General features: G+C 61.0%; 116 protein-coding genes, 2 tRNA genes and 2 pseudogenes (2 of these 120 only partly in view). 48 read left to right on the top strand and 72 right to left on the bottom strand.

Features of this window, described 5'->3' with window-relative positions; all coding sequences use genetic code 11:
• The 10 genes from rem to NMA58_RS01660 form a co-directional block, all read right to left on the bottom strand.
• A protein-coding gene (gene rem / locus NMA58_RS01705; RefSeq protein ID WP_064709879.1) for a transcriptional activator Rem crosses the window boundary here: on the bottom strand, positions 1-459 show its 5' portion. It extends 213 nt beyond the left edge of the window; 459 of the gene's 672 nt are visible here — the first part of the coding sequence; it begins with the start codon at positions 457-459; its stop codon lies off the left edge, out of view.
• 280 nt (positions 460-739) lie between these two features.
• Positions 740-1,324 carry a lytic transglycosylase domain-containing protein gene (locus tag NMA58_RS01700; RefSeq protein ID WP_434712077.1) on the bottom strand — a complete coding sequence of 195 codons (585 nt, stop codon included), beginning with the start codon at positions 1,322-1,324 and terminating at the stop codon, positions 740-742.
• Positions 1,245-2,663 carry a flagellar hook-length control protein FliK gene (locus tag NMA58_RS01695; RefSeq protein ID WP_434712076.1) on the bottom strand — a complete coding sequence of 473 codons (1,419 nt, stop codon included), beginning with the start codon at positions 2,661-2,663 and terminating at the stop codon, positions 1,245-1,247. The genes NMA58_RS01700 and NMA58_RS01695 overlap by 80 nt, the downstream gene beginning before the upstream one ends.
• Entirely contained in the window at positions 2,660-3,955 is a 1,296-nt protein-coding gene (gene motC, locus NMA58_RS01690; protein WP_434712075.1) for a chemotaxis protein MotC, read from the bottom strand. Before motC ends, NMA58_RS01695 begins: the two co-directional genes overlap by 4 nt.
• A 10-nt stretch (positions 3,956-3,965) precedes the next feature.
• The gene (locus tag NMA58_RS01685) at positions 3,966-5,288 is read right to left on the bottom strand and encodes a MotB family protein (protein ID WP_434712074.1); all 1,323 of its coding nucleotides are present in this window, start codon (positions 5,286-5,288) and stop codon (positions 3,966-3,968) included.
• Entirely contained in the window at positions 5,285-5,914 is a 630-nt protein-coding gene (locus NMA58_RS01680; protein ID WP_430956971.1) for a hypothetical protein, read from the bottom strand. Before NMA58_RS01680 ends, NMA58_RS01685 begins: the two co-directional genes overlap by 4 nt.
• A 200-nt stretch (positions 5,915-6,114) precedes the next feature.
• Positions 6,115-7,077, bottom strand: a complete 963-nt coding sequence (locus NMA58_RS01675) for a flagellin (protein WP_430956970.1) — start codon at positions 7,075-7,077, stop codon at positions 6,115-6,117.
• Between the two features lie 299 nt (positions 7,078-7,376).
• Positions 7,377-8,288: a flagellin gene (locus tag NMA58_RS01670; RefSeq protein WP_430956969.1), complete on the bottom strand. Its 912-nt coding sequence runs from the start codon at positions 8,286-8,288 to the stop codon at positions 7,377-7,379.
• 245 nt (positions 8,289-8,533) lie between these two features.
• Positions 8,534-9,442: a flagellin gene (locus NMA58_RS01665; protein ID WP_430956968.1), complete on the bottom strand. Its 909-nt coding sequence runs from the start codon at positions 9,440-9,442 to the stop codon at positions 8,534-8,536.
• Between the two features lie 280 nt (positions 9,443-9,722).
• On the bottom strand, positions 9,723-10,628 hold the full coding sequence (locus tag NMA58_RS01660; protein ID WP_430956967.1) for a flagellin: 906 nt from the start codon (positions 10,626-10,628) through the stop codon (positions 9,723-9,725).
• 429 nt (positions 10,629-11,057) lie between these two features.
• Between NMA58_RS01660 and NMA58_RS01655 the strand changes: the two genes are divergently transcribed.
• Entirely contained in the window at positions 11,058-12,974 is a 1,917-nt protein-coding gene (locus NMA58_RS01655; RefSeq protein WP_434712073.1) for a glycosyl transferase, read from the top strand.
• Between the two features lie 79 nt (positions 12,975-13,053).
• Here the strand turns inward: NMA58_RS01655 and fliP are convergent, their stop codons facing one another.
• The 13 genes from fliP to flgF form a co-directional block, all read right to left on the bottom strand.
• Complete coding sequence (gene fliP, locus NMA58_RS01650) at positions 13,054-13,791, bottom strand: flagellar type III secretion system pore protein FliP (RefSeq protein WP_097600331.1); 738 nt, start codon at positions 13,789-13,791, stop codon at positions 13,054-13,056.
• Positions 13,788-14,291, bottom strand: a complete 504-nt coding sequence (locus NMA58_RS01645) for a flagellar basal body-associated FliL family protein (RefSeq protein WP_434712072.1) — start codon at positions 14,289-14,291, stop codon at positions 13,788-13,790. Before NMA58_RS01645 ends, fliP begins: the two co-directional genes overlap by 4 nt.
• A gap of 12 nt (positions 14,292-14,303) precedes the next feature.
• On the bottom strand, positions 14,304-15,020 hold the full coding sequence (flgH, locus tag NMA58_RS01640) for a flagellar basal body L-ring protein FlgH (RefSeq protein ID WP_085776958.1): 717 nt from the start codon (positions 15,018-15,020) through the stop codon (positions 14,304-14,306).
• Positions 15,017-15,556, bottom strand: a complete 540-nt coding sequence (locus NMA58_RS01635) for a MotE family protein (protein WP_085776957.1) — start codon at positions 15,554-15,556, stop codon at positions 15,017-15,019. Before NMA58_RS01635 ends, flgH begins: the two co-directional genes overlap by 4 nt.
• The gene (locus NMA58_RS01630) at positions 15,553-16,674 is read right to left on the bottom strand and encodes a flagellar basal body P-ring protein FlgI (RefSeq protein ID WP_085776956.1); all 1,122 of its coding nucleotides are present in this window, start codon (positions 16,672-16,674) and stop codon (positions 15,553-15,555) included. The genes NMA58_RS01635 and NMA58_RS01630 overlap by 4 nt, the downstream gene beginning before the upstream one ends.
• Positions 16,671-17,153 (bottom strand): flagellar basal body P-ring formation chaperone FlgA, encoded by a 483-nt coding sequence (flgA, locus tag NMA58_RS01625; protein ID WP_430956964.1) that lies wholly within the window; start codon positions 17,151-17,153, stop codon positions 16,671-16,673. The genes NMA58_RS01630 and flgA overlap by 4 nt, the downstream gene beginning before the upstream one ends.
• A 16-nt stretch (positions 17,154-17,169) precedes the next feature.
• Positions 17,170-17,958 carry a flagellar basal-body rod protein FlgG gene (gene flgG / locus NMA58_RS01620; protein ID WP_011424026.1) on the bottom strand — a complete coding sequence of 263 codons (789 nt, stop codon included), beginning with the start codon at positions 17,956-17,958 and terminating at the stop codon, positions 17,170-17,172.
• Between the two features lie 19 nt (positions 17,959-17,977).
• Positions 17,978-18,319: a flagellar hook-basal body complex protein FliE gene (locus NMA58_RS01615; RefSeq protein ID WP_097600328.1), complete on the bottom strand. Its 342-nt coding sequence runs from the start codon at positions 18,317-18,319 to the stop codon at positions 17,978-17,980.
• Between the two features lie 3 nt (positions 18,320-18,322).
• Positions 18,323-18,739 carry a flagellar basal body rod protein FlgC gene (gene flgC / locus NMA58_RS01610; RefSeq protein ID WP_064693821.1) on the bottom strand — a complete coding sequence of 139 codons (417 nt, stop codon included), beginning with the start codon at positions 18,737-18,739 and terminating at the stop codon, positions 18,323-18,325.
• Positions 18,740-18,744: 5 nt separating this feature from the next.
• The gene (gene flgB, locus NMA58_RS01605; protein ID WP_085776953.1) at positions 18,745-19,137 is read right to left on the bottom strand and encodes a flagellar basal body rod protein FlgB; all 393 of its coding nucleotides are present in this window, start codon (positions 19,135-19,137) and stop codon (positions 18,745-18,747) included.
• Positions 19,138-19,295: 158 nt separating this feature from the next.
• Complete coding sequence (locus tag NMA58_RS01600; protein ID WP_097600327.1) at positions 19,296-19,838, bottom strand: flagellar protein; 543 nt, start codon at positions 19,836-19,838, stop codon at positions 19,296-19,298.
• Positions 19,839-19,840: 2 nt separating this feature from the next.
• Positions 19,841-21,238, bottom strand: a complete 1,398-nt coding sequence (gene fliI, locus NMA58_RS01595) for a flagellar protein export ATPase FliI (protein ID WP_434712071.1) — start codon at positions 21,236-21,238, stop codon at positions 19,841-19,843.
• Between the two features lie 3 nt (positions 21,239-21,241).
• Positions 21,242-21,976 (bottom strand): flagellar basal-body rod protein FlgF, encoded by a 735-nt coding sequence (gene flgF / locus NMA58_RS01590; RefSeq protein WP_097600325.1) that lies wholly within the window; start codon positions 21,974-21,976, stop codon positions 21,242-21,244.
• Positions 21,977-22,227: 251 nt separating this feature from the next.
• On the opposite strand from flgF, the gene motA reads away from it, so the two are divergent.
• The 7 genes from motA (at position 22,228) to NMA58_RS01555 (ending at position 28,893) form a co-directional block, all read left to right on the top strand.
• Positions 22,228-23,100, top strand: a complete 873-nt coding sequence (motA, locus tag NMA58_RS01585; RefSeq protein WP_020920386.1) for a flagellar motor stator protein MotA — start codon at positions 22,228-22,230, stop codon at positions 23,098-23,100.
• A complete protein-coding gene (locus tag NMA58_RS01580) occupies positions 23,101-24,051 on the top strand; it encodes a FliM/FliN family flagellar motor switch protein (protein ID WP_085776949.1) in 951 nt (316 codons plus the stop codon).
• Between the two features lie 65 nt (positions 24,052-24,116).
• Positions 24,117-24,704: a flagellar motor switch protein FliN gene (fliN, locus tag NMA58_RS01575; RefSeq protein ID WP_020920384.1), complete on the top strand. Its 588-nt coding sequence runs from the start codon at positions 24,117-24,119 to the stop codon at positions 24,702-24,704.
• Positions 24,705-24,731: 27 nt separating this feature from the next.
• Positions 24,732-25,772, top strand: a complete 1,041-nt coding sequence (fliG, locus tag NMA58_RS01570) for a flagellar motor switch protein FliG (RefSeq protein ID WP_085776947.1) — start codon at positions 24,732-24,734, stop codon at positions 25,770-25,772.
• Between the two features lie 234 nt (positions 25,773-26,006).
• Positions 26,007-27,086 carry a flagellar biosynthesis protein FlhB gene (gene flhB, locus NMA58_RS01565; RefSeq protein WP_434712070.1) on the top strand — a complete coding sequence of 360 codons (1,080 nt, stop codon included), beginning with the start codon at positions 26,007-26,009 and terminating at the stop codon, positions 27,084-27,086.
• A 5-nt stretch (positions 27,087-27,091) separates the two neighbouring features.
• The gene (locus tag NMA58_RS01560) at positions 27,092-27,532 is read left to right on the top strand and encodes a hypothetical protein (RefSeq protein WP_085776945.1); all 441 of its coding nucleotides are present in this window, start codon (positions 27,092-27,094) and stop codon (positions 27,530-27,532) included.
• A 412-nt stretch (positions 27,533-27,944) separates the two neighbouring features.
• A protein-coding gene (locus tag NMA58_RS01555; RefSeq protein ID WP_434710177.1) for an IS630-like element ISRel6 family transposase occupies positions 27,945-28,893 on the top strand; the annotation gives its coding sequence in 2 pieces (ribosomal slippage) (positions 27,945-28,280 and positions 28,282-28,893; 948 coding nt in all).
• 6 nt (positions 28,894-28,899) lie between these two features.
• Here NMA58_RS01555 and visR read toward each other — a convergent pair.
• From visR to NMA58_RS01490, 13 genes are all read right to left on the bottom strand, one after another.
• Positions 28,900-29,646, bottom strand: coding sequence for a transcriptional regulator VisR (gene visR / locus NMA58_RS01550; RefSeq protein ID WP_085776944.1), 747 nt, complete (start codon positions 29,644-29,646; stop codon positions 28,900-28,902).
• Positions 29,647-29,654: 8 nt separating this feature from the next.
• Positions 29,655-30,401: a transcriptional regulator VisN gene (visN, locus tag NMA58_RS01545; RefSeq protein ID WP_097600319.1), complete on the bottom strand. Its 747-nt coding sequence runs from the start codon at positions 30,399-30,401 to the stop codon at positions 29,655-29,657.
• Between the two features lie 449 nt (positions 30,402-30,850).
• A complete protein-coding gene (gene fliF, locus NMA58_RS01540) occupies positions 30,851-32,542 on the bottom strand; it encodes a flagellar basal-body MS-ring/collar protein FliF (RefSeq protein WP_434712069.1) in 1,692 nt (563 codons plus the stop codon).
• 197 nt (positions 32,543-32,739) lie between these two features.
• Positions 32,740-33,129, bottom strand: coding sequence for a chemotaxis protein CheT (gene cheT / locus NMA58_RS01535; RefSeq protein ID WP_434712068.1), 390 nt, complete (start codon positions 33,127-33,129; stop codon positions 32,740-32,742).
• A gap of 16 nt (positions 33,130-33,145) precedes the next feature.
• Positions 33,146-33,703, bottom strand: coding sequence for a chemoreceptor glutamine deamidase CheD (gene cheD / locus NMA58_RS01530; protein ID WP_085776941.1), 558 nt, complete (start codon positions 33,701-33,703; stop codon positions 33,146-33,148).
• The gene (locus NMA58_RS01525; protein ID WP_004672258.1) at positions 33,700-34,089 is read right to left on the bottom strand and encodes a response regulator; all 390 of its coding nucleotides are present in this window, start codon (positions 34,087-34,089) and stop codon (positions 33,700-33,702) included. Before NMA58_RS01525 ends, cheD begins: the two co-directional genes overlap by 4 nt.
• Entirely contained in the window at positions 34,090-35,133 is a 1,044-nt protein-coding gene (gene cheB, locus NMA58_RS01520; RefSeq protein WP_085776940.1) for a protein-glutamate O-methylesterase CheB, read from the bottom strand.
• Positions 35,130-36,038, bottom strand: a complete 909-nt coding sequence (cheR, locus tag NMA58_RS01515; RefSeq protein ID WP_020920377.1) for a protein-glutamate O-methyltransferase CheR — start codon at positions 36,036-36,038, stop codon at positions 35,130-35,132. Before cheR ends, cheB begins: the two co-directional genes overlap by 4 nt.
• Entirely contained in the window at positions 36,035-36,502 is a 468-nt protein-coding gene (locus NMA58_RS01510) for a chemotaxis protein CheW (protein WP_011424005.1), read from the bottom strand. The genes cheR and NMA58_RS01510 overlap by 4 nt, the downstream gene beginning before the upstream one ends.
• A gap of 4 nt (positions 36,503-36,506) precedes the next feature.
• The gene (locus NMA58_RS01505) at positions 36,507-38,789 is read right to left on the bottom strand and encodes a chemotaxis protein CheA (protein ID WP_434712067.1); all 2,283 of its coding nucleotides are present in this window, start codon (positions 38,787-38,789) and stop codon (positions 36,507-36,509) included.
• Between the two features lie 17 nt (positions 38,790-38,806).
• Entirely contained in the window at positions 38,807-39,172 is a 366-nt protein-coding gene (gene cheY1 / locus NMA58_RS01500) for a chemotaxis response regulator CheY1 (protein ID WP_003570362.1), read from the bottom strand.
• Positions 39,169-39,465, bottom strand: coding sequence for an STAS domain-containing protein (locus NMA58_RS01495; RefSeq protein ID WP_064809596.1), 297 nt, complete (start codon positions 39,463-39,465; stop codon positions 39,169-39,171). Before NMA58_RS01495 ends, cheY1 begins: the two co-directional genes overlap by 4 nt.
• 63 nt (positions 39,466-39,528) lie before the next feature.
• Positions 39,529-41,160 (bottom strand): globin-coupled sensor protein, encoded by a 1,632-nt coding sequence (locus NMA58_RS01490; protein ID WP_434712066.1) that lies wholly within the window; start codon positions 41,158-41,160, stop codon positions 39,529-39,531.
• Positions 41,161-41,201: 41 nt separating this feature from the next.
• On the opposite strand from NMA58_RS01490, the gene NMA58_RS01485 reads away from it, so the two are divergent.
• Positions 41,202-41,402 (top strand): hypothetical protein, encoded by a 201-nt coding sequence (locus NMA58_RS01485; protein WP_434712065.1) that lies wholly within the window; start codon positions 41,202-41,204, stop codon positions 41,400-41,402.
• A 399-nt stretch (positions 41,403-41,801) separates the two neighbouring features.
• Positions 41,802-43,223, top strand: a complete 1,422-nt coding sequence (locus tag NMA58_RS01480) for an ArnT family glycosyltransferase (protein ID WP_434712064.1) — start codon at positions 41,802-41,804, stop codon at positions 43,221-43,223.
• Positions 43,224-43,228: 5 nt separating this feature from the next.
• On the opposite strand, the gene NMA58_RS01475 is transcribed toward NMA58_RS01480, so the two are convergent.
• Complete coding sequence (locus NMA58_RS01475) at positions 43,229-43,534, bottom strand: helix-turn-helix transcriptional regulator (RefSeq protein ID WP_434712063.1); 306 nt, start codon at positions 43,532-43,534, stop codon at positions 43,229-43,231.
• Positions 43,535-43,567: 33 nt separating this feature from the next.
• Between NMA58_RS01475 and ybaL the strand changes: the two genes are divergently transcribed.
• The 4 genes from ybaL (at position 43,568) to NMA58_RS01455 (ending at position 49,350) form a co-directional block, all read left to right on the top strand.
• On the top strand, positions 43,568-45,388 hold the full coding sequence (gene ybaL, locus NMA58_RS01470) for a YbaL family putative K(+) efflux transporter (RefSeq protein ID WP_430956953.1): 1,821 nt from the start codon (positions 43,568-43,570) through the stop codon (positions 45,386-45,388).
• Between the two features lie 55 nt (positions 45,389-45,443).
• The gene (locus NMA58_RS01465) at positions 45,444-45,824 is read left to right on the top strand and encodes a hypothetical protein (protein ID WP_434712062.1); all 381 of its coding nucleotides are present in this window, start codon (positions 45,444-45,446) and stop codon (positions 45,822-45,824) included.
• Positions 45,825-45,909: 85 nt separating this feature from the next.
• Complete coding sequence (gene secD / locus NMA58_RS01460) at positions 45,910-48,459, top strand: protein translocase subunit SecD (RefSeq protein ID WP_097600310.1); 2,550 nt, start codon at positions 45,910-45,912, stop codon at positions 48,457-48,459.
• 174 nt (positions 48,460-48,633) lie between these two features.
• Positions 48,634-49,350, top strand: coding sequence for a sensor histidine kinase (locus NMA58_RS01455; protein ID WP_434712061.1), 717 nt, complete (start codon positions 48,634-48,636; stop codon positions 49,348-49,350).
• 124 nt (positions 49,351-49,474) lie between these two features.
• Here the strand turns inward: NMA58_RS01455 and NMA58_RS01450 are convergent, their stop codons facing one another.
• From NMA58_RS01450 to NMA58_RS01440, 3 genes are all read right to left on the bottom strand, one after another.
• Positions 49,475-49,912, bottom strand: a complete 438-nt coding sequence (locus NMA58_RS01450; protein ID WP_097600308.1) for a response regulator — start codon at positions 49,910-49,912, stop codon at positions 49,475-49,477.
• 29 nt (positions 49,913-49,941) lie between these two features.
• Complete coding sequence (locus NMA58_RS01445; protein WP_085776927.1) at positions 49,942-50,646, bottom strand: helix-turn-helix transcriptional regulator; 705 nt, start codon at positions 50,644-50,646, stop codon at positions 49,942-49,944.
• A gap of 479 nt (positions 50,647-51,125) precedes the next feature.
• The gene (locus NMA58_RS01440) at positions 51,126-51,503 is read right to left on the bottom strand and encodes a response regulator (RefSeq protein WP_097600307.1); all 378 of its coding nucleotides are present in this window, start codon (positions 51,501-51,503) and stop codon (positions 51,126-51,128) included.
• A 194-nt stretch (positions 51,504-51,697) separates the two neighbouring features.
• Between NMA58_RS01440 and NMA58_RS01435 the strand changes: the two genes are divergently transcribed.
• The 4 genes from NMA58_RS01435 to NMA58_RS01420 are packed head-to-tail and all read left to right on the top strand — an operon-like array spanning position 51,698 to position 57,558.
• Positions 51,698-53,842 (top strand): sensor histidine kinase, encoded by a 2,145-nt coding sequence (locus NMA58_RS01435; protein ID WP_434712060.1) that lies wholly within the window; start codon positions 51,698-51,700, stop codon positions 53,840-53,842.
• Positions 53,829-54,254 carry a response regulator gene (locus tag NMA58_RS01430; protein ID WP_064800648.1) on the top strand — a complete coding sequence of 142 codons (426 nt, stop codon included), beginning with the start codon at positions 53,829-53,831 and terminating at the stop codon, positions 54,252-54,254. Before NMA58_RS01435 ends, NMA58_RS01430 begins: the two co-directional genes overlap by 14 nt.
• Before the next feature lie 4 nt (positions 54,255-54,258).
• Positions 54,259-55,854, top strand: a complete 1,596-nt coding sequence (locus NMA58_RS01425; RefSeq protein ID WP_430956948.1) for a response regulator — start codon at positions 54,259-54,261, stop codon at positions 55,852-55,854.
• A 21-nt stretch (positions 55,855-55,875) separates the two neighbouring features.
• Positions 55,876-57,558: a VOC family protein gene (locus NMA58_RS01420; protein WP_210282847.1), complete on the top strand. Its 1,683-nt coding sequence runs from the start codon at positions 55,876-55,878 to the stop codon at positions 57,556-57,558.
• On the opposite strand, the gene NMA58_RS01415 is transcribed toward NMA58_RS01420, so the two are convergent.
• The 3 genes and pseudogenes from NMA58_RS01415 to NMA58_RS01405 all read right to left on the bottom strand — a co-directional run bounded on the left by NMA58_RS01415 (position 57,524) and on the right by NMA58_RS01405 (position 60,505).
• Positions 57,524-58,429, bottom strand: a complete 906-nt coding sequence (locus NMA58_RS01415; protein WP_183702636.1) for a DMT family transporter — start codon at positions 58,427-58,429, stop codon at positions 57,524-57,526. The two genes, NMA58_RS01420 and NMA58_RS01415, sit on opposite strands and share 35 nt — an antisense overlap.
• A gap of 110 nt (positions 58,430-58,539) precedes the next feature.
• Positions 58,540-60,023: pseudogene (locus NMA58_RS01410) on the bottom strand (FAD/NAD(P)-binding protein).
• A 47-nt stretch (positions 60,024-60,070) separates the two neighbouring features.
• Positions 60,071-60,505 (bottom strand): OsmC family protein, encoded by a 435-nt coding sequence (locus tag NMA58_RS01405; RefSeq protein WP_434712059.1) that lies wholly within the window; start codon positions 60,503-60,505, stop codon positions 60,071-60,073.
• A 143-nt stretch (positions 60,506-60,648) separates the two neighbouring features.
• Between NMA58_RS01405 and NMA58_RS01400 the strand changes: the two genes are divergently transcribed.
• From NMA58_RS01400 to ligD, 4 genes are all read left to right on the top strand, one after another.
• A complete protein-coding gene (locus NMA58_RS01400; protein WP_183702626.1) occupies positions 60,649-60,915 on the top strand; it encodes a hypothetical protein in 267 nt (88 codons plus the stop codon).
• A gap of 70 nt (positions 60,916-60,985) precedes the next feature.
• Positions 60,986-61,216: a DUF2188 domain-containing protein gene (locus NMA58_RS01395; RefSeq protein WP_077992584.1), complete on the top strand. Its 231-nt coding sequence runs from the start codon at positions 60,986-60,988 to the stop codon at positions 61,214-61,216.
• An 18-nt stretch (positions 61,217-61,234) separates the two neighbouring features.
• The gene (locus NMA58_RS01390; protein ID WP_434712058.1) at positions 61,235-62,086 is read left to right on the top strand and encodes a Ku protein; all 852 of its coding nucleotides are present in this window, start codon (positions 61,235-61,237) and stop codon (positions 62,084-62,086) included.
• 1 nt (position 62,087) lies between these two features.
• Positions 62,088-64,598, top strand: coding sequence for a DNA ligase D (gene ligD / locus NMA58_RS01385; RefSeq protein ID WP_434712057.1), 2,511 nt, complete (start codon positions 62,088-62,090; stop codon positions 64,596-64,598).
• A gap of 14 nt (positions 64,599-64,612) precedes the next feature.
• On the opposite strand, the gene NMA58_RS01380 is transcribed toward ligD, so the two are convergent.
• The 5 genes and pseudogenes from NMA58_RS01380 to NMA58_RS01360 form a co-directional block, all read right to left on the bottom strand.
• Positions 64,613-65,416, bottom strand: a complete 804-nt coding sequence (locus NMA58_RS01380; protein WP_434712056.1) for a Ku protein — start codon at positions 65,414-65,416, stop codon at positions 64,613-64,615.
• Between the two features lie 94 nt (positions 65,417-65,510).
• Positions 65,511-66,656, bottom strand: coding sequence for a right-handed parallel beta-helix repeat-containing protein (locus NMA58_RS01375; RefSeq protein ID WP_430956941.1), 1,146 nt, complete (start codon positions 66,654-66,656; stop codon positions 65,511-65,513).
• Positions 66,657-66,845: 189 nt separating this feature from the next.
• The gene (locus tag NMA58_RS01370) at positions 66,846-67,868 is read right to left on the bottom strand and encodes an ABC transporter permease (protein WP_097600296.1); all 1,023 of its coding nucleotides are present in this window, start codon (positions 67,866-67,868) and stop codon (positions 66,846-66,848) included.
• The gene (locus NMA58_RS01365) at positions 67,852-69,387 is read right to left on the bottom strand and encodes a sugar ABC transporter ATP-binding protein (protein ID WP_434713482.1); all 1,536 of its coding nucleotides are present in this window, start codon (positions 69,385-69,387) and stop codon (positions 67,852-67,854) included. The genes NMA58_RS01370 and NMA58_RS01365 overlap by 17 nt, the downstream gene beginning before the upstream one ends.
• Positions 69,388-69,539: 152 nt before the next feature.
• Positions 69,540-70,527, bottom strand: a pseudogene (locus NMA58_RS01360) (sugar ABC transporter substrate-binding protein).
• A 325-nt stretch (positions 70,528-70,852) separates the two neighbouring features.
• On the opposite strand from NMA58_RS01360, the gene NMA58_RS01355 reads away from it, so the two are divergent.
• From NMA58_RS01355 to NMA58_RS01315, 9 genes are all read left to right on the top strand, one after another.
• On the top strand, positions 70,853-71,860 hold the full coding sequence (locus tag NMA58_RS01355; protein WP_434712055.1) for a LacI family DNA-binding transcriptional regulator: 1,008 nt from the start codon (positions 70,853-70,855) through the stop codon (positions 71,858-71,860).
• A gap of 198 nt (positions 71,861-72,058) precedes the next feature.
• Positions 72,059-72,790: a FadR/GntR family transcriptional regulator gene (locus tag NMA58_RS01350; RefSeq protein WP_434712054.1), complete on the top strand. Its 732-nt coding sequence runs from the start codon at positions 72,059-72,061 to the stop codon at positions 72,788-72,790.
• Positions 72,787-74,373, top strand: coding sequence for an ABC transporter substrate-binding protein (locus NMA58_RS01345; RefSeq protein WP_434712053.1), 1,587 nt, complete (start codon positions 72,787-72,789; stop codon positions 74,371-74,373). The genes NMA58_RS01350 and NMA58_RS01345 overlap by 4 nt, the downstream gene beginning before the upstream one ends.
• A gap of 96 nt (positions 74,374-74,469) precedes the next feature.
• Positions 74,470-75,429 carry an ABC transporter permease gene (locus NMA58_RS01340; protein ID WP_434712052.1) on the top strand — a complete coding sequence of 320 codons (960 nt, stop codon included), beginning with the start codon at positions 74,470-74,472 and terminating at the stop codon, positions 75,427-75,429.
• Between the two features lie 3 nt (positions 75,430-75,432).
• Positions 75,433-76,308 (top strand): ABC transporter permease, encoded by an 876-nt coding sequence (locus NMA58_RS01335; RefSeq protein ID WP_434712051.1) that lies wholly within the window; start codon positions 75,433-75,435, stop codon positions 76,306-76,308.
• A gap of 19 nt (positions 76,309-76,327) precedes the next feature.
• Positions 76,328-77,245 (top strand): dihydrodipicolinate synthase family protein, encoded by a 918-nt coding sequence (locus NMA58_RS01330; protein ID WP_430956935.1) that lies wholly within the window; start codon positions 76,328-76,330, stop codon positions 77,243-77,245.
• Positions 77,246-77,253: 8 nt separating this feature from the next.
• Positions 77,254-78,273, top strand: coding sequence for an ABC transporter ATP-binding protein (locus NMA58_RS01325; protein WP_434712050.1), 1,020 nt, complete (start codon positions 77,254-77,256; stop codon positions 78,271-78,273).
• Positions 78,270-79,223, top strand: coding sequence for an ABC transporter ATP-binding protein (locus NMA58_RS01320; protein WP_434712049.1), 954 nt, complete (start codon positions 78,270-78,272; stop codon positions 79,221-79,223). The genes NMA58_RS01325 and NMA58_RS01320 overlap by 4 nt, the downstream gene beginning before the upstream one ends.
• Before the next feature lie 10 nt (positions 79,224-79,233).
• Entirely contained in the window at positions 79,234-80,172 is a 939-nt protein-coding gene (locus tag NMA58_RS01315) for a dihydrodipicolinate synthase family protein (RefSeq protein ID WP_430956932.1), read from the top strand.
• Between the two features lie 40 nt (positions 80,173-80,212).
• On the opposite strand, the gene NMA58_RS01310 is transcribed toward NMA58_RS01315, so the two are convergent.
• Positions 80,213-80,605, bottom strand: coding sequence for a RidA family protein (locus NMA58_RS01310; RefSeq protein WP_430956931.1), 393 nt, complete (start codon positions 80,603-80,605; stop codon positions 80,213-80,215).
• A 132-nt stretch (positions 80,606-80,737) separates the two neighbouring features.
• Between NMA58_RS01310 and NMA58_RS01305 the strand changes: the two genes are divergently transcribed.
• Positions 80,738-81,331: a TetR/AcrR family transcriptional regulator gene (locus NMA58_RS01305; RefSeq protein WP_430956930.1), complete on the top strand. Its 594-nt coding sequence runs from the start codon at positions 80,738-80,740 to the stop codon at positions 81,329-81,331.
• Between the two features lie 76 nt (positions 81,332-81,407).
• Here the strand turns inward: NMA58_RS01305 and NMA58_RS01300 are convergent, their stop codons facing one another.
• Positions 81,408-81,635, bottom strand: coding sequence for a hypothetical protein (locus NMA58_RS01300; RefSeq protein WP_430956929.1), 228 nt, complete (start codon positions 81,633-81,635; stop codon positions 81,408-81,410).
• A gap of 212 nt (positions 81,636-81,847) precedes the next feature.
• On the opposite strand from NMA58_RS01300, the gene NMA58_RS01295 reads away from it, so the two are divergent.
• Complete coding sequence (locus tag NMA58_RS01295; protein ID WP_430956928.1) at positions 81,848-83,104, top strand: arsenic transporter; 1,257 nt, start codon at positions 81,848-81,850, stop codon at positions 83,102-83,104.
• Positions 83,105-83,269: 165 nt separating this feature from the next.
• Positions 83,270-83,590 carry an ATPase inhibitor subunit zeta gene (locus NMA58_RS01290; protein WP_434712048.1) on the top strand — a complete coding sequence of 107 codons (321 nt, stop codon included), beginning with the start codon at positions 83,270-83,272 and terminating at the stop codon, positions 83,588-83,590.
• Between the two features lie 140 nt (positions 83,591-83,730).
• On the opposite strand, the gene NMA58_RS01285 is transcribed toward NMA58_RS01290, so the two are convergent.
• The 6 genes from NMA58_RS01285 to NMA58_RS01260 all read right to left on the bottom strand — a co-directional run bounded on the left by NMA58_RS01285 (position 83,731) and on the right by NMA58_RS01260 (position 88,326).
• Complete coding sequence (locus tag NMA58_RS01285; protein WP_434712047.1) at positions 83,731-84,228, bottom strand: DoxX family protein; 498 nt, start codon at positions 84,226-84,228, stop codon at positions 83,731-83,733.
• Complete coding sequence (locus NMA58_RS01280; protein WP_434712046.1) at positions 84,225-85,001, bottom strand: HvfC/BufC N-terminal domain-containing protein; 777 nt, start codon at positions 84,999-85,001, stop codon at positions 84,225-84,227. Before NMA58_RS01280 ends, NMA58_RS01285 begins: the two co-directional genes overlap by 4 nt.
• A 2-nt stretch (positions 85,002-85,003) precedes the next feature.
• Positions 85,004-85,891 carry an MNIO family bufferin maturase gene (bufB, locus tag NMA58_RS01275; RefSeq protein WP_434712045.1) on the bottom strand — a complete coding sequence of 296 codons (888 nt, stop codon included), beginning with the start codon at positions 85,889-85,891 and terminating at the stop codon, positions 85,004-85,006.
• A 61-nt stretch (positions 85,892-85,952) separates the two neighbouring features.
• Positions 85,953-86,240: a BufA1 family periplasmic bufferin-type metallophore gene (locus NMA58_RS01270; RefSeq protein WP_085776890.1), complete on the bottom strand. Its 288-nt coding sequence runs from the start codon at positions 86,238-86,240 to the stop codon at positions 85,953-85,955.
• 239 nt (positions 86,241-86,479) lie between these two features.
• A complete protein-coding gene (locus NMA58_RS01265) occupies positions 86,480-87,832 on the bottom strand; it encodes a GAF domain-containing protein (RefSeq protein ID WP_434712044.1) in 1,353 nt (450 codons plus the stop codon).
• Positions 87,829-88,326, bottom strand: coding sequence for a pyridoxamine 5'-phosphate oxidase family protein (locus tag NMA58_RS01260; protein ID WP_434712043.1), 498 nt, complete (start codon positions 88,324-88,326; stop codon positions 87,829-87,831). The genes NMA58_RS01265 and NMA58_RS01260 overlap by 4 nt, the downstream gene beginning before the upstream one ends.
• A gap of 272 nt (positions 88,327-88,598) precedes the next feature.
• Here NMA58_RS01260 and NMA58_RS01255 point away from each other — a divergent pair, with 272 nt between their 5' ends.
• From NMA58_RS01255 to NMA58_RS01210, 10 genes are all read left to right on the top strand, one after another.
• On the top strand, positions 88,599-89,060 hold the full coding sequence (locus NMA58_RS01255; RefSeq protein WP_097600281.1) for a cupin domain-containing protein: 462 nt from the start codon (positions 88,599-88,601) through the stop codon (positions 89,058-89,060).
• A gap of 57 nt (positions 89,061-89,117) precedes the next feature.
• Entirely contained in the window at positions 89,118-89,963 is an 846-nt protein-coding gene (locus NMA58_RS01250; protein ID WP_434712042.1) for an arylamine N-acetyltransferase family protein, read from the top strand.
• A gap of 38 nt (positions 89,964-90,001) precedes the next feature.
• Positions 90,002-90,622 carry a YceI family protein gene (locus tag NMA58_RS01245; RefSeq protein ID WP_434712041.1) on the top strand — a complete coding sequence of 207 codons (621 nt, stop codon included), beginning with the start codon at positions 90,002-90,004 and terminating at the stop codon, positions 90,620-90,622.
• A gap of 188 nt (positions 90,623-90,810) precedes the next feature.
• On the top strand, positions 90,811-91,992 hold the full coding sequence (gene nhaA, locus NMA58_RS01240; protein ID WP_430956915.1) for a Na+/H+ antiporter NhaA: 1,182 nt from the start codon (positions 90,811-90,813) through the stop codon (positions 91,990-91,992).
• A 286-nt stretch (positions 91,993-92,278) separates the two neighbouring features.
• A complete protein-coding gene (locus NMA58_RS01235; protein WP_430956914.1) occupies positions 92,279-93,100 on the top strand; it encodes a hypothetical protein in 822 nt (273 codons plus the stop codon).
• A 340-nt stretch (positions 93,101-93,440) separates the two neighbouring features.
• Positions 93,441-93,974 (top strand): hypothetical protein, encoded by a 534-nt coding sequence (locus tag NMA58_RS01230; protein WP_430956913.1) that lies wholly within the window; start codon positions 93,441-93,443, stop codon positions 93,972-93,974.
• 113 nt (positions 93,975-94,087) lie between these two features.
• Positions 94,088-94,771, top strand: coding sequence for a methyltransferase family protein (locus NMA58_RS01225; RefSeq protein WP_176536332.1), 684 nt, complete (start codon positions 94,088-94,090; stop codon positions 94,769-94,771).
• 58 nt (positions 94,772-94,829) lie between these two features.
• Positions 94,830-95,834 carry an acyltransferase family protein gene (locus tag NMA58_RS01220; protein ID WP_434712040.1) on the top strand — a complete coding sequence of 335 codons (1,005 nt, stop codon included), beginning with the start codon at positions 94,830-94,832 and terminating at the stop codon, positions 95,832-95,834.
• Between the two features lie 5 nt (positions 95,835-95,839).
• Positions 95,840-95,992, top strand: a complete 153-nt coding sequence (locus NMA58_RS01215; RefSeq protein WP_434712039.1) for a hypothetical protein — start codon at positions 95,840-95,842, stop codon at positions 95,990-95,992.
• A complete protein-coding gene (locus NMA58_RS01210; protein ID WP_434712038.1) occupies positions 95,989-96,537 on the top strand; it encodes a DUF1643 domain-containing protein in 549 nt (182 codons plus the stop codon). Before NMA58_RS01215 ends, NMA58_RS01210 begins: the two co-directional genes overlap by 4 nt.
• A gap of 121 nt (positions 96,538-96,658) precedes the next feature.
• Here NMA58_RS01210 and NMA58_RS01205 read toward each other — a convergent pair whose 3' ends face one another.
• The 11 genes from NMA58_RS01205 to NMA58_RS01155 form a co-directional block, all read right to left on the bottom strand.
• Positions 96,659-96,919 (bottom strand): hypothetical protein, encoded by a 261-nt coding sequence (locus tag NMA58_RS01205; protein WP_434712037.1) that lies wholly within the window; start codon positions 96,917-96,919, stop codon positions 96,659-96,661.
• A gap of 58 nt (positions 96,920-96,977) precedes the next feature.
• A tRNA-Phe gene (locus tag NMA58_RS01200) sits at positions 96,978-97,053 on the bottom strand.
• 180 nt (positions 97,054-97,233) lie between these two features.
• On the bottom strand, positions 97,234-97,446 hold the full coding sequence (gene yacG / locus NMA58_RS01195) for a DNA gyrase inhibitor YacG (RefSeq protein WP_085776878.1): 213 nt from the start codon (positions 97,444-97,446) through the stop codon (positions 97,234-97,236).
• Positions 97,447-97,578: 132 nt separating this feature from the next.
• Positions 97,579-98,199 carry a Maf-like protein gene (locus NMA58_RS01190; protein WP_085776877.1) on the bottom strand — a complete coding sequence of 207 codons (621 nt, stop codon included), beginning with the start codon at positions 98,197-98,199 and terminating at the stop codon, positions 97,579-97,581.
• A gap of 36 nt (positions 98,200-98,235) precedes the next feature.
• On the bottom strand, positions 98,236-98,454 hold the full coding sequence (gene infA, locus NMA58_RS01185) for a translation initiation factor IF-1 (RefSeq protein ID WP_003545338.1): 219 nt from the start codon (positions 98,452-98,454) through the stop codon (positions 98,236-98,238).
• A 123-nt stretch (positions 98,455-98,577) separates the two neighbouring features.
• Complete coding sequence (locus tag NMA58_RS01180; protein ID WP_097600272.1) at positions 98,578-99,063, bottom strand: low molecular weight phosphatase family protein; 486 nt, start codon at positions 99,061-99,063, stop codon at positions 98,578-98,580.
• A complete protein-coding gene (locus NMA58_RS01175; protein WP_434712036.1) occupies positions 99,060-99,533 on the bottom strand; it encodes a UPF0262 family protein in 474 nt (157 codons plus the stop codon). Before NMA58_RS01175 ends, NMA58_RS01180 begins: the two co-directional genes overlap by 4 nt.
• 8 nt (positions 99,534-99,541) lie before the next feature.
• Positions 99,542-100,837, bottom strand: coding sequence for a histidinol dehydrogenase (hisD, locus tag NMA58_RS01170; RefSeq protein WP_434712035.1), 1,296 nt, complete (start codon positions 100,835-100,837; stop codon positions 99,542-99,544).
• 57 nt (positions 100,838-100,894) lie between these two features.
• Positions 100,895-101,326: a DUF2948 family protein gene (locus NMA58_RS01165; protein WP_085776874.1), complete on the bottom strand. Its 432-nt coding sequence runs from the start codon at positions 101,324-101,326 to the stop codon at positions 100,895-100,897.
• Between the two features lie 157 nt (positions 101,327-101,483).
• Complete coding sequence (gene murA / locus NMA58_RS01160; RefSeq protein ID WP_085776873.1) at positions 101,484-102,776, bottom strand: UDP-N-acetylglucosamine 1-carboxyvinyltransferase; 1,293 nt, start codon at positions 102,774-102,776, stop codon at positions 101,484-101,486.
• A 92-nt stretch (positions 102,777-102,868) separates the two neighbouring features.
• Positions 102,869-103,063, bottom strand: coding sequence for a hypothetical protein (locus NMA58_RS01155; protein ID WP_085776872.1), 195 nt, complete (start codon positions 103,061-103,063; stop codon positions 102,869-102,871).
• A 156-nt stretch (positions 103,064-103,219) separates the two neighbouring features.
• Between NMA58_RS01155 and NMA58_RS01150 the strand changes: the two genes are divergently transcribed.
• Both NMA58_RS01150 and NMA58_RS01145 read left to right on the top strand, forming a co-directional pair.
• Positions 103,220-103,294 (top strand) — tRNA-Thr (locus tag NMA58_RS01150).
• A gap of 774 nt (positions 103,295-104,068) precedes the next feature.
• Positions 104,069-104,311, top strand: coding sequence for a DUF982 domain-containing protein (locus NMA58_RS01145; protein ID WP_434712034.1), 243 nt, complete (start codon positions 104,069-104,071; stop codon positions 104,309-104,311).
• 223 nt (positions 104,312-104,534) lie between these two features.
• Here the strand turns inward: NMA58_RS01145 and NMA58_RS01140 are convergent, their stop codons facing one another.
• Complete coding sequence (locus NMA58_RS01140; RefSeq protein ID WP_434712033.1) at positions 104,535-104,798, bottom strand: hypothetical protein; 264 nt, start codon at positions 104,796-104,798, stop codon at positions 104,535-104,537.
• A 152-nt stretch (positions 104,799-104,950) separates the two neighbouring features.
• On the opposite strand from NMA58_RS01140, the gene NMA58_RS01135 reads away from it, so the two are divergent.
• Positions 104,951-105,217, top strand: coding sequence for a hypothetical protein (locus tag NMA58_RS01135; RefSeq protein WP_097600367.1), 267 nt, complete (start codon positions 104,951-104,953; stop codon positions 105,215-105,217).
• Positions 105,218-105,313: 96 nt separating this feature from the next.
• A complete protein-coding gene (locus NMA58_RS01130) occupies positions 105,314-107,374 on the top strand; it encodes an ATP-dependent helicase (protein ID WP_434712032.1) in 2,061 nt (686 codons plus the stop codon).
• 47 nt (positions 107,375-107,421) lie between these two features.
• Here the strand turns inward: NMA58_RS01130 and NMA58_RS01125 are convergent, their stop codons facing one another.
• The 4 genes from NMA58_RS01125 to NMA58_RS01110 form a co-directional block, all read right to left on the bottom strand.
• The gene (locus NMA58_RS01125) at positions 107,422-108,360 is read right to left on the bottom strand and encodes an MBL fold metallo-hydrolase (RefSeq protein WP_434712031.1); all 939 of its coding nucleotides are present in this window, start codon (positions 108,358-108,360) and stop codon (positions 107,422-107,424) included.
• Positions 108,361-108,600: 240 nt separating this feature from the next.
• Positions 108,601-109,653: an enoyl-CoA hydratase/isomerase family protein gene (locus NMA58_RS01120; RefSeq protein ID WP_430956902.1), complete on the bottom strand. Its 1,053-nt coding sequence runs from the start codon at positions 109,651-109,653 to the stop codon at positions 108,601-108,603.
• A gap of 144 nt (positions 109,654-109,797) precedes the next feature.
• On the bottom strand, positions 109,798-110,832 hold the full coding sequence (gene galE, locus NMA58_RS01115) for a UDP-glucose 4-epimerase GalE (RefSeq protein WP_434712030.1): 1,035 nt from the start codon (positions 110,830-110,832) through the stop codon (positions 109,798-109,800).
• Positions 110,833-111,034: 202 nt separating this feature from the next.
• Positions 111,035-111,551, bottom strand: the final stretch of a protein-coding gene (locus NMA58_RS01110) for a pyridoxal phosphate-dependent aminotransferase (protein ID WP_434712029.1). It continues 650 nt past the right edge of the window; the window shows 517 of its 1,167 coding nt (coding positions 651-1,167); its start codon lies off the right edge, out of view — the gene reads right to left on this strand; it ends in the stop codon at positions 111,035-111,037.

The following is a 111,551-nucleotide window of genomic DNA, read 5'->3' as shown; positions in this document are numbered from 1 at the left end:
CTCGCGCCGGGGAAGCGCAAAGACCTCGCCGTTGATCTCGGGGTCACGGCCATCCGAGAAAACGCGGATGCCACCGATATCGGTATAGTTGGCGATCGCCTTCAGCCGGCGCCGGATCGCGGCCGCTCTGGCGAGAATTTCGCGGGGATGAACCGGCTTGCGCACCACGTCGTCGACGCCGCAATCGAAAAGCGCAAGCGTGTTTTCAAGCGAGGGCTGATCGCTGACCGCAATCACCGGCGCCATCGAGCGGTCCCGGATCGCCCGGGGCAGTTCGAAGCTGCGCTGGCCTTGCCCGATCAGGAAGGCCTCGACCGCCGCAATATCCGAATCGGCGGCGGTCTGCACCCACTCGCCGAATTCCGATGGATCAAAGCCGGTGGAGGGAATGCCCTCCCGGCCGAACAGGGATGTGTATCCGTCTTTTACGAGCTCACGCTCATCAACCACTACGATCATTCGTCCGCCTCCGAATCAGCGTGGCACTTCGATGATCTATGGGTACGAATCGCACGAATCGGCGACAACTCGTTAAAGTGAATGGCAGAAATTAATAATTGATTAAGACCTGTGTGGCGATTTGATCTACATGTAGTGGCTGCGTTTGGATATCCACACAAAAGTTTCGTGGAAAAGTTAACGAGCAGTTAAATGTGACTTGCACACCGATTTGGCGCCGGATTCCTGCCACATTACGACACAGTTTCGTCATAATTCGGCACTTCCCTCTTTGGTTGAATTAATTTTGGCAGAAGTTACTCGCATTGGGAGTCCACTTGCCATAGCCGGTGGCCACCAAATTTGCGATGACGCGGCAGACATATTGCTTCTGCGCCGGGTTGTTATTCGGCCCTGCATGGTATCTTGCTACCGCCATCGTCCACGTCTCATGACGGTCATGCAGGTTGCGGAGAAACTTCGCCGCATATTCGACGTTGCGATGCGGATCGAACATATCTTCGGCGGAGGCAAAATTCTCGCCGTGATAATAGTGATTGATCTGCATGCATCCGATGTCGATGAGCTTCGCCCCGCTCCTGCGGGCGACATCGAACTGCCTCATCGCATCCTGTTCCGAGGGCGGAAAAATCGCTTTGCCTTTGACGTTCATGGCATAGGGATAGAGTGACCCCTTGCGACCGGTCTCCGTCAGGCCGACCGAATAGAGGATGCCTTCCGGGATACCGTATTTGACCGCAGCCGACTGGATTTCGCGTTCGCAGGCACCGGTGGAAGCGGCCGCCTCAGAGGTAAACGCCGCCAGCACCGCTGCTGTGAGCACCGCCAGCAGAGACGTCTTCGTTACCGGTCTCGCCTGCGCCATTGAAGCCTCCATCCATCCGCTGCGCCATCTGATTGTGGCGCTCCCGCGCCTCGCCGCCCTGCCCTTGCTGAGGCAGCGACTGCTGCTGGGAGGCCTGCCCCTGGTTGCCGGCGTCGGCCCGCTCGACGGGGGCCATGCTGATGGTGACGTTGTCGACCGCATAGCCCTGGCTGCGCAGCGCTTCGAGAATCTTGCCGTGATCTTCCTTCAGCTGCCTGTAGGCGGTGCTGGTTTCGACCTTGAGGTCCACATTCAGGGCGTCGCCGGCCAGGCGCATGGTCGCCGTCACCAGGCCGAGATCGATCGGGTTCATCTGGATCTTCAGCGTATTGACCACCTTGCCGGTGCTCGTCCATTCCGCCGCGTTGGAGAGCGCCGAACTCGGCTGCATGGCGCGCGCCCATTCGGAATCACCGGAGAGAGCGGCAGTGACCGCAGCAGAATTGGTAATCTGCGCCAGGCCGATATAGCGGCGCGTTTCGAGGACCGAGACGTTCTCGATATCGGTCTGCTTCGCACCCTCCTTGGACCCGGGCTGTTCCGCGTGAACGTCCACCGGAACGCCGCGGCCATCGGCGCGGCTGATCCGGAACGTCCGGGCGTCGGCGGCTTCGGTGTTCTCGGCGCCGGGAACCTTGATGTCATCAGCCTTGACGCTTTCGACATTGCCGCTGACGACCGCAAGGGCGTCGGATGCGTGCCCGCTCGTTTTGGCGTCGATACCAGCGGTCGTCCTCTCGGCAGATCCGGCCTGGTCGGTCTTGGTGAAGGCTTGATGGACGGCTGCAACGGCCGGCGAAGCCGTGCCATTAGCGGCCTCCTGCTTCAGCAGCCCGAGCACATCGGAGATGCCGCCGTCCTCGGCCTCACCGTCCGTATCCGCATCTGTTTTCGGGATGTCCGTCTTGACGCGCTTGACGCCCTTGGCCTCCTGCGCGGTCTCGTCCGCGGACTGATCCTTGGCATCGGGCTTGCCGACGCCGGCGGGCAATTTGAGCTCATCCTTCGCAGGCTTTGCGGCAACCTTCTCGACATTGGCGACCCTTTCCGACTGCACCTCGGCCTGCGCCTTCAGCGCGGCGTTGCCGAGATCGATCAGCGGTTTGGCGCCGCTGCGGCTACGGATCGTCCGCGCCACTTTCCCTGCATCGCCATCGGCGACACCCTGATCCGGCTGTGCATCGTCGGGTGCGTCGTCGACGGCGCTGCCGCCTGTCTTGGCAAGCACATCGGAGAAGCCGCCCTGCTGACCGGCGGGATCGCCCTTTCCCTTCGCGGATTTCGCGGCCGCAGCCGCCTCCGCACCAGAGGCTCCGCCCGAGACGCTCAAGTCCATCATTGTTCGTTGCCTTCCTGCGCCAGAAGACCATCGATCTCGTCGAGCTTGGATCGGCTGGTCGTCACAAATGCGTTGAATGAGGTGTCGGTATCCTGGCTCTGGCCAGTCGATGCCACACCTCCTGGAACAGGCTCGGGAGGCGCGCCTGGCGTCCCCGGTTGCGTGGCTATCGCCGCAGCCTTTTCAGAAGTGATTTCTTGATGAGAAGTGTTAGAATTCGATGCTTGCGTCAAGCTTGCCGGATCCGGCGCACGCAGGATCTGCTCGGCGACGGACCGCGCCGCCGCCTGCAGCGCCTGATCCCGCGGCGAAAGCGTTTCACCATCGATGCCGCTGACATTCTTCGCCGCCTGGTCGATATCCTGCGTGGGAAGGCCGGCCATGCCGCCATAAAAATCTGCGAGCGGGCCAAAGGCATTGTCGGTGCCCGCGCCAAGCAACTGCACATGTTCGACCGCCATGCGCGCCAGCTCGGGCTTGCCCGCTATCGCGGCAGCGCGGGCGATGCGCAGATAGACCTCGCGCTGGCGCGGGGCATCCATGAAGGAGAGGATATCGACGACATCCTGCGGTTTCACGTCGTGATCATGGGCGACGACGAGCTTGACGAAAAGATCGGCGAACTGACTGGCATAGGGCGAATGCAGGAAGCGCCTGGCATAACGCTGCGAATAGGCGAGCCCCTTGTCGAGCATTCCCTTGTCGACGCAGATGGCGAGGGAACGGCGCAAGGCTGCCTCCTCGACGATCGTGCCCGGCGCGGCAAGACGTGCCTGGTCGTAGAGATCAAGCGCATCTGTCGGTTTCGTGGCGATCAGCACGTTGCCGCCGATCAGCGCCAAGTATGGGCCGATCTTCTTGTCACGATATTCCCTGGCGGTTTCCTCCAGCGTCTTGGCGACGAGCAGCCCCTTGCCGGTCAGATATTTGCGCAGCACATCGGTGACGCGATTATCGAAATAGCCGTCGACGTCATGGGCGATCAGATATTCGAGCGTCTGGGGATTGCCGCCGCTCATTGTATAGATCAGCGCCGCATCGACATTGCGGTCATCATCGAAAATCTTTGTATTGGCGGTTCGCAGCCGCTCGTCGATGGTACCCAGCATGAAGCGCTGCATTTCGCCGGCCGAATGATCGCCGGCGACGACGGAATCCTGCACGAACTGCAGCGACCGCAGCATCTTGTACGGCGCAAGATCGTCCGGATCCTGCGCTTTGCCTGCGGCAGGCGAAAGCATCGCCAGGCCGAGGGCCATAAATCCGACGTAGCGATGCTGCCGACGCGCCATCCGACTATCCCTATTCCGCCTGCACCAGGATCTCGATCCGGCGGTTGGCCGAATTGAACGGGTCGGCGGGGAGCTTCAGCCGGCGGTCGGCGAAACCGGAGACCTGGGAGACGCGCGTCTCGTCCAACCCGCCGCGCACGAGCATGTAGTAGGCGCTCTGGGCGCGATCCATCGAAAGCCGCCAGTTCTCGTTCTGCCCACCCTTGTATTGGCGCCCGTCCGTGTGGCCGCGGATGGCGACTGCGCCACCCCTCTCCTTCAGGATCGTACCGATCTTTTCCATGGCGAGCACCATCTCCTGGCGCGGTACAGCCGAACCGATATTGAACATCGAATCGTCGTTCTGGTCGGAGATGCTGACCAGCAGGCCGCCTTCGGCTGCCGTCACTGTCAGGCCTTCGGCCAGCTTGCCGGCGACACCGCCGATCTGTTGCGCGATCTGCGCCTGAAGCTGTTCGGCTTCCTTCTTCTGCTGCTCGGCCCCGGCCGCCCCCTTGGCGGCTTCCTTCTGATGCTCGGCGTCCTTTCGAGCTTCCGTCTGCTTCTCCTCAGGCGCCTTGCCATCCGTCGCCTTGCCGTCCTTGGCCTGGGCGGCGCCCGTCGTCTCCTTGGTCTCCTTGGCTTCCTTAGCGGGCTTCTGATCGGTCGCCAAAGGCATCGGCTTCATATCCTCGGCCTTGGCGATCTCCGTCGTCTCGCTCTCGGTCGCCTGCTCCTCGCTTTTGCCGGGCGGCAAGGGTTTTCCGGCCGTTGTCACCTCGACCTGCTTCGTCCAGAAATCCGGATCGAAGGGATCGCGATAGGCTTGCCCGCCATCGGCGCCGGTGGCAGGGCCGGAATCGGCCGCGCCGCCATCGCCCTTGGCGCTGACATTGGCCTGCTGGCCGACCTCCTGCGCGATCTCCGCGAGTACCGAATAGGGATTTTCGAAGAAATCGGCCTCGGAATAATTGGTCTGGTCGCCTGAGGTCGATGTCTGGTCGTCACCATCGGCGGCCGACTTGCCCTCGGTCGGATTATCTTCCTTCTGTTTCGACTTTTCCTTCTTCTCCTCGCCCTCGGCATGGTCGACAGGCTTCTTCAGGCCTTTCTCCGTCGGCTTTTCGTCGGCAAGCTTGATCGGATTGAAATAGGTCGCAACAGCGGCCTTGGTCTCCTCGTTGGCGGCGTTGACCAGCCACATGACCAGGAAGAATGCCATCATCGCCGTCATGAAGTCGGCATAGGCAATTTTCCACGCACCGCCATGGGCACCATCGTCATCACCGCCGCCATGCCGCTTGACGATAATGATCTCGTTTCTGCCGTGGTGATGATTTTCGCCGTCGCTCATTCGAGAACTTTCTTCAAGCTGGCCGCCCAGGCGGACATACGGGTGACGATGACGGATTCACCGATTTCGGCGGCTAGATCGACATCGTCGGCCTCGATGTGCCGAACCGCCGCGGCATGTTCGCCGAGCTCGGCTTTCAATATGTCGAAGAGGCCGGTCGGCCCCCTGACTACGATCGGCCCGGCCGCGCCTTCGAGAATCGCTTCGCGCAGCAAAGCGGCGAGACTTTCGGCAGCCTTGGCCGCAAGCGCTTCCGTCATGACGGGTGCAATGGCTGTGGCTGCGCCGGCGCTGACCAGTTGAGCGACTTCTTCGGCGATATCGAGGACGCGGGATGCAATGACCGCCGCCGCCTCCACTTCGTAGCGAATCTTCAGCTCCTCGAGCGCGCGCGCATGGGCCTCGGCCAGAGCGCGCGCCTCGCTTTCGTATTTCTCGGTCAAATCAGCGGTCGCCGCGGCATGGCCTTGCGCATAGGCGTCGCGCCGCTCCGCCTCGATGTCGACCGGAGGTTCGCTCGGCGTCTCCGGAAAAACATCTCCGGCCAAATCGTCGATATCGATGATCGGCGCTGACGGCTTCGGTTCGCCGAAGTCCTTCAAATACCGAGAAAGCGAAATGCTCATAGAAACCATCCAGCATCCGGGAGACGTGCGGCATGCCCGCCCCCGTTCAAAATGACCTTGCGCGCGACATGTCCTTCGCAGCGAACAAGGGCTTGACCTTGGGGCCGGCATGATTTTCGGACGATGCCTTCATGCCGGAAACTAGGAAGTCAAACTTGCGCGAGGATGAATGGCGCCGCCATCGGTGATCGCGCCCAGCTCTACTCCAGCAGAATGAGGATCTTGCTTGCAGCCGTGTTGAGGATCGAGATCGCTTCGACGGCCATCTGCTTCTGGGTTTCAATCGCCTTCTGGCGGATCGAAGCCTCATCCATATCGGTATCAACGAGCGCGCCGACGCTCTTGTCGATCGAATCCGACAGATCGGCCGCGTAGTCGATCTGATCGTCGATACGCGTCTTCATCACACCGATGGAGGCGGCCGTGGTCGTCAGCGAGGAGAACAGGGCGTCGGTTACATCGAGCATGTCGACGAGCTGGGCGTCGGTGGTGTTCTTGTCGATCGCGATCTCGCTGCCTGTCGCCGGCGTGGTCGAGCCGGCGTCCAGCAGGTAATAGTTCCGCGGTCCCGTGCCGGTGTTGTTGATCGCCTGGGCATCGACCGCTTTGGTGAACAGGCCGCCGCTCGCACTGTTCTTGTCGATGAGAATGGTCTGCGACGACGGGAAGTCGATGGTCTGAGCCTGGTATTCGCCGGTCGAGGCGCGCACGAAGCCCGAAATGACCGACCATGTCGGCGGCGCGGCCTTGTCACTGTTCAGCAGCCAGTTCTCGCCTGCAAAGGACGTCGATTGGACAACGGTCTTCAGCTGATCCTTATATTCGCTGATCTCCGCATTAATCTTGTCCTTGTCGGTGCCGGTCTCTCTTGCCGCAACCAGCTTGGCGCGGATCTCGCTGACGAGATCGATCGCCGAATTCATCGCCGTATAGGTCGCATCCACCTTGGCAGCGCCGAGACCGAGCGCATCGCCGATCGTGCCGAGATTGGTGCTGTCCGAACGCATCACAGTGGCGACCGACCAGTAGGAGGCATCGTCTGCGGCCGTCTCGATCCGATAGCCCGAAGAAACTTGCTGCTGGGTCTGACTGGCTTCTTTGTTGATGCTGCGCAGCACCGCAAGTGCATTCACCGCGGCCGCGCTGGTAATCTTAACGGTCATCGACAGGTCTCGGAATAAGATGAAAGGGCAGGCCGGAATGCCGGCGGCGACTGAAGTGGCCTCATGCCTCCGGCGAAATTTCACCGGCGCGTCGCAAAAGCAAATCAACTCAAGGCGAAGTTAACTCGATATCAACTTGTTGGGCAAGAGCGGCGCTGCGAGCGCGAAAAGCGAATCATTTCGCTACTCAAATCATTGATATTAAAGAAAGAACCGCGCCCCATTGGGACGCGGTCCGGAAGGTTTTCTGCTTGCGGCCGAACGGCGGCGCAAGATTCGGTCCAGCTTCAGCGGCTGATTTAGCTGCGGAACAGCGTGAGGATGTTCTGGGCGCTGGAGTTGGCGATCGACAGCGACTGGATCGCCAGCTGCTGCTGGGTTTGCAACGCCGTCAGCTTGCTCGATTCCTCTTCCATGTCGGCATCGACGAGGCGGCCGACGCCCGAGTCGATCGAATCGCTGAGCGCTCCGACGAAGTTCTCCTGCAATTCGATACGGGTCGAAATCGAACCGAGCTGCGATGCAGCCTTGGTCATCGCTTCGAGGCCGGCCTCAATCGAGGTCAGGGCCATGGAGATCTCAGCCGAACCGAAGGTGCTGATGTCCATAGAGTAGATCGAACCGATCGTGCCGTAGGATGTGCCGATGATGCCGGAGGTCGTCTCGATCGTACCGGTCGAGGTCATGCCGAAGAGAACGTTGCCCGTGGAGCTCGTGTCCAGGACGTAGTCGGTCGTCTTGACCGAGACATTGCCGTTACCGTCGCGGACAAAGGTCGACACGACGCTCTTGGTGCCATCGGCGCCGGCGACCCAGTTTTCACCGGAGAAGGAAGCCGACTGTGCGATGCTCAGCAGCTGCTGCTGCAGCTGACCGATTTCCTCCTGGACCTTGGTCTTGTCGACGCCCTTTTCGGTTGCGGCGACGATCTTCGCCTTGATCTCACTGATGACGTCGATGGCGCTATCCATGGCGGAGTAAGCGGTGTCGACCTTGGCGGCGCCGAGACCGAGCGCGTCGGAAACGGCCGAAAGCGCCTTGTTGTCCGAACGCATGGTCGTTGCGATCGACCAATAGGCGGCGTTGTCGGACGCCTTTTCGACGCGGTAACCGGACGAGACGCGGTTCTGCGTAGCTTCGAGGCTGTCATTGATTCCGCGGAGGGTCTGAAGAGCGGCCATCGCCGCGACATTCGTCAAAATGCTGGTCATGAAATGATTGCCCCTTGTTGGCATCTGGGAAAAAGGGACATTCCGGAATGTTACCGGGAACGGGGATCAGCCTCATGCCTGTTAACCGGTCTTTAATGTCGGTTAACCCGCCGTCTCGTTGAGCTGAGAAGACAACATTATGGTTAATCAATCGTTAACGGAAATAAGAAAGCCGCGCTTCATCGAAGCGCGGCTCGAGCAGAGGTGCCCGCCGGAGACCGGCGGGCCATATTTTCTGGCGTTTATTAGCCGCGGAAGAGCGACAGGATGGTCTGCGAAGAGGAGTTGGCGATCGACAGCGACTGAACAGCCAGCTGCTGCTGGGTCTGCAGGGCGCTGAGTTTGGAGGACTCTTCTTCCATGTCGGCGTCGACGAGACGGCCGATACCGGAGTCGATCGAGTCGCTGAGAGCCGAGACGAAGTTTTCCTGAAGTTCGATACGCTTGGAGATCGAGCCGAGAGCAGCACCGGCGCTGGTCATGGACTTCAGAGCCGATTCGACGTTCGTCAGAGCGGACTGAATCTCGCCGAGGGTGAAGTTGGTGATGTCCATCGCGTAGACCGAACCGGTCGCGCCATTCGAAGAACCGAGGATACCCGTGGAGGTTTCGACCGCGCCGCCGCTCATGCCGAACAGAACGTTGCCGGCAGAGCCGCTGTCGAGAACGTAGTCGGTCATCACGACCGACACGGCGTTCGAGCCGTCGCGGACGAAGGAAGCGACGACATTCTTGGTGCCGTCAGCGCCGGCAACCCAGTTTTCACCGGAGAAGGAAGCCGACTGAGCGATGCTCAGGAGCTGCTGCTGCAGCTGGCTGATTTCTTCCTGAACCTTGGCCTTGTCGACGCCGTTTTCGGTCGCGGCAACCAGCTTGGCCTTGATGTCGCCGACGACGTCGATGGCGCTGTCCATGGCGGAGTAAGCAGTGTCGACCTTAGCGGCGCCGAGACCGAGAGCGTCGGAAACGGCCGAAAGCGCCTTGTTGTCTGAACGCATGGTCGTTGCGATCGACCAGTAGGCAGCGTTGTCGGCAGCCTTGCCGACGCGATAACCGGACGAAACGTGCGACTGGGTTGTCTGGAGACCCTGGTTGATGCCGCGCAGAGTCTGGAGGGCTGCCATTGCAGCATTATTGGTGTTGATGCTCGTCATAGTCTGTTTGCCCCTTGTTGGCAGATTTTAAAAAGGGACATTCCGGATTTTTGGCCGGCCCACAGCGATCAGCATCATGCCTGTTAACCATTCTCGTTAGGGTCAACTCGCCGTTTCGATGGGCCTAGAAAACAGCAATATGGTTAAGGAAAGTTAAATTCAAAATCGAAATTACGTAAAAATATCTGATACTTAGAGATATTATCATTAACCTTATGTTAAAACATTTCGCGGCCGGGGATGAGCCGGCCGCGAAACTTGAAAGCCTTGTGCCGACCGCTTAACGGAAGAGCGACAGGATGTTCTGCGAAGAGGAGTTCGCGATCGACAGCGACTGGATCGCCAGCTGCTGCTGGGTCTGCAGAGCGCTGAGCTTGGAGGACTCTTCCTCCATGTCGGCGTCGACGAGGCGGCCGATACCGGAGTCGATCGAGTCGCTGAGAGCCGAGACGAAGTCTTCCTGGCTGTCGATACGGCTGGAGAGCGAGCCGAGAGCAGCACCCGCGCTGGTCATGGCCTTCAGAGCCGATTCGACGTTGGTCAGAGCCGACTGGATCTGGCCGGCCGTGAAGTTGGTAATGTCCATCGAGTAGATAGAACCGGTCGCGCCCGTCGACGTCCCGAGAATGCCCGTGGAGGTTTCAACCGAGCCGCCGCTCATGCCGAACAGAACGTTGCCAGCGGAGCCGCTGTCGAGAACGTAGTCCGTTGTGGTGATCGATACGGCGTTCGAGCCGTCGCGGACGAAGGAGGACACGACGCTCTTGGTGCCGGCAGCGCCAGCAACCCAGTTCTCGCCATTGAAGGATGCCGACTGGGCGATGCTCAGGAGCTGCTGCTGCAGCTGACCGATTTCTTCCTGGACCTTGGCCTTGTCGACGCCGTTTTCAGTTGCGGCAACCAGCTTGGCCTTGATTTCGCCGACGACGTCGATGGCGCTGTCCATTGCCGTGTAAGCGGTGTCGACCTTCGCAGCACCCACGCCGAGAGCGTCGGAAACGGCGGAAAGCGCCTTGTTGTCCGAACGCATGGTCGTTGCGATCGACCAGTAAGCAGCGTTGTCGGAAGCCTTTTCAACGCGATAACCGGATGAAACGTGGTTCTGCGTCTTGTTGAGGCCCTGGTTGACATTGCGCAGCGTCTGGAGAGCGGCCTGTGCGGAAGAATTCGTGTTAATGCTTGTCATAAATCTGTCCCCTGGAAACTAGATACAAAAAGGAGGACATACCGGACTATAATACCGGCGATGACGGACCAGCTTCATGCTACTCGGCGCCTGCTTGTTTGGCCCAAACCCGTCATGTCCAGGGCAATCTCGCAGCCAATGCTTGCCAACTTCTTAAAAATGGAGGGTCCGCTCCGGCTCCTTACATCCCATAGTTAATACCGGCTGAATCTATTTCTTCGCATGCTAACGTGCCGGGAAAGAAACTCTTTTCTCTCGGACAAGACAATGTCTCCATGAGGCGCACCTGTTTCAAGCAAGCTTCGAATGGCAACGTAGCAGGTGCCGGGATAGCATCATAGGATCAATCCACCCGTTGTCTGGGAGGACGGATTGTGCGTGCTCGGCGATCGACAGCCATGCCAGAAATTTCCTTCACGGAGTTGGGTTTTGAACAGCAAAGTTTCGTTCTCTGCGGCATCCAAAGATTACCAGGCAGGCCGCTACACAAAGTCCTTGGCGACGCTCAACCAGCTCATCGATACTCAGCAGGACGCCAAGACCTATGCACTGCTGGCCAAGAACCTCGTGCAGCTCGGCTTCAAGGCTGATGCCGCGAAGGCCTATAGCCTGGCCGGCAATTGCGAAGGACCGAACGCCTACGAATATCAGAAGCAGGCTGCCAAGCTGCACTATGAAACCGGCCACGAGGATGAAGCGCTGCTGATCGCCATGCGCAACCTCGGCAAGGCGCAGGAAGATGCCGAACTCGCCTTCATCATCACCGCGATCTATCTGAAGCGCCAGCAGCGAGATATTATCCGCCCGTTCAAGACGGTTCTGTCGGAAAGCATGAACCCCGATCACATGCGCCTGGCGGCCCTGCTGCTCAGCGACGATCTCAACGACGCCACCAACCAGTCGCTTGCCCGCAACCTCTTCAAGCGCTTCCCCGGCAATCACGCCTTCCGCTTTCTTCACCTTGTATTCGCTCGTGAATTCAATGATTTCGAAGAAGCAGCCAAGCATCAGGCGGTGATCGACCAGGCCTTGGCAAGGGGTGATCTGGAGATCCTGCGCAAGGACAACCCCTTCTATCATCTGCACTGGTGCGGCAACGAAGATTTCAACCGGTATGCAACGATCGGCACGACCCCGCTTAACCAGGAACGTGTCGCTTTGCGCCGCAACCAGCCGCACACCTGGTCGAACAAGATCCGGATCGGCTACATGTCATCGGACTTCTGGGATCGCCACGCGACGATGAAGCTGCTGCAGCGCATTCTCGAACTGCACGACAAGGACAGGTTCGAGGTGACGCTCTTCTGCCATACGGGCCCCGAATACCTGAAGCATAACGACACCGACCGCAGCCGCTGGGGCAGGATCGTCGACATTCACGGCTTCTCCGACCAGGCGGTGCTGGAAATCGTACGCGAGCACAATATCGACATCATGGTCGATCTGAAGGGTCATACCTCGGGCAGCCGCGCGTCAGCCTTCAACCAGCCGCTCGCACCTGTTCATGTCGGATGGCTCGGTTTTCCCGGCAGCACCGTCAACATCGACCTCGACTACGTCATCGGCGACCATTCGGTGCTGCCCGACGTGGCCAAGCCATTCTTCCATGAGAAATTCTGCCGGCTTCCGGAGAGCTACCAGCCGAACGATCCGATGCATCGCCCGAAGCCGCGTCCGGTCACCCGCGAGCAACTCGGCCTGCCGGAAGAGGCCTTCATCTTCGCCTCCTTCAACGGCAACCGCAAGATCACGCCTGATGTGGTCAACAGCTGGTGCCGGATCCTCAAGCGGGCGCCGAACAGCGTGCTCTGGCTGATGGCCAATTCGCCGCGCAACCAGGCGAACCTGCTGAAGCAGTTCCAGGCCGCCGGCATTGCGCCCAAGCGCATCATCTTCTGCCCGCGCGCGCCCTACGAAGACCACATCAGCCGCCAGCAAGCGGCCGATCTCGGGATCGACACCTTCCCTGTCAACGGTCACACGACCACCTCGGAGCAGCTCTGGGGCGGCCTGCCGGTTTTGACCGTCAAGGGCACCAACTTCGCCTCGCGCGTCAGCGAAAGCCTGCTCAGGGCGATCGATCTGCCTGATCTCGTCGCCGCCGACCTCCAGGCTTATGAGGACCTTGCCGTCGAACTGGCGCAGAACCCGGAACGAATCGCCGAATACAAGGCACACCTCAAGGAGAGGCGCTATATCGCGCCGCTCTTCGACGCCGAACGCTTCTGCCACCACCTGGAGCAGGCCTACGAAATCATGGTCGAACGGGCGAAACAGCGCCTGGCACCCGAGCACATGGATATTCCGGCGTTGCCGCCGCGCACGGCCCCCTTCGCGGCTGAGTAACGGCTCGACTCCATGATAAACCCCGCCGGAGCGGATCCGGCGGGGTTTTCTTCCTTCCAAATATTGAAGGGCCAGCCGATCAGCTGAACGAGCGCACCAAGCTGCCGACGAGCAGGTTCCAACCGTCGATCAGCACGAAAAAAAGAATCTTGAAAGGCAGCGAGATCGACGTCGGCGGCAGCATCATCATGCCCATCGCCATGGTGATGGTTGCAACGATGAGGTCGATGACGAGGAACGGCAGCACGACGAGAAAGCCGATCTCGAAGCCGCGACGAATTTCCGAAATCATGAAGGCAGGGATCAGCACGCGATAGTCGATCGGATCGGTCGTCTGGATGTTCTGTCCGCGCTCGCGCGCAAGATCGACGAAGAGCGCCAGATCCTTGTCGCGGGTATTGGCCGCCATGAAGGTGCGGAAGGGTTCGGCGATACGCTGGACCGCCTCAGTCTCATTGATCTGGTTGGCAAGCAGCGGCTGCACGCCATTCTGCCAGGCCTGATCGAAGGTCGGCGACATGACGTAGAAGGTCATGAACAGCGACAGCGACAGGAGGATCATGTTGGAAGGCGTCGAGGAGATGCCCATCCCTGAGCGCAGGATCGAGAAGGCGATGACGAAACGCGGGAAGCTCGTCACCATGATCAGGATGCCCGGCGCGACCGAAAGAACAGTCAGCAGGCCGAATGTGCGGATGATCCAGGCGGCGACGGAGCCATCGACCGGCACGTTCAACAAGTCGGTCGGCAGCTGCTGTGCCACCGCCAGTTCCGGTACCGCCATCATGGCGGCAAGGAAAACTATGAAACGAATCATTCGATGACAAAGGTCCTGAACATGACCTTCGATACCCGCCCTTGCGAGCGAAGGTCAACACGTTCCTGGATGTCATCCTTGAGATATTGAAAGCCGCGCGGCCCCTCGATCTGCTGCAGGGAAACCGTCCTGACATAGGCGAGGATATCCTGGTGAATGTCTTCGGCGATCTTGACGTCGGGCGGCCCGTTGAACAGCAGCGCGACTTCGAGTCGGACCCAGTTTTCCGAAGGGTAGGCAAGGTTCGATGTAATCGGCTCGAGCTGGACGACGTTGTTGGCCTCGGTCGAGATGCGCGCCAGGCCTTCCTCGGCCTTCTTCTTGGCATCGGCTTCCTTGGCCTGCTCTACCTCCTTGGCGCCCTTGATCTCGGGCGCGACGATCGTGCCGACCGCCCAGCCGCCGCCGGCGCCGAGAAGCGTCAGGACGGCAATGCCGACGATCGTCAGCAGGCCGGATTTCTTCTTCGATTGACCTGCGCTTATGTCTTCGTCTGCCATCGTCGTTCGGCCTCAAAGCGGCGAGAAAAGATCGACGGCCTGCTGGCCGCGCGGAGGCTGCTGCACTTCCATCAGGCGACCCCGGCCGCCATAGGAGATGCGGGCTTCGGCGATCTTGTCGTAAGAGATCTGGTTGTCGGCGTTGACGTCCTGCGGACGCACGATACCGGCGACGTTCAGGATGCGCAGTTCCTGGTTCAGACGGACTTCCTGCGAACCCGAGATGACGAGGTTACCGTTTTCGAGAATGCCGGTGACGACGGCCGCAACGAGAAGGGTGAGCTTGTCAGTGCGCTCGATCTTGCCCTTGCCGTCGGTGCTGGTGTCGGAACCATAGGTCAGATCGGTCTTGGATTCGGGCGTCCAGCCGAAGATCTGAGCGTTGATGTCCCAGTTCATGCCGCTTGAATTCGTGCGGCTGCGGTTGGTCTCGTTGTCGAAGGAGGCCTTGTCGTTGATCTGGATGTCGACGGTCAGGATGTCGCCGACGTTCAAGGCGCGTGCATCCTTAAAGAGCGCGGCCTGCGAATCGCTCCAGAGCGAATAGCCCTGCGCCACGGCGCGCGGCTGCTTCGGATAGAGCGCCATCTGCGGGGTCTGGCCATAGGCAAGTCCGCTGCCGATCGGGCTCATGGCGGGCGCACGGCCGATCTCGCTGACTGCCGTCGGAGACTGGCAGCCCGCAAGGAGTGCGAGGGCGGCGATCGCGGCCGGGAAACGCATATTCATGAAGGATCCTTCGACGTATTGGGATCGGACGCACTGGCGATGACGCTGGCGATAGCCGCGGCCTTCTTCGAGTCCATCTCGTTGAGGATGAGGCTCGACTGGCGCGGGCCGAGCCGCATGATGACGGCCGACGCTACTTCGATGTTCATATCCTGCAGCTGCAGTGCCGCCGCATCCGGTTTCATCTTCTTGTAGATATCGGTGAGGCCGGCTTCGGCCTGCTTGAGGAAATCGTCGCGCCGCTTCAGCCAGTCCTGGTATTCGGCCTTGCGCTTGTCCATCTCTTCCATCCGGGCGTCGATGTCGGCGCGGAGCCTTTCCAGCTCCTGTTTCTGCAGCAGGTAGCGCTGGTCGCGGGCGGGATCGGCGATGTTGGTGCAGAATTGCTTGATCTCGTCCTGAGACGTGATGTCTCCCTCCGGATGCTCCTGTGCGAAGGCGCCGGGGATCGACAGAAGGACGAGGCCGGCCGCCGGCAGCGCCAGGCGGCGCAGCAGCTGCAGCACGGTCATGTCAGGATTCAGGATCGTCATCATTGCAGCACAAGCTCCGCCTGCAGGGCGCCCGCCGACTTGATGCCCTGGAGAATGGCGATGATCCCATCCGGTTTCACGCCGATATTGTTGAGGCCGGCGACAAGGGTCCTGAGGTCGGGACCGTCGATGATGGCAACGCGCCCACCGGTCTGCTCGGCCGCAATGTCGGTCTGCGGCTGAACGGCAGTCCGCCCGCGCGAGAAGGGCTCGGGCTGAATGATCTGCGGCGTCTCGGTGACCTGAACAGTCAGAGTGCCGTAGCTGACGGCGACCGGCGAGACGCGGACATCGGAGCCGATGACGATCGTGCCGGTGCGCTCGTTGATAACCACCTTGGCCGGCGTATCGGTTTCGACAATGAGGTTTTCGACGTCGGCCATCAGCCGGGTGAGATCGGCCGTGCGCGGTTTCTGGATCACCACTTCCTGCGAATCCTTGGCTTCGGCGACCGGGCCGCCGAAGCGCGCGGAGGCATAGCCATTGACGATGTCGGCAATGCGGATCGCCGTCGAGAAGTCGGGATTGCGCAGCTGCAGGACGAGATTGACTGAATCCTTGAAGTGGGACGGCAGTTCGCGTTCGATGATCGCGCCGCCGGGCACGCGGCCGGCAGTGGTGACGCCTTCGGTCACCGTCGCCGCCTGGCCCTGCGCCTGAAAGCCGGAGACGATAACGGAGCCCTGGGCGACAGCGTAGATCTGGCCGTCGGCGCCGGAAAGCGAGGTCATGACGAGTGTGCCGCCGCGCAGCGAGGTAGCATCCCCGAGCGAGCTCACCGTAACATCCAAACGGCTGCCGGGGCTTGCGAAGGGCGGCAGGTTGGCGGTGACCATCACGGCCGCGGTGTTCTTAGCGTTGGACTGGCCGCCCTGTGTCGAGATGCCGAGATTCTGGAGCATTGCCCGCATCGACTGCTCGGTGAAGGGCGAGGAACGGAAGCCATCGCCGGTTCCCTGCAAGCCGACGATGAGACCGTACCCGATCAGCTGGTTATCGCGGCCGGCCTGAAGCGAAGCGATATCTTTGATGCGGGACGTCAGCGCCCAGGCGGGCGCCACGTCGGCCAAACTCATGGCGACAACCGCAACAAAGGTGACGATACGGAAGAACAATTTCATTTCGCCCTCACATGGATCGTGCCGTCCGCAAGCACCGTGCCGCTGACGATGACGCCGGAATCCATATTACGCGCACGGACGACCTGCCCCGTCGCACCGTCTTCAAGCGGCGTGCCGGCGGCGGAGATCGTCATTGCGCCGAGAGAGAAGACCAGGCGGATCGAAGAGCCGCGCGTCACCGTATAGGGTTCGCGCAGCGCTGAAACCGAGATCGTACGGCCCGGCAGCAGCGTGCGTTTGGAAACCAGACCTTCGACCTGCGAAATCGATTTGGCATAATCGCCGGCGAGGTTGGGGTTGGTGACCTCAACCTCCTGAAGCTGGCTGCCCGACAACGTGTCGCCGGGATAGATGATCGTCGTCGGGACGACGGCATAACCCATGCCGGCATCCGCATTCACGGGCAAGATGATGCCCGCGATTGCGATCGTGGCTGCCGCCACCCATCCTGAGATGCGTCCTGCCCGGCAAAACATCATGTTTCGGCCCTTCCCTTTACTTCAGGTTCTTGCTGACGATGGAGGCCATTTCATCAGCCGTGGTGATCACCTTGGAATTCATTTCGTAAGCACGCTGAGCCGATATCAGCTCGGTGATTTCCTTCACCGGGTCGACGTTCGAGGATTCCAGATAACCCTGCTTCATATAGGCAAAGCCTTCCTCGTCAGGGTTGCCGACAACCGCCTCGCCCGAGGCCGGCGTTTCCTGGAAGAGATTGTCGCCGATCGGCTGAAGGCCCGCTTCGTTGACGAAATCGGCAAGCGTCAGCTGTCCAAGAACGGTCGGATCGGTCTGGCCCGGCAGCTTGGCCGAAACCTCGCCGGAGCGGCTGATAGTCAGTTCGGTCGAACCCTGAGGGATGGTGATCCCAGGCAGGACTTCATAGCCGTCGATGGTGACGAGCTGCCCTTGGTCATTCTTGTTGAAAGCGCCGGCGCGGGTATAGAGCGTCGTGCCATCGGTCGACTGGATCTGAAAGAAGCCCTTGCCGATCAGCGCCACGTCGAGATCGTTGCCTGTCTGCGTGAGTTCGCCCTGGAGATGCAGGTTGCGGACCGCGGAGGTCTGGACGCCGAGGCCGATATTGGCGCCTTCGGGAACGACGGCCTGGTTGGCCCGGTTGGCGACGCCCTTGGCGCGTTCGGTCTGGTAGAGAAGGTCGGTGAACTCGGCGCGAGCCCGCTTGAAGCCCGTCGTGTTGATGTTCGCAATGTTGTTCGCGATGACTTCCAGATTGGTCTGCTGGGCATCCATGCCCGTTGCTGCGATGGCGAGCGCTCTCATGTGTTCGTCCTCAAATCAGTTACATCTGCATCTTGGTGACTTCGAGAAAGGCCGAAACGACCTTGTCGCGGATGGCAATCGCGGTCTGCAGCGTCTGCTCGGCCTGGAGCATGGAATCGACGACTTCACGGGTCGTCGCCGTGCCCTTGATGCCGGCGAAGGACATGCTTTCGGCACCCTTCAGGCTGTTGACGGCGTCGGTCGCCATGCCGCCCAGCACGGAGGCGAAGCTCAGGCCGTTGGCCGCACCTGCGGTGCCCGGCATGGCTGTTGCGGAGGACGAGGCGGAATTTTCGGAGTCGACGGCGCCGAGCGCGCGGGTCATCGAAAGATTGCTGACATTCTGGACGCTGCTGATCATTGATTATTGGCTCTTCAGAAGATCGATCGTGGACGAGATGAGGTCGCGGGTCTGCTTGATGGTCTGCAGATTGGCATCATAGGAGCGATTGGCTTCACGCATGTCGGCCATCTCGACCAGGATGTTGACGTTCGGCAATTTGACGACGCCCTTGGCGTCCGCCGCCGGATTGCTGGGGTCGAATTCGGTGCTGAAGTCGCCTTCGTCGACACCGACCTTCTTGACGTTGACGGTCTCGACGCCGCTGGTGCGGTCCATCTGCTGGCCGAAGGTGATCGTCTTGCGGCGATAGGGATCGGCGCCCGGCGTGTCACCGGTCGAGCGGGCGTTGGCAATGTTTTCCGAGACGATGCGCAGGCGCGTCGATTGCGCCTCGAGCCCCGAACCGGCGATTTTCATAGCTGCGGAAAGCGGATCCATGACACTTACTTCCTGACCGTCATCAACATCATGCGATTGAAGGAGCTGACCAGCGAGGTGTTCAGATCGTATTGGCGCTTGATGTCACCCGACTTGGAAAGCTCCTCGGCCAAACCGACGGTGTTGCCGGATTCCTGAATGCCGATCTCCTGGTCGAGGGCCGCTTCCTTGACGTCGATATCGCCGCTTGCGCTGAAATCGTTGCCGCTGAAGTGCGCCGGATTGGTGCGCGCCATGGTGATGTCGGATCTGTCCAGCACGGCATCGAAGGGCGTGACGTCTTTGGCGCGGAATTTCGGCGTATTGGCATTCGCGATGTTGCCGGCAACAACCTGCTGACGGATCGTCAGCCATTCCGCCTGTCGCGAAGCCAAGTCGAAAAGTTGGATCGGTTGCATGAGAACTCTCCGTTTTTACTATCCGGAACCTAGAGCGGTAATCTTGCGTGGGACTTACGGGAATCCGGGCTTCGCGGCGCTTCGCCCAAGGCCGCCAGAGAAAAGGGCTCCTGCCGGTTTGCGGGGAGCCCTCTTGTCTTCAGCCTTTGCGAAGAGGTTCAATCGTTCTTGTAGATATCGCCCTTGGAGGTGATGATCACCCACTTGCCCTCGCGCTGCTCGATCATCGCCAGGCGGCTTTCGTCGGGCAGGACCGAGCCGATGCGCACCACATACATGCCCGAGGGATCCTCGATCAGCGCTCGGCCGTTGGACACATGCAGAAGGCGGAAGGAAGACTTGCCCGGGAAAGGCTGGTCTTCCAGCATCGCGGCGCCGTCACGCTGCTTGCCGAGATCGGAGACCGTCGCCGTCGTCAGCGGATCGACCGGCGGAGCCTTCTTGGCTGCCTCGTTCTTGTTGACCATGGCCAGCGGTGAGACGCTGAAGACGTTGCGGGCGGGCCAATCCGGCAGTTCGCGCGAATTGCTGCTGGTGGCGACGTTGATGCCGAACTTGTCCGCATTGAAGAAGACGTACCAGGGGAAAAAGGCGGAGGCGCCGGCAAGCGCCAGGCCGGCGAAGGTGAGAAACCGATCCAGAGTGGCGGTCTTGTCGCGCGGCTTCAGGGAAGCGATGCGTTCATCATCGAAATCAGCCACTATTATCTCCTCTGCATGGGTGCGCCCTGATTGCCCATGCCGGCAGCAGCCTTGAGCGCGCCGGCGAGATCGGCAAAAGCGTCGACCGAATCGCGATCGCCTGGAGACTGTTTCAGGACGTCGTAAATGATAGGGACCTGCTTGACCGCCATGTCGAGATCAGGATCGGCGCCTTGGCGATAACCGCCGATCAGCCGTAGGTCCCTCGTTTCCTCAAAGCGGTGGATCAACACCTTCAATCGCGACACCAGCTTTTCCTGATCCGGCGTCCAGGCCTTGCGGGCAAGACGCGAGATGGAGGCGAGCGGATCGATCGGAGGATAGCGCCCTTCCTCGGCAAGACTGCGCTGCAAGACGATATGGCCGTCGAGAATGCCGCGCGTCGAATCGGCGATCGGGTCGTTGTGATTGTCGCCATCGACGAGGATCGAGATGATGGCGGTGATCGTGCCGGCGCCCTCCGGGCCAGGACCAGCGCGTTCGAGCAGGCGCGGCAGCTCGGTGAAAACGGAGGCGGGATAACCGCGGGCGATCGGCGGTTCGCCGGAGGCGGTCGCCACCTCGCGGATCGCATGGGCGAAACGGGTGACGCTGTCGACGATGAAGAGCACGTTCTCGCCCTTGTCGCGAAAATGCTCGGCGATGGTGACCGCCGTCAGCGGCGCCATCTTGCGCAGCATCGGGCTTTCGTCGCTGGTCGCGACGACGGCAATCGCCTTCTTCATATTGCTGCCGAGCGTATCCTCGATGAATTCGCGCACCTCGCGGCCGCGTTCGCCGACGAGGGCGATGACCACCTTGTCGAAGGCGTCGGCGCGGGCGAGCATGGACAGAAGCGTCGACTTGCCGACGCCGGAGCCGGCAAAGATGCCGAGACGCTGGCCGAGGCAGAGCGGCGAAAAGATGTCGATCGCGCGCACGCCGGTCTTGAAGCCGGTCGCCACGCGCTGGCGCGTCATCGAGGGTGGCGCAGCGTTGGAAATCGAGCGGCGATCGAGACCCTGGGAGATCGGACCCAGACCGTCGATCGGCTCACACAGCGAATTGATCGTGCGCCCGCACCAGCTGTCGGATGGCGAAATTCGGAAGGCGCCCTTGCGAATGACCGTGTCATGGATGCCGATCGGCTCACCGGGTTCGATCGGGCAGACATAGATCAGGTCCGGCTCGACACGCACGACCTCGCCGAGATGGATGCCGGTCGCCGATTTATGCGCGACGAATTCACCGAGACGAACATGACGGGAGAGACCGCGAACCGTGTAGTGGCCGGCAGCGATGGTCTGGACGCGACCGCCATGAGCGACGGCGAATTCCGGCGATGCGTATCGATCGACGAGACCCGCCAGATGCGCGAGCTTCGGAGAAAGGCCGTCTTCGGACAGTAGCGTTGTGCTCATTGCTTAGCGGCTGCCCCCAAGCGTCTGGACGGCCTGCTTGAACGAATCCTCGCTGTCGCGCATCAGCGAGGAAATGCTTTCGAAGGCACGGTTGACTTCGATCAGCTGAGTGATCTCGCGCATGGCGTTAACGTTGGAATTTTCCAGATAGCCCTGCTCGACACCGACATTGAAGCGGTCGACGACGGCGCGCGGCTGGTCGGTGGTCATGATGCCGCTGTTTTCGTAACGCAGGTAACCCTTGCTGATATCGGCCTCGAACAGGCCGAGCGAGCCGACCTGGCGGTCGCCCTGATAGATGATGCCATCGCTGCCGACAGCCGGCTCGCCGGCCTTCGTGTCCAGCTGAATCGGTGCGCCGCCAGCATCGAGGACGGGATATCCCCGGATGGAGACGAGTTCGCCGGTTTCCTTGAGCGTGAAGCGGCCGTCCCTCGTGAGCACACGGCCGGCTGGCGTATCGAGCGCAAACCAGGCATCGCCCTTAATGGCGAAATCGAGCATGTTGCCGGTGTGCTGCAACTCGCCGTTCTGCTCGTTCAGATAGTCGTTGCCCTGAGAAACGAAAGCGACCTTGGTATTCAGCTTGTTCTTGGTGGCCGCCACCATCTCGTCGAACTTCACCTCGGTGGCACGAAAACCCGTGGTGTTCACGTTCGCCATGTTGTCGGCGATGGTGTTCAGGCGCTTTTCAAGCGCCATCTGCGACGACAGAGAAACGTAAAGACCGGATTGCATGTCTGTAAGCTCCAAGCATTGGCGATGAACGGAACGAAAACCGGGCGTCGTCTGATCTGGTTCGGCCGGAATTTCGCTGAGGCGGCATCTCAGAAACGGACGCGAGCGCCCATTCGTCTCCTTTAGATTGGCGGCAGATGCTTGCGCGAAGCTGGCACGTGGAAATGCCCGGACCGACCCTTTCATCAGCCTCACGCAAGGCAGAAACCCTATCCGTCCTAGAGAAAAGCAACGTTCAGATTGGGCTGACGATGAACATCATTATCGGATTTATTGTTGTCTGCGGCTGCATCGTCGGCAGCTTCATGGCGATGGGCGGCGAAGTGGACGCGCTGTTCCAGCCCTTCGAATTTCTTATCATCGGCGGCGCCGGCCTCGGCAGCTTCATCATGGCAAACCCGATGAAGGTGGTAAAGGATTCCGGTAAGGCGCTTGCAGAGGCCTTCAAGCACGCCGTTCCGAAGGAGCGGAACTATCTCGATACGCTCGGCGTGCTCTACTCGCTGATGCGCGACCTGCGCACCAAGTCGCGAAACGAAATCGAAGCCCATATCGACAATCCTGCCGAATCGACGATCTTCCAGCAGGCTCCGACGGTGCTGAAGAACAAGGAGCTGACGGCGTTCATCTGCGATTACGTCCGCCTGATCATCATCGGCAACGCCCGTAGCCACGAAATCGAGGCGCTGATGGACGAAGAGCTCAACACCATCATGCACGACAAGATGAAGCCCTATCACGCGATCCAGATCATGGGCGATTCCTTCCCGGCGATCGGTATCGTCGCGGCCGTTCTCGGCGTCATCAAGGCGATGGCCCACATCAACGATTCGCCCGAGGTGCTCGGCCATCTGATCGGTTCGGCGCTCGTCGGCACCTTCCTCGGCATTCTGCTGTCCTACTGCGTCTGCTCGCCGCTGGTTTCCCAGATCAAGGTCGTCCGCAACAAGCAGCATCGCCTCTATGTCATCGTCAAGCAGACGCTGCTTGCCTATATGAACGGCTCGGTGCCGCAGGTCGCTCTCGAATACGGCCGCAAGACGATCTCGGCGTACGAACGTCCGTCCATCGATGCCGTCGAACAGGAAATGATGAACCCAGGCGGCGAGAACAAGGCGGCTTAAATGACCATGAGCGATGCTTCACATGACAAACCGGCAATGGATCCCGCCCTTCTCGCAAAGCTGACCGGCGGGCTCGGAGACAGGGGCAGGGTCGCCAAGATCTGCAGCGCCTTTGGGGATGTCTACAGCGAGTTCTTTCCCGACGTCATCAAAAGCGAGACCGGCCTCGACGTGACCGTCAGCTATCTCGGCTGCGAGATAGGCTATAAGAACCACCTGATCGACGACCTCAGCCACAACGTCACGCTCGTCGACGCGACGTTGCGCAACTGGTCTCAGAACGTCGCGCTTGCCTGCGGCAATGGTTTCGTCATCACGCTGATGGAACACCTGCTCGGCGCCACCGCCGATACGATCGAGGAGCCGGCCGAGCGGCTGCTCTCGGTCATTGAACTCGATCTGGCGGTCATGGTCTTCGACAAGATCGCCAAGGTGCTGCGCTCGGCGGTGAACGCACCGGGCGGTTTCGAGCCCAGTCTTTCGGCCCCGCATGCGCATGACTCGCGCCCCCGGCCGGCGGAGGACAAGCCGGACGAATTTGCCGCCGCCATCAACATGTCGATCACGCTCGCCGGCATTGTTTCGGAATTCGCACTGATCATTCCACAGACGGCGCTGCTCAAGACCAAGGTGACGCCGCCAAAGCCGAAGCGCCAGACCGGCGGCAATTCGCCGGAATGGACCGAACAGCTCGGCGATCAGGTCCGCCGCTCGCATGTCACACTCGAAGCCAGGATCAGGTTACAGGACCTGACGCTGCGCACCATATCGAAGCTGATGGCCGGCGACGTCATTCCGTTCCGCGACAGCGGCGACGTACGCGTCGAGGTCAGCGCCAACAGCAAGGAATTGTATATATGCGAATTCGGGCGTTCTGGCGAAAACTACATGGTCCGCGTCAAGGATACGATGAACTCGGATGACGAACTCATCCGTCATTTAATGAATTGATCGGTTCTCTGGCTTCTGGGCTGCAAAGGCAGTTTGAGGCAAGTTTCAACTGGAATAGTGATTTCATGGCAACGAAGAAAACACAGCAGAACAGTGACCTCTCCCTGGATATGCCGGGCAGCGAAGCCGATCTCGACCAGGCGATCGACGACCTGCGCGGCGTGCTGAAGAAGGATGCCGATAGCGACCTGTCGCAGTTTGGCGGCGAACTGGAGAATGACGGCTTCGCGGCAGGAACGGATCTGGCCGCCTTCGGCGGCGAGATTTCGGATTCCCCTTTCGGCGGCGATGATTTCGGCGGCGATTTCGGCGCAGGCAATGCCAGCCCGGCTGCAGGCATGGATTTCGGCGGCAGCTCTTCGTTCGAGGCGTCCTCGGCGCCGCTCGGCAGCGCGCTGACCTCGAACTTCGAGCTGATCATGGACATTCCGATCGATGTCCAGATCATGCTCGGCACCAGCCGGATGCAGGTTTCCAGCCTGATGAATCTCAATGAAGGAGCGACGATCGCTCTCGACAAGAAAATCGGCGAACCCGTTGAGATCATGGTGAACGGCCGCAGGATTGCACGCGGCGAGATTACGGTTCTTGATAACGACGACACCCGATTCGGCGTGAAGCTGATAGAAGTTTTGAGTACGAAAAAAGCCTGATCCCTGTGGGGACGGAGAGGTTAGACCATGATGGACTTTGACGATTTCGGCGGCGCGCTAGCCGGGAAACCGTTGACCCAGGCTGAAAAGGCGGCGGCGGTCCTTCTCGCCATGGGAAAGGGTGTCGCCGGCCGGCTGTTGAAATATTTCACTCAGGCCGAGTTGCAGACCATTATCGCATCTGCCCAATCGCTGCGCGCCATTCCGCCGGACGAGCTCCTGTCCCTCGTCTCCGAGTTCGAGGACCTCTTTACCGAGGGCGCCGGACTGATGGACAATGCCAAAGCAATCGAAGCCATTCTGGAAGAAGGCCTGACCCCCGACGAGGTGGACAGCCTGCTCGGCCGCCGCACGGCCTTCCAGGCCTACGAGACCTCGATCTGGGATCGCCTCAGCGAGGCCGAGCCGGCATTCGTCGCACAGTTCCTGCTGCGCGAACATCCGCAGACCGTCGCCTATATTCTGTCGATGATGCCCTCCGCCTTCGGCGCCAAGGTGCTGCTGCAGCTCCCCGACAACCGCCGCGCCGACATCATGAACCGGACGGTCAACATGAAGGCCGTCAGCCCGAAGGCGGCGCAGATCATCGAGAACCAGGTGATGACGCTGCTTGCCGAAATCGAGGCAGAGCGCAACGCTGCCGGCTCGACGAAGGTCGCCGATCTCATGAACGAGCTCGACAAGCCGCAGGTCGACACGCTGCTCACCTCGCTCGAATCGATCAGCCGCGAATCGGTCAACAAGGTTCGGCCGAAGATCTTCCTCTTCGAGGACCTCATGTACATGCCGCAGCGCAGCCGCGTCCTGCTGCTCAACGATATTTCGACCGACGTGCTCACCGTCTCGTTGCGCGGCTCGCCGGCCGATATCCGCGAATCGGTTCTGTCCGCCATCAGTCCGCGCCAGCGCCGCATGATCGAATCGGATCTGCAGAGCGGCATGGGCGGCGTCAACCCGCGTGAGATCGCCATTGCGCGCCGCGCCGTGGCGCAGGAGGCGATTCGCCTGGCCAACTCAGGCCAGATCGAGCTCAAGGAGAAGGAAGGCGAAGCTTCGGCCGCCGCCTGAGCTTCTGAGACTGTTGACAAATCCGGCCGACAAACAGGCCGTTGTTGATCGCCGCGCCTCAGGCGACTACCCTCCATCGATCGGCCGCATTCTATGGCGTGTTGCAGAACACTCGGTTTCTGCGGCGCGCTTTGGGTTTTTGTTTTGACGCATCTCGTCATCCCAGAATCGCTGCCCGGTTCGGGGTGGCACGCGTGAGCTGCGGCCTGCTTTTTTTTGAAGGAGGGCCGCGACTTGGCAGATGATGACAAGGACAGCAAAACAGAAGCCCCGACCGCGAAGAAGCGAACCGACGCCGCGGAAAAAGGCAATGTACCGTTTTCGCGCGAGCTGTCGATCTTCGCGACCATCCTCGCCACTTTCATCTATCTGGTGTTCTTCCTTCCCGATAGTGTCGGCCGCATGGGCGAAACGCTGCGCGACATTTTCGAACAGCCCGACCAATGGAAAATCGAGACGGGCCCAGACATTCTGGCGCTCTTCGTCCGGCTCGGCTGGTCGAGCGCTGCGCTGCTGGCACCCGCCCTCATCCTGTTCATGGTCTTCGGCATCGCCTCCTCGATCTTCCAGAACCTGCCGACGCCTGTGCTCGAACGGATCAGACCGCAAGCCTCGCGCATCTCTCCGGTGAAGGGCTGGTCACGGCTCTTCAGCCTGCCCGGCCTCGTCGAGTTCGGAAAGTCGCTGTTCAAGGTCGTCGTCGTCGGGGTCGTCCTGTTCTTCGTGCTCAGGAGCGAATATTTCGGCTCGATCGACGCCATGTTCTCCGATCCGCAGACAATCCTCGTGCGATTGATGACGGCGATGCGCAAGATCATCATCGTCATGCTGATCGCCACCGCGATCGTGGCGATTGCCGATCTTTTCTGGACGCGCCATCACTGGTTCACCGAGCTCAAGATGACGCGCCACGAGGTGAAGGAAGAAAACAAGCAGGCGCAGGGCGACCCCTTTGTCAAAAGCCGGCAGCGCTCGCTGATGCGCGACCGCGCCCGCCGGCGCATGATCGCCAACGTGCACCGCGCCACGCTTGTCATCGCCAACCCGACGCACTACGCCGTGGCGCTGCGCTATGCGCGTGAAGAGAACGACGCGCCGGTGGTTCTGGCAAAGGGCCAGGACCTGATTGCGCTCAAAATCAGAGAGATTGCCGAGCAGAACGGCATCCCGGTGTTCGAGGACCCGCCGCTCGCGCGCTCCATGTTTGCGCAAGTCTCGGTCGATAGTGTCATACCGTCAGTCTTCTATAAGGCCGTTGCGGAGCTCATACACAGGGTCTACGCCGCAGACGCCAAGAACAAACGGGTAAGATAAGCCGAATGAAAAAATGCCCTCACTCTGCCCAGCGTGAAAAGATCCTCGCAGAGGCGATCAGCCCGGTCGCCACCGAACTGCGCCTTCTGGATGCCTCTGACCTCATTTCACTGCTGCGCTTCGAGTATTACGGCAATCTGGCCGATCTCGTTGCTTCGGCGGCGGAGCTTTTCTTTCATCCGGGCACGGTCAATTTCGGCCTGGGCGGAAACTATACGCTGGAATGGGGCGGCAAGCCGGAAGTCGTTCTCGACCTGGAAATCAAGCCGCGCGGGGTCACCGTCTATGCCCAGCTCGCCCTTGCCGACAACCATGCCGGCATTGAAATCAACCACATTGCCTTCGAGGACCCCTCCTCCGATCCCGACGAGAATACTGCCTTTCTGGAAAAGAGCCTTCGGCAATCCCGCTACAGCGTGAAACCGCCGCGCGCGCTCGCCAGCTGATTGCCTCAGGCAATTTCGCCGTCTTTCAAGAAGGTGACCGGCGCGGGTTAGAGCTTTTCCGGGTTAGATTGCAGCATTCTGTTGGCTCAAACGGAGTCGGATGGTCGACCGGCCGGCGCGTGTCGTAGCCCAGCTCTACGGCCAAGCCGGCCGGTCGATCAGCCGGCCCGTTTCAGCCAACCCGAAGGGCCGGGCATCTTTCCGCCAGGATCAAAGGCGATCGGCTCGGACGTACCTAGGGGTATGCCCGTCGCCAATCGCCTTTGCCCAGACGAAAACCTGCTCCGGCAGAATGCTGCAATCTAACCCGGAAAAGCTCTAGAGCGGCTCATTGCTTATCGGAATCGGTTCTGGATTCCCAAATCAGCAGATTTGTGATTCATGATGGATGCTGGAATGGAGGCCAGCATCCATGACGCGACCCTATTCGAATGATCTTCGCGAGCGAGTCGTTGCAGCGGTTGTGGACGGTCAGAGCTGCCGGGTGGTGGCGGAGCGGTTCGACATAGCTGTCTCATCCGTGGTGAAGTGGTCACAGCGTTATCGGGCCACCGGCAGTGTGTCACCGGGCAAGATGGGCGGCCATCGCCGACGTGTGCTGGAGCCGCACCGCGCCTTCATCGTCGAGCAGATCGAGCAGACATCGCATCTGACGCTACATCGGCTGAAGGATGAGTTGGCCGCCCGTGGCGTGAGCGTCTCCCACAATGCCATCTGGCAGTTCATGCGCCGCGAGGGCTTGAGCTTTAAAAAAAACGCTGTTCGCCCTTGAGCAGGGCCGCGCCGACATTGCCCGGCGCAGAGCCCGCTGGAAAGCCTGGCAAGACCGCTTCGATCCGAAGCGGCTCGTCTTTATCGACGAGACCTGGATCCGCACCAACATGGCGCCGTTACGCGGGTGGGGGCCGAGGGGCAAAAGATTGCGCGGCTTTGCCCCGCATGGCCGCTGGCGCACCCTGACCTTCCTCGGCGCCCTACGCTGCGACAAGCTCACTGCGCCCTGCGTCTTTGACGGTCCCATCAATGGCGAATGCTTTCACGCCTATGTCCGCCAGCAGTTGATCCCGACCCTCAAACCTGGCGACATCGTCATCCTCGATAATCTCGGCTCTCACAAAGCCAAAGCCATCCGCGACGCCATCAGGGCCGTCGGCGCCAGGCTCTGGTTCCTGCCAAAATATTCCCCCGACCTTAATCCGATCGAACAAGCCTTCGCCAAGATCAAGCACTGGATGCGCCAGGCCCAAAAGCGAACCATCGAGGAAACCTGGCGCCATCTGGGCTTACTCGCCGACACCATCAAGCCAGAGGAATGCGCCAACTACTTCTCAAATGCGGGCTATGCTTCCGTCAAAACATGAAAGGCTCTAGCTGATGTAGCCGAGCCGGATCGCTTTGGCGATCGCCTGGATGCGGTTGACGGAATCGAGCTTGATCGTCGCCGAGCCGAGATAGGCATTGACGGTGTGTACGGACAGGCCGAGTTTTTCGGCGATCTCTTCGCTGATACGGCCATCGCCGGCGAGCTGGAGACAGGCGACTTCGCGTTCGCTCAGCGCTTCGGCGGCCGCCGAGCGGCGTTCGTCCAGCGAGAGCAGATCCATCATCACGTGGCAGCAGCGGCCGTGTAGCTCGACGATCGTATCGCTGGCAGGATCGATATCATCGCCGGTGAAAAGGATGAAGCCATTGCCGACAGCGCCGAGCCGCACCGGGAAGGCCAGGCCGGAAAAAGGCAGAATTCCATCCTTCAGGCGCGTCATGAAGGGCGAGAAATCCGCCGGACCGGGGGCCGCCCTGTCATGAGCGCCGGCCCATGAAAGCGGCAGCAGCGACTTTTCGATATGGTCGAGAAGAATATCGCCATAGGCGTCCGTGAGGGCCTTGCCAAAACCGGTATTCGAAGGGCCCCAATTCTCGAGCTCGCAGACAAGCCGCTGCTTTGCCGGTAGTCCCGAGCCGCTGACACGGTAGATCGCGAAGCCCTGAGCGTCAGCGAGCTTCTGCATCGCAATCAGCCGCGGAAAAAGATCCGAACGGCTGGAAATCCTGTTCATCCGCACCATGCGCAGCGGATCGGCGCCGTTCATCGCCCTGCTTGATGGATGTCCCATGGATTCCCCTATACGAGATTGTTGCGGACCGCGAAGGCAATGGCCTCCGACCGGGTCTTGGTCGCCGTCTTGCGCATCACGCTGGTGATGTAGTTGTTGATGGTATTGCGAGATATTCCGAGAATCATCGCAATCTCGTCGCTGGTCTTGCCCTCGGCGATCCAGAAGAGGCATTCCAGCTCGCGGTCAGTCAGTTCGAAATCGCGATCGTTCCTTGCGCCGCCGCAGCGAAGGAAGCTCGCGACATAGCCGGCAAGCAGTCCCACATCCCGCAGGCGCTCCGGCGACAGGATGAAGCCTTCGCCGAACAGGAACATCAAGGCGAGCCGCGAGCGGCCGACATTGAAGGTCAATGAGCAATACTGGCGGCTGGCGCCATCAGGCGCATCGGCGTGATCCGGCAGAAGAGCGAAGCTCGGCTGGAAAACCTGCATGCATTTTTCCAGCTCGGTCGAACGGGCATAGCCGCCGACCAGATCGTTGGCGATATCCTTGACCAGATCGAACGGCCAGTCAGACGATACGATGAAATCGAGGCCGCTTTCCTGGATGAGATCACAGCGCGCCAGAAGATAGTGCGAGGCACCCACATAGTCCGTCAGCGCACGCAGACCGGACTGCAATCTGCCAGTGTCGGCGACACCGTGCAGGCGCCGAATCAGCTCGTCGCGCGGCAAGAGAGCCGGCGCCACCACGCTCGCGAAATTCGCCATTTGCCTCTCGCCTTTGCTCGCCTGAGATATCGTCATATCCATTGGCAATTTCCTGGGGCTGAGGAACGATCAAACTCGGTGCAGCAGCATTTATTTTGTAAAGGATTCAATTCAAGCTCCGCTCGAATCCCATTTCGAATCACTCAAGGGTAAGCCAGCCGGTGTAAATCACCATCTCCGACTTCTAGGGATTTACTTTCGCTGCTGCTCATGCCGTGATTCGAGGACGACTCGCGCCCCTCAGAATACTGGAAAGGGTAAGATGATTCTGGCTGTACCGCAACTTCATTCGCGTTTTACGCGAGTGATCCTCCTCAACCGTTTTATCCAAATTTCTTGAGGCGATTGGATCTATTCCCCATTCGACACCCGCGGCCAAAACAGACTGGGTAATGAGATATCAGCTCTCTTGCGGGCGACCGATAGGAATCCTGCTCAGGTAGTGAAAAGCCTGAATAACACGAAAAAGGCCGGGTTGCCCCGGCCTCCTTTTATGCTGCGTCGTCGATCGCCCATTTCCTGAGGATTTTGGCGGCGCGCTCCTCGTTGATTTCCACCATGCGGGCAAGCTTGCGTTCCGGGCCCTCCTTGACGCGGCGGTTGAAGTTGCCATCGTCGTCGCCGAGGCTGAGCAGATCCTCAGTACTGTCGAAGCCGAAATCGGAGCCGAAGCCGTCCATGAGGGCGCCTCCAGGGGCGCCGGCCGCCGGCGCGAAGTCCGGAAGTTCGAGGCCAGCCGCTTCCGGCGTGGCGTCGCCAAGCACCGAGCCCACGCCGTTGCCGCTGACGCTGCGTACCAGCGGCCGCAGGCCCATCCAAACCACTACGAAGGCGACAGCGACGAAGGCCAGCGAGTTGATGATGCCGGCAAGGTTGCGGCTCAGCATATCCATGACGCGGACACCGCCGGTGGCGTCTTCCAGCAGCTGATTTTCGAGGAAATCCATCGCCGTGACGGTGACGACATCACCACGCTTGGCGTCGATGCCGGCCGCCGAAGCGACGATCTTCTGCATTTCGGCGATATAGGCATCGATCTTGGCCTGGTCGGCGGGCCCGCCGACCATCTTGGCGATGCGGCCCTTGTTGACCACGACGGCGATCGAAAGCTTCTCGACCTGATAGCTGTTGCGCGTCGTGGCCGTCGTCTTGCTGTTGATTTCGTAGTTGGTCTGCTCTTCGCGCTTGTCGGACTTGTCCTGAGATTCCGGACCGCTTGAGCCGCCGGCATCAGGGGCCGCCTGGGGAATGTTCTGTTCGACGGTCGTCGCGTTGTCGGACTGCCTCTGCTGCGACTGCTGGGCTTCCTTCGTCGAACGGACGGAGCGTTCGACCTTGGATTCGGGATCGTAGACCGTCTCCTGAATCTGCTGAGCATCGGTGTTGAGGTCGGCGGTCACGCTGGAGCGGAAGTTATCCATGCCGAGGAAGGGCGCTAAGGCCTTGTCGATGTTGGATTCGACTTCCTGCTGAACGTTCTGGACGATGTTGAGCGAGCGGTTCAGCGAGCTGTTGCTCGCCTCGTCGCCGGACGCGAGAAGCTGGCCGGCAGAATCAAGAATCGTGACGTCATCGACATCAAGCCCCGGCACGGCCGAGGCGACGAGGTGACGGATCGAGGTCGCGGCGCCGCGCCCGGTGGCGGCGCTGGCGCGAATCATCACGGAGGCGGTCGGTTTCTGCTCCGCCTTCCGGAAGTTTCCGACTTCGGGCATGACGATATGGACGCGCGCCGCCGTTATGCCCGAGATCGACTGGATGGTGCGTGCGATTTCGCCTTCGAGCGCTCGAACCCGCGTCACTTCCTGCATGAAGGAGGTCAGGCCGAGGGAGCCGACATTGTCGAAGAGTTCATAGCCGGCATTGGCGCTGTTCGGCAGGCCGCGCTCGGCAAGCATCAGGCGGGCCTTGCCCGTCATACCGGCGGGAACGGTGATGCTGGAACCGTCCGTGCCGACCTGGAAATTGATGTTGGCTTCGGCAAGCGCCATGCTGATCTGGTTGAGATCGGGAGCGTCGAGACCGACGTAAAGCGTTTCTTGGGCCGGTTTGTTGACGAAAAGGGCAGCCGCAAGGATGATTGCGATGGAAACGGCGCCGACGCCCCCCAGAATCATCAGGCGCGTCCGGCCCAGGGCACCAAAGTTCTTAAATATCTGAACTAATTGATTTAACAGATTCATTCTGTTCTCGCACGATCCGTCAAAGACAAAGCAGGCTTATTGCCTCACCTGACCAATAATCGGCGAAACTTGTGCGAGCGTTTCGTGAGGAGCGCGCGGGAGCGAAAGGCTGATGCATGTCGCGCAGCGATTTTGCGAGAACGACGTGCGTGAAAAGAGGACCTGAGGCGCGAGAGGCGGCGTTGAAACCGCGCGCTTCAGAAGAAGTCGAAGTCGCCGGCGGCTTTGCTCAGCGGCTGAGAATGACCGTGGCGCGTGGAGCCGCCCAGCGCCTTCTGCATTTCCGCCAGCTTGACGAGGCTGAGCGCAGTGGCGACGTCGACCGTCCAGCCGAGCGGGATTTCGCCGGTGATGGTGTCGATGAATTCGGCAAGGCCGCGTGACTTCTGCACGGCCAGATCGATGCCCTGCATGACCTTCATGGAGTCCGGCGAGTTCAGAATTTCAGCGCCGCCGAGTTCGAGTAGCTGCGGTTCGATGCGCTCGATCAGGTAGGCCACATCGTGGAGTTCCGAAACGATGCGCATCAGGATGTCGCTCAGCGCTTCGACAGGCGCGGGCGGCTCCATCACCGGAGTAAATGTCATATGAAAATCCTCGCCATCAAAAAAATTCGATACTGGTTTCGGCGGGCTTCTGCGGAGCGGCGGGACGCTGCTGCTCGAGAGCGACGGTTCTCTGCGTTTCGGCGCCGGTCAAGGGGTATTGCCGGGCACGACCGGAGACCGGCCAATATTCGAGCTTGCGCCCATGCTCTCCGCCGGTGGAGGAGCCGACCACCGGAATGCCTTCATCCCTCAGGAACTGCATGGCGAAGGCCGCATTCTGCTCACCGACGTTGGAGAACGTCGAGATCGTCTTTGCGCCGCCGAAGATCTTTGCCTCCAGCCGGTCGCGCCGGGCGCCCTGCTTCAGGAGACCGTTGATCAGCAGTTCCATCAGATGCACGCCATAGCGTGTGGCATCGCCGCCTGATGTCGGCGACGTCGCCGAACCGGGCAGCAGAAAGTGGTTCATGCCGCCGATGCCGGCGACGGGATCTCTGAGGCACGCAGCCACGCACGAGCCGAGAATGGTCGAGAGAACCGCATTCGGATCGCTCAGAACCTTGTACTCGCCCTGAATGATGTGCACGCGGCGGGCTGCCCCCTCAGTGATCATTTCAAAGCTCCAAACACGGCTTCGATGGCCGCTTTCATCTTCTCGATCGTAAACGGCTTGGCGAGCACGTTGTTGGCGCCGAGCTGGGCCGCCTTCTGTACCAGCGCGCGATCGCCCTGGGCGGTGAGGATGATGAAGGCCGCCTTCTTGGTGTTCGGGTTGGTGCGCACGGCCTGGAGGAAGCCGATGCCATCCATCTTCGGCATGTTGAAATCGGAGATCACGAGGTGGTGCGGCTGCTCGGTCATGATTTTCATGCCCTGCTCGCCGTCGCCTGCGGATGTGATCTGCTTGAAACCGAGCTGGGTCAGCGCGTCGCTGAGCAGCAAACGGCTCGTTACCTGATCATCGACGATCAGAACTTTGATTTTCTCCGCGATCGACATTTATTCGGTCCCTTCCTTTCGGGCGGCTGTCAATTTCAGTATTTCTTCACCGATGGCAGTCAGTGGCAGCTGCTGCTCGACGGCGCCAAGTTCGTGAGCAACCCTTGGCATTCCGTAAACGACGCAGGTTTTTTCGTTCTGGCCGAGCGTTCTGGCGCCCGCGTGGCGCATTTTCAACAATCCGGCGGCGCCATCGCGGCCCATTCCGGTCAGAATCACGCCGACGGCGTTGCGGCCTGCGAGTTCTGCGACCGAATCAAAGAGCACGTCCACGGACGGGCGGTGACCGTTGACAGGCGCCCGGTCGACTAGACGGCAGCACGGGGCAGAGCCGCCGCTGACCTGGAGATGACGTTCGCCGCCCGGCGCCAGATAGATCTTGCCGATCTCGAGACGGGCGCCGTCGGTCGCTTCCTGCACCACCGGCGCGCAGAGACGGTTCAGCCGTTCTGCGAAACTCTTGGTGAAGGTCGGCGGCATATGCTGGGTGATGACGGTCGGCGGGCAATTTGCCGGGAATTTCTGCAGTACTGCGATCAGCGCCTCGACGCCGCCTGTGGACGAGCCGATCGCGACGATCTTGCGGCCGACGCGAAAATCGGCGACCGAAGGCGGGGGCGCGACGGCGGCCGCCGGTTGGGAAAACTGACGCTGCGTGCGCGCGGCCGCCTTGACCTTCTCGGCGAGATCGCCGAACGGCCTGGGTTCGCCGGGGCCCGGTTTGCCGACGCAATCGAAGGCGCCGATCTCAAGCGCCGCAAGCGTCGCTTCGGCGCCTCGATGCGTCATCGTCGAGACCATGATCACCGGCATCGGCCGTAGCGTCATGATTTTTTCGAGGAAATCGAGGCCGTTCATATTCGGCATCTCGATGTCGAGCGTCACGACGTCGGGGTTCAACCGTTTGATCGCCTCGCGTGCTTCCAGCGCGTCGCCGGCCTGGCCGATGACACTGACTTCCGGGTCGGAGCTCAGCACTGCGGTAATCAGACCCCGCATGGTCGGCGAGTCGTCGACAACGAGAACTCTTGCCGGAGCGCTCATGCCTTCCTCCCGAGACCCTTGGTCGTGTAGCGATAGGTCGTGATGCCGATATTGTCGAAGACGTGCTTCGCCTCACCGGAGACGCGCTCGGAATGGCCGATATAGAGGTGGCCGCCTTCCGGCAGCAGGCCGGCGAAACGTTGCCAGATCTTCATCTGGGTCGGCTCGTCGAAATAGATGACGACGTTGCGGCAGAAGATGACGTCGAACTTGCCCTTGAACGGCCATTGCGCCATCAGGTTCAGTTCGTTGTAGGTGATCAGCCGCTTGACGCGGTCATCGACCTGGAACTTGCGGCGGCCCTGCACCTCGACTTCGCTAAACCATTGCTTGCGCATGGCGGGCGAGACGGTTTCGAGCGCACTCTCGTCGTAAGCGCCGGCCCGGGCGATGGCGAGGATTTTCGGATCGATGTCGGTCGCCAGGATCTTGAAGTCGTAGTCGGCGACATTCGGCATCAGCGATAAAACGGTCAGCGCGATCGAATAGGGTTCCTGTCCGTCGGAGGAAGCGGCCGACCAGATGCGCACCCTGCCGCCCGATCTCGCCCGCTGCAGAAGTTCCGGCAGAACATGATCGCGCAGGTGCTCGAAATGATGGTTTTCGCGGAAGAAGCGAGTGAAGTTGGTCGTCAGATGCGAGAGCATTTCGCGGCGCGCCGCAGCCCCCGCCGGCGAAGCGACGAGTTCGCAATATTCACGGAAACCCGACAGACCAAGATTGCGGATATGCTTGGACAGACGCGAATAGACGAGCGAGGCCTTCGTCTCATTGAGGAAGATGCCGGCATCCGAGTAGATCATGGCGGCGATTTCCGTGAGGTCGCGGCGCGTCAGCGGATATTCTCCGCTCGCCAGCACCTCATCGGCTCCCTGCCTCTGATCTTTTGCACCCATTGCACTCATGCGGCTTCGCTTTCGGTCTCGGAAAAGAGGGCTTCAAGTTCGATCAGGCAGATCATGCGCTTGTCGATGGCGAGAATTCCCCGGGCAAATTGGCGCTCGAGGTCGGAAGAGATTTCGGGCGTCGGCTGAATGATCTCGTCGGTGACCGTCAGAATGTCGGAGACGGCGTCGACCAGCAGGCCGACGACTTTGCGGCGGACCTGGGCGACGATGATGACATGGCGGGCTGTGGGATCGGCGGGCTTCATGCCGAGACGAGCGGCAAGATCAATGATCGGCAGCACCGCGCCGCGCAGGTTGATGACCCCCAGCATATAGGCAGGCGAGTGCGGCATCGCGGTCGCCGGGGTCCAGCCCCGGATTTCGCGAACCGACATGATGTTCACGCAAAATTCCTGATCTCCGATGCGGAACGCGATCAGCTCGCGATCCCCCTGGTTCAGACTTTTTACAGCGTACGACATTCCCTTACCCTACCGCTGCTAACGACATTTCTGCTTTGAGCGACTGGCCGCGCGAGGCGCCGACAACCGCGTCGACATCTAGGATGAGAGCCACGCGGCCGTCGCCGAGAATGGTGGCGGCGGCGATGCCGGGCACATGAGTGTAGTTCGCTTCCAGGCTCTTGATGACCACCTGGCGCTGACCCTGGATGGCATCGACCATCAGGGCGCGCTGACCGCCGCCTTCCGATTCCACCAGCAGCGCCACGCCCTCAACGGGGTTGGCCTGCGTCGCGCGGAAGTTCAGGATGCGGCCGACATCGACCAGTGGGCAGAATGAGTTGCGGATCGAGATCAGCCGGTGGTTCGCGCCGAAGGAGTGAATCGCGGATGCTTCCGGCTGCAGGGTTTCGACGATCGCGGTCAGCGGCACGACCAGCGTCTGGCCGGCGACGGTGACCACCATACCGTCGAGAACGGCAAGGGTCAGCGGCAGGCTCATGGTGAAGACCGAGCCGTGGCCCGGCTTGGAGGTGATGTTGATGCGGCCGCCGAGCGCCTGGATCGAGCGCTTGACGACGTCCATGCCGACGCCGCGGCCCGATATGTCGGAGATCTTGTCGGCGGTGGAGAAGCCCGGCAGGAAGATCAGGTTGTCGATTTCCTCGTCCGACAGGTTGGCGTCGGCCGGGATGAGATCGTTGTCGATCGCTTTCTGGCGAACCTTTTCGCGGTTGATGCCGGCGCCGTCGTCGGCAAGCTCGATCAGGATGCGTCCCGAACGGTGCTTGGCGGTGAGGCGAACCGTGCCTTCGGTGTTCTTGCCGGCGGCCGCGCGCTTTTCCGGCGTTTCGATGCCGTGGTCGACGGCATTGCGGATCATGTGGGTGAGCGGCTCGGCGAGCTTGTCGATAACCGTCTTGTCGACTTCGGTGTTTTCACCTTCCGTGATCAAGCGGATCGACTTGCCGGTCATGTCGGCGATTTCGCGGACGATACGCGACATGCGCTGGAAGACCGGCTTGACCGGCTGCGCGCGGATCGCCATGACCGAGTCCTGGATCTCGCGGGTGAGCTGCTGCAGCTCCTCGAGACCCATGTTGATCGAAGACGTGCCTGTCGTGTCGTTCTCGATGACGCTCTGCGACAGCATCGCTTGGTTGATGACCAATTCGCCGACGAGGTTGATGAGGCGGTCGACGCGATCGAGATCGACGCGAATCGTCTGGCCGGCGCCAGCGGCGTTGTTCTGGGCGGCGGCATTGGCCGCGGCGGCTGCGGCGGCGGCCGATTCCTTCTTCTCGACGCGGGCGGCGGCTGCCGCCATTTGCGTGACGTTGGAAGCGGTCTCGGCGGCGGCAACGGCAGCGGCCGTGGCTTCGGACCGTGCAGCGGAAACGCTCTCCGTTGCCTCGGTCTCGTCCAGGATCGACAGGTCGAAGGGAACCGGCACCATCGGCAGTTCCTCGTTGCTCGAAGCGGCGTCACGGGTCTCCTCGACCGGCTTCACCGTCAGCTCGCAATCCCACTCGGCGAATTCGAAGACGGCGCGGATGGCATCCTCGCCCTTGTCGGTCTTGAGCGTGACGTTCCAGAAGAAATAGGCAGCCTCCGGATCGAGCTCCTCGAGACCCGGCAGCTCATCCATATTGCAGTAGATCGTCATTTCGCCGAGGCGCGAAAGGTCGCGCAGCAGCAGGGTGGCGTCGTTACCCTTCGAATAGAGTTCGTGGCGCGGCTTGAAGGTGATCTCGTAGGCCGGCAGGCCGGTCTCTGCGCCGTCCTCGTCGCCGAAATCGTCGAAGGAAAAGGGGATTGGCTGGAAGCCGCTGTCGTCGGTCGGCTTGGGGGCTGGCGCCGGAGCGGCCGGAGCCGCCTTTGCGGCGGCCTTGGGCGCAGGCGTCTCGGCCGAAGGAGACGGTAGCTCGCCATTGGCCAGAGCCTCCAGCTCCTTGACGAGGCCGCGGCTGCGGCTTTCATCGACGCTGCCGCCGTCGCGCGCAGCATTGGTCAGGTCGGCGAGCACGTCGGCCGACTTCAGCATCACCTTCAGGACGTCCTGGGTCGGCTCGAGCTTGTTGGAACGAACGCAATCGAGAGTGGTCTCGAATACATGGGCGAAGGCAACCAGATCATCAAGGCCGAAGGCGCCGGCGCCCCCCTTGATCGAATGCACGGCACGAAACACCGCATTGACGGTTTCCGGATCGCGATCGCCATCGTTCATTTTCAGAAGACCGGATTCCAGCTCGGCGAGCTGTTCCTCGCACTCCTGGAAAAAGATCTCTTTGATTTCGTTCATATCCATAGGAGCAAATCCTGGGTTTAAGCGGTTACGCGCTCAATTGCATCGATCAGCTTGGCCGGGTCGAAAGGCTTGACGATCCATCCGGTGGCGCCGGCCTGGCGGGCGCGGTTCTTCTTTTCCGCGTCGCTTTCGGTGGTCAGGACCAGGATCGGGATCGCCCGATATTTCTCGTTGCGGCGCACACCTTCGATGAAGCCGAACCCGTCGAGGCGCGGCATGTTGATGTCGGTCACGATCACGTCAGGATTGGATTCTTCGAGAACCTCGAGGCCCTCGACGCCGTCTTCCGCCTGGATCGTCTCGAAACCGGCATTGTTCAGCGTCACGAGCAGCATGTTTCGGATGGTGCGGGAATCATCCACGGTAAGCACTTTTTTCTTCATTGCCGAATCTCCTTGGCAAGCAGGTGGTCAATATTGACGCCAACCAGCTGCATGGTTTTGTGAAATGCGTCGGACACCTTGGAGAAGGTGAACGGCTGCTTGTCCTGCTCCCAGGTCTTCTCGGCGGACATCAGGACCTGAGCGCAAAGAGCCCCGATCCGCTCGACGCCCGATGCGTCGATCGAAAGACCGCTGCCCCTGAGGGAGATGAGTTTTTCACGCAAGGCGGAAGCCTCGTTGAGATCCAGCACCGCTGTCAAATTCAGCGTCTTGCCACTCTTCTTTGCTACCATCAGCTTGTCCTTGTCCCCTTGTCCCCGGCCCGAAAAGATGAGCTGCGGCGATCATCCGATAGGTTAGTAAACATTCCGCCCACCTCTGACGCTCCCGAGCGCCTGCGGAAGGCCAAAATCGTCATTTTCATATTCGTCTTCGACCGCAGGATGGCCGGCCGCTTCGATCGTGCGGGACGGCGCAGCGCGAACCGAGCCCAAGCGCCCGGAATGCGCATTTTCGCGGGCTATGCGGAATTCGCGAATCGTCTGGCCGAGCTCAAGAATGACGGTATGGAGGTGGTCGGCGCCTTCAGCGGAACGTTCGGCCAAACCGGCGTTGTCCGCCACCTCTGCGCCAAGTCCTTTGACGTCGGCCGCCACGCCGTCGAGGCTTGCGGCATGCTCGCCGGTCCTGGTGGCGATGCCCGATATGGCGGCGTTGATGTCGGTGACCTGCCGCACGATGCTGCCGATCGAGTCCTGCGTTCGTCCGACCATCTGCACGCCGGCGTCGACCTGCGCCTTGGTCGTCGTCACCAGCGTCTTGATCTCGCGGGCGGCGTCGGCCGAGCGCTGGGCAAGCGCACGAACTTCCTGGGCGACGACCGCAAAGCCGCGGCCGGAATCGCCGGCGCGAGCCGCCTCGATGCCGGCATTCAGCGCCAGAAGATTGGTCTGAAAGGCGATCTCGTCGATCGCGCCGATGATCTGGCCGATCTTCTCGGCCGACTGCTCGATATCGGCCATGGCGCTGATCGCGCGGCCGACGACCTCGCCGCTTTGCTCGACCGCAGCGCGGGTAGAGGCGGCCGCCTGTTCGGCGGCGCGGCTGTCGGCGGCGCCGTCGCGCACGCTTCCGGCAATGCCGGCAAGGACAGCGGCGGAAAGCTGCAGCCGCTCGGCCTGGCCGGACGCCGTGCCGGCGAACTGCCGCGACTGGCCAGCAAGCGAAGCGGTCGCCGTCTCGGCCTTATCAGTGCGTTCGGTCATGGCGGCGAATTCTGCCTGGAGGCCATCCAAGGCGCCGTTCAGGGCGGCGGCGATCCCGGCATAGGCACCGTCGGCGTCGACAGGCGCGCGCCGCGTCAGGTCGCGGGCGGCGAGGCCTTCGATGACGTCGCCGAATATCCGGGCGATCTCCGCTTCACTTTCGGCGCGCTGATCGGCAACCGCGCGGCTCTGGGCAGCGCGTAGCGCATTGAAGCGGAGCGAAACGGCGATTTCGACATCGACCATCACGATGCGGATGATCGCAGTCATCAGCTCGGAAATTTCGCGGGCGCGGCGCCTGGCCGAGGGCAGCAAGGGGCGGCCGGCAATCTCTTCGGCGAGGCCGGAAAGAACATGCTCCAGCACGACGCCGTGGCCGGCTACGTGCCAACGCGGGTCGAGGCCCATCTTGCTTTCGGTGTCGGAGAGAACCTTGACGCGCTCGGCATAGAGGCTGTCGAAGCGGGCATCCGTCAGCACGTCCCAATGTGAGGACTGCAGATCATGCAGACGATCGACCTGTCTGTCGCTCTCGAAGTTGCGCGCAGCGTCGGGATAGGACTGGAACCTGTGGAAGAGATCGCGCAGTCCCGCTTTCAGATGCGCTTCGAGGGCCGGCCGGTTACGGCGCACCAGTTCGCACTGATCGGCATCGAGACCGGCAAAGCGCAGGCGATCACGCAAGCTGCCTGCCTGCACTCCACGAGCCTGATCTGATGGCATGTCCTGCCTCAACGCCTGTCCCCGACCCACTTTCCAGGCGAATGCCCGGCAAAAAACTTTTGCAGCATTCGATCAACGCAAGCGCGGAGCCGGTCTTCACCACCGGCGACGACCGGCAGGTAAAGCCCCTGATCAGCTATGTTTCGAAGCTGTCTGAAGAGATGGATACCGGATCGACCCGGTACGGCGGTACGGCGTCATGCCTGCTGGGAACGAGCACATCTTCCCATTCCGACGTGTAACCCAATGTTTATGGTTAATTCCTTGCCCGAAGGTTAATAAGTCTTTTCAGGAACAGGCTTTTGGAGCAATTCAAGGCAGTTCGCAGGAAATACTTCCGCGGAGTTGCACGGCTGCTACAAGGCACACGCAAGCTCCGTGTTATAGGCCGGTCGACAACCAAGACATGACGTCGACAAGGACAGAGCAATGATTGTTCTCGGATTGGGTTCCTGTTTGATCGCAATGGGCATACTTGCCGCCATCGCCCGCCTCGATTTCCTTGCCGCAAATCGCGATATCGGGATGCTTCGGGTGTTCTGAAGCCTCTCTGGCTTCAAGCCGATCCAATCCCCGTTGGCAGTCCGGTGCCTTTGGTGTAATCGCACTCGCGCCTTTCACGTCAGCGGAACACTCGGTTCATGTCTCCCAGATCTGGTCTTCTCATCGTTCTCGGCTTCACGCTCTGGCGCGTCGTCACGCTGTATTTCGATGCCACAGACCTGTTTGTCGACGAGGCCCAGTACTGGTTCTGGTCGCAGAATCTCGATCTCGGCTACTATTCAAAACCGCCGATGATCGCCTGGGTGATCCGAGCGATGACGGAGCTTTCCGGCTCCAACGCCATCTATTTCATCAGGCTGCTCGGGCCGCTGATCCACATGGTGGCGGCGCTGGTGCTGATGAAGCTTGCAAGGCGCTTCGTCGGGCCGGAGATCGAAGGCTGGACGGGCGCCACCTACATCACGCTTCCCGGCGTGGCGCTCTCTTCGGTTTTCTTCTCGACCGACGTGATCCTGCTGTTCTTCATCGCCGTCGCCCTGCTCGCCTATTTCAGCCTGACGCAGCGGCGCTATGTGGTACTGGCGCTCGTCATGGGTCTCGCCGTCGGCCTTGCCTTTTTGACGAAATATGCCGTTCTGTTCGTCGTACCAGGCGGCGCGATCGCCCTCCTCCTCATTCCTGCGGCGCGCATCGCTGTCCGGGACTTCATCATAGCGGTCGCGGTTGCCGCTGTCGTCGCCTCGCCGAACCTCTGGTGGAACCTGCAACACGACAATACGACGGTGCGCCACACGCAGGATATCGCCCACTGGAGCGATCTCGGCATCAATCTGCGCCGCGGGCTCGAATTCTTCTCCGCCCAATTCGGCGTCGTCGGGCCGATCATCTTCTTCGCAATGCTGTGGGCGGTCTATCGCATGATCAAGGGCCGAAGCGAAGACCGCGAAAAGATGCTGATCTGGCTGTCGATGCCGGTGGTGGTGCTGATCACCCTGCAGGCGACCGTTGCCAAAGCCTATGCCAACTGGGCCGTGACCGCCTATGTCGCGGGGACCATTCTTGCCGTCTGGCTGCTTTACCGGATGTGGCCGAAGGGGCTGAGGCTGTCACTCACCATCAACGGCATCGCAAGCCTGCTCTTTCCGCTGGCGACCATCTTTCCGCAGCAATTGCTGCTGCCGAACGGCGACGAATTGATGAAGCGCTATCTCGGGCGCGCCGAGGTCAGCCGCGAGGCGGGAGCCCTTGCAGCTCAGGCGGGCACCGACATCATCGTCACCGACAACCGCGACATGGTCGCTGATCTCTTCTATACGCTGCGGGATGCATCTTACAGAATCTATGCGCGCGCACCCGCAGGCCTGCCGGAGAGCTATTATGAGCAGGAATTCGCCCTGCCCGCCGACATCGCCGGCAAGGTGCTTTTCCTGACGGACACGCCGCTAACCTGCGCCACTGAAACGCCCGAGCTGCTGAAGAGCTGGCTGCCTGCCGCAGGCTACTACAAGCGAAAGACGCTTTACGTTTACAAGGTTTCTGCCGCCTGCCTGGCGCCCTGAGGGCTTCAGCCTGGTCGATTGGGCAGGCAGAGGCCGGTGCCGGCGCCTTCTATCTCAACGAACCTGACGCCGCCTTCCTCGAAGGCGAGGCGCAACTGCGCTTCGGTCGCACGGTGGATATCGTGGTGACGTCCCTCGTAATCGCGGATGGTGCTGCGCGAGACGGCCGCCTTCTCGGCGAGCTCGTTCTGGGTCCAATCGAGCAGACCGCGTGCAGCCCGGCAGAGAGCGGGGCTTAGAATTGTTTCTCTCGCGCCTTGACCCATGATCTCAAAGTACCCATATTGGTTGATATAGATCATATATGTCATAATACGAACGAAATTTCCAGATCGGGAGAAGCGATGCCGCACGATACGCCCTTGATTTCGACAATCGTCGGCGGCCTGGTGCTGGCTTTCATCTTCGGCGCGCTTGCTCATCGGCTGCGCATGCCGCCGCTCGTCGGCTATCTGATTGCCGGTGTGCTGGTGGGGCCACATACTCCGGGTTACGTGGCCGATCAGAGCCTCGCGCCGGAGCTTGCCGAAATCGGCGTCATCCTGCTGATGTTCGGCGTCGGGCTGCATTTCTCCCTCAAGGACCTGCTGTCGGTGCGCGGCATCGCGCTGCCTGGCGCGGTCGTGCAGATCGGTTTTGCCACCTTGCTCGGCTGGGGCCTCGGTGCATTGATGGGTTGGCCGACCGGCGGCAGCCTGGTTTTCGGCCTGGCGCTTTCAGTTGCCTCTACCGTCGTGCTCCTCAAGGCTCTGCAGGAGCGCCGGCTCATAGAGACGGAGCGCGGCAGGATCGCCGTCGGCTGGCTGATCGTCGAAGACCTCGCCATGGTGCTGGCGCTGGTGCTGATCCCGGCTGCAGCCAGCATCGGCGGCGACGGCCATGGTCCCGTCGAGCCGCTGTCGGCGGGGCTGAACAGCCTGTTCGGCCTCGATCTCGGCATCGGCGGCATGATCGCCATGACGCTGGTCAAGGTAGCACTCTTCGTGGCTCTGATGCTCGTCTTCGGCCGCAAGCTCATTCCCTGGACGATGCATCGCATTGCCCATGCCGGCTCGCGCGAGCTCTTCCGGCTCGGTGTGTTGGCCATCGCCCTCGGCGTCGCCTTCGGCGCGGCCAAACTCTTCGGCGTGTCCCTGGCGCTTGGCGCCTTCTTTGCCGGCATGGTGCTTGCCGAAAGCGAGCTCAGCCACCGCGCAGCCCAGGAAAGCCTGCCGCTGCGCGACGCCTTCGCCGTGCTCTTCTTCGTCTCGGTCGGCATGCTGTTCGATCCGAACATCCTGATCGACAGACCGTTGCCGATCCTCGCCACCGTCTTCATCATCGTCATCGGCAAATCCGTCGCCGCCTTTCTGATCGTGCTCGCCTTCAAGAAGCCGCCCGGCACGGCGCTGACGATTTCGGCAAGCCTCGGTCAGATCGGCGAGTTCTCCTTCATTCTCGCCGCTCTCGGCGTCGAGCTCGGGCTTTTGCCGGAGGAGGGCCGCGACCTGATCCTTGCCGGCGCCATCATCTCGATCATCGTCAATCCACTGCTGTTCTTCCTCTGCGACCGCGCGCGGCCTCTTCTCGAAGGTGCAAGACGCGAGGAAACCGTGGCCGAGCCGGCTTCCGCCGCCGATGTGGGTGCCGTTCAGGAACAGGCGCCGCCCGAGGACGACGACGTGCGTCCGACCGCGCTTACCGGCCACGCAATCCTCATCGGTTACGGCCGAGTCGGCAGGATCGTCGGACAGAATCTCAAATCGTCAGGCACGCCCTTCCTCGTCATCGAGGATTCCGACAAGCGCATAGGCGAATTGAAAGCGCAGGGGATCGAAGCCTACATGGGCAATGCAGTGGCGCGGGAAACGCTCGATCTCGCCAATCTTTCGTCTGCACGCAGCCTCGCCATCGCCATCCCGAACGCCTTCGAGGCCTGCCGCATCGCCGAGCAGGCGCGCAGCGTCAATCCCTCGATCCTTATCGTCGCCCGCGCCCATTCCGACGCCGAGGTCGACGAGTTGAAACAATACGGCGCCGACACCGTCATCATGGGCGAACGCGAAATCGCCCTTGGCATGGTTGACCGGCTCGCTCAAGTGCATCATGAGAGTGTTTCCTATGAAGACAGGCAGGAGCCTGCTACAATCATCCCGACGGGCACTGCTCCGCCGGAACGACAATGAGAGATTTGGCGCGCTTTTGAGCCGATACGGGAGTGACATCGCCGGGACGGAGGAGATGGAGCTGGACCAGCACCGTCTGACGAGCCGTATCGCCTTTTCCCTCCTCTTCGCCATTCTTGCCTATATCGGCCTGCTTTTCGGCGGCAATCTCATCATTGCGCCGGCGACCGCCGTCAATACGCTTTCCTCTTCCGGCCGCGATCCGCAGCCGCCGCAACTGAGCGCGCGCGATGCCGTGCGCGGCGTGCTTGCCGCCGAGCGCAGGCTTGCGCCGAAACAGACCGCCTACGACGCCGGACCGCCGGCCCCTGCCGCCGCCCCTGCTGTCGACTTTACCGGCTGGGACATGGCCGCTCCTCTTGCGGCATTCGAGCCTCCGCTTCATCAGGCAGTTTCCAGGACCCATCAGGCGCGCGCGCCCCCGATCATCGCCTGAGGCCTGCGCCGAGCGGCGCATCCGACCATTGACGACATGCCGCCAGCGCCCGGGCGCCGGCCCTCGATTATCTAAGGAATACAACATGCGTAATTCACCATGGCTGGTGTTCACCTATACGGTGATCATCGTGATCGGGCTATTGATCGCCCTGCCGAACGCCCTACCGCAATCCGTGCTCCAGCGAATTCCGGCCTGGCTGCCGCATGAGCAGGTGTCGCTCGGCCTCGACCTTCGCGGCGGTTCGCACCTCGTTCTGGAGGTCGACGAAGCCGATCTGACCAAGGAGCGGCTGCAATCGCTGCTGCAGGACGCCCGCCGCGTCCTGCGCGAAAAGGGCATCCAGCCGAAGGCCGTCGTGCGCAGCCAGAACCAGATCGTCGTGACGCTCGCCGATGCCGCGCAGAGCGACGCGGCAGTCACCGATCTTAAGACGCTTGCCAACCCGATCAGCACCGGCCTCAGCGCCGGTCAGGCGGATCTCAACGTCACCGCAAACGGAGCGACCATCACCGTCGGCTTCTCGCCGGCCGGCATCTCCGCCAATGTCGACAACGCCGTCCAGCAGAGCCTTGAAGTCATCCGCCAGCGTGTCGACCAGGTCGGCGTCTCCGAGCCGACCATCCAGCGCATCGGCGGCAACCGCGTGCTCGTGCAGCTTCCCGGCGCGCAAGATCCGTCGCGCCTGCGCGAACTTCTCGGCTCCACGGCAAAGATGTCCTTCCATATGCTGGCGCCGAACAATCAGCCCGGCCCCGGCGTCACCATGCTGCAGGACGACGAAGGCAGATCCTATCCGGTTCTCGACCGTGTCGAAATATCGGGCGACCGCCTATCGGATGCCCGCGTCAGCTTCGATCCTAACACGCGCGAGCCCATCGTCAGCTTCCGCTTCGACAGCGCCGGCGCCACCCGTTTTGCAGAGATCACCCGCCAGAATGTCGGCAATCCCTTTGCCATCGTCCTCGACAACAAGGTGCTGAGCGCCCCCGTTATCCGCGAGCCGATCACCGGCGGCTCCGGCCAGATCTCCGGCAACTTCTCGGCAGACAGCGCCACGACGCTTGCCGCCATGCTGCGCGCCGGCGCCCTGCCCGCCAAGCTGACCGTTATCGAGGAGCGCACAGTCGGCGCCGATCTCGGCGCCGACGCCATCAAGATGGGCATCTATTCCGGCATCGTCGGTTTCGCCCTTGTTGCAGCCTTCATCTTCGTGCTCTACGGCACCTGGGGCATCCTGGCGAACGTGGCGCTGCTGATCCACACGATCCTGACCTTCTCGGCGCTCACGCTGGTCGGCGCGACGCTGACACTGCCCGGCATTGCAGGCGTCGTTCTCGGCATCGGCCTTGCGGTCGATGCGAACGTCCTTATCAATGAACGTATTCGCGAAGAGACCCGCAAGGGCAAGGGTGCCTTTGCCGCTATCGATACAGGCTTCAACCGAGCCTATTCGACCATTATCGACGGCAACATGACGGCCCTGATCGCTGCGGCGATCCTGTTCTGGTTCGGTTCCGGGCCGGTTCGAGGCTTTGCGGTGACCATGGCGCTTGGCCTGATCATCTCGATGTTCACCTCCGTCGCGTTCGTTCGCGTCGCGATGATCGAGATTACCCGCCGCCGCAAGTTCAAGGTGCTGAACATCCGACCGTTGATCCCCTTCAGCCCGTATGACAAGCACATCCAGTTCATGAAGGCGCGCTTCTTCGGCGTCACCGTTTCGGCGCTGCTTTCGATCGCATCGGTCGTGCTCTTCATCCATCCCGGCCTGAACTACGGCGTCGATTTCCGCGGCGGCATCCAGATGTCGGTCAAGACGAAAGAGGCGGCCGATCTGGCAAAGTTCCGCGAGGGTCTCGATAGTCTCGGCCTCGGCGAAATCACGCTGCAGACCTTCGGTGACAACAACAGCATTCTCGTTCGCGCGCAGCGGCAGGAAGGCGGCGAAGAGGCACAGACGGCGGCGGTGACCAAGCTGAAGGCCGAAGTCGCCAAGATCGATCCGAGCGCTACCGTCGAAGGCACCGACGTCATCGGTCCGAAGGTCAGCGGCGAGCTTGCCTCGGCCGGCATCCTGTCGGTCGTGATCGCCAGCATCGCGATGCTGCTCTATATCTGGGCGCGGTTCGAATGGCCGTTTGCCGTCGGCGCCATCGTTACGCTGGTGCTCGACGTCACCAAGGCAATCGGCTTCTTCGCAATCACCGGTCTCGACTTCAACCTCACGGCCATCGCAGCCATCCTGACGCTCGTCGGCTATTCGGTGAACGACAAGGTCGTTGTTTACGACCGCATGCGCGAAAACATGCGGCTCTACAAGTCGATGCCGTTGCGCGAGATTATCGACAAGTCGATCAACGAAACTCTTGCGCGAAGCCTCTACACCAATGCGACGGCCTTCCTCGCCCTGGTGCCGATGGCGATCTGGGGCGGCAGCGCCGTCTCCAGCTTTGCGATCCCGATGGTCTTCGGCATTCTTGTGGCCGGCGCCTCGTCGATCTTCATTGCCGCACCGATCCTGCTATTCCTCGGCGACTGGCGCCGCCGCCACGCCAAGGCGGCAACGGCGACCGATGCGGCAGCCGAAATCATCCCGCCGGAAGAGGGTCGCTCGCGCAAGTCGGCGAGCTGAAAACGGGTTGTTAACGTATCCTTGAAGAGGGCGCCGGTTGCAGAGCCGGCGCTCTCTTTTTATTGTTGCCTATTGCCAGGATAAAATTATGCAGCAATTCAAGCTATTACAGCGTCCATCGCGCGGCTGAAAAAGAGAGCGCGACGATGCATCAGAGATCGGGGAAACCGCGCGATGTCACCCAACCCGACGAAACCGCTTGAAACCAATATTGCCGGCGACAACGAAGAACGCATTAAGCGCTTTCTTGCAATCGCCTCGCACGACCTGCAATCGCCGCTGCGCCATATCGCCATGTATGCCGAGCTGCTGCTCGACGATCTTGAGGAGACACTCGACAGCGAGCAGCTTCAGAGCCTCAAGATGATCCTGGAAAAGGTGCAGGCGGCCCAGCGTCTCACCAAGGCACTGATGAGCCTTGCCGGTGGTGCACCGCAGGTGACGCTGGAAGAGGTCGACCTGAAGGTCTTGGCCGAAAAAATTTGGAGCGAACTCATCGAGGAGACGGGGGCTCTCGACGCGACGTTCGCCAGTCGGGACCTCCCCTCCATCCGCACCGACCCGGCGCTGTTCGGCTTGGTGCTCAGGCAGCTCATGTCCAACGCCCTCACCTATCGGAGCTCATCGCCGCCGCATGTGGCCGTGACGGCGGAGCAAGAGCGGGCGAACTGGGCCATCCGGATTTCCGATAACGGCACTGGCATCGATCCCGCTTATCGAGAGCGGATCTTCGAGCCGTTCTGGAAATTACCGAAGGCGGGGGCAGCCCCTGGCGCCGGCCTCGGCCTGACGACGGCGCAGGAACTTCTGAAGGTGCTTGGCGGCGATATCCGTCTCGAGCATTCCGACGAAAACGGCAGCCACTTCACCATCCGCCTTCCCGCCGGCTGAGGCACATATTGCAATCGCTCAGCCTCGTTTGCCGTGCTTGAAGCGCACCGCGATCTCAGATTCGGCGGACGTGCTTCCTTTGCGCATGTCGCTACCGCAAAGCCTTCGCGCTGTTTTGCGCGGCTCAAATGCTGTAATCGTCCTTCCAGAAATCCGGCACATCGTAGTGCACATATTCGCGGATGATGTGCTGCAGCGTCTGGACGTCGATTTCGTCCTTGCCGATGCGAAAGTCGACGCCGTAATCTGGGAATTCCTGGAAATAGCCGCCCGATATGTCGGTGGAGACGACGCCGATCGGGCCGGTATAGCCGATGCCGCGCAGCTCCGGCACCGTCTCGCGGAAATCGGCATTGGGCAGAAGGCGATTGTCGAGCAGGATGAGATCGAAGCGCGCCGCGCGGATCTTTTCCAATGCGTCTCCGATCGACGGCGAATATTCGACTTCGACCGCCGGCTCGGAGAGATCGGCGATCTTCTTTTTGAGCGCGCGGAATTCGATGAACTCGTCGTCGACGAAGAGAACCTTGACGGCGTTCTGTCGGACCGTTTTGGTGATCATTTCAATTTCCCCAGTCCCGAAGCCGATTTTCACGAAACCAAACCATTCCTCAGGGCGATCGCCACCATGTGGACGCGGTTCACGGCGTCGAGCTTGCGCGCGGCCGCAGTGATATGCGAATTGACCGTATGTTCAGACAGACCGAGGATGATGGCGATTTCGGCCGAGGTCTTGCCTTCGCTGGTCCATTTGACGATTTCCGCTTCGCGCTGGGTCAACCGCCCGGACATTTCCTGCGTCAGGATTTCCTCGTAGAGCTTGTCGAAAATGCGCATGGCATCAAGAAGCATGTCGGCAATCTCGCCCTGGTCCGGCTCTTCACGCTCGCCGCTCAGCACGAGACAATATCGCCGCCCTTCGGGCGTGAACAGCGGAATGAAGAGGAAGACGCCGCTGCGGAACTCGTTGAAAAGCAGATCGGAGGGATAGGTGTCCGGCTGCGCGCTCCGGCCATGGACGGGCGTTGCCAGAAACTGAGCGCTCTTTGCGCGGGTGGTCCCGAGCGCCTCCCTCAACGTCGCAATGAACAGGCCAACCCGTCGCTCGGCGACATTGGTGATGACGATATCGCGTTCGCCGAATGGAGCCGAAGCCTCGGAAATGCGGGCAAGCGCGAAATTATCGAAGTGGTAATGCTGCGCCGCCGCTTTCAGCAGACGGAAAAAATCGGTGCGGTTGATCGCTCGGCTCAGCTCCGGTCCGGCATGAAAAGGAGTTGCCGCGGCATTGTTCATTCCCACTCTTCCTCTCCTCCCGCCATGCCCCCGATCCCCAAATCTTGGGATATACGTCTTAAACGCGAACAGCTACAAAAATTGCGAGACGGTTGATGAGAGATATCGAAACGGGGACTTTCGGTATACAAGGCGGATATCATCAATTATCTCAACTACAGGTGATGCACGGGCAGATATACTGAGGGGCAGTAATTCTTACCTGGGTGTCGTAAATCTTCCGCGTTCAACATCCATGAATGCGAGAAGGCAGTGCCAGACGTAAGCGCGAGAGAGCCGACAGGCCCATTCAGCTAAGGGGTTGGCTGGAAGTTCGTGGCGGCGAACACGGGTCAATCGGCTCTCTCAGCGCTTATTTTACGTTTCCGTCCGTTTCGTTTCGGTTGCATCTTGGGATGCGCACTCGGCCTTGTCAATTGCGGTTCGTCACGTCGCCAGGACCAACGCCAGGAAACGCACCATTCGGCTTCCGCTGTTTCCTACACCTCCAGATTGAGAAGGATCGCTGCGAGGTCAAGCGGCTTCTCAAGGTAAAAATCGGCACCGGCTTCGAAAGCACGCATGCGATCCTCGTCCGCATCCGACCCGCTGCAGACAGCGAGACGCATTGTTCTGAACCGGTCATCGCTGCGCAGCGTGCTTACCAGGCTGATGCCGCTGTCGAGGGGCATATAGAGATCGGCGACCAGCAGCTCCGGCGGAGCCCAGCCTTCGGCCACGCGCTGCTTCAGCGCCTCCAGCGCCGTCTCGGCGGTCGAGAAACAAAATAGATCGACGTCTATATGCTGCTTCTTGCGGATATAGTCGAGATAGAAAAGATCATCCCTGCTGTCGTCGACGTAAACTATCGTAGGCATCCGGCACCGTGATCTGGGTATTGTTCGAATGAACCTCGTTGTCTTCCGACGTCACGATATCGCGATTTCACGAAAATTCGATCTGTCCGATCGAAAAATCATTTCGGAAAAAGCGCGACGGCGGCGGCCGCTGCCTATTGAGTATTCTTCGATTTCGGAAAAAATGGCCGCGCGAACCGAGAGAGGATACACGGGTGCAGGATAAGGGCAACGTGGACCTGCAGGACCAGCGGAGGCGACGGCGCTACCGTGCCTTCGCAATTGCAGTCGGCTGCCTGCTGTCCCTTCTCGGAGTGAGCGCCCTTGCCGGCTGGCTGTTGCAGATCAAACTCATCATTTCGCTCTTCCCCGGCTTTCCGTCAATGGCCTTCAACACCGGGGTCTGCTTCATACTATCCGGCCTTGGGCTTGCGGCCTCGATGCTTGATGGCCGCCGCTTTCGGATAGCGGCAACGATCATGACAGGGATCGCAGCGGCGATCGCGGCGGCCCGGCTGGTGGAAATCGCTACGGTTGGGCGGGCCGTCCATAACGTCGACCAGTTGATCACCCACCTGGTGATTCCTCCCGATTTCATCGCCGAGATCGGCGGCGGCATGGGCCCCAATACGGCGCTGATCTTTCTCATTGCCAATCTTTCGCTGCTGCTCTCGCTTCATGTGGAGAAGTCGAAAAACCAGGTCGTGCAGGAACTGACGAGCTATGTCGTCGTCACGCTCGGCATGATCGCGCTCGCCGGCTATCTCACCGATGCCGAACAGGGCTACCGCTGGGGTCCCTATGCGGCGATGGCGTTGCACACGGCAGTCGGCATGGTGCTTTTCGGCGCGGGCCTGCTTGCCCGCTCCTGGTGGATGCAGCCGGCAAACAGGGCGCAGATTCCGCTCTGGATTCCGGCGGCAGTCTGCTTCACCGGCCTCGTCGTCGATCTCTATACGCCGCTCGGCCTTGCCAACGGCATTCTCTACGTGCCGCTGGTGCTGACGGCGCTCTGGTTCGGCAACAGGAATGCGCCGCTCTTCTTCGCCTTTGCCTGCACCGTGCTCCTCATGCTCGGCTTCTTCGCCGTCAGGCATGACGAGGCGGCATTCTGGCAGGAGATCGCCAATCGCACCATCACCGCCGCCACGCTCTGGCTGATCGCCATCCTCGTCTTCTATTTCCTGCGCAACAACAACAACCTGGAAGCCGAACGCGTTCGCTTCGGCGCGCTGGCGCGCAGCACGCCCGATGCCGTCCTCGTCATCGACGGGCGCGGAACGATCAAGAGTTTCAATCCGGCAGCCGAAAGCATGTTCGGCTATTCACCGCAGGAAACGATCGGCCGGAACATCAAGATGCTGATGCCTGAGCCTTATCATTCCGAGCATGACGGCTATCTCGCCCACTACCGCCAGACCGGCGAGGAGCGCATCATCGGCACGACGCGCATGGTCTCCGGGCGGCGCAAGAACGGCATCGTCTTCCCGATCGAAGTATCCATCAGCGTTGTCGTCAGCGGCGAGACCAAGACATTCGTCGGCATCGTACGAGATATCAGCGAGCGCGTGCGGCAGGAAGAACGGATGAAAACGACGCTCGCCCAGCTCGAGGCATATACGGCCGAACTCGAGCGCAGCAACCACGACCTCGACGAATTCGCCTATATTGCCTCGCATGACCTGAAGGAACCGCTGCGCGGCCTGCACAACCACTCGCGTTTCCTCCTCGAGGATTATGAGGACAAGCTCGACGCGGACGGCGTGCGCCGGCTGAACCGGCTCGTGCGTCTGAGCCAGCGGATGGAGAAGCTCGTCAACGACCTGCTCTACTTCTCCAGGCTCGGGCGGCAGCAGCTGGCAGTCAAACGCACCGATATCAGCCTGATCGTCAAGGATGTGGTCGCGACGATGGAGCTGCTGCTGGAAGAGCGGCATGCCAGGGTCGTCACCGACGGCCGGCTCCCTGACGTGGTCTGCGACGCGCCGCGGCTGACCGAAGTGTTCCGCAATCTCATCACCAATGCGATCAAGTACAACGACAAGCCGGCGCCGCTGGTCTCGATCGGCTATCTCGAGCGGTTCGTCGGCAAGGATGGCACGGTTGCCCGCAACGTGTTTTTCGTTAGGGATAACGGCAAGGGAATACCCCAGGAATTCCATGAGGATATTTTCCGCATTTTCAAACGGCTCGAAAAGTCGCAGGATTCCGACGACGGAACCGGAGCAGGCCTTACCTTCGTCCGCAAGATCATCGCGCGGCACAACGGCGATATCTGGCTGGAGTCCGAGGTCGGCGTCGGCACTACGTTCTATTTCACCCTGGGAAGAAAACGCGAGGGGCAGAATGCAGCAGCGTGACACGCAACCGATTTTGATCGTCGAAGACAGTGAAGACGATTTCGAAGCGACGATGCGCGCCTTCAAACGCACCAACCTGCGCAACTCGATCCGCTGGGCCGCCTCGGGTCAGGAAGCACTCGACATGCTCGGCGTGATGGTGCCGAAACCAGGGCTGATCCTGCTCGATCTCAACATGCCGGGACTCGACGGCCGCAAGACGCTGGAAGCGATCAAGTCGAACGACGGCTGGCGCAAAATTCCGGTGGTGATCCTGACGACGTCAGACGATGAACGCGACATCGAAGGCTGCTACGCGCTCGGCGCCAACACCTATGTGCAGAAGCCGGTCGATCTCGACGGTCTCTTCGCCGCGATCCAGCGGTTAAAGGAATATTGGTTCGAAATCGCGATCCTGCCGCTCGAGGACTGACGGTTTGGCGGAAGACTGCTGCATTCTCATCATCGACGACAACATCGACGACCGCGAGGTCTATCGGCGCATTCTGGGCCGCGTCTCCAGCACGGCCTATACCGTCCTCGAGGCGGAGACGGGTGAAGAGGGCCGCGCTCTCAACAGCAGGAAACGGCCGAACTGCATCCTGCTCGACTATTCGCTGCCGGGGCGCGACGGGCTCGGTGTTCTTGCCGATATTTTGGAGGACGATCCCGTCGCCAACGTCATCATGCTGACCGGTCAAGGCAGCGAAACCGTCGCCGTCGAGGTGATGAAGAGCGGCGCGCGCGACTATCTCACCAAGGATACCCTTTCACCCGAAACGCTGCATCGCTGCATCCAGAACGCCATCATGCACGGCATGCTGGAAGCCCAGCTGGAGCAGAAGCGGCAATCGCTTGAGATCTTCACACGCGCCATGGCGCATGACCTGAAGGAGCCGCTGAGGACGATCAAGTCCTTCAGCCGCATCCTGCACGGTTCTGCAGTGCTTCCGGCCGAAGACCGCGAGCTGCTCGATTATGTCTTGAGCGCCGCCGACCATATGGAAGACCTGATCGTCAAGGTCTCGAACTTCACCAAGCTCGAAGCCTATGGCGGGCCGCAGCTGACGCCGGTCTCGCTGTCCGATGTACTCAACCAGGTGGAAGACAATCTGCGCCAGCAGATGGAGAGCCGCGGGGCCGTCGTCATTCGCGGTGTGCTGCCGGAAGTGATGGGTGATGCGACGCTGCTGACCCAGCTTCTGCAGAACCTGGTGTCGAATGCCATCCGCTACTGCGATCAAAAGGTTCCGGAGGTTCAAATCTCGAGCGAAGCGCGAGGGGGTAGCTGCCGACTGTTGGTGCGTGACAACGGACCCGGCATCGATCCCCAGCACCGCGAGCTGATCTTCCAGCCGTTCAAACGGCTCGTCGGCCGCGGCATCGAGGGCACCGGACTAGGCCTTGCCATCTGCCGCCGCATCGCGCAGCTGCATGGCGGCGCCATCTGGTGCGAACCGGACAAGGGACCCGGCGCCACCTTCATCGTCGAGATGCCGCTTGCCGAGGCACGGCCCGCACCGCCCGCCGCATCAGCCGTTCCGCCCAGCCTGAAGCCGGCGGAGCAGCCGGGTGAAGGTTCCGGCAGGCTTGCCGAGGTACTGCTGGTCGAAGACAGCCCCGCCGACATCCAGATCCTGAAGATCAAGCTGATGCGGCGGGAGAAGGTGACCTTCAACCTTCATGTCGCAACCAACGGACGCGAGGCGATGCGGCTGCTCGAAGAGCGCGCCGGCATCGCCGATGTGCCGCAGATCGACCTGATGCTGCTCGACATCAACATGCCGATCATGGATGGCTTCGAGGTGCTGAACGCGCTTTCGGCCGACGCCCGTCTGAAACGGATTCCCGTCTGCATTCTCAGCACCTCAAGCGATGAGAGCGACATGCAGCGGGCCAGAAATCTCGGCGCGCGCGCCTATATGGTGAAGCCGCCGACCCTGCAGCAACTGGAAGAGGCGCTCGAAGATGTCGATCATTTGGAACTGCTGCCGCGCGGCGATTCGCTTGCGCTTTGCGCGGAACAAAACTAAGCGGTGGTCATTGGCAACGGTATGACTGTCGCAGCTCTCATACTCGCGCTCCTGACGACGCCGCTTCAATCAGGACTGCTCTCGATGGTATCAGGCATACATCACGTTACAGCCATCACCCGAAAGGTGCAGGCAAACGTGGATTTTTACGCCGGCTTTCTCGGCATGCGCCTCGTCAAGCAAACGGCCGGCTACGAGGATGCGACTCAGCTCCATCTCTTCTACGGCGATTCGGCAGGTACGCCGGGTTCGCTCGTCAGCTTTCTCATATGGGAAGACGGCGCGCCCGGTCGGGCGGGTTACGGCCAGATCAGCGAAATTTCACTGGCGATCGATCCGGCGAGCATCGGCTATTGGCTGACGCGCGCCATGAACTTCGGCCTGCGTTCGGAGGGACCGACCGATGAATTCGGTGAGCCTGTTCTCAGGTTGAAAGACCCCGATAATATCATCCTCAAGCTCACGGGCGCAAAGAACCTCACATCGCCTGCTGTCTGGGATGGCGCCTCGATCCCGGTCGAGCATGCCGTCAAGCGGGTGCGCGGCGCAACCATGCTGACGGAAAAGCCGGCCGAGAGCCGCAGCTTCCTCGAGCGCCATTTCGGTTACCGATTCCAGGCCAACCGCGGCACGATTGACAGGCTGGTATCACAATCGGGCGACGTCATCGATGTGCGCGATGCACGCGGCTTCTGGTCCGGCGCGCCGGGAACCGGCACCGTCGATCATGTCGCCTTTCGGGCCGCCGATGAGGAGGCGCTGCGTTCGGTTTCCATGGCGTTGGAGAAGACCGATGCTTCGCCTACCAACATGCACGACCGCAAGTATTTCCGCTCGCTCTATGCCCGCGAGCCCGGCGGCACGCTGGTGGAGCTTGCAACCGACAAGCCCGGCATGACTGTTGACGAAGAGCACGCAGCCCTCGGCACCAAGCTCTTCGCGCCGCCGGGAGCGATCACCAGTCTCGACGAGCTCAAGGTGGTTCTGCCGCAATTTTCGATGCCCGGCCAGCCGCGCATCAATTACCGCGAGCTGCCGTTCGTCCATCGCTTCTATACGCCGCCGAATCCCGATGGCAGTGTCTTCGTGCTGCTGCACGGCTCGGGCGGCAATGAGACGACTCTGATGCCGCTCCTCAACAAGGCGGCGCCGCGCGCGACCCTGCTCGGCGTCCGTGGCCGTGCGACGGAAGAAGGTTTTCCGCGCTGGTACAAGCGCATCACCCCCTTCTCCTTCGACCAGAACGACATCAAGACGGAGGCCGAAGCCTTTGCGGCCTTTATCGAAGGCGCCGTCAAATCCTATGGCCTCGATCCCAAGAAGATCGTCTATGTCGGCTATTCCAACGGCGCCAACCTGTTGAACTCGCTGCTCTACCTGCACCCGAACCTCGTTCACAAGGCGGTGCTGCTGCGCTCCATGCCGGTGCTCAGCGACTATCCGCATGCCGATCTGAAGGGCACGGACCTGCTCGTCATCAGCGGCAAGACCGATGCCTACGGCAAATATGCGAGCGAGCTGGAGGAAAGGCTGAAGAGTTCGGGCGCGACCGTCGATTCCGACGTCATCCCCGGCGGCCATGATCTCGGCGACGCCGATGTGCCGATCATTCAGAAGTGGCTTCTCCAGAGAATGGGGGATGATCCATCCCCGCTGGAGCAGCAGGCGGTCAAACCGACGAGCGAGCCGTTCGGGCAACCATGATGCCGGCGAGCACCACCGCAGCACCCAGCGCCTGCATCATCCCGATCGACTCGTCGAGCAGCGCCCAGGCGAGGATTGCGGCGACGACCGGCTGCAACAGCAGCGTCAGCGATGAAAAGGCGGGCGGCAGATAGGCCAGCGCATAGGTGATCGCCACCTGCCCGCCGGCATGACTGATAAAGGCGAGGCCGAAGAGGATCGACCAACCGTAGAGGGTCGCCGGCAGCATCTGCCCTTCGAAGAAGAAGGCTATCGGGAAGATGCAGACGGCAGCCGATGCCGTGCTCCACAGCATGATGCGGATCGTATCGAACCGGCTGCGCAGCCTGCCAATCGCCAGGATATAGCAGGCATAGAAGAAAGCGGCGATCATCGCGGTGCCGTCGCCGCCCAAGTCCCCGTGGCCGAGCCCTGCCGGTCCGCCTTTTAAGGTAACGACACCGGCGAGCGCCAGGACCAGCCCGAGCAGGAAGACGCCGCTGGTTCGCGCCTTAAAAAACAGAACGGCGATCAGCGTGACGAAAACAGGCGCGAGGTTTGCAAGCAGCGTCGCGTTGGCCACCGACGTCATGGTGAGCGAAAGATGCCAGGCGGCAAGGTCAAGCGCCAGCATCAGGCCCGGAAGAGCCAGCAGACCGTAATCGGAGAGGCTTTGCGGTTTCGGCCCCGTATCCTTCTTCATGAACGAGACGATGAAGATCGGGATCAGCGCCAGCGCCACACGCCAGAAGGCAGTAGCCATCGGCCCGACTTCAGACAGGCGAACGAAGATCGGCGAACCGCCGATCGCCGCCCCGCCGACAACAAGCGCGGCAAGCGCCAGACGATTGGAAGGCGAGGCTTCGGAGAAGGTGGAAGCAGTCTGCGACATGATCTCGATATTTCTGATTTCCCGCAGACCGGCGGCGGGCCATTGACTGCCGAGTGCGTAGCAGAAGTCGACCGCCGGCGACAGTCGAAGAACGACATCAGAACGGAAAATCAGGCCGGGCGGGTGTTCGTCGCGGCCTGCCGCAGCTTTGCGGCGATTTCCCCTGCAACAAAGAAGGCATGCTCGGTCACCTGCGGCAGACCCATCAGTTCGCCGAAAGTGCCGCGGGCCAACGGGCCGGAGATCAATAACGAAGACTCCGCCTTGCCCGAGGGGCCGATCGCCTCCGACTGCTCGGTGCAGGCAAGGCCGAGGCCTGTGGGATCAAGTGACAGGTGGCCGTTTGCGGCAAGCGCCGCGAGCCAAGGCTGGGTTTCGAGAATGCCGCCATGCGCCGGGCCGGTGGTGACGACGACGGCGTCATAGCTCCGCTCCAACGGCTGACGTTGATAGCGCGGCTGCAGGGTGCAAAGAACAAGCTCACCTTCAATGCGCGCATCGGCGACCGACCCGGCAACGATCTCCAGACGGCCGGCGGCAATCGCCGCGTCGAGCACGGCTTCCACCTGCGGCGCGATGCGGAACCGATGCACATCCCAATAGGGGCGCAGATGTCGGACAATACGGCGCCGTTCGGCAATCGGCAGCGCCTGCCAGAGATCGTGTCCCTGCGCCCGCACCTGATCGATCACGCCATGCCAGCTTATGCCCTGCGCTTCCGCAGCTCTTATGGCGGCGCGGATTCTTCTCAACAGTGAAACGGCGGAATGTGCCGCATCGGAGATGAACTCGCCGAAGAGCGGCTGCGGTACCGGCGCATGCCCGCGCGAACGCAGGCCGCGGCGCGAGATCGCCGTCACAGCCCCATCATGACCGCACTCGGCAAGCGAGGCGATGACATCGGCGGCGGTCAAGCCATTGCCGATGACCAGCACCCGGTCATGCCGGCCGATCACGCCGAGCGCGCCCGGCTTGGTGGTGTCGGCGACGAAGCGGGGATGGGCCGCCAAGCTGGCGGCAAGCCGGCCGGGCGCTGCAGGCGGCGGATGGCTGGTGGCGATCGCAACTATATCGGCCTCGGCGACCCCGCCTTTGTCGTCCTGGATCGACCAGCGGCCGCCCCGGCGCTCGAGACCGGTCACGCGGGCGCGGTTGTGGAGCACGACGCCTTCTTCCAGCAATGGCTTCAAAAGGGAGGCGACATATTCGCCGAAGAGCCGGCGCCGGGGGAAGAGCATGCCGTCCGGTTGCCTCGCCCCGGGATCGTCCGCGACGGCATCGCGGGCTTCGATCCAGGCCTGGAACTCGCCCAGATCATCGGGCTGCAGGCTCATCTTGGCGGCAGGAACATTGATACGGTGCGCCGGATCATCCGTATCATAGGCAAGGCCGCGGCCGAGCTCCGCCCGCGGCTCGAAGACCATGATTACAGGACGCTCACCAACGTTTGCACGGGCGAGATGATAGGCGACGCCCGCGCCGGAGACGCCACCGCCGATGATGGCGACGACGGGCTGGTCGGACATCGACAGAGGCTTGGGCTGCATGATGGCCGGCACCGTTGCTTCGATGCCCGAGCATAGAAGCCGGACATAACTCGCGCAATCCTCCGGCCGCAATTGTCTATAACGTTTGTGAAGATCAGTCTTGTTTCGATATGACGGTCGAGAATTCGGGAGTGTCGCGGATGGTGTTGCTGACTGTGCAGATCTCGTCTTCGGCGGCATGGACGATCTTGCGGCGGGTCTCTTCATCGACATCGCCCTTGATCGAGAAGACGATGTTGAATTTCGCAACACGTGAGAGCCCTTCCGCCGCCTTCTCGCCGGTGACATCGGCCGTGATCTCGCTGATCCTGTCGAGAACCCCCATCTGACTGGCTGCAATGCGGGCGCTGAGCACGAGACAAGCCGAGAGCGAGGCATAGAGCAGATCGAGCGGGCTGAAGCCCGGCTGAGAGGGGGAGGTGACGATATCGATCTCACCCTTGGTGGTGGAAGTCACATGCGGAAAGCCGGTGCGGCCGAGGGTGGCGCTAGCGCCGGTCGGACGGGGGCGTGCCTTGAGATCGGCCATGAAGAAATCCTCTGAGAATAGCCTGCAGAGATAGCGAGTTACGCCGCGGCCCGCAACGGCGCCGCAACGCCTGCTAACGGAACCTTTCCATCCGTCATCGGTTGATTACACCTGAACGAGATCAGTGACAAAGGTGCACAGCGATGCCGCATGCCCGCAACATGCATCGTCAGGACCGGCGGATGGACGCCCGCGACCGGCTGATCGTCGCGCTCTATGCACAGCTGAAGGCCGAGCGGGAAACGCGCGAGACGCTGGAATGGGCGATCCGCAACGGTGCCATCTCGCAGGAGGTGCTGGAGGCGATCGCGTCCGATCCGGTCCCCGTCGTCACCAGTGAGGACATCGCCTCCCTGGAGAAAATCATCGCGCTTGACGAAAGGCGCAAACCAAATCGGAACCAGGGGTAGTGCCGAAAACTGTGCGCGGTTTTCAGCCGCCATCATAACTCCCCATCGAACTGCAAAGAGGAGATCCGAAATGGCCGATATCACCTATCAGGTTGTGCCGCATGACAATGGCTGGGCTTACAAGCTCGGCGACACGCTGTCGGAAACCTATGCGACGGCCGAGGAAGCGATTGTCCACGCCAAGGATGCTGCGTCACGTCAGAAAATCGGCGACGGCGACGCGTTGCTTGCATATCCCTCGCCCGATGGCGGATGGGCGTTCCAGGAGCTCGAAACCGACAAGAGCAACGGTCGTCTGTGATTTTCAGCGGAGGATGGCATGACCGCGCGGGCAAGCTGGAAAGGTCATCTGAAGGTGGGCGACCTTGCTTGCGCTGTAGGGCTCTATACCGCCATCTCCTCCTCCGACCGCGTTTCCTTCAACATCATCAACCGCAGGACTGGCCATCGGGTGGAACGGCAATTCGTCGACAGCGAGTCCGGCAAACCGGTCGAGCGGGACGATCAGGTGAAGGGCTACCAGATGGAGAGTGGCGACTATATCGTCATAGAAGGCGACGAGATCGCGGAGATCATGCCGGAAAGTCACAAGGTGCTCAACGTCAAAGCTTTCATCGGCTATGACGATATCGACAAGCTCTATTTCGATCGTCCCTATTACCTCGCGCCCGTCGGCGAACATGATGAAGAAGCGCTGTCGCTGATCGTCCGCAGTATGCGCGACAGCAAGGTCGCGGCGCTCGCCGAAGCCGTGCTTTTCCGGCGCAACCGAACGCTGCTGATCCGGCCTCATGAGAGCCACATCATCGCGACCATGCTGAACTTCGACTATGAGGTGCGCTCGGCAGACGCGGTCTTCAAAGACATTCCCGACATCAAGTTTGACAAGGAAATGCTCGAACTCGCCGGTCACATCATCGAAACCAAGCGCGGCAGCTTCGATCCGAGCGCCTATGAGGACCGCTACGAAGCGGCACTCGTCGAACTGGTGAAGGCGAAGATCGAGGGCCGGGCACCACCCAAGAAGAAACCGGCGCCCGAAGGCAAGGTCGTCGACCTGATGGAGGCGCTGCGCCAAAGCGCCAAGCTGAGCGGCAAGGCGGCGCAGAAGGCTCCGGCAAAAAAGAAGGCTCCGGGGCGCGGCGACAGCCAAAGGAAGAAGGCAGGCTGAGATGGCCCTCGAGACCTATGAGGCGAAGCGCAATTTCAAACTCACTCCGGAGCCGCGCGGCCTCAAAGGCCGCGCGAGCGGCAACAGTTTCGTCATTCAGAAGCATGACGCAACGAGGCTGCACTACGACTTCAGGCTGGAGATGGATGGAGTGCTGAAGAGCTGGGCTGTCACCAAAGGTCCGAGTCTCAACCCGGAGGACAAGCGTCTTGCCGTACACGTTGAAGACCACCCGCTGTCCTACGGCGATTTCGAAGGCATCATTCCAAAAGGACAATATGGCGGCGGCACTGTCATCGTCTGGGATCGCGGCACGTGGACGCCGCTCGGCGATGCGCAGAAGGACTATCGCGAGGGCCATATGGAATTCGAGCTCGACGGCGAGAAGCTGAAGGGTCGCTGGCACCTCGTGCGCATGCATGGGCGCCCCGGGGAAAAGCGGGAGAACTGGCTCTTGATCAAGGGAGATGACGCCGAGGCGCGCCACGACGGCGATATTCTCGAGGAGCGGCCGGAATCGGCAAAGACCGGCCGCCAACTCGAAGAGGTGGCGGAAAATCCGGACGCGACTTGGAAGTCCAAGTCGAAAGACGGCAGGCCGGCCGCCGCCAAGAAAGCGGCGTCGAAGGACAAATCCCCAGCACCGCGAGGACGCGAGTGGCCGAAGGGTGCGCGCAAGGGCGCCATGCCCGATTTCATCGAGCCGGCGCTTGCCAAATTGAAACCGAAGCCCCCGGCTGGCGATCGCTGGATCCACGAAATAAAGTTCGACGGCTACCGTCTGCAGGTCAGGGTCGAGAACGGCGAGGTCAAGATGTTGACCCGCAGCGGCCTCGACTGGACGGACAAATTCGGCAAGCAGGTAGTCGCGGCCTTTGCCGCCCTGCCCGTGAAATCGGCGGTGATCGACGGCGAAATCGTCGTCGAGCGCGATAGCGGCGCCTCGGACTTCTCGGCACTGCAGCACGATCTGAGTGAAGGCCGCGATGATCGCTTCGCCTTCTATGCCTTCGATCTTCTTCACCTCGACGGATATAATCTGCTGAATGCAGCGCTCACCGATCGCAAGCAGCTGCTCGAAAGCGTGCTGCCCGGTGATAATGATAAGCTGCGCTACAGCGGGCATTTCAACGAAAGCGGCGGCCTGGTGCTCGACCATGCCTGCCGGCTCAGCCTCGAAGGAGTGATTTCCAAACTGCGCGGCAGCAAATACAACTCGGGACGCAAAGGCGATTGGATCAAATCGAAATGTTCGCACCGGCAGGAGTTCGTCATCGGCGGCTACGTGCCGTCGACCTCGATGAAGAATGCGATCGGCTCGCTGGCGATGGGCTATTACCAGGACGGCGAACTCAAACATGTCGGGCGCGTCGGCACCGGATATACAGCAGCAACTGCGCAGATGCTCTATGAGAAACTGTCGCGTCTGACGCAGAACGAGAGTTCATTCGACGACAAGCTGACATCAGAGGAGCGGCGCGGGCTGATCTATGTGAAGCCGCAGCTGGTCGGCGAGGTTGAGTTCCGCGCTTGGTCGGACGATGGCAATCTGCGCCATGGGGCTTTCCGCGGCTTGCGGGAAGACAAGCCCGCAAAGGACGTGACGCGTGAGACGGAAAAGACCATGGCCCCTGCCCTGCCGAAATCGGCTGTGACACTCACCCATCCCGACCGCATCTACTGGCCGGACGAGGGTGTTACCAAGGAAGGGCTGGCGAATTACTACGCCCAGGTCTGGCGCTTCATGGCGCCTTATGTCGTCAACCGGCCGCTGGCGCTCCTGCGCCTGCCGGACGGGATCAACGGCCGACAGCGGTTTTTCCAGAAGCACGCCTGGAAGGGCATGAACCCGCATATCCAGGAGATTACCGACCCTAAGGACAAGCAGGGGGAGAAGCTGCTCAGAATTACCGATTTCGACGGCATCGTGGCGCTGGTGCAATCGGCCACGCTTGAAATCCACCCCTGGGGCGCAACGACCGGCAATTGGGAAAAGCCCGATATGATCACCATGGACCTCGATCCCGATGACGAGGTGGCGTGGGCAGATGTGATCGCCGCTGCTTACCAATTGAAGGAGCGGCTGGAGGCCGAAGGCCTCGCCGCCTTCGTCAAGACCTCGGGCGGCAAGGGACTGCATGTGGTGACCCCGCTCACGCCGAAGGCCGGCTGGGCCGAGGTGAAGGGGTTCGCCAAGTGGCTTGCCGACAGCATGTCCGCCGACGATCCCGACCGCTATCTGGCGACGGCGACGAAGGCCAAGCGAAAGGGGAAGATCTTCATCGACTATCTCCGCAACGGTCGCGGCAATACGGCGGTCGCGCCCTATTCGACACGGGCACGGCCGGGCGCCGCAGTCTCGATGCCGCTGGAATGGAGCGAACTCACGGCCGACGTCGGGCCGGCCTATTTCACCGTTGATAATACGCCAACCCGGCTCGACGCTTTACCGCAAGATCCCTGGGACGGATTTTTCGCCGCGGCGAAGCCGTTGGAAAAGAAGAAGCGGTAGAAGAAGCCCCCAATCTAGCGCGGCTTCCGCCCGCCTTCCGCCGTCAGGCTCTTCTTCAGCGCATCCATGATGTTGATGACGTTGCCGGTCGACTTTACCGGTGCGGTTTTCTTGGCGGGCGCCGCCTTCTTCAGGCTCTTCTGCTTGTTGCGGATCATCGATTTCAGCTGCTTCTGGATCGGGTCCTGCACCATGGTCGGGCCCCAATCCTTCGTCTCTTCCTTCACCAGCCGCTTCATCAGCGTCAGCAGCTTGCCGTCGATATCCGCCTTGTCGTCGATTTCGGTCGAGGGTTTGCGCACCTTGTCGCCGTAACGCAGGGTCCAGAGCACGATGCCCTTGCCTTGCGGCTCCAGGAGCACGGCACGCTCGCGGCGATAGAGAACCAGGCGGGCAATGCCGACGACGTCGTTTGCCTTCATCGCTTCGCGGATGACGCAGAAGGCTTCCACGCCGACCTTGTCCTCCGGCGCCAGAAAATGCGGCTTGTCGTACCAGATCCAATCGATCGAGCCGCGCGGGACGAAACTCTCGATATCGATGGTCCGAGTGCTTTCGAGCCCGACTTCCTCGATCTCCTCGTCCTCAAGAATGATATAGTCGTCCTCGCCGCGCGGGTAACCCTTCACCTGGTCCCGGTCAGCCACCGGTTTATGGGTAACGCTGTCGACATAACGGCTTTCGACACGATTTTTTGTCTCGCGATTGAGGACGTGAAAACGCACCTTGTTGCCTTCGGTCGTCGCCGGCGTCAGCGAGACGGAGGCGGTGACGAGCGAGAGCTTGAGATATCCTTTCCAGAACGTCTGACGTGCCATGACTGTCCTGCCCTCCCGGACCGATGGAACATTGGCAATCAACGGCAAAAACCGGTCTTCGGTTCCAGGCCCGGCATGGCAGGCAGCACTTGGCTTAGATTGAGAGATACCGCTTCTGCCACGGCAGCTTCTTTTCCTCCCATGCGCGCGGCGTGAACTCGTCATAGGCGGTTTCGGCGATTGCGAGCATCCAATTGCGGCCCTTACGGGCCAACAGCACGCAAGACAATTCCATGCCGGGCTCGACGGTAATCGACGGCCGGTTGGCGCCAGGAATATCGACTCCCTTGTCGCGCCACTGGATAGCGATCTCATCGGGTTCGGATGTCCATTCCCCCGAAGCGACGGAGGCCTTGCCGTCGGAATTGAAGCGGAGGGGCGGCGCCACAAGGTTCAAGAAGCTGCCGTCATTGCGGTAATTGCCGTCGATCTCGCCGGCGGTGGCTTTGCCCTTTCCCGACAGAACCATGTCCTGCCCGCATCGCATGAATATGTTGCGCCGGAAACTCCCCGACCATGGCCGATTGGCGAAGAAGGCAATGTCGCATCCGCTGATGACGTTGTCGTGGATGTCGATGTCCTTGCGAAAGGCCAGTTCCTGGTCGGAAAAGCCGCTCAGGCTGATCCCGCGATTGTTGTTCTCGATCCAATTGTCATAGACGTGATGGCCGGTATGGTCCGCCTTGTCGCCGATGCCGTAGCCGAAAGAATAGTCGTTCATTCTGCCGTCGCGCATGATGTTGCTGCGCACCACGGCATCGTCGCCAATCGATGAAAAGGAGAAGTTCTTGCCGCCGATGAAATTGTACTCGACGCGATATTTCCGGGTTTTGTCGCAGACCAGGGCGCCTTTGTTCGAGGTGCTCGTCGGCGACTGCAGGAAGAGGTTGCCGCGGATCACGACATCCGAACTGATATTGTCGTCGCTGTTTTGATAGGCGAACTGGCAGCAGTCCGCGCCCTCGCCAGGCGCGGCCCCCATGCGGTTGTTTTCCAGAAGAACGTTCTTCGTCTTCGTCAGATAGATGCCGTCGCCCTTGACATTCTCCGTTTCGCAGCGCCTGACGACGAGATTGTTGCCATTGTGAAACTTGAAGCCACGAGGTGAGTTCTTGACGACAACGTCTTCGATCACCGTATCGGAAAACACCTGATAGGCGACGCCAATATCCTCTGCGCCGTCGATGACCTCAGCCCGCGTGGACGCGCCGTGAACTTTTTTTCGCAGAATTGCGGGCATCGGATCTCCATCGACGCGGTTGCTGCAGCAACGCTATGAGCTGCTGCGCACGTTATCCCTAAATCGATTCCGATATAAGGAGTACGCACTCGCGTCGAATTAATGCACGGCTTGTGGCAGGAGTTTGACGGCCTGCCTCGACTTCGCACGCCGCCATGAGATCTCAGAAGCCCAACGCCTGGCGGTCGGTCAACGCGTTTCCAGTATCCGCATCAACCGGCCGCGATAGCTGTCCAGGATAACGGCAAGCACGATGACGGCGCCGATGACGATCGGCTTGATGTTGTCGTCGGCGCCCAGCAGCTGCAATCCCGTCGACAGCACCTGCAGAATGCAGGCACCGACCAGCGTTCCAACGATCGAGCCCTTGCCGCCGGAGAGGCTAGTGCCGCCGATGATGACCGCAGCGATCGCGTTCAATTCATAGCCGATGCCTGCAACCGGACTGCCGACATTGAGGCGGAGCAGATAGACCATGGCGGCGATGCCGGCGGTCAGGCCCGAGATCGTGAACACCGCGATCTTATATCGTTTCGGCTCGTGCCCCGACAGCCGCACAGCTTCTTCATTGGTGCCGATTGCGAAGACGAAACGTCCGAACACGGTGTAACGCAGCACGAACCAGCCGACGAGGACGACGACGATCGCAATCAGAAAGATCGACGGGAAGATGCCCCAGAAAATCAGATTTCCGAAATCGACGAATGGTTGCGGCAGGCCGGTGATGGTGGAGTTGTCGCTGACGACGCGTGCCAGGCCGCTGGCGACATTCAGCATGCCGAGCGTGACGATGAAGGACGGCAGCTTCCACTTTTCGCAGACCCAGCCGTTGATGGCGCCAAGGAGCGCGCCGGTGCCCATCGAGGCGAGCGAAGCGAGCACGATCGCCTGCCAGGGGGAGAACCTGGGGTCGATCATGATCGTCGCGCCGATGACCGTGCAAAGGGCCAGCAGCGAGCCCACCGAAAGGTCGATGCCGCCGACCAGGATGACAAAGGTCATGCCCGAAGCAAGCACGGTGTTGATGGCAATCTGAACGAAGATTTTCAGGAAATTCTCCGGCGTCGCGAAATAGGGCGCCGTCGCCGAGAAGAAGATGACGATCAGGACGAGGGCGATGGCAACGCCTGCCTCTTTCATCGAGATCCGGATCAGCTTGTCCCAGAAGCCTGTCTCTTTCGCTTCGATCTTGGTTTCAATGTTGCCGGACACGACTGTACTCCTTGTAAGCAAGTGAGAGGATCCTACTCTCTTCGAATTGATCCCGCGCGATTTCGCCGGCGATCTTGCCGTCCGACAGGACGATGATGCGATGGCAGATGCCGATGAGCTCCGGCAGATCCGAGGATACGACCAGAACACCCTTTCCTTCAGCGGCAAACTTCCAGAGAAGCTCGTAGATTTCAGCCTTGGCGCCGACATCGATGCCGCGGGTCGGCTCATCGAAAATCAGCACCTTGGGACCGCGGAACAGCCATTTGGCAATGACCACCTTCTGCTGGTTGCCGCCCGAAAACGTTCTGACCAGCTGATGGACGGATGGCGTTTTGATGCGTAGCTCCCGCACAAGACGCTGCGCGTTTTCGTTCTCCATCCTCCGGCTGATCAGCCCCTTGCGGGAAATCTTGCCGAGGTCGGTGACCGTGGTGTTTTCCGCGCAGCTCATGTCGAGCATCAGGCCCTGCAGCTTGCGGTCTTCCGTCGCCAGGCACAGGCCGGCGGCAACAGCATCTTTCGGCGCATTGATCGCAACCGGCTCTCCGTCGATGCGGATCTCGCCGCCGGCTTTGACGTCAGCGCCGAATATGGCGCGGACCGCCTCCGTCCGGCCGCTGCCGACAAGGCCGGCAATGCCGACGATTTCGCCCTTGGCCACCGAAAAAGACAATTCCGGGCTGTTTCGTGTCACTTTCAGACCGGAGACACCGAGCGCCTCGCCGAACACTGCGCTGTCACTGCGAAAGACGCCATGATCCGAGAGCGTTCGCCCGACCATCAGCTCAACGATGTCGGGAATGGCCAATCCGGACAGGGGACGCGTGATCACATGCTGGCCATCGCGCAGCACCGTGACGTCATCTCCGACTTCGAAAATCTCCTCGAGCCTGTGCGATATATAGAGCGTCGTCACACCGCGCGCCTTCAGCCGCTTCAGAATTTCGAATAGCCGATCGACTTCCTTGGACGTCAAGGTTGCCGTCGGCTCGTCGAGAACGAGCAGCTTGCTTTCATAGCAGAGCGCCTTGGCGATCTCGAGCAGTTGCAACTGCGCGACGCTGAGGCGACTGGCGAGCGTCGTCGGCGCCACATCGAGACCGACTTCCGCCAGCAGTTCGGCCGCCCGACGGTTCATTTGCTTGTAATCCACCAGCCCGTATCGACGCGGCAGATGCTCGAAGAGCAGATTTTCAGCGACGCTGAGATTGGAAAGGGGGTGGAGTTCCTGGTGGATGACGCGGATGCCGGCCTTGAAGGCCTCCAGCGGCAAGGCAGGATGATAGGGCTTGCCGTCGAACGAAATGTGGCCATCGTCCGGCCTGAACACACCGCCCAGCAGGTTGATCAGGGTCGACTTGCCTGCGCCATTCTCGCCGAGCAGGACGTGGCCCTTGCCGCGGCCAATCCGCATGGAAACATTCCTGAGCGCGACGACGCCCGGGAAGCGCTTGCCGATCCCCTCCAGCTTCAGGATGTGGTCATCTGCTGCGTCCGACACGTCCACCTCGTGCATGATCCGTTTGAGTTCCTTGGCCATCACCCACACATGCGCACTCCGGAAGCCCGCAACGAGCCCCGTCGGAGTGATCACCATGCAGTCGAGTGGCAGCGGTCAGCGCCGGCGGCAGCCGGCGCCTTTCGTCCTAAACCAGTCGGCAATGTCGATTATTTGAGGTCACCTGACGTAACGAGCTTGATGTCGGTCTTGACCCAGCCGGTGAATTTTTCGCCGGCAAGTTCACGCATACCGTAGTCGATGCCCATGACCGCCATCTGCGCGCCATATTGCTCGACGGTGGCAAGCATCTTGCCGTTCTTGATCAGCGGCTGCACCGGCGGGATGTTGTCGAAGCCGACGACCTTGATCTTGCCGGCCTGGCCGGTTGCATCAAGGGCCTTGACGACGCCAAGCGCCATGGAGTCGTTGGCCGCCATGACACCCTGAATATCCTTATACTTCGTCAGGAAATTCGTCATGACGGTGTTGGCTTCTTCCGTCTCCCAATGGGCGGTCTTGCTGTCGAGAAGTTCGAGCTTGCCCGACTTGACGGAGTCCATGAAGCCTTCCTTGCGCTCCTTGGCATTGTCGGCCTCAGGATTGCCCTCGAGAATGACGACCTTGGCGCCCGCCCCCAAGATCCTTGGCCAGAGCATCGCCGGCGAGCTTGGCGCCTTCGCGGTTGTCGGGGCCGAAGAATGCCAGGTCGATGCCGGCTGCCTTCTTGGCATCGGCATCGAGCGGCACGTCGATATTGATGACCTTGACGCCTGATTTCACGGCCTTTGCCAGCGGCGTGGCCATGGCCTTCGAATCGGCCGGGGCGACGACGATGATGTCGTATTTCTGCGTCACGAAGTTTTCGACGGCATCGACCTGGGCGGCAAAATCGCGCTCGTCCTTCATGCCGACGGCCTTGAAGTCGAACTTGTCCTTGTTCTCGGCCGCATACTTGTCGGCACCGGCCTTCATCTGCTTGAAGAACTCATTGGACAAAGACTTCATGATCAGGCCGACCTTCGGCTTGCCGGCTGCAAAAGCGGGCGACACGCCGCAAGACAGTGCGAGCACCAAGGTGCCGGCAAGTCCAAGCTTCAATGCCGCACGGCGCGGCGCACGCATCAGGACGGAATCACGCTTCGTATATTGGGACATTTCTCTCCTCCGAACGGTTCCGGGCCTATCCTCACCTGAGTGCCTTCGCTGATGAACCGTTTCCAACGCCACTTGGGTAACAACGGCCCGCAAGATTGTCAAGACGGCGAAAATTGGGCAGAACCAGGAGGAAGCGGCAGCAATCCTGACCTTCTCAAGAATCAACGGTGAACCGTTTCCATTGAATGCCGGCGTTTCTCGTGTTATGCAGACGCCGTCAAATTAACTGCAGCCCTTTGACGAAGGCGATGGAGACCATTAGCTGAAGCCCGGTCGGGTGCCTCCACGTCCCCGAGACTGAAATGAAGGGACATGTTCTTCCATTATGCCAAAGGTCGGAATTCGAGACGTTGCCAAATTTGCCGGCGTTTCCACCGGGACCGTCTCGCGAGTCCTGAATGACCACCCCGCCGTGACCGATGAGCTGAGGGCACGCGTCAGACGCATCATCGACGAGCTCGGCTATATGCCCGACCCGTCGGCGCGAAGTATGCGCAGCAAGGTCAGCCGCCTGATCGGCATCGTCATTCCCGATCTCACCAATCCGTTCTTCTCGGAACTCGTGCAGTCCGCCGAACAGGCTGGGGCAAGCCATGGCTACAACATCATCGTCATGACGTCTTTTGACGATGCGGCCAAGGAAGCAGACCGGATCGGGCAGCTGACAAGCCGGAAAGTCGACGGCATCATCCTCGTTCCCAGCAATGATTTCCATACGCTCAAGCTGCCGAAGGGATTGCCGATCGTCGTCGTCGACCGTCTCATGCCCGGATATTCCGGCATCGCCTCGGACCACCGCGCGGGCGTACGTCTCGGCGTCGAGCATCTTTTGCAGCTTGGTCATCGCCGCATCGGCTTCATCTCGGGCCCCAGACATTCCGTGCCTGCCAACGATCGCCTCAAAGGTTACCTCGACGCCATGGGGCAGCCCGACGACGGCGGACAAATAGGGTCGCCGCTGATTGCCGAGGCGGCTTTCGATTATGAAAGCGGACGATCGGCGGGAAACTATCTGCTGGCACGCGCCCGCAGCGAACGGCCGACCGCGATCTTTGCAAGTTCGGATCAGCAGGCGATCGGCTGCATGAGAGCGGCACATGATCTGGGAATACCGATACCCGCAGCCCTTTCCATCGTCGGATTCGACGGCATCCCGCTCGCGAGCATGACCACGCCGCGGCTGACCACCGTCAAACAGCCGATCCAAAAGATCGCTGCTGCGGCAGTCGCAGTTCTTTTGAACAAGCAACCGACGCCCGGCATCGGACATCCCATCTTGCTCGCCTGCACGCTTTCGCAGGGGGAAACGACCGCTCCACCGCAACCCGACTAAGGGTCGGCGGCAGGCCGTTCGTTTAGTTTTCCGCCACTCACTCGGACATAAGCCGCGGATCTGTCGCAACGGGCGGCAATCCTCCGATCACCACCATGCCTACCGCTGACACTCCCAGCAGCGGACGAATTCATTTGACGGATATCCTACAAGTGGATATGTCTGTGGCATCTTCATCGCAGACGGAAATGACAAGGCATGCCGCTGAAATCCATGAAGCCCCTCGCCCGTGCGCCTCTTCTTCACGTCTCCGTGCAGGAAAGCCTGCGCGCCTATATCAGCGACAACGGGCTGAAGCCGGGCACGCTGCTTCCGGCTGAATCCGATCTGGCGAACCAGCTCGGTGTCAGCCGCAATTCCCTGCGCGAAGGGATCAAGGCGCTGGAATCGCTCGGTGTGCTGGAATCGCGCCGTGGTGTCGGCATCTTCGTGAAGGCGTTCTCATTCGAGCCGCTGCTCGACAATCTCGCTTATGGCCTCGGCGGCGCGTTGCGTCAGATCGAAGAAGTGATCGAGATCCGCCGCACCCTCGAAGTCGGGCTGATCGGCAAGACGCTTGAAATGATCGGCGACGACGATATCGCCGAACTGCGCGCCACGTTGGAGCGCATGCGGGTGCATGCGGAGCGTGGACAATCCTTTGCCGACGAAGACCAGCTTTTTCATACCCTGCTCTTCCGCTGCCAGAACAACGTGACGCTTGCCCGGCTGATCGATGTGTTCTGGCTCGCCTTCTACAAGGCGTCCGATTTCGTCAACCTCGACAATGTCGACCCCGTCGCCACCTGGAGGGATCACGCGGCGATCGTCGATGCGATCGAAGCGAAGGACGTCGCGGAAGCGCAGAAGCGCCTGGACCGCCATTATGACGGCATTTCCCGGGTGATCGCAGCCAACAAGAAAAGTGCAAATCTGGGAGGAGCACAATGAAACGACTGCAAAGACTATCTTCGGCCATCGCATTGACTGCTTTGATGGCGACGACCGTCGCCCCAGCCTTCACCGGCCCCGCGCAGGCGGCCACGCTGTCGGGCGGCTTCGATGTCGGGCCTGGTGGTTTCCAGGGCAATTTCAATCCGCTCGCCGCGACGGGCGGCTTCACATGGCTCAGCGTCTATTTCGAGCCGCTAGTGGCCTATGACGAGAAGCTCGAGAAGGTCGTCGGCCAGCTCGCTTCGTCCTACGAGGTCAGTCCCGACCAATTGACCTACACCTTCATGCTCGCCGATGCGAAATGGCATGACGGCAAGCCCTTTACGGCAAAGGACGCCAAGTTCACCATCGAACTCGCCAAGAACGCCAAGACCGGCTCGGTCCTGGCGGCGCGGCTGAATGCCGTTTCCTCGGTCGAGGCAAAGGACGACAAGACCCTGATCATCAAGTTGTCGGCCCCGTCCGCAAGCCTGATGGACACGCTGACGAAGGTGATGATGCTGCCGGAGCACGCGCTTTCGCAGATCCCAGCCGATCAACTCGCCAAGAATACGTGGTGGTCCACGGCGCCGATCGGCACCGGGCCGTTCAAGTTCAGCAAATATGTCACCGATCAATATGTCGAACTTGTCGCCAACACCGACTACCGGGGCGGCAAACCGGCGCTCGAAAAGATCATCAATCGCTATTTCGCCAATCCGGCAGCGGCGATCGCCGCATTGCGCGCCGGCGAGATCCAGTTCACCTATGTCGATTCCAACGATCTGAAGGCCTTCAACGACAATAAGGATTTCCGCGTCATCGAAGGCAACTCCTTCGTCGTCAACTATCTCGGTTTCAACCACGGCTCACCCATCTGGAAGGATGTTCGGGTCCGTCAGGCGGTGATGCATGCGATCAATCGCGATGCGATCATCCAGAGCCTTTACGGCGGCGCCGCCGAACCGGCAAACTGCGCCTATGTCGCCGATCAGGTGGTGCCGAAAGGCATCGAGACCTATGCCTACGATCCGGAAAAGGCGAAGCAACTGCTGAAGGAGGCCGGCTGGGACGAGATCAACGGCAACAAGCCGATCACCCTTCTGACCTATTACACGACGCCGCTTGCCGCCAATGTCATGGCGGCGATCCAGGCGATGCTCGCCCAGGTCGGCATCAACGTCACGCCGCGCGCCGTCGACACCCCGACCTATAACAGCATCGTGCTCAACCCGACGCCTGACGTCGCACAGTTCCAGATGGTCTATGCCGGCCTTCAGAACGGCCCGGACCCGGGCAGCATCAATGTCGGCCTCAACGAGAAGCAGATCCCGCCGGCCGGCCCGAACGTCGCGCGCGTACGCATGCCGGTGCTGACGGCTGCTCTCGACGCAGCGCTTGGCGAGACGGATGCCACAAAGCGCTCCGCTCGTTACCAAGAGGTCTGCAAGGTGATGAACAAGGAACTGCCCTGGGGTCCGCTGTGGGTGGCGAAACGCTATGGTGTCGCCTCCGCCAGGCTGAAGGACTTCATCTGGACGCCTGCTCCCGGCGGCGGCCCTTACCAGGCGCATCCGGAGAAATGGGCGATCGCCGAATAGGGCGTCACGCATCCTGAGAAGCAAAGGGCGGCCGGGTCACTGCAGCGCCACGCGTCTTTCGAGGCGCAGTGGCCCGCCCGCACGGGAACGGATTTCATGCTGAGATACAGTCTCCGGCGTCTGCTGATCGGAGTGGGCATGCTGCTTGCCTTGAGCGTGCTGATCTTCGCCATGCTGCGCCTCACGCCGGGCGATCCGATCGACGCCTATATCGATCCTAATATTCCGATGTCGTCGTCGGATCTGGCCGAGCTGCGCGCCAGGCTCGGACTCGATCAGCCGCTGCCGGTGCAGTATCTTGGCTGGCTGCGGCAGGCGCTGACGGGAAATCTCGGCTATTCGATCAAGCGGCCAGACCAGCCGGTGCTCGGCCTCGTCCTCTCGCGCGTCGGCCCGACAGTGCTCCTGATGGGATCGGCGATTGCGATCGCGATCGTTGCGGGCATCGCCACCGGCATTGTCGGTGCGATTCGCCGCAATTCCGTCGCCGACCTGTCCCTTTCAGTCTTCGCAGTCACCGGTATTTCCAGTCCACCCTTCCTCAGCGCTCTTGTCGGCCTCTACCTCTTTTCGGTCTATTTCAACTGGATGCCATCAGGCGGCATGCTGACGCCCGGCCAGGAATTTTCCGTCGCCGACCTTCTCCATCACCTCATCCTGCCCGCGACATTGCTGGCCGTCGCGCAGACAGCCCTGATCATGCGCTACATGCGCGCTTCCATGCTGGAGGTCCTGAACCAGGACTATGTGCGCACCGCGCGCGCCAAGGGTGTGTTCGAATTCTGGGTCATTGCCAAGCACGCCTTGCGCAATGCGCTGCTTCCCGTCATCACGCTGATCGGCTCGACCATCGGCCTTGCGATCGGTGGCGCGATCTTCATCGAAAGCGTCTTCAACTGGCCCGGCATGGGACTGCTCATGGTCGATGCGGTGGAGGGCCGCGACTATCCGGTCATCATGGGTTCGACGCTCGTGATCGGCGCCTGCGTCATCATAGTCAACATTCTGACCGACCTTGCCTATGCGGTGGTCGATCCGCGGATTAAGGTGGGCTGAGCGATGCTGGCACGAAGCCCTGCCCGCAGCCCGGGCCCTATCGCACGCTCCCTGCATCGTTTCCTGCTCAACCCGACCGCAGTGCTCGGCCTCGGCATGATCGCGCTGATGGTCGTGGCGATCCTTTCCTATCCGCTGTGGTGGAGCTTCAAAGCCAACGATATCGATCTCATCGCGATGAATGCGCCGCCGGGGCCGACACACTGGTTCGGCACCGATGGGGTCGGCCGCGACATCCTCGCCCGGGTCATGGACGGCGGCCGCATTTCGCTGCTGGTGGCCCTCACCTCGACCGTCATTTCCGCCATCATCGGTTTCCTGGTCGGCGCCGTCTCGGCACTTGCCGGCCGCTGGGCGGACGCAGTCACGATGCGTTTCGTCGATCTCGTCATGACGCTGCCGCCGGTCATCTTCCTGCTGGTGCTCGCCTCGATCGCCGGCACCGGCATCTGGCCGACGGTCTTCGTCATCTCCCTTCTCTCCTGGCCTCTGCTGGCGCGCATGGTGCGCTCGCGGCTGCTCGAACTTCGCGAACGCGACTTCGTGATGGCGGCGAGAGGCATGGGGGCGGGTCTGCCGCATCTCCTCTTCCGCCACGGACTGCCGAACTCGATCGACATCCTCGTCGTCTTCGCGACCCTGCAGATCGCCAATGCCATCCTGCTCGAGGCCGGCCTTTCCTTCCTCGGGCTCGGCATTGCGCCGCCTGCGGCAAGCTGGGGCAACATGCTGAATGCCGCCCGCTCCACCGCCGTGCTCGAACAATACCTCTGGCAGTGGCTGTTTCCCGGCGGGTTCCTGGTGCTTGCCGTGCTTGCAATCAATTTCATTGGCGATGGTCTTCGCGACGCCTTCGACCCTCGCGCCGAATTAAACTGACGATCGAAAGAAAGCGAAAATGAGCAAATTCAAGGGTGTCGTTCCTCCCGTCATAACCCCGCTGAACAAGGATTACACGGTCGATTACCGGTCCTATACACGGGTGCTCGAAAATCTTATCGAGGCCGGATGCCATGGCCTCTTCGTGCTCGGCTCGACCAGCGAGGTGATCTTCCACGACGAAAGGACCCGGCAGGACATCATCGAGCATTCGGCCAAAGTCATCAACGGTCGCGTGCCGCTGATCGTCGGCGTCATCGATCCAACCACCGACCGGGTCATCAACCATGCCAGGACCGCGAAGTCGGCCGGCGCCGACGCGGTTGTCGTCACGGCGCCGTTCTACACGGTCACCAGCCAGGCCGAGATCATCGATCACTTCCGCTATATCCGCGATGCTGTCGACGTACCGCTGATCGCCTATGACATCCCCGTCTGCGTGCATGTGAAACTGCAGCGCCAGACCAACGTAACGCTTGCCAAGGAGGGAACGATCATCGGCATCAAGGATTCGAGCGGCGACGACGGCAATTTCCGTTACGTGCTGCTCGATCTCGCCGACAACGAGGACGTCTTCCTGATGACCGGCTCCGAAATCGTCGTCGATACGGCGCTGCAGATGGGCGCCCATGGCGTCGTGCCCGGCATCGCAAATGTCGATCCGCACGGTTACGTCAGGCTCTGGGATGCCGCCCAGCGCGGCGACTGGGTCGCGGCCCGCAAGGAGCAGGAGCGCCTCTGCCGGCTGTTCGAGATCGTCTCGGTCGGCGCGGGCCGCGTCAGCGGCGGCGCCGCCGGCATCGGCGCCTTCAAGGCGGCGATGAAGCGCCTCGGGATCATCGACACGGCGCTGATGCCGCGTCCGCGCGCGGCTCTTAACGAGGTCGAAACGGCAAGGATCGACGAAATTCTTCGCGCGACGGGCCTGCTTTCCTGATGGATGCCATGCAACAGACCGCCGACACCATTCTGAACGTCAGGGGGCTGCGGACCGTCTTCCGCATCCGCTCGGGCGAAGTGACGGCGGTCAATGGCATCGATCTGACGGTGGCTGCCGGCGAGACGCTTGCTCTCGTCGGCGAGTCCGGTTCGGGAAAATCGGTCACCAGCCTTTCGGTCATGCGGCTTCTGGCCCGCAATATCGGTGCAATCGCCGCCGGCAGCATCCATTTGAAGCGCAAGAATGGTACGGTCAGCAACCTTGTCTCGCTCGACGAACCGGACATGCGCGCCATTCGCGGCAATGATATCGGCATGGTCTTTCAGGAGCCGATGTCGAGCCTAAACCCCGTCTACACGATCGGCGACCAGATTTCGGAGCCGATCCGCATCCATCGCGGGGCGAACCGGAAGGCCGCGATGGATGCGGCCGTCGCCCTTCTCGACAGCGTCGGCATTCCCGATGCCAGGCGCCGCGCCGGTCAATATCCGCACGAGCTCTCCGGCGGCATGCGCCAGCGCGCCACGATCGCCATGGCGCTTGCCTGCGACCCGACGCTGCTGATTGCCGACGAGCCGACGACAGCGCTCGATGTTACCATCCAGGCGCAGATTCTGGCTCTCCTGCAGACGCTGCAGCGCGAACGCGACATGGCCATGCTCTTCGTCACCCATAATCTCGGGGTCGTCGCCGAGATCGCGCATCGGGTGGCGGTGATGTATGCCGGGCGGATCGTCGAAACCGGGCCGGTGGGCGAGGTTTTTCGCAATCCGAGACATCCCTACACGATCGGCCTGCTGGCCTCGATGCCGAAGCTCGGCGATGCCAGCCGGATGAAGCAGGCGGGTGAAAGGCTGGCGGCCATACCAGGCATCGTGCCGAGCCTGATGAACATGCCCGCCGGCTGCGCCTTCCAGCCGCGCTGCAAATTTGCCATCGACGATTGTCGCCTGGCTGTGCCGCCGCTTGCCGACGTCAATCCGCGCCACAAGAGCCGCTGCATTCGCTGGCAGGAGGTCAGATGAGCGAGCCACGTCTCTCCGTCCGCGACCTCGGGAAACATTATACGTCCCGCGGGACCAAGCTGACCATCCTGCAGGACATATCCTTCGATATCGGCAAGGGCGAGGTGGTCGGGCTGGTCGGCGAATCCGGCAGCGGCAAGACCACGATCGGCCGGTCGGTCCTGCGGCTGGTCGAGCCGTCGGCCGGCAGCGTCCGCTTCGACGGCATCGAACTCACCACCTTGTCCTCATCCGAAATGCGGCGTCTGCGCCCCCGGATGCAATATATTTTTCAAGACCCGTTCGCGAGCCTGTCGCCGCGCATGACAATCGGCGAAATCTTGACTGAGGGGTTGAGGATCCAGGGCCTCGGGACGGCAAGAGAGAGATTGGAGCGCGCCCGCGCCGCACTCGAACAGGTCGATCTTCCGCCGGAGGCCGTCAACCGGTACGCCCACGAGTTCTCCGGCGGCCAGCGGCAGCGGATCGGTATTGCCCGCGCGCTGACGCTCGCGCCGGAATTCATCGTCGCCGACGAGCCGGTCTCGGCGCTCGACGTCTCGATCCAGGCGCAGGTGATCAATCTTCTGCGCGACCTGCAGCAACGCCTCGGCCTGACCATGCTGTTCATCAGCCACGACCTCGCCGTCGTCGAATATATCTGCGACCGGGTGATCGTCCTCTATCTCGGCCGGATCATGGAAGTCGCGCCCAGTGCCGCGCTTTATGCCAGGCCGCTGCATCCCTATACGCGGGCGCTTCTTTCCGCGATCCCCTCACCCGATCCCGATGCGCGACGCGACCGCCAGATATTGAAGGGCGATATCCCGAGCCCTGCCAATCCGCCGAGCGGTTGCGTCTTCCGCACGCGCTGTCCGAATGCTCTGCCCGCCTGCGGTGAGACCGTGCCGGAGCTGCGCGAAATGCAGCCCGGGCATTTCAAGGCCTGCATCCGTGATGACCTGAACTGAAGGACGTGCGATGACCACCACAACCCGCCGCCACCCGATCGCGGGCAACTGGGCAAGCCTGCTCTTACCGATCGCCGACGACGACAGCATCGATTTCGAAAGGCTGACCGAGGAAATTGACGTACTGATCGCCGCCGGAGTCGACGGCATCTATTCGAACGGAACGGCGGGAGAATTCCACAATCAGACGGAAGCCGAGTACGAGCGAATTCAGGACGTGCTGGCGTCGCGATGCCGCTCGGCCGGAATGCCGTTCGTCATCGGCGCCTGCCAGCCCGATCCGATCCTCATGCTCGATCGGTTGCGCCGCGCAACCGTTCATAAGCCATTGGCGATCCAGGTGATCCTTCCCGACTGGTGGCCGCTCACCAATCTCGAAGCCACCGATTTCCTGAGGCGCGCGTCGGAGGCGGCGGAAGGAACCCCGCTCATTCTTTACAATCCGCCGCATGCGAAGCGGGTCCTGTCACCAGCCGAGCTTCGTGACGTTTGCGGCCCCTGCCCGTCAGTGGTCGGGATGAAGATCGCCGATGGAGACGCTGGCTGGTATGCGCAGGCACGAGCCCATCTTTCCGAATTTTCGCTGTTCATTCCCGGCCACCATCTCGCAACCGGCATGAAGCAGGACGTTGCTGTCGGGGCGTTTTCCAATGTTGCCTGTCTTCATCCCCGCGGCGCCCAGGCCTGGACGGAGCTGATGCATGGGGATATGGACGCCGCGCTGGATATCGAAAGCCGCATCTGCGCCTTTATGGACAATCACATCGTCCCGTTTCGCCGTGACCGTGGCTATTCCAATGCCGCGCTCGACAAACTGCTCGCTGTGATCGGCGACTGGGGTCCGGTCACCACAAGGCTGCGCTGGCCTTACCGCTTTATTGATGAGCAAGAAGCGGCAAGTCTGCGCGATCGCGCGCGCATGATTATCCCCGAGCTCTTCGCTCGGTAGAGGACAAGGCGCCGACCGAACGGGATGCTCTGCAGGATCATCATGCCGGAATGCGGGCGATGACCTTGATCTCGAAATCGAAGCCCGCCAGCCAGTTCACGCCGATCGCGGTCCAGTTCGGATAGGGCGGCTTGCTGAAAAGCTCCTGCTTGACGGCCATGATCGTTTCAAACTGGTTCTCGGGATCGGTATGGAACGTCGTCACATCTACTATGTCGTCAAAGGTACAGCCTGCAGCCTCCAGCGTCACCTTGAGGTTTTCGAAAGCCAGCCGGACCTGGCGCTGGAAGTCCGGTTCAGGTGTTCCATCGGAACGGCTGCCGACCTGGCCGGAGACGAACAGAAGATCGCCGGTTCGAATGGCGGCCGAATAGCCGTGTTTCTCGTAAAGAGCATGCCTGTCTGCCGGAAATATTGCTTCGCGTCGGGTCATTGTCGATCTCGCTTCCTTATCGTTGATTCGACACCGCCTCGTCATTTGATATACGGTGCGTATGTGTAGTAAACCGCATACGCATCGTATGTCAAGTTCATATACGTCTCGTATGTGAGAATTGGAGATGAGATGGCAAAGAAACGCAGCGAGACGATGGAGGAAAATCGCGTGAAGCTGATCGCGGCCGCGCGAAAAGCCTTTGCCGAAAAAGGATACGCGGCCGCCTCGATGGATGAGCTGACTGCCGAAGCCGGCCTGACCCGGGGAGCGCTTTATCACAACTTCGGAGACAAGCGCGGGCTGCTTGCGGCCGTTGTCGATCAGATCGACACGGAAATGGCGTCGCGCGCAAAGGAGATCGGCACCCGTGCGGGCGATGACTGGCAGGGCCTGCTCGCCGAGGGCGCCGCCTATATCGAAATGGCGCTTGATCCGGAAGTCCAGCGCATCGTCCTGCTCGATGGGCCTGCTGTCCTCGGTGATCCTTCACAATGGCCGAGTCAAAGCAGCTGTCTTCAGGCAACCAGGCAGACAATCGAGCGCCTTATCGCGCAGGACGCCCTCAAGCCGGTCGACGCGGAAGCAGCCGCCCGGCTGCTCAACGGCGCTGCGCTCAATGCCGCCCTCTGGATCGCTGCCAGTGACGAGCCGGAACATGTGCTACCGAAAGCTGTCGAAGCCTTCGGCGCCTTGGCCGCAGGCCTTCTCAAGGCGTCCGCATAAGCTTGCGATATACTGGCGGCAAATCGGGAATCTTGATGGAAGAGAGCAGTGCGGAGTGGGCCAACACTGTCGTCTGTCACCAGTAGCTCCCGGAAACCAGAAAAACAGCACCGACCGCAATGACAACCAGCGCCGGCCAGTTCCGCGCCAAGCTGAGAAATCTCAGGCCTTGGCGCCGAGGTTCGAGCGTGGCGCCGCCTTGCGGCATCAGGTGCGGATCACTCGGCTTTCGGCGAAGCGTCGGCCGCAAGAGAAAAACAAGGCCACCAATTATGAGAGCGGCACCAATTAGAACTGCCCACATCGTCACCTCCGCCGGAGATACGTGGTGCGAGTTAAACCAGATCCTGCTGTGATTGTTCCGTTGGCCGATTGAGCTGCTGCTTCTGGCATTTGCGGCTTTTCAGGATAAACGGATTTGTCACTGCCCGGCCAAACATGTATTCGATCGCCGAAAAGCTCTTGCATCAACCTTGGCGGCTGTTCTGCCGCGCCCCAACCGAACGCGATTTGCAAATGACTGAACATGCCATGACCTGGGGGATCGCCGGCCTCACTGCAATGGGCGTCGTCGTCCGTCCCTTTCGGTGGCCGGAAGCGATCTGGGCCGTCTTCGGCGCCCTGCTCCTGCTCGCCTTCCGCCTGCTCGGACCCCATGATGCCCTGGCGGGCGTTGCCAAGGGCGGCGACGTCTATCTCTTTCTGATCGGCATGATGCTGCTCTCCGAACTTGCTCGCCGCGAAGGCCTGTTCGACTGGATCGCCGCCATTGCAATCGCCTACGCCCAAGGATCACCCCGGCGCCTCTTCGTGCTCGTCTATCTTGTCGGCGTGGTTGTCACCGTCTTTCTTTCCAACGATGCGACGGCCGTGGTTCTGACGCCGGCCGTCTATGCCGCCTGCCGGACGGCGCGGGTGAAGGATCCGATGCCTTATCTGTTGATCTGCGCCTTTATCGCCAATGCCGCAAGCTTCGTCCTGCCGATTTCAAACCCCGCCAATCTGGTGATCTTTGCCGGCGGTGACATGCCGCCGCTGTCCCGCTGGCTGTCGACATTCATGCTGCCGTCGATCATTTCGATCGTCGCCACGTTCCTCTGCCTCTACTGGACGCAGCGCCGCGCCCTTGCAGAAGACACTCTTGCCGCCGACACGCAGCGGCCACCCCTCTCCCGCAGCGCCCGCCTGGCAGGATGGGGAATCCTGCTGACGGCCATTGTTCTGATCGCGGCCTCGGCGATGCATGTGGATCTCGGCGTGCCGACCTTTGTCGCCGGCACGATCACCACCGCGATCGTTCTGATGCTGACGCGGCAAAGCCCGGCCGAGACGATGAAGGGCATCAGCTGGAGCGTTCTGCCGCTAGTCGCCGGCCTGTTCGTCATCGTCGAAGCGCTCGATCACACCGGCTTGACGAACATTCTCTCCGATCAGCTGGCTGCGCTTGCCTCGTTCTCGCAATCGCAGGCGATCGGCGTGGCGGGCCTGCTCGTCGGCGTAATCTGCAACCTCGTGAACAATCTTCCGGCCGGCCTGCTTGCCGGCAGCGTGGTGCAGGCCGCCGGTGTCTCCGACAAGATTGCCGGCGCCGTGCTGATCGGCGTCGATCTCGGCCCCAATCTGTCGGTGACAGGCTCGCTGGCGACGATCTTGTGGCTGTCTGCCCTGCGCCGCGAAGGCCTGCATATCGGCGCCTGGACCTTTCTAAAACTCGGAACCGTCGTCATGTTCCCCGCACTCATTATGTCTCTGGGGTCGCTCTTCCTGTTTTGAGTGCCTACAGGCGAGACGCATGCCGCTCTAACCTTTTGGATCTACACAATTATCTGCTAAAATGGCGCGAGCGGCCTTCATGCAGGCAGTTTCCGGAGCAAGAATTTACTTGCGCAGCGAATGCGACACATTCGAACGCCTGACGGCCATTCAGCGGGAGGATCGATGATGGGCATCATCGACGAGCGTGAAGAAGCACTCGAGAAAGAGTACATAGTGAAGCTTGAGCGTTCGTTCCATATCCAGGCGAGGCGCGACCGGATGCTGGCACGCTGGGCGGCCGAGCTCATCGGACGAACCGACTTCGACGTCTATTTCGACGAAGTCATTTCCGCCGGGTTGCTGGAGTCATGCGATGAGAACGTCTTCAGAAAGATTCTCAGCGACCTGCAATATGCAGACGTCGCTATCAGCGCTCAGACGGTTCGCGAGAAAATGAAGCAGCTTCTGCTTGAAGCGGCAAGGTCCCTCGACGAAGCCGGCTAAAGCCTTTCCGGGCGATGTGCGCCAGCTTGCCGGCACTTTCGTGCCGGAGAAGACATCTCATGACCGTCTCTTCCCGTCCGGCGCAGGCCCTCATGCCAGCTGAGCGCCTCCCCGGGGAGATGAGGCGTCTGGTCGCCGCGTCATTTGCGGCGCGGCAAGACAAACGGATCAACCGCGATCTTGCCGCCACCGAACACGATTAATGCCAGCGCCATTGCCGCCCAGGGCAAATGAAAATTCGCCCAGCCATCCGGGATGGTGAGCTGGATAATCGCCGTCATCAGCAGCAGACCGAGAGCAGCAAAGCGTGTGGCCAGGCCGAGGATCAGCAGAATTGGCAGGACCAACTCTCCAATTCCGGCGGCCGTCGCCATCGTCAGAGGAAACGGGTAGGCAACTGCGCTACCGAAGATATGAAGCTTGAACTCCTCCTCGAAAAGATATCGTGCGCCCGATGAAAGCGTCAGGAAGCCGTCCCATTTCGTCAGCCCCGACTTGAAGAAAGGAATAGCCAGCGCAAAACGCAATGCCAGCAGCGGCAACGACTTGGGAACGGAAGCGAGCAGCGCTTCAGCGCGTGTGACGAAGGAGGCAGCGGCAGCACCAAAGCCGTGCGAAGGGGCCACTTCGGTTTTCATGTGGAGTTTCCTTTATACTGTTGAAGGGCGCTGAACGCGCCGAGACCGGCAAGACCGACCAGCGCCGTTCCGAAATCAAATCCGGGGGCAGCTGCAAATGCCGCCTTTGCCGCCTCGCCAAGAGTGGCGGCGTTGAACAAGGCGGCTGCAAAGATGGCGTCCCGCGGTGGCAGGACATGAACATTGACCGACATTTCCGGTCGTGAGACGAGGACCGCTTGCCCACGCCAATCGAAGACCGGCGAAACCATCTCCTCTTGATGTGCGCTCCAGATCGAACCAACCGGAAAAATCGACTGGATCAGGTGTGCCGATGGGTGTGGGACGAGCCGCAAGTCCGAAAGCATCTCCGGCGTCACGGCTTTGAACGCCGCAAGATCGAGAGGCGCGCTGTCGGCGGCGTGGTAAGCGTCTGTCCAGGCCGCCTCGAGCCGGGCGATATCGGGCAGGTAAGCAAGCGCTCTTGCAGGTTCAAAAGCTGCGATGAAATCCGGGAAATCGTCGCCATATTGCATGATCAGCGGTGAGCACGGCTTGTGATCCTGGGCATAGGCGCGCGCCATGGCCAGAAAGAATTCCGAACCAACGAGCCTCTCCGTCACCGGAAAGCGTTGCGCTAATGCCTTTGTGAGCCCGACGAACACATTGTTGCGGTAGACGGCAAACCGCACCGTGTCGGGTTTGCCGCGTGCGTTGATGACGCCGTCGGGCACCGGCCGGTCGGCATGCAGCAAGGCATCGGCGAAGGCAGTTTGGCAGGTTGCGAAATCCATCGTTACGCCGCCCGGATCCGGTGCCCGCCGCGGCGAAACGTTTCGGCGGCGAGCATCGCATCCGCACGTTTCGCCTCTGAATACAGTGTGGCGAAATCCGGAACATTATTGTCCCATTCAATCAGCGTCGGGAGTGCGCCGGTGCGCGCGAGGGTATGTGCGTAGAGCGCCAATACATCGCTCTTCACTGCCGTCGCGTGCGCGTCGATCAGCAGCCGGTCGCCGGTGGAGTCGACGGTTTCGTCGTAGCCGGCAAGGTGAATCTCGCCGACGAGCTCGACCGGAAAACGATCTATATAGGTGGCGGCATCGAGCCGGTGGTTCACCGCCGAGACCATCACATTGTTGACGTCCAGCAGAAGGCCACAGCCCGTCCGCTGCGCGATCGCCCCCAGAAAATCCACTTCATCGATCGTACTGTCGGCGAACAGTATATAGGTGGAAGGGTTTTCCAGCAGCAATTGTCGCCCGAGCGCCTGTTGCGTTTCATCGACATGGTCGACGACGCGTGCCAGCGTTTCTTCCGTGTAGGGTAGCGGCAACAAATCGTTGAGAAATCCCGTTTCATGCGTCGACCAGGCCAGATGTTCGGAAAAGCTCTGCGGCCGATAGCGGTCGATCAAGCTGCGAAGTCGATTCAGATGCGCCTTGTCGAGCCCACGCGGCGAGCCGATCGACAAACCGACACCGTGCAGCGACAGCGGATAGTGTTCCGTGATGGCCTGGAGATAGCGATGCGGCGGCCCACCTGCGCCCATGTAGTTCTCGGCATGGACCTCAAAGAAGCCGACATCCGGCAGATCGGCCAGAATAGTCTCATAATGCTCGGGCTTTAGGCCGAGGCCGCCCCGTGCAGGCAGCAGGACAGGTCGGGTTGTCGAAGCAGTCATCGCATTCTCCCGGTTTGGCGAGAAAAGATGGAGGCCCGAGCATTGGGCCTCCCCTTTAGAGTCAGCCTTTGGTCGGCTCGAGCTTACCCATGTGCCCCTTGACATTCATGCTGGTGCAGGTGCCGGCTGGGACTGCCTTCCAGGCGTTCCCCTGATAATCCATCGTCGATGTACCTGCGCAGGTCGTGCCGGCACCGGCGGCACAATCATTGTGACCCTTGAGCGCGATGCCATAGCATTTCTCCTTGCCCACCATTTTCTCCGCCGGCAGCGGTGCGGCGAAGGCGGCGGATGAAATCGCAGTGGCAAGCGAGCCTGCGAGGGCAAGGGTCAGAGTGGAACGGTTCATGGATGATCTCCTCTTGAAAGGTCCGCGTACCGATCATCGGCCGCGTAATCCCTCTTTCGAGCCGACGATCCCGCTTGTTACAGCCACGACGAACACGAATTGGTGATCGGCCTTTTCAAGACGCCTGCTGCGGGCGATGACAGAATGTTGGAGCCGGCACTGCAAACGGCCCCTCACGCATGTCTTTGGATGAGATGTCGAAGCTCGAACTCGTCCGCGCTGAGGGGAAATGACTCAGCTTATGGGTATTCACCTGTGACGGCTTCAAGGACCAGCGGTCCTTCCGCCTCCAGCCTGACACGGCCCCTGCCGACGCGGGCGAGGCGGATGGGCGCCTGCTTTTCTTCGAGCCGACGGCGCAACAGCAAGAGCCGGGTCTCGAGATTATCCTTGATCTCCGGCATGCGTGCGCCGGCCGTCAACCGCATTTCCCGGTTGGTGAACTCGCTTCTGCCGTCGCTCAGATGCCAATCGAGCATGAGGCGCAGCAGAGTGCCGGCAACGCCCTTCACGATGTAAGTGCCATCGATAAAGACGCTGTCATCGAAGCGGTGATGGACGACGCGGATTTCTTGGCCGGCCGCAGCAGGCTCAGGCGTGCTGATCGCAGGTCTCTGTTCGGCGGCAGCCGCTGCCCGCTCGCTGGCTCTCAGAGCGCCGGCCGCCTGTCCCGCCAGTATCTCGAGAGCAGCCTCGTCCTCTTCGCGAAAAGCGAGCCGCTCCGGACTCTCGATGAAGAGTACGCCCGTCACTGTGCCGCCGGCAATCATGGGAACTGCAATCTGGCTCATCGCCGCCGGCAAATGCGGGAAAGCGATCGTGCGCGTCGCGTTTTCAGCCCCTTCCGCCTCCAGGCCGATCGCTTCGCCAAACCGGCGCACACGGCTCATGTCACTGACCTTGATCGTCTGTCCACCCGCTGCCGCAGCCCCGATCAATCCATCGCCGCCTGCGATTTCCGATCCGAGGCCCGAGCGCTCGTAGCCGATGCTGCCTGTCGTGATCAGGCAGCCGCGATGGTTGTCGTGGATGAGCACGAGCGCGTTGCCGTATCCCAGCACGTGCTTGACGCCGGTGAGCAGGTTGTCGATGATCTCATCGGCCTCCGACTGTCGCTCGATCGCCTTGATCGCCTTGGAAAGATCAGGGAGGCTGACAGGCACCCGGCTGCTCGGCGGCGAAGCTGTTTCCACCGGCGAGGGAACCTTCTCAATTCCGTACACCCGGAAAATATCGGCGCTCCTCAGCCGCATGACATCCGACATGCCGATCTGCGCGCTGCTCGCCTTGAGCTGGCGGGCGATCTTGTCGAACAGCGGGCCGGCATCGACCGAACGAACGAAACCAATGTCGAGCAGGAACTGATCGCCGGTGAACCCTTCCACCAGGATCAGCGTGACCTTTGGATTGGCGCGTATATTCGCCGCCGTCTTGGCGAAGAACTGGTTGGAGAGTGCGACATGCTCCTCATCGACCCGCACCACATGGGAAAGATAGGATATGTTCGGCATGCCGTCGGCCGATGCCGTGGCGATGATGGAGGGAATGACACCCTCGAAGCAGGCGGAAAGATCGGAAAGCCGCAGATTCATTGGGACCGCGCGCCAACATAGGTGCCCGCCAGCATGCCGGCGAGCGGGCCGGGCGTCTGGACATATATTTCACTGATCACCAGCCGGGCGACCCGCGCCTCACGCGCCGTCAGCCATGGCGAGATGAGATGCCGGGGGACGCCGAGCGATTCGAGCTCGTTCGTCGCCGCGGTGATGAAGTGATCGGCGCGATCGAGGTCGGAACTCTGGATCTCTCGCATGCCGGCGCTCCCCTTCAGCTGGAAACTTACATAATCCGAAGGGGTTACGAAGGTGACGGCGATCCGCCCGGTCTGCCGGATACCGATTTCGAGCCGCGGCCACTGCCAGGCTGAAAAGATGACGTCGATCGTTTCTCGGTCTTCCAAAAGATGGAAGCCGACGCCGCGTCCCGCCGAAGGACGGCCGGTCTCGTCAGCCACCGCGATGATGCACATCAGCGGCCTGTTGAAAAAATCGAGGAGCCTGTCGTCAAGCCTCACTGCCGCCCCCATTGCTTGCCCAATCCTCCTTAGCAAACTTTTAGGATTCCCGGTACGGCTTGCACATTCATTTAGTAACGCCGGTTTTTTCGCTGCGCTATAGAAGCGACGTACCGGCTCAACGGCCTCGACTATCATCACACCTCCGGTGTTCGGCGGCCCCGTGCCGCCGGGCGAATGACAATCGCGCCCGCCCCGCATACCGGAGCGGGCACGGATTTCTGCGTTTCGCCCCAGGGCGAAACCGCCGGCGGTCGATGCGTCACGAATTTGGAGAAAGAGAAATGGAGAAGTTTGATCATGCGGCGGTTTCGCCGCCGGGGCATGGGATGCCGGCAATGGCCTTCGGCAAGCATGTCATCCGTATTATGGCGGGCAATACCGGCGGTTCGCTCGGCCTGTTCGAAGCGTGCGTGCTGCCTGGCGAAGGTCCGCCACTGCACGTGCATGAGCGCGAGGACGAGTTGTTCCGCGTTCTTTCCGGCCGCTTCGGCTTCTGGTGCGCCGGCGATTATGTCGAACTCACGGAAGGCGGCTCTATCGCCTTGCCGCGCGGTGTGCCGCACCGGTTCCGCAATGTGGGGCAGACGGAGGGCCGCCTCATGGTCGTCGTCACGCCGGGCGGGTTCGAAAGCTTCTTTCCGATCGTCGAACTCTGCAAGCCGGAAACGCCCGAGCAGATCGCCTCGATCGCCAGGGGCTTCGGCCTGACCTTCCCACCCGAGGACGATCGCAAGGTCGCCTGAACCAACGCAACCACGTCTCGATAATGAGCAACGGTCCACTTGAAAGGAGACCGAACGATGACACATGCACCTTCGAACGAAAACGCAATGCCCCTGACAGCCCCGCAGCTCGATGCCTATCTGGCCCGGATAGGCGTCGAGCGGCCATCCCGCCTAGATATCGACAGCTTGTCCGACTTGCATCGCGCCCATCTCCTGAGTTTCACATGGGAGGCGTTGGACGCTTTCATGGGATGGCCCTCCGCGGTCAGCCCGGCTGCGGCATTCGCCAAGATGGTCGAGAGGCGGCGCGGCGGCTGGTGTTATGAGATGAACGGCCTCTTCGGCGCCGCGCTTGCTGCACTGGGCTTCCGTGTGACGCGCCTTTGCGGCGCGGTGGACCGGGAGAAGCTTGGCGACATCGCCATCGGCAATCATCTGACGCTGCGTGTCGATCTCGACCATCCCTATCTCGCCGAGGTCGGCATAGCGGACGCCATCATCGAGCCGGTGCCGCTTGTGGCCGGGCCGATCAGCCAACGCGGCTTCGATTTCTCCATCATGCCGGCCGACGGGAGCTGGCTGCGTTTCAATAATCATGTTCTCGGCATCGCGAAAAGCTTCGATTTCCGGCTCGACCACAGCGACGAAGCCGCGATGGCCGCAACACATGGCTGGCTGATGCAAGATCCCGGCTCTCCTTTCACCAATGCGCTCGCGGTGTTGCGGCATACGGCGGACGGCTATGTCGCCCTCCAGAACGACCGTCTGCGCCGCGTGACGGCGAACAGCCTCAGCGAGGAGCCCATTACGAGCGCCGCCCATCTCGGCGACACGTTCGAGACAGTCTTCGATCTCGACATTCCCCGGTCCGACCGCGTCTGGGAGCGCCTCCAGACGATCCGCCGCGACAAGGCTGCGTGAGCCGACAACCTCATCATTTCCCATCCGAGGAACCATCAATGCTTCGCACAACTGCACTCGCCCTTGCTCTTACCTTGAGCACGACCTTCGCTGCCCTTGCCACCGCAACCGATCCTGCGCCGGGTGGGGCCTACAAGACCGATCCCTCGCATTCGAGCTTCAATTGGTCATTCGACCATTCCGGCCTGTCCCACTACACCGCGCGCTTTACCGGGGTCGATGCGCGGCTCGACTGGAAGCCCGAAAAACCTGAAGCCTCCACGCTTTTGGTCACCATCGATCCGCTTTCGGTCCGCACTGATTATCCATGGCCTAACAAGGTCAACTTCGATGCGGAGATCGGCGGAGACGACAGCTTCCTTGCAGCCAAGGCGATCACCTTCGTTTCCAAGGCGATCCATGTGACGGGCGAGAAGACCGGCACCGTCGAAGGCCTCCTGACCTTGCGCGGCGAGACGCACCCGGCAAAACTCGACGTCACCTTCAACGGCTCAATGGCGAAGCACCCAATGATGGGCGTCCCGAAGATCGGTTTCTCGGCGACCGGCGGCATCCGCCGCAGCGATTGGGGACTGGATTTTGCAATCCCCGAACTCGGCGACATCGTCACCTTCGCGATAGAAACGCAGATGGTGCCGGCTGATTACTCATTCCAGTGAGAAGCAAGGCGAGCGGCAGGTCCAACCGGACCTGCGCCGCCTGCGGTGGATCGGGGCCGATTTCGCTGGAAATGGCGACGCGACCCCTTTATCTTACAGGCGATGGCGTGTGCTGCGTGCGCCGCGGGCTTTCCCGAAATCGACGGAGACTGAAGATCAACCTTCCAAAACACAGGGAGCGCTGACCGGTGTCGCAGCCTATCTCTCCAGGTCTCATCCGATCCACCCTTCGCCAGTTCCTCGATAGCGAAGCTTCGGGCGGTCTCGTGTTGATGGCAGTCGCGTTGGCGGCAATCGTGACGGCGAACTCACCGCTTGCAGAGGGTTACTTCCACGCACTTCACATCTATCTGGGGCCGCTCAGCCTGCTGCACTGGATCAATGACGCGCTGATGGCGCTGTTCTTTCTCCTCGTCGGGCTCGAGATCAAGCGCGAAATGCTGGACGGCCAACTCTCCAGCTGGAGCCGCCGCATTCTGCCGGGTGCGGCGGCACTGGGAGGCATGCTGTTCCCCGCCCTCTTCTATATCTTGTTCAACCGGGAAAACCCGGCCGCCCTGCGTGGCTGGGCGATACCGACGGCGACGGACATCGCGTTCGCGCTCGGCGTCATCTCGCTGTTCGGCCCGCGCGTGCCTGCCTCGTTGAAGATCTTCCTAGCGGCACTGGCGATCATCGACGACCTGGGGGCGGTCGTGGTGATTGCGCTGTTCTACACCAACGATCTCAATCTTCTGGCGCTTGCCGGGGCCGCGGCGGTGCTCGGGGCGCTTTACGGCATGAACCGTGCCCGTATTCTGAAGCTCTGGCCGTATCTGCTGCTCGGCGCCGTGCTCTGGGTGCTCGTCTTCGCATCCGGCATCCACGCAACACTGGCCGGCGTTCTTCTCGCTCTTGCGATTCCGCTGAAGGTGACGCCAGGAACACCCGAAGCAAGCCACGACCAGTCGCCGTTGCACCATCTCGAGCACGTCCTCTACAAACCCGTTGCCTTCATCGTCGTTCCGATCTTCGGCTTCGCCAATGCCGGTGTCTCCTTCTCCGGCGTCTCGGCAGCCACGCTGACGGAGCCATTGACGCTCGGCGTAGCGGCAGGCCTGTTGCTTGGAAAACTGGTCGGCGTTCTCGGCACCGTCTTCCTGCTCGTCAAACTCGGTCTCACCGACCTCCCGGCAAAGGCGAGCTGGGGGCAGATGACCGGTGTGGCCGCCCTCTGCGGCATAGGCTTCACCATGAGCCTTTTCATCGGGCTGCTTGCATTCAACGATCCCGACGTCCAGGACCATGTGAAGATGGGTATCCTGCTGGGGTCTCTGCTGTCCGGTCTGGTCGGCGCGGCGATGCTCGCAACATTCAATCGCCGATCCTGAGAGAGCGGGGCTGCAGGTCTCCATGAAGAACCCGGCCGATGGCGTCCTTTGTTTCGGCCGGAAGAGACGTCCCGTTTTGGAATCAAACATCTACAAGAAAAGCCTGCTCGAATTGTGCGCAAATTTTGGATAAGGTCGGCCCGTCGCTGGCCTAGCCGTGACTTTTGTCTATTCGCTATTTTATTATCCCGAGCCAGCATCGATTACACTTCGGTTTTAAATGTCGGTACCTTTACGTTCAACCTCACTGCAGAATAGATGCCGCAGCTACAGTGTTGAAGATCTCATGGCGCACGCCTCCTTTGCTGCAGCTCTGCGCGAATCCGCATCCGAGTTACTGGCAATTCATCGCAGAGCTCCCAGAATAGTGCGTTATGTGGCCGATCTGCAGAAGTGGCTGCTCAGCCAGGCGGCATTGGCGTTGCATTTTGAGCGGAAACTCAACCCGTCCTGCCCCCCTTTGACCGCTTCCAACCTCGCAAAGTTTCTCGTTGAGAACCACATCGCCAGCCACAACACCGTCGTCTCGCATATGAAGGAGATGGCGTATTACAAATTATTCGAGCCGGTGGAGACGACGGATCGGCGCGCCAAACCGTTACAAGCGAGCGCCTATGCTGAAGCCTTGATCCGGCAATGGTTCGAGGGGCACCTTCGTTCGCTCGACGGCATGGATGCGGGAGATCGCTGTCGGTGGTCGGAAGCGGATGAGACAATTCTGTATCGCGCTCAGCCGCGTATTGCACGTCGACTGTTTAACCATCCGGATTGGTACAGCCCGCCCGAAAGCATTGCGCTGTTCGTGAGGTCCGAATCCGGAAGCAACATATTGCACGACCTCATGTCGCGTGTGCCACTGGCACCGGTCGTAGGTGAACGAACCTGGGTGGGCGATGTCTCCGCTCAATTGACCGCAGCCGAATATGTCATTTCCCGCAGTCATGCCAGCAGATTGCTGGCGGCCGCGCGAACTCAAGGATTGCTGGGATGGCAGGCTACCCAAATGAGCGGAGATTGCTGGATTTCCGCGCGATTCGTCCTCGACTACAGACGCTGGCAGGCCACGAAATTCTCGGTTATCTCCGAGGTTTTGGCGAGTATCGAGTAGATGCGTGCCTGTGATCGCGCCGGCGAATGTTTTTCAAGAACGGCACAGATAGTCTCGGCCGCCCTGCCCGGACCTACACGCTTCATGTGATATGCTAGGGTGCCCGCGTGGCTGAGGTTAAGCCGCGATCAGGTTCCGAACGCCGCGGACGGCGACGGCCGCAGCGGCGTGTCGTCGATGTCCATGAAATCGCCTCGTTAAGGTGGATAAGTTTTGTAGAAGATTGCAAATCTCCGCAGCCGGAGTCATTCATGCGGGCGCCGATCGAGCGGCAAGCCCTGCTCAAGCAGCTGCGAATATTCTGCCCAGAACCACGATGCCTGCCGAAGGAGAAAAGCGAATGCGTGTCTTGGTTCTGACTGTTGTTCGTCTCGGACCTGCTTTGGTCTATGCCATCGGCGCAATATTTGCCGCCAGCATGCTACTGCTGGCGATGTATCCATCACGCCCGTTTGCTTGGGCGCTTTACCTGACTTTGCTGCCGGTGTTGCGCCTACCCCTTATGTTACTTAGCGTGGCGGGGATGGGAGCGTGGGAGCTTCTCGCGGCGTTTGCATCGATGGCGATTTTCGGCGTCTATCTTTCTTTTCATCCGAAACGGTTTCTTAGGGCACGCTTCGTTCATGCTCATATTGCGCTGATCGGTTTGGTGCTTGCCAATGCGGCTGCAAGCACAGCTGAAGCAGGTCGCATCGGGACGTCACTCCCCGGTTATGTCGACTGGTCACTGCCGTTGCCTACCGCGCTCCTCGGAACCGCGTTGATCATCCTGGCCGCCCTCGCGTGCCTTTCTACTCATGCCGAAATCATCCGAGGCATCCGGATCCGGGCCTGCATTGATCGGCTGCTGGAGCATCGCGTGTCCTTGCATTGACGGACGCCGGTGTAAGTCACATCCCCAATAGTTGGTATTTACCGATTTAATCAGTTGCGATTGCCATTTCTCGCAACCGTGCGAAGATGCGTTCAAACAACGCGGGGGTACCAATGAGCAATCGACACTTGATTATTGCAGACATTATCGGCCGTATTGGAATCTGCTCCTATTCAATACTAGGTGTGTGGACGAAGATCACACGGATGATGACGACCGGCGACTATCCGTCCAGGGGCGTCGTATTCCTAATAGCTGAGATCGCTGCGATCTTATTTATCGGCATGATGTGTGTCGTGACCCTAACGAGAATGCCCCAAGTGCGGTCTGCGCGCGGCGTTGAACCATACCTGACGGCAATGGCAGGCACCTTCCTCTTCCTGCTGATCGCCTTCCTGCCGCCGCCAATGGTATTGCCAGATACTGTGCGTCTTGCCGCAACGGTTTTGATGATCACTGGCTGCCTTTCATCGGCATATATGCTTGCGATCCTCGGCCGCAGTTTCAGCATAGCACCGGGTGCAAGAGCTCTGGTCACAACGGGGCCATATTCCATCGTCCGCCACCCGCTCTATCTGACCGAGGAGATATTCGTTATCGGGATGATCCTGTTCAGCTTTTCTCCGTGGACGGTATTTCTCGGAATCGTGCATTGGTGCCTGCAACTTCGCCGGATGATTAACGAAGAGACGGTTCTCCGGGCGGCATTTCCAGACTACCGATCATATGCCGAGCGCGTCCCCAGGGTGGTTCCGTTTCTGCCCATGCGCGGCAAACGCGCCACGACCACTGCGTGACGGCTTGTGAATGCTCTTTTCTCGCCAGGCTTGGTGATCGAGGGGTTGACGGACAATCATGATCTGGTCGCTACAGGTACTGCGTTTCATCGCCGCATTGATGGTCGTCTACCTGCATGCGGCGCTGACGGCCTACCAAGCCACCGGATCAAGCGGGATTTTCCCGCCGATGATCCAGGTTGCGGGCACCGCCGGCGTCGATATTTTCTTCGTCATTTCCGGGGTCATCATCACCCGGACAGCGCGCGGCCTGACATGGCAGCAATTCGCGTGGAAACGAATTCGTCGCATTCTCCCGATGTACTATCTCGCATCTATCCCGGCAGCATTCATCGCCGCAAAATCCGGCTTCGGCTGGCGGGAGACAATCGCGACGCTAACCCTGTGGCCGGCGTTGGATCAGATGGCAGCGCCCGTCCTGCCTGCCGCATGGACGCTCTGTTTCGAAATGCTCTTCTATGGGGCGGCGACGCTTGTCCTCCTCGACCGGCGTTACCTGCCGGCGATCCTCGGGATCTTCGCGGTGTCGCTGACGTTCCGATCGACAGCGCCGGTTTTCCAGTTCCTCGGCAACCCCATCATCCTCGAATTCATGATCGGTGCCGCCTTGGTGTACGCGCCGGCAGTCAAAGGCGCGAGATGGGGCATACCGGTTGGCGCAATCGCAATTCTCGCCGCCGGCTCGCTCGGCATGGCACCCCACGGCGATACGCTGGACTTCCTGATCGGTCAGGATGCTATGCAGCGCGTGGCAGTTTATGGCATTCCTGCCGGATTGATCGTTTTCGGCACTATGCAGATCAATGTCGGAAAGAGCGTCTGGGCTTACCTCGGAGAGGCCTCATACACGCTCTATCTCTTTCACACAGTCCCGATTTCGGCACTGCTGACGCTGTGGATATTCTATCCCTTGCCGCCCGATATCATCATCGCGATCGGTGTCGCGGTCTCCCTGCTGTTCTGCTGGCGCATTCACGAGAAGGTTGAAAAACCGCTCCTGAGACTATTCAACCGATTGCCCCGCGGCGTAGTTACGGGGCGATCGCTGTCAGATAGGTATTAAGCGCGTTGTACAAGTCGGTGCTTCAGTATCGCTCAGCTGCGGATACCGCCGAGGGCGACCTCGAGGCGCTCTTCACCCGCATCGGACGCGGCGATCCGGTCCAGCTGAACATGCAGAGCGGCACCGTCTTCGTCATCACCGGGAAGCAGCGCCGATGAGCCTCGCTCTCTTCAAAACCGAGATGCGGATGAGCGCTGCCATCTCCGACTGCACCTTCTACCGTGACGAGCTGCGCCGCGTTTGGGATGCGGGCAAGCCCATCCTCGTTGTTTGCATGCTCAACCCCTCCGACGCCGATCATCGACGCAATGACCCGACGGTGCTCGTGCTCATCTGGTTTGCCAAGCTCTGGGGCTATGGCGGCATCCTGATCGTCAACCTTCACGCCTGGCGCTCGCCATCCCCGAAGGAAATGATGAAGGCTAAGGACTCGATCGGTCCGCGCTGCGACAACTTCATCGATCGCGCCCTTATCATTGCCCGTCACCAGAACACGCCGGTGCTGGCAGCATGGGGCAATGGTGGCGATTACCTCAGCCGTGACACGTGGTTCAAGCACCGCGCCCGCCAGCAGCTCGTCGACATCGTCTGCCTTGGCCTGACAAAAGACGGCTTCCCCAAACACCCGATGGCGCGCGGCCAACACCGCATTCCGCGCGACCAACAGCCGGTCATATTCCAAAGAGCGATGGAGGTCGCGTGATGAGCAGCGGACATCCGATAACCTCGACAAACGGCCGCGGGCGGACGTTTGTCGTTTGTGGAAACATGTTCGTGGAGCGATTGCCGGAAGCCCCGCTCGCATTTCACAATTGAGGGGCTGGTCAGGGCCAGTAAGCAGCGTCCTGATCGGCGCATCGCTCGGGGCGCAATTCATTCCCAAATTCACGCCGATAGATTGGAGCGGTCTTGTCGCAGTAGGTCTTGGCGTCCAGCCCGAAGGGTCTGCGGCCCGTGCGGCAATGCAATCTCCAGAGCCTAAAGCCGCCAATCAGAGGCGGCTTGCGAAAGGTGCGATCGAGCTGATTTCGAAGGGCGACGAGAGCTAAATTCGGCATGCCGCGTGAACAAAGATTTTCGTTCATGCATAATATCAGGACACTTAGGCTGGAAAAATCAAACAATCAATGCTGATTATCGTGATGGTGCCCAGGGGCGGAATCGAACCACCGACACGCGGATTTTCAATCCGCTGCTCTACCAACTGAGCTACCTGGGCCAACCCGCTTCGCTACGGTGTTCTTGATGAAAAGAACCGCGGGGCCTTGGTTCGCCCCGGAAGCGAGCGGGGTTATAGCATCTTGTTCGGCCATGGCAAGCGTCAAATGACTCTTTTTTGACTGTCTTGACGGTTTTGGGGATTCATGTGGAAAAATAAGAACTTCGGAGAGGAAATCTCCTAGTTTTCCTCGTCAGGATAATCGGCTTTCGTTTCGTCGTCGGCCACCGGAATGGCATAAGAGCCGGTCAGCCAGCGGGAGAGATCGAGCTCGCGGCAGCGGTTGGAGCAGAAGGGGTAATGTTCGCGGTTTGATGGTTTGCCGCATTCCGGGCAAGGGCGCGTCTTGCGCAGCGGTTCGACCTTGGCGGCGGCTTTCTTGTCTTCGGGCATGATCGGTCCGTCCTAAAGCATGTCGCGCAAAAGTGTCAGCGGTTTTGCGACAACGACATGCATAAAAACAAGTGTTAAAACGCGACGCGCGGATCTGAAAGATCGTGACGCGCTTTAAGCATCGGCCGTCGGTCAGCCCTCGGGCCACCGGCTATGCACATCGAAGCCCTCGCCGGTCAGAAGCAGAATGGTTTCATAAAGCGGCAGGCCGACGACATTGGTGTAGGAGCCCACCATCTTCTGCACGAAAGTGCCTGCAAGACCCTGGATGCCGTACGCGCCCGCCTTGCCGCGCCACTGGCCGGAGGCCAGGTAGTTCTCGATTTCGAAGCCGGACAGCCGCTTGAAGCGCACCTTGGTCTCGACGATCTTCTGGCGGATCTTGCGTTCGGGCGTCACCAGGCAAACGCCGGTATAGACGAGATGGTTGCGTCCCGAGAGGAGGTGCAGCGAGCTCAGCGCCTCGTCGGCGAATTCAGCCTTGCCGAGAATGCGCCGACCCACGGCGACCACCGTATCGGCGGAGAGGATATAGCTGCCCTTCCAGGTGATATCACCCTTGATGGCGGCAAGTGCGGCCTCGGCCTTCTCGGCCGACAGCCTTCGGGCGAGCGAACGCGGGTGCTCCGACTTCTTCGGCGTCTCGTCGATATCCATCGGCATCAGGCGCGAAGGCTCGATGCCGGCCTGGTTGAGCAGGTCGACGCGACGGGGCGAGCCCGAGGCCAGAATGAGCTTGTATTTCAGCGCCATAAAACCTCGACCATCGGCGGACGGGAGCGGGCAGACTTACTTGAAACGATAGGTGATGCGGCCCTTGGTCAGATCGTAGGGCGTCATTTCCACAAGCACCTTGTCGCCCGCCAGAACGCGGATGCGGTTTTTGCGCATGCGGCCAGCGGTATGGGCGATGATCTCGTGTTCGTTTTCAAGCTTCACGCGAAACGTCGCATTCGGCAGAAGTTCGGTGACGATTCCCGGGAATTCGAGGACTTCTTCTTTCGGCATATAGTGGTTTTCTTCCTGTGTGTTGCAGAGGCAGCGCAGAGCGCGCCTTTAAAATTTGGGCGGAAACTACACAATCAACGCAGGTTTGTGAACCTTGTTGATCAGGCTTTCCTTTATTTGTTTTCATGCCGATTGCGCGGCAATGCCATTTCGTCTGAGCAGCCGGCTTTCGATGAGACCGGCCAGGTGGTCGCGGACCTCGCGATAGCTGTCCAATATCTGTTCGCGCGTCCCACTGACGACCGTCGGATCCATGGTCGGCCAATAGACGACGTCGACCGCGTTCGACCGCGTCAGTTCCAGCGCCGCATGATGGGCCTGCGGCGAAAGCGTGATGATCAGATCGAAATAATCGTCCTCGAGTTCATCAAGCGTCTGCGGCTGGCGGCGCCCAAGGGAAAGCCCGATTTCCTCAAGCACGACATCGACGAAGGGATCGCGCTCGCCGGCGCGAACGCCGGCCGACCTTATATAGGTATTGGACGGCAGAATGCTACGGGCGATCGCTTCTGCCATTGGCGAGCGGATGGCGTTCAGCCCGCACATGAAGAGGATCGCGCCCGGCCTCTTCGCGTCTTCGACATCGCCGGCAAGCTCCATCGCCGTCATCCACGCCAGTAGAGCACGCAGACCAGCGTGAAAAGCCGCCGGGCGGTGTCGAAATCGACCTCTATCTTGCCGGCCAGCCTGTCTTTCAGCGTCTGCGAGCCTTCATTGTGGATGCCCCGCCGGCCCATGTCGATCGCCTCGATACGGCTTGGCGTCGCCGATCGGATCGCTTCGTAATAGCTTTCGCAGATCATGAAGTAATCCTTGACGATCCGCCGGAAGGGGGTAAGCGACAGGATGTGGGTGGCGACATCGCCGCCTTCTTCCGTCTTGATGGCGAAGACCAGCTTCGAATCGACCAGCGAGATGTTCAGCCGATAAGGGCCGCCGGAATGGCCGAGCGGCTCGAAGCTGTTCTCCTCGATCAGATCGAAGATGGCGACGGCGCGCTCATGCTCGACATCGGGCGTCGAACGGCCGATCGTATCGTCCAGGACGATGTCGCAAAGCCGGAATTCGCCCGCCGCCATCCCCTCACCTAATCGAGGTTGAGGCGGATCGCGACCGACCGCGCATGGGCATCGAGGCCTTCGGAGACCGCAAGCGCGATCGCCGCCGGGCCCAGGGTGCGCAACTGCTGCGGCCCAAGCCGCAGGATCGAGGTGCGCTTGACGAAATCGAGCACTGATAGACCGGAGGAAAAGCGGGCCGAACGCGCCGTCGGCAGCACATGGTTCGAACCGCCGACATAATCGCCGATGACCTCGGGCGTATGAGCGCCGACGAAGATCGCGCCGGCATTGCGGATGCCGTCGAGCAGCCGGTCGGGATCGGCGACGGCGAGCTCGAGATGTTCGGCTGCGATGCGATTGGCAAGCGGAATGGCCTGCTTCAGATCGGCAACGAGGATCACCGCGCCGAAATCCCGCCAGCTTGCCGCTGCCGTCTCGGCGCGGTTCAACATCTTCAGCTGCCGTTCAACCGCCTGCTCCACCGCCTTGCCGAATAGGGCATCGTCGGTGATGAGGATCGCCTGGGCGCTGACATCGTGCTCGGCCTGCGCCAAAAGGTCGGCAGCGATCCAATCGGGATTGTTGTCCTTATCGGCAATCACCAGCACCTCGGAGGGGCCGGCGATCATATCGATGCCGACGGTGCCGAAGACGTGGCGCTTGGCGGCGGCGACATAGGCATTGCCGGGACCGGTGATCTTGGCGACCGGTGCGATCGTCTCGGTGCCGTAAGCGAGAGCGGCGATCGCCTGAGCGCCGCCGACACGGTAGATCTCGGTGACGCCGGCAAGCCTGGCGGCGGCGAGCACCGCCGGATTGACAGCGCCGCCGGTGGCGGGAACGGCGATGACGATGCGGTCGACCCCGGCGACCTTGGCCGGCACCGCATTCATCAGCACCGAGCTCGGATAGCTCGCGGTGCCGCCCGGAACATAGAGCCCGACCGCCTCGATCGCCGTCCAGCGCGAGCCGAGACCGACGCCCATGTCGTCCTCGTAAATATCGTCCTTCGGCAGTTGGCGGCGATGGTGGCTCTCGATGCGCAAGGCCGCGAGCTTCAGCGCGCCCAGCACTTCGGCAGGCACCGCCTCGATTGCGGCGTCAATCTCCTCAGGCGTGACGCGCATCGGCACGGTGGCAAAATCGATGCCGTCGAATTTCAGCGAATATTCGGCCAGCGCCACATCGCCGCGCGCCCTGACATCATCGATGATGGCACGGGCGACTGAATTCACATCCTCGGACACTTCGCGCTTCGTCGTCAGAAAGGCGGCAAAATGCTGCTCGAAACCTTCCGATGCCTGATCCAGCCAGATTGCCAAGAGCTATATTCCTTCTCAACTCGAACCGCGATGTTCAAACTTCAGGCATCAAGCCCTTTAGGGGTGGCGGGGTTTGGAAGCCGCCTGCCATGCGCCGCCGATATCAGCCATCTGGACCTCGATACATTCGACGTCGAGCGCAATCGAGGCCGTTCCAGACAGCGCCAGCTCGATCGTGCCATCCGGCCCCTCGCCCTTCTTCTCGAAACGCAGCGCCAGCAGCGACAGCACCTCATCGCGTTTGCCGCGATCGACGCCGAGCGAACGGACGGCAAGCACGCGCTTGAACACCAGGGCGGCGCGGCGGCGCTCAAAACCCTTGCGCTTGCGCGCCGCACTTTCCCAGACGAAACGATTGGCGGCAAGCGCGAACTGGGCACCCCGCGGCGACCAGTCGATGTCGCCGACCTTGAAGACGCTATCCTGCATATGCGCAGAAATGATCGCGAGGTCCTCGTCATCAAGCGCAACAAGCTTCAGGTCGGTCATTCAGGCTCAATCCCCAGAGCAGGATGCCGAAAAGTGCGAGCAGTTTTCGGACGACATCATGCTTTTGCTATTTAACGGGCATCGCCGGAATGGCGATGCGTCAGACAAGGGAAATAAGATGCTGCGACCGATTACGCAACCGGAATGAAGGTCTCTCTTACTCGCTGATGCGCTCGACGACGGCGCCGCAGCGGGTCAGCTTCGCTTCGAGCCGCTCGAAGCCGCGGTCGAGGTGGTAAACGCGGGAGACTGTGGTTTCGCCCTCGGCGGCGAGGCCGGCGATGACGAGCGAGACGGAGGCGCGCAAATCGGTCGCCATGACGGGCGCGCCGCGCAGGCGCTTGACACCCTCGATCTTCGCGGTCTGGCCGGAGAGCGTGATCCTGGCGCCGAGCCGGGCAAGCTCCTGCACGTGCATGAAGCGGTTTTCGAAGATCGTCTCGGTGACATGCGAGATGCCGGAGGAGCGGGTCATCAGCGCCATGAACTGTGCCTGCAGATCCGTGGGGAAGCCCGGGAAAGGATCGGTGACAATATCGACCGGCTTGATGCCGGCGCCGTTGCGCCTGATGCGCATGCCGTTATTGGTCGCGGAGATGTCAGCGCCAGTCCGGCGCAAGGTTTCCAGCGCGGTCTCGAGCAGCGCCACATCGGTATTTTCGAGCACGACGTCACCGCCGGCCATGGCGACGGCCATGGCGTAGGTGCCGGTCTCGATGCGGTCCGGCAGGACGCGATGACGCGCGCCCGACAGCGAGGTGACGCCTTCGATGGTGATGGTCGAGGTGCCGGCGCCTGATATCTTGGCGCCCATGGCGTTCAGGCAGTTGGCGAGGTCGGCGACTTCGGGTTCACGGGCGGCGTTGCCGATGACAGTCGTGCCGCGGGCAAGGGTCGCGGCCATCATCAAAACATGGGTGGCGCCGACGGAGACCTTCGGGAAGGTGTAGCGCGCACCGATCAGCCCGCCGTCGGGCGCCCGGGCATTGATATAGCCGGCATCGATCTCCATGGTCGCACCGAGTGCCGTCAGGCCGTCGATGAAGAGATCGACGGGGCGCGTGCCGATGGCGCAACCGCCCGGCAGCGAAACGCGGCAATGGCCCTCACGCGCCAAGAGCGGCCCAATAACCCAGAATGAGGCGCGCATCTTCGAGACCAGTTCGTAGGAGGCTGTGGTATCGACGATGGTGCGGCAGGTGAAATGGATCGTGCGGGCGTAGGAATCCTCCTGGCGCTCGCGGCGGCCGTTGACGGCGACATCGACGCCGTGATTGCCGAGGATGCGCATCAGAAGCTCGACGTCTGCCAAGTGCGGCACGTTTTCCAGCGTCAGCGTGTCACTGGTCAGAAGCGAGGCGATCATCAGCGGCAGTGCGGCATTCTTGGCGCCGGAAATCGGAATGATGCCATTCAGCTCATTACCGCCGACAATTCTGATACGATCCATGTGCGCTTACTTCCTGAAAGTTCTGCCTTGAAAGAAGGAGTGAGGTGTTTAGGGGATTTATGAAGAGGCTTCAATTCGTCCGGGACGGAACATTACGATTCGTCCATTTTTGCGGCGGGCAGCCCGTTAGTTTCGTCGGCCTGGCCGGAACGGCGGGCACGCACCTGCTGTTTGCGTCTGGAAAGATTTTCCCTGAGCTTTTCGGCGGCGCGCTCGCGGCGCAGTTTCGCCTGTGCCTCGATCGCCTCTTTACGGCTCTTCTGGCCGGCTTCGGTCTTGTCGTTCATGTCAACAGAATTAGCCGAATTCGCGCCGATCCAAAAGTCCCTTGCATCTCTATCCACGCGAAGTTGGATTTTGCGGCTTGCGCTTGTCGTCAAGCTGTGGCAATAGCCGCCCCGTTCCCGCAATTGAGCCGCCCGGCTCCGCGCGGATCTGGTCCTGCTGCCGTAGCTCAGTGGTAGAGCACACCCTTGGTAAGGGTGAGGTCGGTGGTTCAATCCCACTCGGCAGCACCAGTTTTCTTTCAGACATCATTTTCTTACGCGCCCAGCGGCCCCTCATCCGGCTGCCGGCACCGACCGGGGTCGAGACGAGCGGCTTGACCCAGGTAAGGGCTAGGGTAAGGGGCAGCCATTCGCACGAACTGAACAGCCATATAGTGCAATCGGGAATTTCGGTTGCCTCGAGATAATAAGGTATGAACGGGGAGAGCTGCCACAGTTCATGAATCTCTCCGGTTATCACCAGGTCTTCCGTGGAATTTGCGTGTGGGGTCGCGGGGAAACTCCACCGTCGATGCCTTCAATATACCAGCGAAGAGCATTCTCTGCCATGAAAAGGGCGGCGAGATCTATCGCCGTCCGTTCACCGTACCAACTGAGAGTCGCCCGCTGCAGTCTTGGGATGGCCTCAATGGAGAGACGCGAGAAGAAAGCGTCTTCAGCGGACACATCTGCGCCGTGAGCGAGAGCCGGCATAACCAGCGCCGCGCCGAGAAAAGCAGTCCGGATCAATTTTCGATCTAACCCCTGTCGAGCCCTCAGCTTTCCGAGCATGGTAGCGTTGGCAGGCTCGGGTGCCATGCAACTTCTCATCGACTGCTCGAAATTCCTCTTAGCGTGCACACCCCGGCGATCCGCCTTACTCAAGCTGGCATTCCGCCTTATCAGCAACAAACGATTCACCATTGTTGACGGCAAAAATCGCGCTAGAATGCCTACCATGGCGGTGTCTGTCCTGGATGGAGGGCGCTGCACCCTGTTTCTATCGACAATCGTGGAGGAGTATCGATGGCAACTGAACGATGGAACAGCCCGGTCACGGTCGGTTTCGAGGGAGCCGATGCGCGAACGGTCAACGGGCCGTTCGATGCCCTGAAATGCCTGGCAGATTTCTGGCCGAGTTCGCGCGGGCTTCATTACATCAAGGCCCGCAGCACCTGCCGGGCGGCGCTCGACGGCCGCAAAAGTATGGAGGAGGCTAGAGCCGAGTTCCTGGCAGCGGCCGAAGAGGCGAAGCTGAAGCTGAATTGACGCGGCAGGGCGTCCGGCCGTTTTCAGTCTGGTCAGTAAACTGTGCCGGTACGATACATTGTTTAATTTTCACTTAACCCTGCAGCGAGCAGGCGCCGGGTTTGAGCGCAAAGGGCGTTGCGCCAGAGCCGGCTGTTTAGATAGAAAACATCCAGCCGTCATGATGACGGTCAGAGGCTCGTCATCCGGAAACGCAGGCGAGCCTCGTTCGAGCGGATCGGTTTCAGCAATCCGCGCCGGCCTCATTCTCTGTCTCGATATATCCCACACCGATGATCGTGCCGTCAGCCGCGCGGATGAAGGACGGCAGGTAGTGCGGTTCTGCCGGCTCGCAGGCGACACTGCCGGTATATTCGTTGAGGGCGATCTGATCCTTCGGCAAAGCGGAATAATCCATGCCGGTTTCGAGCGAGGCATAGGCTGGGCCGGCAAAGACGCCGCAGCCGATGATCAGGGTGGACGCCCAGAGGCGAAGAAGCGTCTGCATGATGGTCTCCAGCGTTCAGGTCCGGCATTTCAACACCTGGAGGGCGCTTTGGTTCCCTCAGCGCCACAGCAGGCGACTGCGCATCGGGCAGCCCTTGGCGAAAGAGGTCGCGCTTTCCATATCTATCGGCAGTCTGCAGAGGGATGACTGCGATGAAAGCGTTTCTGCCCGCCTTGTTTGCCGGGGCATTGCTCGCCGGCTGCTCCTCGGCCGATACGGCTGCGCTCGAACCTATTCCCGGCAGCATCACCTATGGCGGCCAGCCGCGAACCAAGCTCACCAAGTCGCCGATCGGCAGCGCCGTCCATCACCAATTCTACAACGAGACGGGCCAGCGCGTGGAGGAAACCTATATTCTCCAGCCGGACCGCAGCCTGAAACTGGTGCGGCGCGTGATCGGCCCGGATTTCCCCGATTGAGGTCCCGTGCCGCTTGACAGCGGCTGAAATCGCGAACATTCAAGGAACATCTAATCTTCTCGCAGTGATTCTGCGGGAGCCCGACCGGACGGCTGGATGTATCTCGAAAAGCTCAATCCCCAACAGCGCATGGCCGTCGAGCACGGCACGCTCACCAACGGCAGTCATATTGCCGGGCCGCTGCTGGTCATTGCCGGCGCCGGCTCCGGCAAGACGAATACCCTGGCGCATCGCGTCGCCCATCTGATCGTCAAGGGCGCCGATCCGCGCCGCATCCTGCTGATGACCTTCTCGCGCCGGGCAGCCGCCGAGATGGCGCGGCGCGTCGAGCGCATCTGCCGTGATGTACTGGGTTCGAATGCCGGCATCATGGCCGATGCGCTCAACTGGTCCGGCACCTTCCACGGCATCGGCGCGCGGCTGCTGCGCGATTATGCCCAGCAGATCGGCCTCGATGCCGATTTCACCATTCACGACCGCGAAGACAGCGCCGATCTGATGAACCTCATCCGGCACGATCTCGGCTTCTCAAAGACGGAAAGCCGCTTTCCGTCCAAGGGCACCTGCCTTGCCATCTATAGCCGGGCGGTGAATTCGGAAACCGCGCTCGATCAGGTGCTGCGCGACGCCTTTCCCTGGTGCGCGACATGGGAGCAACAGCTGCGTGAGCTTTTCGCCTGCTATGTCGAGGCGAAGCAGGCTCAGAACGTGCTCGATTACGACGACCTCCTGCTCTACTGGGCGCAGATGGTCGGCGAGAGCGTGATTGCCGAGGATATCGGCAGCCGCTTTGACCATGTGCTCGTCGATGAATATCAGGACACCAACAGGCTGCAGGCCTCGATCCTGCTGGCTCTGAAGCCCCAGGGACAGGGGTTGACCGTCGTCGGCGACGATGCGCAGTCGATCTATTCCTTCCGCGCCGCGACCGTGCGCAACATCCTCGATTTTCCCGCGGCCTTCAGCCCGGCCGCCGATATCGTCACCCTCGACCGCAACTACCGCTCGACGCAGCCGATCCTGGCCGCCGCCAATGCGGTAATCGACCTCGCCTCGGAGCGCTTCACCAAGAACCTCTGGACCGAGCGGCAGTCGGCCGAGCGGCCGCGTCTCGTCAATGTCCGCGACGAGGCCGAGCAGGCGCGTTATGTCGCCGACAAGGTGCTCGACAATCGCGAGGAAGGCCTGAAGCTCAAGCAGCAAGCCGTGCTCTTCCGCGCCGCCCATCACAGCGGGCCGCTGGAGGTCGAGCTGACCCGGCGCAACATTCCCTTCGTCAAGTTCGGCGGCTTGAAGTTTCTCGACAGCGCGCATGTCAAGGATATGCTCGCCGCCCTTCGCTTTGCGCAAAATCCGCGCGACCGGGTGGCCGGCTTCAGGCTGATGCAGATCCTGCCGGGCGTCGGGCCATCGACGGCGCAGAAGGCGCTCGATCTGATGGCCGAGGATGTGAGTCCGCTCTCCGCTCTCGCCGGTATGCCGCCCCCGCCACGCTCCGGCGAGGACTGGACCGCCTTCGTTTCGATGCTGCAGGAGCTGAGATCCGGCAAGGCCGGCTGGCCGGCGGAAATCGAGCTGGCGCGGCAATGGTATGCGCCGCATCTGGAGCGGCTGCACGAGGACGCTTCGACACGGCAGGCCGATCTGTTGCAGTTGGAGCAGATCGCCGGGGGTTATGCCTCCCGCGAACGTTTCCTCACCGAGCTCACGCTCGATCCGCCGGATGCGACCAGCGATCAGGCCGGCGTGCCGCTTCTCGACGAGGACTATCTCATCCTGTCGACCATCCATTCCGCAAAGGGCCAGGAATGGACGAAAGTCTTCATGCTGAACGTCGTCGACGGCTGCATTCCGAGCGATCTTGCGGTCGGCACCACCGCCGAGATCGAGGAGGAGCGCCGGCTGCTCTATGTGGCGATGACGCGCGCCCGCGACGGTCTCGACCTTGTCGTGCCGCAACGCTTCTTCACCTATGGGCAGAACGCCCAGGGCGACCGGCACGTCTATGCCTCGCGCAGCCGCTTCATTCCCGCGACGCTGCTGCAGTTTTTCGAGGCCTGCAGCTGGCCGCAGGTGAAGTCGGAAGCCGCCGCCCAGGCACAGGCGCGCCAGGTACGCATCGACGTCGGCGCCCGCATGCGCGGCATGTGGCGATAGAGTGCGTTGCATAGATCGGCTCTATGCAACGCTTTTTGGATCGGCGCTCAATAGTCCCAGAAGACCGGCACCCAACGGAAGGCTTCGCCGTCCACCGCCACCCGGCCGACGGACGGGAACGGCAGGTGCGTGGCCACCAGCTGTTCACCGGTCGCGGCCAGCTCTTGCAAAAGATCGAGGCGAACGCGAGCCGCTTCTTCGGGATCATGTTCGAAACCATTGTACCAGTCGGGGTGCTCGAACCCGACCGCAAACACGGCGTCGCCGGCGAATGTCAACCTGTCGCCGCCGGACGCCAGGCGGACCACGCTATGTCCGGGAGTATGGCCGCCGGTGCGTTGGGCCACCACACCAGGGGCCACCTCGGATTGCTCGTCGAACAGCGTCAGATGACTGCCGTACTCGCTCAGGAAACGTTTTGCCGTCGCCCGAAGCGCATCAGGGAAGCCGGGCGGCATGGACACGTGGCTGAAATCGGGCGCTTCCCAGAACTTCGCCTCGGCAGCCGCCACGTGAATCCTGAGGTCTGGGCGCAGTCGGTCCTTGACCCCTTCGACCAGCAGCCCGCCGATGTGGTCCATGTGCAGGTGCGTCAGCACCACGTCGGTCACGGATGCCAGATCGATGCCGGCGCCTTCCAGTCGCTTGATCAACTGACCCGCGCGCGGCAAGTTCAAGTCCGGATCCAGCCCCAAGCCTGCGTCGATGAGGATGGTCTGGCCGCCGCTGCGCACCAGGACCACGTTCAGCGCCCAGTCGAAAGCGTCCCGCGGCAGGAACATATCATCCAGCCAGACCGCCCGGTCGGCCGCGTCGGCGTTATGTCCCAGCATCGCGGTTGGAAGCGGCAGCACACCATCGCTGATGATCAGCACTTCGATTTCGCCGATCCGTACCGCGTAGCGCGACGGAACCAATTCTTCATGTTTCGGACTGCCAGGCCCCTGCTGACCAATCGTACGGGTTCTTGCTTCTGCCTGCGACATGATGCGCTCCTGTTTTGATCGAGAGATGTCCGTTATGGGTCACGTCGCGGACACTATGCCGAAGCGTATCTGGCGGTCGATCAGGTCAAGGGAGAGAGAAAGCTAGGCTTTAGGACAGGGCGGCCTATGGTTTCGGCGTGTCGCGCCGGAGATTTGGTATTGAAGAGACTGGCAACAGGAAGCAAAAGGCTCTCACCCGCCGCACGGTTCCACGCATTCGGCATTCAGAGGATGACAGCGTCAGAGTGAAAGCGGCGGATCGGCCGGTTCCAAGAAACGTTCGACCGTTTCCGTCTTCACGGCCTCGACTGATGCCGGTGACCATTTCGGATTGCGGTCCTTGTCGATGACAGCGGCGCGGATGCCTTCGAAGAAATCGGGATTATCCAGCATCTGCAGGCAGGCGCCGAGTTCACGGCGAAGACATTCAGCGAGCGAAGCGCTGCGCCGGCCGGCCCTCAGCAGCCGCAGAGCGAGTTTCAGGCTGGTCGGCGACCGGCTGAGCAGCACCCGGCGCGTCTCGGCGGCAAACTCGCCCTCTTCCTTGGCGAGAGCCCCGAGGATTTCCTCGACGCTGTCGAAGGAAAATGTGTGGTCGATCATATCGGCGTTCTGCCGCAACCGGCTTTCCCCCAGTGGCTCGGAAAATCCCTGCAGCAGGGCATCGACTTCAGTCGACGCGCTGGCGCGCGGCAGGTCGCAAAGAGCATCGATCACCGCGTCGAGCCGCGACGAAGCGATCTGAACATCGGCAAGACCGGCATAGATCGCATCCGCAGCACCAATGTCGAGTCCGGTCAGGCCGAGCCATGTTCCGGCTTCGCCGGGTGCCTTGGGCAGCAGCCATGTGGCGCCGACATCGGGGACATAGCCGATGCCGGTTTCGGGCATGGCAAGCCGCGTACGCTCGGTGACGATGCGATGGCGGCCGTGTGAGGACAGACCGACGCCGCCGCCCATGGTGATGCCGTCCATCAGCGCGACATAGGGTTTGGGATAGACGGCAATCTTATGGTTGAGGCGGAATTCCTCGCGCCAGAAGGTTCCGGCGAGATCATCACCGGCGCGGGCGCTTTCATGCAAGGCACGGATATCACCGCCGGCACAGAAGCCGCGTTCGCCTTCGCCGGTGATTACGACGCTTGCCACATCGGATTCGGAGGCAAAGTCATGAAGGGCCTCCGTGAGCGCGCGGATCATCGGCAGCGTCAGACTGTTCAGCGCCCGCGGCCGGTTGAGCCGGATGATGCCGGCGGTGCCCCGCCGTTCGATGATCACTTCGCCGTGCTGCATGGTTCACCTCATCTGCTGCACCATGCATAGACGAGGATGCGCCATCGCTCCAGAGTATTTGCGGCCCGCACCGATCCATTGCTCAGGCCGACAGGGACCCCCGGGCTGACGCTGCGGCTGCGCAGCGGCTCGCATAGACACCGCTCAGAAGGATGCGGCGGCAAGTGCCCGGTGGATGCTGTGCAGGTCGTCGACGTTTCTGTTTGACAGGAAGAGCTCCCAATCGAGCGAACTCTGGACGATGGTCTCAAGCGAGTCGTATCGGGGCTTCCAGTCGAGCACCTGCCGGGCGAGCGAAGCGTCGGCGACGACGCTTGCCGAATCGCCGGCGCGCCGCGGCGCCATGTGGATCTTGAAGGAATGCCCGTGCAGGCGGGTGACCATGTTCAAGACGTCGAGCACGGAATAGCCGCTGCCATAACCGCAATTGGCGACGAGCGGGCCCTTGTCTCTGCGCAGGTGCTGCAGCGCTTTCAGATGCGCATCGGCGAGATCGCTGACATGGATGTAGTCGCGCACGCCGGTGCCGTCATGGGTGGGATAGTCGATACCGTAGACATGGACGCTGTCGCGCTTGCCGAGCGCTGCCTCGCAGGCAACCTTGATGAGGTGCGTGGCGCCGGAGGTCGACTGGCCGGTGCGGTGGTGCGGGTCAGCGCCGGCGACGTTGAAGTAGCGGAGGGCGACGTAGTTGAAATCGTAAGCGGCGGCGGCATCGCGCAGCATCAGTTCGGTCATCAGCTTCGACTGACCGTACGGATTTTCCGGGTTGAGGGGAGCCGATTCCTTCACCGGCAGATCGCTCTGCTGCTGGCCGTAAACGGCGGCCGTCGAGGAGAAGACGAAGTTGCGGATGCCGGCGCTGATCGAGGCGGAAAGAAGCGCACGGGTCCTGCCGGAATTGTTGTCGTAATAAGAGAGCGGGTCGGCGACAGACACCGGCACGACGGCGGAGCCGGCGAAATGGATGATCGCCTCGATGTCGTTTTCGATGAAGATCTTCTTCAGGATGTCGGGGTCGGCGACGTCGCCGAGATAAAAACGCGCCTCCGGCGCCACCGCCCAGCGAAAGCCGGTGGAGAGACGGTCGAGCACGACCACATCCTCGCCGGCATCGATGAGCGCCCAAACCATGTGACTGCCGATATATCCGGCGCCGCCCGTCACCAAAACCGCCATGCCCCACACCCCGCTTCAATTTATAAGCAGGGGCATCAGGCGCCGGTTTTCTTTCCAATTTTCTTATCACGGCGCCGTTGTTAGGCTTTTGAACGGGTATGTTTAGAGTCGTGGTTAGAGGCCGATTTCGCTCTTCGCTACAGTTTTATGGATCGGGCGATTCCGGCACGAGATCGTCCCGCGCGGTGTGCCCCGCGCCCTCTCAGCGCTTGACGATATAGTCGCAGAGCCGCTCTGCCGCGATCGCCACCTGGGCGGGGTCGCGCAGGAAACAGGCACGCAGGAAGAGTTCGCCGCCGGCGCCGAAGGCAGCCCCGGGAGCAAGGCCGACGCCTGTCTTGTCGACGATATCGATGGCGGCGCTGCGGCTGTCGGCAACGCCGTCGATCTTCAGGAACGCATAGATCGCGCCGTCCGGCTTCAGCGTCTCGACGCGATTGGTGGCAATCAGCGCATCGCAGAGGATATCGCGCGACCGCGCCGCCTTGGCGATGTTGGCGGCGACGAAATCATCGCCTTGATCAAGGGCTGCGACGGCGCCCTTCTGCATGAACTGCGCCACGCCTGAGGTCGAATACTGGATGAGATTTTCGAGCACCTGGCCCATTTCGGGGGGTGCCACGATCCAGCCGACGCGCCAACCCGTCATCGACCAGTTTTTCGAGAAGGAATTGACGAAGACGATCTTGTCGTCCGGCTCCATCACGTCGAGGAACGAG

The organism is Rhizobium sp. YTUHZ045 (genome assembly GCF_051124255.1).
In the GTDB taxonomy this organism is placed as follows: domain Bacteria; phylum Pseudomonadota; class Alphaproteobacteria; order Rhizobiales; family Rhizobiaceae; genus Rhizobium.
The sequence above is the reverse complement of the archived record's forward strand: the minus strand, read 5'-3'. Positions and strand labels throughout refer to the sequence as shown.

What these genes read in the sequence shown, in the direction of transcription:
- infA (WP_003545338.1), bottom strand. Translation starts at nt 98,454, where the DNA reads ATGCCGAAAGAAGAAGTCCTCGAATTCCCGGGAATCGTCACCGAACTT.
- NMA58_RS01165 (WP_085776874.1), bottom strand. Translation starts at nt 101,326, where the DNA reads ATGACCGACCTGAAGCTTGTTGCGCTTGATGACGAGGACCTCGCGATC.
- NMA58_RS01395 (WP_077992584.1), top strand. Translation starts at nt 60,986, where the DNA reads ATGGCCGATATCACCTATCAGGTTGTGCCGCATGACAATGGCTGGGCT.
- NMA58_RS01320 (WP_434712049.1), top strand. Translation starts at nt 78,270, where the DNA reads ATGAGCGAGCCACGTCTCTCCGTCCGCGACCTCGGGAAACATTATACG.
- NMA58_RS01145 (WP_434712034.1), top strand. Translation starts at nt 104,069, where the DNA reads ATGGCAACTGAACGATGGAACAGCCCGGTCACGGTCGGTTTCGAGGGA.
- visN (WP_097600319.1), bottom strand. Translation starts at nt 30,401, where the DNA reads ATGGATATGACGATATCTCAGGCGAGCAAAGGCGAGAGGCAAATGGCG.
- NMA58_RS01325 (WP_434712050.1), top strand. Translation starts at nt 77,254, where the DNA reads ATGCAACAGACCGCCGACACCATTCTGAACGTCAGGGGGCTGCGGACC.
- flgF (WP_097600325.1), bottom strand. Translation starts at nt 21,976, where the DNA reads ATGCAATCCGGTCTTTACGTTTCTCTGTCGTCGCAGATGGCGCTTGAA.
- NMA58_RS01380 (WP_434712056.1), bottom strand. Translation starts at nt 65,416, where the DNA reads ATGGCACGTCAGACGTTCTGGAAAGGATATCTCAAGCTCTCGCTCGTC.
- NMA58_RS01465 (WP_434712062.1), top strand. Translation starts at nt 45,444, where the DNA reads ATGGAGCTGGACCAGCACCGTCTGACGAGCCGTATCGCCTTTTCCCTC.
- NMA58_RS01415 (WP_183702636.1), bottom strand. Translation starts at nt 58,429, where the DNA reads ATGTCGCAGACTGCTTCCACCTTCTCCGAAGCCTCGCCTTCCAATCGT.
- NMA58_RS01335 (WP_434712051.1), top strand. Translation starts at nt 75,433, where the DNA reads ATGCTGGCACGAAGCCCTGCCCGCAGCCCGGGCCCTATCGCACGCTCC.
- NMA58_RS01225 (WP_176536332.1), top strand. Translation starts at nt 94,088, where the DNA reads ATGAGCAATCGACACTTGATTATTGCAGACATTATCGGCCGTATTGGA.
- NMA58_RS01580 (WP_085776949.1), top strand. Translation starts at nt 23,101, where the DNA reads ATGACCATGAGCGATGCTTCACATGACAAACCGGCAATGGATCCCGCC.
- NMA58_RS01420 (WP_210282847.1), top strand. Translation starts at nt 55,876, where the DNA reads ATGACTGTCGCAGCTCTCATACTCGCGCTCCTGACGACGCCGCTTCAA.
- flgH (WP_085776958.1), bottom strand. Translation starts at nt 15,020, where the DNA reads ATGAATATGCGTTTCCCGGCCGCGATCGCCGCCCTCGCACTCCTTGCG.
- flgG (WP_011424026.1), bottom strand. Translation starts at nt 17,958, where the DNA reads ATGAGAGCGCTCGCCATCGCAGCAACGGGCATGGATGCCCAGCAGACC.
- NMA58_RS01480 (WP_434712064.1), top strand. Translation starts at nt 41,802, where the DNA reads ATGTCTCCCAGATCTGGTCTTCTCATCGTTCTCGGCTTCACGCTCTGG.
- NMA58_RS01120 (WP_430956902.1), bottom strand. Translation starts at nt 109,653, where the DNA reads ATGCAGCACGGCGAAGTGATCATCGAACGGCGGGGCACCGCCGGCATC.
- NMA58_RS01190 (WP_085776877.1), bottom strand. Translation starts at nt 98,199, where the DNA reads ATGGCGCTGAAATACAAGCTCATTCTGGCCTCGGGCTCGCCCCGTCGC.
- ybaL (WP_430956953.1), top strand. Translation starts at nt 43,568, where the DNA reads ATGCCGCACGATACGCCCTTGATTTCGACAATCGTCGGCGGCCTGGTG.
- NMA58_RS01260 (WP_434712043.1), bottom strand. Translation starts at nt 88,326, where the DNA reads ATGGGGGCGGCAGTGAGGCTTGACGACAGGCTCCTCGATTTTTTCAAC.
- NMA58_RS01130 (WP_434712032.1), top strand. Translation starts at nt 105,314, where the DNA reads ATGTATCTCGAAAAGCTCAATCCCCAACAGCGCATGGCCGTCGAGCAC.
- NMA58_RS01230 (WP_430956913.1), top strand. Translation starts at nt 93,441, where the DNA reads ATGCGTGTCTTGGTTCTGACTGTTGTTCGTCTCGGACCTGCTTTGGTC.
- NMA58_RS01670 (WP_430956969.1), bottom strand. Translation starts at nt 8,288, where the DNA reads ATGACCAGCATTTTGACGAATGTCGCGGCGATGGCCGCTCTTCAGACC.
- NMA58_RS01440 (WP_097600307.1), bottom strand. Translation starts at nt 51,503, where the DNA reads ATGCCTACGATAGTTTACGTCGACGACAGCAGGGATGATCTTTTCTAT.
- NMA58_RS01175 (WP_434712036.1), bottom strand. Translation starts at nt 99,533, where the DNA reads ATGGCGGCGGGCGAATTCCGGCTTTGCGACATCGTCCTGGACGATACG.
- fliG (WP_085776947.1), top strand. Translation starts at nt 24,732, where the DNA reads ATGATGGACTTTGACGATTTCGGCGGCGCGCTAGCCGGGAAACCGTTG.
- NMA58_RS01455 (WP_434712061.1), top strand. Translation starts at nt 48,634, where the DNA reads ATGTCACCCAACCCGACGAAACCGCTTGAAACCAATATTGCCGGCGAC.
- cheB (WP_085776940.1), bottom strand. Translation starts at nt 35,133, where the DNA reads ATGAGCGCTCCGGCAAGAGTTCTCGTTGTCGACGACTCGCCGACCATG.
- NMA58_RS01330 (WP_430956935.1), top strand. Translation starts at nt 76,328, where the DNA reads ATGAGCAAATTCAAGGGTGTCGTTCCTCCCGTCATAACCCCGCTGAAC.
- NMA58_RS01290 (WP_434712048.1), top strand. Translation starts at nt 83,270, where the DNA reads ATGATGGGCATCATCGACGAGCGTGAAGAAGCACTCGAGAAAGAGTAC.
- motA (WP_020920386.1), top strand. Translation starts at nt 22,228, where the DNA reads ATGAACATCATTATCGGATTTATTGTTGTCTGCGGCTGCATCGTCGGC.
- NMA58_RS01340 (WP_434712052.1), top strand. Translation starts at nt 74,470, where the DNA reads ATGCTGAGATACAGTCTCCGGCGTCTGCTGATCGGAGTGGGCATGCTG.
- fliP (WP_097600331.1), bottom strand. Translation starts at nt 13,791, where the DNA reads ATGATTCGTTTCATAGTTTTCCTTGCCGCCATGATGGCGGTACCGGAA.
- NMA58_RS01495 (WP_064809596.1), bottom strand. Translation starts at nt 39,465, where the DNA reads ATGGTAGCAAAGAAGAGTGGCAAGACGCTGAATTTGACAGCGGTGCTG.
- NMA58_RS01265 (WP_434712044.1), bottom strand. Translation starts at nt 87,832, where the DNA reads ATGAATCTGCGGCTTTCCGATCTTTCCGCCTGCTTCGAGGGTGTCATT.
- NMA58_RS01365 (WP_434713482.1), bottom strand. Translation starts at nt 69,387, where the DNA reads ATGCACGAGGTGGACGTGTCGGACGCAGCAGATGACCACATCCTGAAG.
- NMA58_RS01135 (WP_097600367.1), top strand. Translation starts at nt 104,951, where the DNA reads ATGAAAGCGTTTCTGCCCGCCTTGTTTGCCGGGGCATTGCTCGCCGGC.
- NMA58_RS01660 (WP_430956967.1), bottom strand. Translation starts at nt 10,628, where the DNA reads ATGACAAGCATTAACACGAATTCTTCCGCACAGGCCGCTCTCCAGACG.
- fliI (WP_434712071.1), bottom strand. Translation starts at nt 21,238, where the DNA reads ATGAGCACAACGCTACTGTCCGAAGACGGCCTTTCTCCGAAGCTCGCG.
- NMA58_RS01180 (WP_097600272.1), bottom strand. Translation starts at nt 99,063, where the DNA reads ATGACGGCGATGGAGCTTGCCGGCGATGTCGAAGACGCGAAGAGGCCG.
- NMA58_RS01205 (WP_434712037.1), bottom strand. Translation starts at nt 96,919, where the DNA reads ATGAACGAAAATCTTTGTTCACGCGGCATGCCGAATTTAGCTCTCGTC.
- NMA58_RS01505 (WP_434712067.1), bottom strand. Translation starts at nt 38,789, where the DNA reads ATGGATATGAACGAAATCAAAGAGATCTTTTTCCAGGAGTGCGAGGAA.
- NMA58_RS01445 (WP_085776927.1), bottom strand. Translation starts at nt 50,646, where the DNA reads ATGAACAATGCCGCGGCAACTCCTTTTCATGCCGGACCGGAGCTGAGC.
- cheT (WP_434712068.1), bottom strand. Translation starts at nt 33,129, where the DNA reads ATGACATTTACTCCGGTGATGGAGCCGCCCGCGCCTGTCGAAGCGCTG.
- NMA58_RS01700 (WP_434712077.1), bottom strand. Translation starts at nt 1,324, where the DNA reads ATGGCGCAGGCGAGACCGGTAACGAAGACGTCTCTGCTGGCGGTGCTC.
- NMA58_RS01140 (WP_434712033.1), bottom strand. Translation starts at nt 104,798, where the DNA reads ATGCAGACGCTTCTTCGCCTCTGGGCGTCCACCCTGATCATCGGCTGC.
- NMA58_RS01475 (WP_434712063.1), bottom strand. Translation starts at nt 43,534, where the DNA reads ATGACATATATGATCTATATCAACCAATATGGGTACTTTGAGATCATG.
- NMA58_RS01615 (WP_097600328.1), bottom strand. Translation starts at nt 18,319, where the DNA reads ATGATCAGCAGCGTCCAGAATGTCAGCAATCTTTCGATGACCCGCGCG.
- flgB (WP_085776953.1), bottom strand. Translation starts at nt 19,137, where the DNA reads ATGCAACCGATCCAACTTTTCGACTTGGCTTCGCGACAGGCGGAATGG.
- galE (WP_434712030.1), bottom strand. Translation starts at nt 110,832, where the DNA reads ATGGCGGTTTTGGTGACGGGCGGCGCCGGATATATCGGCAGTCACATG.
- NMA58_RS01300 (WP_430956929.1), bottom strand. Translation starts at nt 81,635, where the DNA reads ATGTGGGCAGTTCTAATTGGTGCCGCTCTCATAATTGGTGGCCTTGTT.
- NMA58_RS01400 (WP_183702626.1), top strand. Translation starts at nt 60,649, where the DNA reads ATGCCGCATGCCCGCAACATGCATCGTCAGGACCGGCGGATGGACGCC.
- NMA58_RS01490 (WP_434712066.1), bottom strand. Translation starts at nt 41,160, where the DNA reads ATGCCATCAGATCAGGCTCGTGGAGTGCAGGCAGGCAGCTTGCGTGAT.
- NMA58_RS01680 (WP_430956971.1), bottom strand. Translation starts at nt 5,914, where the DNA reads ATGAGCATTTCGCTTTCTCGGTATTTGAAGGACTTCGGCGAACCGAAG.
- NMA58_RS01235 (WP_430956914.1), top strand. Translation starts at nt 92,279, where the DNA reads ATGGCGCACGCCTCCTTTGCTGCAGCTCTGCGCGAATCCGCATCCGAG.
- NMA58_RS01315 (WP_430956932.1), top strand. Translation starts at nt 79,234, where the DNA reads ATGACCACCACAACCCGCCGCCACCCGATCGCGGGCAACTGGGCAAGC.
- NMA58_RS01525 (WP_004672258.1), bottom strand. Translation starts at nt 34,089, where the DNA reads ATGTCGATCGCGGAGAAAATCAAAGTTCTGATCGTCGATGATCAGGTA.
- NMA58_RS01295 (WP_430956928.1), top strand. Translation starts at nt 81,848, where the DNA reads ATGACTGAACATGCCATGACCTGGGGGATCGCCGGCCTCACTGCAATG.
- NMA58_RS01255 (WP_097600281.1), top strand. Translation starts at nt 88,599, where the DNA reads ATGGAGAAGTTTGATCATGCGGCGGTTTCGCCGCCGGGGCATGGGATG.
- cheR (WP_020920377.1), bottom strand. Translation starts at nt 36,038, where the DNA reads ATGAGTGCAATGGGTGCAAAAGATCAGAGGCAGGGAGCCGATGAGGTG.
- NMA58_RS01645 (WP_434712072.1), bottom strand. Translation starts at nt 14,291, where the DNA reads ATGGCAGACGAAGACATAAGCGCAGGTCAATCGAAGAAGAAATCCGGC.
- NMA58_RS01375 (WP_430956941.1), bottom strand. Translation starts at nt 66,656, where the DNA reads ATGCCCGCAATTCTGCGAAAAAAAGTTCACGGCGCGTCCACGCGGGCT.
- fliF (WP_434712069.1), bottom strand. Translation starts at nt 32,542, where the DNA reads ATGAATCTGTTAAATCAATTAGTTCAGATATTTAAGAACTTTGGTGCC.
- NMA58_RS01310 (WP_430956931.1), bottom strand. Translation starts at nt 80,605, where the DNA reads ATGACCCGACGCGAAGCAATATTTCCGGCAGACAGGCATGCTCTTTAC.
- secD (WP_097600310.1), top strand. Translation starts at nt 45,910, where the DNA reads ATGCGTAATTCACCATGGCTGGTGTTCACCTATACGGTGATCATCGTG.
- NMA58_RS01450 (WP_097600308.1), bottom strand. Translation starts at nt 49,912, where the DNA reads ATGATCACCAAAACGGTCCGACAGAACGCCGTCAAGGTTCTCTTCGTC.
- NMA58_RS01675 (WP_430956970.1), bottom strand. Translation starts at nt 7,077, where the DNA reads ATGACCGTTAAGATTACCAGCGCGGCCGCGGTGAATGCACTTGCGGTG.
- NMA58_RS01350 (WP_434712054.1), top strand. Translation starts at nt 72,059, where the DNA reads ATGCCGCTGAAATCCATGAAGCCCCTCGCCCGTGCGCCTCTTCTTCAC.
- NMA58_RS01560 (WP_085776945.1), top strand. Translation starts at nt 27,092, where the DNA reads ATGAAAAAATGCCCTCACTCTGCCCAGCGTGAAAAGATCCTCGCAGAG.
- flgC (WP_064693821.1), bottom strand. Translation starts at nt 18,739, where the DNA reads ATGGATCCGCTTTCCGCAGCTATGAAAATCGCCGGTTCGGGGCTCGAG.
- NMA58_RS01635 (WP_085776957.1), bottom strand. Translation starts at nt 15,556, where the DNA reads ATGATGACGATCCTGAATCCTGACATGACCGTGCTGCAGCTGCTGCGC.
- NMA58_RS01510 (WP_011424005.1), bottom strand. Translation starts at nt 36,502, where the DNA reads ATGTCGTACGCTGTAAAAAGTCTGAACCAGGGGGATCGCGAGCTGATC.
- bufB (WP_434712045.1), bottom strand. Translation starts at nt 85,891, where the DNA reads ATGACTGCTTCGACAACCCGACCTGTCCTGCTGCCTGCACGGGGCGGC.
- NMA58_RS01285 (WP_434712047.1), bottom strand. Translation starts at nt 84,228, where the DNA reads ATGAAAACCGAAGTGGCCCCTTCGCACGGCTTTGGTGCTGCCGCTGCC.
- murA (WP_085776873.1), bottom strand. Translation starts at nt 102,776, where the DNA reads ATGGATCGTATCAGAATTGTCGGCGGTAATGAGCTGAATGGCATCATT.
- NMA58_RS01280 (WP_434712046.1), bottom strand. Translation starts at nt 85,001, where the DNA reads ATGGATTTCGCAACCTGCCAAACTGCCTTCGCCGATGCCTTGCTGCAT.
- NMA58_RS01390 (WP_434712058.1), top strand. Translation starts at nt 61,235, where the DNA reads ATGACCGCGCGGGCAAGCTGGAAAGGTCATCTGAAGGTGGGCGACCTT.
- yacG (WP_085776878.1), bottom strand. Translation starts at nt 97,446, where the DNA reads ATGCCCGAAGACAAGAAAGCCGCCGCCAAGGTCGAACCGCTGCGCAAG.
- flgA (WP_430956964.1), bottom strand. Translation starts at nt 17,153, where the DNA reads ATGATGTTTTGCCGGGCAGGACGCATCTCAGGATGGGTGGCGGCAGCC.
- NMA58_RS01430 (WP_064800648.1), top strand. Translation starts at nt 53,829, where the DNA reads ATGCAGCAGCGTGACACGCAACCGATTTTGATCGTCGAAGACAGTGAA.
- cheD (WP_085776941.1), bottom strand. Translation starts at nt 33,703, where the DNA reads ATGATCACTGAGGGGGCAGCCCGCCGCGTGCACATCATTCAGGGCGAG.
- NMA58_RS01220 (WP_434712040.1), top strand. Translation starts at nt 94,830, where the DNA reads ATGATCTGGTCGCTACAGGTACTGCGTTTCATCGCCGCATTGATGGTC.
- NMA58_RS01125 (WP_434712031.1), bottom strand. Translation starts at nt 108,360, where the DNA reads ATGTCGCAGGCAGAAGCAAGAACCCGTACGATTGGTCAGCAGGGGCCT.
- NMA58_RS01630 (WP_085776956.1), bottom strand. Translation starts at nt 16,674, where the DNA reads ATGAAATTGTTCTTCCGTATCGTCACCTTTGTTGCGGTTGTCGCCATG.
- NMA58_RS01245 (WP_434712041.1), top strand. Translation starts at nt 90,002, where the DNA reads ATGCTTCGCACAACTGCACTCGCCCTTGCTCTTACCTTGAGCACGACC.
- cheY1 (WP_003570362.1), bottom strand. Translation starts at nt 39,172, where the DNA reads ATGAAGAAAAAAGTGCTTACCGTGGATGATTCCCGCACCATCCGAAAC.
- NMA58_RS01210 (WP_434712038.1), top strand. Translation starts at nt 95,989, where the DNA reads ATGAGCCTCGCTCTCTTCAAAACCGAGATGCGGATGAGCGCTGCCATC.
- visR (WP_085776944.1), bottom strand. Translation starts at nt 29,646, where the DNA reads ATGGGACATCCATCAAGCAGGGCGATGAACGGCGCCGATCCGCTGCGC.
- NMA58_RS01155 (WP_085776872.1), bottom strand. Translation starts at nt 103,063, where the DNA reads ATGAACGACAAGACCGAAGCCGGCCAGAAGAGCCGTAAAGAGGCGATC.
- motC (WP_434712075.1), bottom strand. Translation starts at nt 3,955, where the DNA reads ATGGCGCGTCGGCAGCATCGCTACGTCGGATTTATGGCCCTCGGCCTG.
- NMA58_RS01485 (WP_434712065.1), top strand. Translation starts at nt 41,202, where the DNA reads ATGCCCGGCAAAAAACTTTTGCAGCATTCGATCAACGCAAGCGCGGAG.
- NMA58_RS01305 (WP_430956930.1), top strand. Translation starts at nt 80,738, where the DNA reads ATGGCAAAGAAACGCAGCGAGACGATGGAGGAAAATCGCGTGAAGCTG.
- NMA58_RS01405 (WP_434712059.1), bottom strand. Translation starts at nt 60,505, where the DNA reads ATGGCCGATCTCAAGGCACGCCCCCGTCCGACCGGCGCTAGCGCCACC.
- fliN (WP_020920384.1), top strand. Translation starts at nt 24,117, where the DNA reads ATGGCAACGAAGAAAACACAGCAGAACAGTGACCTCTCCCTGGATATG.
- NMA58_RS01355 (WP_434712055.1), top strand. Translation starts at nt 70,853, where the DNA reads ATGCCAAAGGTCGGAATTCGAGACGTTGCCAAATTTGCCGGCGTTTCC.
- NMA58_RS01685 (WP_434712074.1), bottom strand. Translation starts at nt 5,288, where the DNA reads ATGAGCGACGGCGAAAATCATCACCACGGCAGAAACGAGATCATTATC.
- NMA58_RS01270 (WP_085776890.1), bottom strand. Translation starts at nt 86,240, where the DNA reads ATGAACCGTTCCACTCTGACCCTTGCCCTCGCAGGCTCGCTTGCCACT.
- NMA58_RS01695 (WP_434712076.1), bottom strand. Translation starts at nt 2,663, where the DNA reads ATGATGGACTTGAGCGTCTCGGGCGGAGCCTCTGGTGCGGAGGCGGCT.
- NMA58_RS01250 (WP_434712042.1), top strand. Translation starts at nt 89,118, where the DNA reads ATGACACATGCACCTTCGAACGAAAACGCAATGCCCCTGACAGCCCCG.
- ligD (WP_434712057.1), top strand. Translation starts at nt 62,088, where the DNA reads ATGGCCCTCGAGACCTATGAGGCGAAGCGCAATTTCAAACTCACTCCG.
- NMA58_RS01345 (WP_434712053.1), top strand. Translation starts at nt 72,787, where the DNA reads ATGAAACGACTGCAAAGACTATCTTCGGCCATCGCATTGACTGCTTTG.
- NMA58_RS01665 (WP_430956968.1), bottom strand. Translation starts at nt 9,442, where the DNA reads ATGACGAGCATCAACACCAATAATGCTGCAATGGCAGCCCTCCAGACT.